The organism is Micromonospora sp. NPDC003197, from assembly GCF_053590565.1.
In genome coordinates this window covers 114246-229588 of sequence record NZ_JBSFTE010000006.1, presented here as the reverse complement: position 1 = coordinate 229588, position 115343 = coordinate 114246, and the positions used below count along the sequence as shown (strand labels likewise).

Sequence of the window (115343 nt, the reverse complement as noted above, 5' to 3'; positions counted from 1 at the left end):
CGGTCTCCAGGGGCCCGGCCAGGGTGCCCCGCTGCGCCTCTTCGGCGTCCGCGCCGGTCCACTCCCGGATCCAGTCGGCACTGGCGAACTCCTGGGTCCAGGTCACGTCCACACCGAGTACGTCCATACCGGTGTCCTCGGCGGCGAGCCGCCGGACCATCTGCACCCGCTGGTCGTCGGCCTGGCGGGGAAGCACCCGGTAGGCGATCCGGTACCGGCCCTGGGCTTGGGCGTTGCAGGCGTCGACCACCTCCTGCATGCTCTGCTCGGGTGGGTAGTACAGGTTGATCGTCGGGGGTCCGCTCTCCTCGCCTGACCCGCACGCGGTCGGAGCCAGTAACGCGAGCGCGGCTGCCGCCGCGACCGTACGGGCACGCCGTGGCCGGCTACTCCCGGGACTCTCCATCGCCGTCCCCTACTTTCTGTGGGCCAACTGCCGGGGTGGTCCGCGCCCGGCGCACGGCGACACGCTCGACGCAGCGGGACTTCTGCTGGTACCGCGCGGGCGGGCGTTTCGTGCCCCCTCCCTGCCCGTGGCCGGCAACAGCGAAACATCATCGAAAGCGGGAGAGTAATTATTTGGACAAAAAATACACATGGGGTCGAAACCTCTGGGTTTGCCAGGCCGCCAAAATGGGGTATGGCGGGATCCTCAACGGAGGAGAAACCATGTCAGAGCCCCACGTCTCGCTCGATCCGAGCGAACTTCCACCAGCGCAGGAGAAGCTGCGCGGACCGTTGGAGGAGCAGCTGACCTCGGCGCTGCGGGCGGCTACCGACCGGGTTCAGGCCCGGTACGCGGGTGAGCCGGCGGCCGAGGTCTGCCGTCGTCTACTCGACGAGACCCGCGCCGGGCTGCATCCGGACATCGCCGCCGCCTGGCAGCCCGACATGGCACAGTTCTGCCAGGTCGCGGAGGCAATCGTCGACGGCACCATCCACTGAGCCCCATCGGCCATTCAGCCCCATCGACCATGGTCGATGGTCAGCGGATAGGACGAGTCAGTGGGGCTAGCGGGGCGTGTGTCGGGCGGACCAGCCACCGAGGAAGGTACCGACACCGGTCACGATCAGCCCGATCAGCCCGACGACCGGCAGCGGCACCTCGGGCGGCCCGTCGCCGGCGTAGAAGAGCTGGTCCACCACCCAGACAATGAACGGGGCAACCACCCCCGCCGACCCCGCGCCCGCCGCGGTGGCCACCTTGACCTTGGCTTCCACCGGCGCGTTCTCGGCCCTGGCTCCGACAGATACGTTCGACATGTCCGCTCCCTCCATGCTTACCTCCAGACCCCGACGGCGGGCACTCCGCCTCCGGCCCAACTGACGAATTCCGGATCGACGTGCTCAGGCAGCAGCGAGTTTCGTCGCCAACTCCGCCGACCGCTCACCGAAGACGGCCCGTAGGGCGACGGCGACACTGTCCAGGTCCTTGCCCCCGAGACCGGCCAGCACCCCCTCGACGATCTGTTGCTCGTCGACCCAGTCCTTGCCAGCCATCGCCTGCTGGTTGGCCTGGATCTGGGTGAGCTCCGCCTCCAGCCGGGCGAGCGTCTCGGACAGCCACGCCGACGGATTGCCCTTGTGCAGCGTCCACCAGGCGTCAGCCAGGGCCTGCTGCTCAGTCCGCTTGGTATTGAGTAACTGCTCAGTGCCCAGTCCCATCTCTGCTGCTCCTTTCGCCAGTTCCGAGGCGACGTCCCGCCGGAACTGGTCCATGTTGAAACTCGGATCGGTCTTACTGCTGGCGTGCCCGTAACCCCCGGGCTGGTGTTCCTTGTGTCCGGCGATCCCCCAACCGGTGTGCCGGCGCAGGGCGGCCACGCCGCGCACATAGGACTGGTACTGCTTTGTTGTCCACGACTCACCGAGCGCGTGTTGGGCTTCGATGCCGAGCAGCCGGGTGTTGCCGGAGCCTTTGAACGGGCCAGCCCAGCCGACCAGTACGTGATTGCATCGCCCCGACGCCACGATGTGCCAGTCCCCGGTGCGGGACAGATACAACTGGGCGATCGGCGGCGGTGCGGTGGTCGACCCGTGCAGCAGGACGTTGATCTCACCGGAATCGGTGGAGGTCCGCGAGCCACGGGTCTCGTGACAGATGATGCCGTGCGGGTCGAACTCCGTCGATCCTCGGGTACGCCAGCCAGCTACCTCGTGCACGGTCAGGCCAGCGGTACGGAGCACCTCGGGAAGCCAGAGCAGTCGCATCGGTCAGCCCTCCAGATTTCGGGGCCGGTACGCGCGGTGACAGCACGCGTTTGGGGCGTGTCAGGCGGCCGGTGGACCGGCCGACAATCTCGTACACAACGCCGAGCAATACACAAACCGTAACTACGCCCGGACACAAAAGTCCAGGTCAGGGATGTGCCAACCTCGATTAATCACAAAGGGTAGTGGACTGGTAGGAACACTGCGGACGGATGCGTCGGGTCGTGCAGGACCTCCCGGTAGCCGGCCCGCAGCGCCACCGCCGTACCGAGCGGATCCCCGGTGCCGGGGTTGCGGGCGTACCGAGGATGGGCCCCACCACAGACCTGAAGTCGGAGTCGGTGCCCCCGGGCGAACCGGTGCGCCACCGGCCACATCGACACCGGAACTCGCACCACGTCCCCATCGGCCGGAAACAGGTCCGGGCTCACCCGGACCAGACCGTCGCAGACGTTCCAGGACCGACCCCGTCGGTCCACCTCGCACAGTCGCAGAAACACGTCCAGGTACGGCAGAGCACTGCGCAGATGCACCTCGGCGGCCACCGGGCCGATCACCTCCAGTGGCTCGGTGAGCGGGGCGCTGGTGTAGGTGAGCACATCCGGCCGGCACTCCACCAACCGGTTGTCGACCCGCCCGGCCCGCTGCGCCACCAGCAACGGGCCACCCAGCGACGGGGTCGGGTCGCTCGGGTCGTACCAGAATCCGTCTGGTGTGGACGGACGCGGCGCGCGGGTGGCGAGCCCGCCACCGGGGTGCAGATGCCAGGCGGTCCGCGCCGCCGGGGGCGGCCACGCCGGCAGGTCGCGCCAGCCGCCGCCGGCACCACCGACGTGGATGCGTACCGGTGCGGTGCGCAGCCCGCCGCGCTCGTCGGCCAGGTGCGCCCGCAGCCAGAGCAACCCCTCCTGCACCGACGCGCCGAGCAGCCGGGGCCCGCCGTGGGTCCACGGCCCGATGGTCAGGTACGGCCGCCCGCCCGCCGCCCGCAGCGTCGCGTAGTCGGCCAGTTGGGCGGGGAGGAAGATGTCGTGCCATCCGGTCACCATCGCCACCGGGGCGCGGACCCGATCGAGGTGCGCGTCGAAGACCCGGGACTGCCAGTAGTTCGCGCCGGGGGTGTGATGGTGCAGCCACTCCTGGAAGAACCGGATGGTGTCTCCGGTAGCGATCCGGTCGGCCTCGGCCAACGGCAGATGGGCCAGTCCGGCCAGCAGCCGGGGCTGGCCCCGCTTGAGTTCGAGCTGCCGGTCCAGCCACGACACGGTCTGCGCCTGGATCAGCTCGGCCCAGGTGAGCACGGTGTCCAGGGAGAACGCACCACCCGCATAGGTGGAGTCCCGGGTCGCCGCGGTGGTCGCCACCGCCACCATGGCCCGTAGCTCGTCGCCGACGTGCGCGGCTACCGCCCACTGGGTGAAGCCCTGATAGCTCGCCCCGAACATGCCGAACCGGCCGGCGTACCAGGGTTGCCGCCGTAACCAGTCGACGGTGTCCAGCCCGTCGGTGCGTTCGTGCGCCAGTGGCTCGAAGGTGCCGCCGGAGCCGAACGTGCCCCGGCAGGACTGCACCACCACGTGGAAACCGTGCGCGGCGAAGAGCCGGGCAAGCAGCCGGATCGGCCCGCCCCGCCCGTACGGGGTGCGGATCAGGACGGTCGGCGCAGTCGGCAGGTCGGGGGCGTAGTGGTCGGTGAGCAGCGGCACACCGTCGCGGACCCGGACCCGAATGTTGCGGGTCACCGCCACCCGACGGGTACGCGCCCGAGGCAACCGCAGCAGCCGGCCGGCGGCCCCCACCACCAGCCGGGTGATCACGGCTGCGCCTGGCGCAGGTCGACGTCCGGGCGGGCAGGGCCGTCGTCACCGCCGACCGCCCGGTCCCGGGTCGCCCAGGCGACCATGAACACCGCCGTCCAGAGCGCCCCGAGCAGCACTGACGTGACGGTCTCGCTGGCCGAACTCCAGCCGAGGTAGAGCCGAGCCCCGCTGATGGTCACCACCCCGACCGTGGCGGCGGTCCACACCGCCACCGCGACCGGCCAGTGGGCCCGCCGGGTCAGCAGCCAGGCCAACGTGCAGAGGCTGGCGGTGACCACCGCGTTCTGGGTGGGAAAGAGCGTCAGGTCAGGTGCGGAAGCCAGGTCCGGCTGGGCGAGGTCGGCCACGACGGCGAGCAACACCAACGGTACGAACGCCCCGACCGTACCCACCACGCTGACCAGGTCACCGCGCCAGGCTCGGGTACGCCAGCCGAGCAGCACCGCGACCAGCGCCACGATGACGATCAGGAACGGGCCGCGCAGCACACTGATCACGCCGACCGTGACGTCGACCACACCCTCGGTTCGTCGTCCCGCGAACCAATCGGCTACCGCCCCGTCGACCACCGACAGTCCGCTGTACCGCACCACCACGCCGAGCAGCCAGGCCAGGGTCAGGCCGATCACGAACAGCAGGGCCAGGCCGGCGACCAGATTGATCAACAACGCCCAGCCGGGGCCGATCCGCATGGAGAGCAGGAAGAACAGCACCCCGTAGCGGCGGGCGACCCAGCGCAGCAAAGGCAAGCCACCGGCCCGGGCCAGCAGCGCGCGTACCGGGTCCGGGTTACGCCCCAACCACCGGCCGACCAGCGCGATCACCACGACCGTGGCGATCAGGCCCAGCACCGCCCCGGTCGCATCCCCCAGGACCCGGGACACCGTCTCGTAGGAGCCGCCCGCCAGATAGCCGACCAGCACCGAGCCCCCGACCCAAGTCACCACCCCGGCCAGGTTCCACAGCACAAACCGCCGGTACGGCATGCCAGCCCCGCCAGCCAACCGGGGCACCAGGGTCCGGGCGAAAGCCACCCACCGGGCCCCGAACACCCCACGTCCGCCCAGCCGTTCCAGCATCGTGTCCGCCCGACGCCAGCGTGCCTCGCCGATGCGTAACCCCCAGCCGCTGGCGCGCAGCCGAGGGCCATGGCGCCGGCCGCTTCGGAACGCCAACGCGTCCCCGATCACCGCCGCGACGATCGTCACAATCAGCACCGGGGCCAGCCGCAACGTGCCGGTGTAGGCGAGAAAGCCGACCAGCAGCAGGGTGGCCTCCCCCGGCAGCAGCAACCCGACGATCACGGCGGTCTCGGCCATGACGACAAGCGCGGCGAGCAGGTAGACGACCGGGGTCGGTAGTTCCCGCACCAGCGTCAACAGGTCATGCACGTCGATCCCCCGGCCACGTTGGCCAGCATGCCACCCACCAGCGGCGTCCAGACGCCGATTCGCACGAAGTTACGGGACACGCAGAGTGACCCCCCGATTGGCAGCGACGACGGGGCACCCGGGAGGATAGGGGCATGCAGACCCGCGCCGACCTTCGTAACGTCGCCATTATCGCCCACGTCGACCACGGCAAGACAACCCTGGTCGACGCCATGCTGCGACAGGCCGGCGCGTTCAGCGCCCGCGCCGAGATGGCCGACCGGGTGATGGACTCCATGGACCTGGAACGGGAAAAGGGCATCACCATCCTGGCCAAGAACACCGGCGTGCGGTACGTGCCGGCGGACGGCTCCGACCCGGTCACCATCAACATCATCGACACCCCCGGCCACGCCGACTTCGGCGGCGAGGTGGAACGCGGCCTGACCATGGTCGACGGCGTGGTGCTGCTGGTCGACTCCAGTGAGGGCCCGCTGCCGCAGACCCGGTTCGTGCTGCGCAAGGCGCTGCGGGCCCGGCTGCCCATCATCCTCGTGATCAACAAGGTGGACCGTCCGGACGCCCGGATCAAGGAAGTGGTCGACGACACCTACGAACTCTTCCTCGACCTCGACGCCGACGAGGAGCAGATCGACTTCCCGATCATCTACGCCTGCGCCCGGGACGGCATCGCCTCGCTGTCCCAGCCCGCCGACGGCACGATCCCCGAGGACAGCACCTCACTGGAACCGCTGTTCCGTACGCTGCTGGAGACCATCCCGCCGCCGGCCTACGACGAGACCGCCCCCCTACAGGCGCACGTCACCAACCTCGACGCCTCCCCGTTCCTCGGCCGGCTCGCCCTGTGCCGGGTCCGGCAGGGCACCATCCGCAAGGGCGAGACGGTGGCCTGGTGCCGTACCGACGGCACCACCCAACGGGTCCGCATCTCCGAGCTGCTGATGACCGAGGGGCTGGAGCGCAAGCCCGCCGAGAGCGCCGGCCCGGGCGACATCATCGCCGTCGCCGGTATCCCCGAGATCATGATCGGCGAGACCCTGGCCGACGCGGAGAACCCCGTCCCGCTGCCGCTGATCACCGTCGACGAGCCGGCCATCTCAATGACCATCGGCACCAACACCTCGCCGCTGGTCGGCCGGGTCAAGGGTGCCAAGGTCACCGCCCGCATGGTCAAGGACCGCCTCGACAAGGAACTGATCGGCAACGTCTCCCTGCGGGTCCTGCCCACCGAGCGGCCCGACGCCTGGGAGGTGCAGGGTCGAGGTGAACTGGCCCTGGCCATCCTGGTCGAGCAGATGCGCCGCGAGTCCTACGAGCTGACCGTCGGCAAGCCCCAGGTGGTGACCAAGGAGATCGACGGAAAGACCTGCGAGCCGGTCGAGCGCCTTACCATCGACTCGCCGGAGGAGTACCTCGGCGCGATCACCCAGTTGCTCGCCACCCGCAAGGGCCGGATGGAGCAGTTGGTCAACCACGGCACCGGCTGGATCCGGATGGAGTGGCTGGTACCGGCCCGCGGCCTGATCGGCTTCCGCACCGAGTTCCTGACCGACACCCGGGGCACCGGCATCCTGCACCACGTCTTCGAGTCCTACGAGCCGTGGTTCGGCGAGCTGCGTACCCGCAACAACGGCTCGCTGGTGGCCGACCGGTCCGGCGTGGTCACCCCGTTCGCGATGATGAACCTCCAGGAACGCGGCACGCTCTTCGTCGAGCCCACCACCGAGGTCTACGAGGGCATGATCGTCGGTGAGAACTCCCGCTCCGACGACATGGACGTCAACATCACCAAGGAGAAGAAGCTCACCAACATGCGCTCCTCCACCAGCGACGAGACCGAGAAGCTGATCCCGCCGCGCAAGCTCTCCCTGGAGCAGGCGCTGGAGTTCTGCCGTGAGGACGAATGCGTCGAGGTGACCCCGGTCGCCGTCCGGATTCGCAAGGTCATCCTCGACCAGACCACCCGGGGTCGGGCTGCCGCCCGCCGCAAGCACGCCAACTAAGCACCGCTTCGAAGATCGGCTACGGTCGGCGTCATGATCTGGAATGATCTCGACGCCGACCTGGCCGGCACCCCCGGCACGATCTCCGTGTACGTGGGACGGCTGGACACCGCACCGACCTACACCCGGCTGCCCGACGCCACCCACTACGCCGCCAGCACCATGAAGGTGGCGGTGCTCGCCGCCCTGTACCAGGCCGCCGAGGCCGGCACGCTGGACCTGGACGCCCTGGTGCCGGTCCGTAACGACTTCGCCTCGGCGGTGCCCGACACCCCCCGGTTCGGTTGTGACCGCAACGACGACAACGACGAACCGGTCTGGGCGAAGCTCGACGGCACCGCCACCCTCCGCTGGTTGGCCAGCCGCATGATCGTCAAGTCCAGCAACCTGGCCACCAACATCGTCCTGGCCCACGTCGGCCTCCCCGCCGTCGCCGAGGTCTGGGCCCGAGCCGGCACCCGACACAGCGTCACCGGTCGGGGCATCGAGGACTTCGCCGCCCGCGAAGCCGGAATCACCAACCTGGTCACCGCCGCCGACCTGGCCACCCTGCTCGGAGCCATCGCCCAGGGCACCGAGACCCCCGGACCGATCGCCAGCCCCGCCACCTGCTCCGCCATGCTCGACGTGCTGTTCGCCCAGGAACACCGCGACGACCTGGCCGTCGGACTGCCACCGGAGACCCGCATCGCCCACAAGGGCGGCTGGGTGCCCGGCGTACGCCACGGTGCCGGCATCGTCTTCCCCGAGGACGCACCGCCGTACGCGATCGTCGTCTGCACCACCACCGACCTCGCCGACGGCGGCCCGACCGGCACCAGCGCGGACGACGCGGCCTGCCGCCTCATCGCCCGGATCTCGGCACTGGCCTGGTCCGCCCGGCACGACCTCGTCCCGGCCGGATGAGCCTCCCGCCGGTTACCGATAGGTAGCCAGGGGCGGTTACCCGGGGTACGCTCCGCGAAATCCGCTGTGCCGGCACCGTCCGGCGCAGCGGTTCCGCCCCGTCGCAGGAGATCCCCCGATGCTGCGTAGCCGCGCCGTCCTCATCGTCTTCGCCGTGGTGTCGGTCGGCAACCTCGTCGCGGTGGGAATCCGCAACGACGCCCTGGAATGGGCCACCAAACCACTGCTGATGCCGCTACTCGGAATCTGGCTGTGGCTGGTCACCCGGGAACGAGACGGCCGGCCGAGCCGACTCGTACTGGCCGGTTTGGCCCTCTCCACCGGTGGAGACATCGCCCTGCTCTCCCCCGGCACCGGCTGGTTCCTCACCGGCATGTCGCTCTTCCTCGGGGCCCAACTCTGCTATCTCACCGCGTTCCTGCGGGCCCCGGCCCGCTCCGGAGCCGGTCGGGCCAGCGCAGCCCTGCGCCGCCTGCCGCTGGTCACCGTCCCCCTCGGGTACGCCATCGTGGGCACCGCCGTGCTCACCTGGCTGTGGCCCGGCCTGACCGAGCTGGGCGTGGCAATACCGGTCGCAGCCTACGCGACCGCGCTGGCCACTATGGCCACCAGCGCCGCGGCGCTCGGCTGGCGGATGGGCCTCGGCGGGGCGATCTTCCTCGGCTCCGACCTGATGATCGCGATCGGGATGACGGACGCCGCCACCCTGCCCGGCCCGCCCATCTGGGTGATGACCACCTACCTGGCCGCGCAGGCCCTGCTGATCACCGGTTGGGCGGCCCGCTCGGCCCACCGCCCCGCCTGAGCCTGCCCACCTCGGTCTCCTTGGCCACGGTCTCCCCGCCTCGGCCTCTGCACCTCGCGCTGCCGTCATGTCGATCAACTCCCGATAGGGTGCGCTGATGACCATCGCCTCGGTACGCACCCACCGCCTCTCAGCCCCGCTACACACTCCGTTCGCAACGGCGCTGCGCCAGACCACGACGGTGGAGACGCTGGTGGTGGAGATCGTCGACAGCGACGGCCGATCGGGATTCGGGGAAGCCCCGCAGGTATGGCAGGTGACCGGTGCGTCGGTGGGCGGGACGGAAACCTGCGTCACCGAAATGCTCGGCCCGCTGCTGGTCGGCCGCGACCCGGACGACCTGGTCGCCCGCTGCACCGAGGTACGACGTGCGGTGGCCGGCAACGAGGCGGCCAAGGCGGCTGTCGACATCGCCCTGCACGACCTGGCCGCCCAGCGGCTCGGCGTACCCCTGGTGCGGTTGCTCGGCGGCACCAGCCTACGGGTCCCCACCGACGTGACCCTGGCGGCGGGCGAGGCCGTCGACCTGGCCGCGAAGGCGCAGCAGCGGACCGCCGAGGGGTTCGGCGTACTCAAACTCAAGGTGGGTGCCGATCCGGCCGGGGACCTGGACCGGGTACGCGCCGTCCGGGCTGCGATCGGAACCGGGCCGAAGATCCGGCTCGACGTCAACCAGGGCTGGACGCCCCGTGAGGCGGTACGCATCATCCGGGACATCGAAGATGCGGGACTCGACGTCGAGCTGGTCGAGCAGCCGGTGCCGCACTGGGACATCGAGGGCCTGGCCTGGGTCAGCGACCGGGTGAACATCCCGATCCTGGCCGACGAGTCGGTCCATGGAGTCCGCGACCTGGTCGAGGTGATCCGTCGCCGGGCCGCCGACATGGTCAACGTGAAACTGGCCAAGTGCGGCGGGCTGGGGCCGGCCCGTACCTTGCTGGAGCTGGCCGCCGCGCACGGCCTGGGCACCATCGTCGGTTCGATGATGGAGAGCCAGATCGGGGTGGGGGCAGCGGCGAGCCTGGTGGCGGCCTACCGCACCAGCGTCGTCTCCGACCTGGACGCCGCCTGGTGGCTCGCCAGTTCCCCGGTGCAGGGCGGCATCCAGTACGACGGGGCGACCGTCGTCCTGCCGGATGCTCCCGGGCTGGGCATCACCGGGCTGGGCATCACCGGACCTGCTGAAGATTACATGCAGGTAAGCAGTTGAGACCTGGAGACAACTTTCATACCGTCGGAAGAAGGATTCACGACGAGTGAGGGGCTTCCGTGCCAAACGAAGTGCACCCAGTAGTGCCACAGGCGGGCGACGAGGCCGTCGTCCAGGTCAGCGTCGCCACACTGTGGACCCGACCGGAAGCTATCCGAGCGATCGACACCCCGGTAACCGGAACCCGACCGGACGTGCCCGGCTGGATCGCCGCGATGGACGCCGACCAGCGGGTCGGCGACTGTGTGCTGAGTCAACTGCTACTTGGCGAACAGGTACACGTGGCGGAGGTCCGGCCTGACGGTTGGGCCCAGGTGATCGCCGCTGAACAGTCCGCCGACCGTCTGGACCCCCGCGGCTACCCGGGCTGGCTGCCGGTCGAGCAACTCACCGTCCACCACCCCGCCCCGGCTGGACGCGAGGCGCTCGTGGTCGACGCCGCCGCCACCGGCCTGCACACCGCCCCCGACGGCGACCTGCGCCTCGACAACGTCGTCCTGGGCACCCGGCTCGCCTCGGCCGGAGCACCCCGGCAGGGCTGGCAACCGGTGCACGTACCCGGCCACGACCAACCCCTCTGGGGCCGGGCGGAACATCTCGTGCCGATGCCGTCCCAGCCGCCGGCCGCCACCGACATGCTCGCCGTGGCCAGCCGGATGATGGGTGTCCCCTATGTCTGGGGCGGGTTGTCCCCGTACGGCCTCGACTGTTCCGGGCTGGTCAACCTGGCCTACCGCCGACTCGGCGTACGGCTGCCGCGCGATGCTCGCGACCAGGCCCAGTCCACCACCGCCCTACCGGATGGTGCCGAGCGGCCCGGGGATCTGTACTTCTTCGCCCGGCCGGGCCGACCCATCCACCACATCGGGGTGGTCGCCGCAGCTCCCGGCCCGGATGGTGAGCGGCGCATGCTGCACGCCTGCTACCAACAACGGCAGGTATTGGAGGAGGCACTGCCCGCCGAACGGATCGCGACCCTGGTCGGGGCGCACCGGGTCTGATCCCAACGGCCCTGATCGGCCTGGCTGGCCCCTGCCACTGATCGGCGTTGGCTGGCTGCGCCGCCGACTACCGCCCATACGAACGGCGTCCCCGGCCGATGATTCGGCCGGGGACGCCGTGGGTCAGTGCGGGGCTCGGATCAGGAACTGATCCCGGCAGCCTCGCGCCGTCGGTCCCGGGACGACTTGATGAGGCTGGCGATGGTGGCGACCCCCAGCGCACCGAGGATCACGCTCAGGGACAGCCAGATCGGGATGTGCGGTGCCCAGGACACGTGCTCGCCACCGTTGATGAACGGCAGGGTGTTGTCGGCCAACGCCTCCAGCACCAGCTTGACCCCGATGAAGCCGAGCACCGCCGCAAGTCCGATGTTGAGGTAGACCAGCCGGTCGAGCAGCCCGCCGAGCAGGAAGTACAGCTGCCGCAGCCCCATCAGTGCGAAGACGTTGGCGGTGAAGACGAGGTACGGCTCGTCGGTGATACCGAAGATCGCCGGGATCGAGTCGAGGGCGAAGATGAGGTCGGTCGTACCGATGGCGATCATGACGACCAGCATCGGCGTGAAGACCCGCCGGCCGTTCTCGTGGGTGGTCAGCCGGGCACCGTCGAAGGTGCGGGACAACGGCAGTGCCCGCCGGCTCCACCGGATGAGCATGTTCTCCTTGAAGTCCTCCTCGTCCGGCTCGCCCTGGCGGAGGAAGTTGATCGCCGTGTAGACCAGGAACGCACCGAAGATGTAGAACACCCAGGAGAACTGGGAAATCAGGGCGGCACCAGCCGCGATGAAGCCACCTCGCATGATCAGGGCCAGCACGATGCCGACCAGCAGCACCTTCTGCTGGTACGCCCGAGGCACCGCGAAGCGCCCCATGATGATCACGAAGACGAAGAGGTTGTCCACCGACAGGCTGTATTCGGTGAGCCAACCGGTGTAGAACTCCCCGGCCAGCGTCCCGCCGGAGGTGACCCAGATGCCGGCGCCGAACAGCAGGGCAAGGCCGACGTAGAAGGCGACCCAGAGACTCGATTCGCGGATGCTGGGCTCATGTGGCCGACGGCCAATGATCAGTAGGTCGACGAGTAACACTGCCGTCAAGGCGACGAGAGTAACTACCCACACCCATACGGACACGTTCAACGGACTCCTCCGGCAGACACATGGCACCACACGCACGGACGTTTTACAGGAACGCAGGCCGCGCTGGTGGTGCCAAAAGGGGTGACTGTCGGAGGTCTCTTCCGCCGCCATGTCACGGACACGAAGCCGTGCCGCAGGCGACCAACGACGCCGGGTTTGGGCCGTTCGAATAACGGCTGTCGACCGTGTTGACGACATCGCTGCGAGGGAATACTCCCCTCCTCGGGCGCCATTGTTCACCATTGGCGCCCGCTTTCGCACATCGACCTCAAGAGTCCCGTGACGCGGCACACTCGCTAGCGCATCCTAGGAGGCTAGGGGCATACCGGTGGCCCTGGTGACGAGCCAACTATCGCGCCGTGCGACGCTGCCGCCCATGGTGCTTGAAGTCGCTCTCATCGACGTCGTCCCCGGGCAGGAGGAGGCGTTCGCCTTGGCGTACGCCAAGGGGCATGACGTGCTCGCCGGCACACCGGGCTGCCAGTCGGTACGGATGACCCGGGGCGTCGAGTCGCCCTCCCGGTTCGTACTGATCGTGGAGTGGGACTCGGTCGCGGCCCACGAAGAGAACTTCCGGGCCACCGAACGGTTCACCACCTGGCGCAGCCTGATCGGGCCCTACTTCGCCAATCCACCCCTGGTCGAACACTTCATCGACGTACCGGCCTGAGCCGCGAAGACCGGTTCGCAGCCGATCCATCCGGCCGGAGCCCGGCCGACGGCGTCACGAAAGTGTCGTACCGTCGCGTTAGCCTCCCGCCGTCCGTCGTGCCCGGAGGCCTTTCCCGCGAACGGGAGTGCCCCCGGGATTTGGGAGCACCCTCGCTCAGGGTCCACCCACCCGCCGGACCCGGCGGGTTCGGGGCCGCCGGGCCCGGCGGACGACGGACGACGGAGCGGCAGCGGCAGCGGCAGCCAAACTCCAGTCGACGTCTACCCGGTCAGCGCAGTGCGCCTGCCGGCACCCCCCAGTCCGGCGCGGTCACCGACCGCGGATTCAGCGGTGCGACACCTCGGCCACCCAGCCGCTGGGCCGGGATACGTTCGAGCACCCCGCCGGCGAAGACGTCGTAGAGCGGCAGTGTTTCCAGATGTACGTAGCCGATGTGGCAGTCGCAGACCGGCAAGGGACATGGCCGGGGGCCGAGCGCCGCCCGATACGAACCGTCGTAGAGGTTGCCCAGTGGCTCGGCGACGAAGTGACACCGGCGCACGTCACCGTCACCCTGGACGGAGATGACCGTGTCCCCGGTACGACAATCCTGCCCACCGGAGAGATGCGGCCGGACGGAGTAGCCGAAGAGCGGATCGATGGCGGTCCAGTCGACCTCCTCGGCACCGCTGTAGTGGTGCCCCTCGGCGGCGTTGACCCACAGGTAGACCTCCTCGGGCAGGGCCGCCCGCAGGGCGCGGGCCTCGTCGAGGTGGCCCGGCAGGCCAACCACCCCAACCGAGAAGCGCACCCCGGCTTCGTGCAGGGTGGCGCATTTACGCAGGAAGGTCGACCGCGAGACCTGGTCGGGGTGGTACGTCGCCCAGAGCGCGACGCTGCGGCGATCCGCCTCGGCCAGCCAGTCCAGCCGGCAGGCGAGGTTGGTCTGGATGGCCACCCGCTCGACATGGTCGAGTCGGGAGATCCGCACCAGGGTGTCCCGGTACCACGATCGGGTCAGCCCCTCCCCCCAGGGTGTGAACAGCACCGAGAGCCGGTCTCCGTCCGGGTTACGGACCACCCAGTCGACGAACCGCGCCAGGGCCGTCCGGTCGGCCCGCAACTGGGCCGGGCTGTCCCGGCGCTTGGCGAACGGGCAGTAGGCGCAGTCGTAGTTGCAGCTGGCCAGTGGCCCCCGGTAGAGGATGGAAAGGTTCACCGGAGCGCGTACCCCGCCATCGCGACGCGAACCGGGCCGGAGACCAGCCACGGTCCGATCGCGTCGGAGCGTTCCACCCCGGCGTCGGTCAGCACGATCCGATCGGTGACGGCGGTCAGCCACCCCCGGTCGACGAGTACCGCCAGGGCCGGAAAGTCGTCGCACACATCGCTGCCGAACCGGTCCCGGTAGGCCGTCGGAGTGAAACCCTCGGTGCGCAGCACCGACTTGACCAGCCAGCGCCGGCGCTGTTCTGTCGCGTCGAGCCGGAAGCCGACCTCGGCCAGGTCGAAATCCTCGACCGGCCGGCGCAGGTAGTCGTCAATGATCGCCCGTACCTGGCCGATACCGACCGCATAGTCGAACGAGTAGTGCAGGTCGGTGGTGTAGGAGCGGGCACCACAACCCAGCCCCACCATGCCATCGGACTGGCAGCAGTACCCCGGGCCGTCCGCGCCAGACCGGTCACTGGACAGCTCGGCGGGCAGATCGGCCCGCCGGAAGTGGCGCATGGACAACTGCCGGTAGCCGGCCGCCCGGAGGGTGTCCCGCCCCTGCCGGTAGAGCGCCAGCCGTTGCTCATCCCACACCCGGTCCGCAGGGTCACTGCGTTCCCGGCGGCCGAGACCGGTGAGCGGCCGGAGATAGAGCGGATAGAGGAACAGCTCCTCGGGACGCCAGGACAGTGCCGCCGCCAGCGACTGGGCCCAGGTCTGCGGGGTCTGCCCGGCGATGCCGTAGATCAGGTCGAGGTTCAACTCGGGAATCGCGTGCGCCCGGATGGTGGCCAGGGCCCGTTCCACTTCCGTACGCCGTTGCGGGCGGCCGGCGGCCCGCGCCTCGGCGTCCAGGAAGCTCTGCACTCCGATGCTGACCCGGGTGGTGCCCCGCTCGGCGAGCACCCCGATCCGATCGTCGGTGGCGGTGGCCGGTGAGGTCTCCACCGCCATCGGTACCGCGCCGGGGCGGGCACCGAACTCAGCTACCAGGTCGAACAAAGTGGACAGTTCGACGGCGGTCAGGTAGGTCGGGGTGCCGCCGCCGATGGCGATCCGGGCGACGTCGGTGCCGGCAGGCAACGCGTCCCGTACCCGGGTTGCCTGCCGGCGTAGCTGACCGAGGTAGGCGGCCACCTGCTCAGCCGGCGGGTTGGCCCGGGTGAACAGGTTGCAGAATCCGCACCGCATCTCGCAGAACGGCAGGTGCAGGTAGAGAAAGAGCGCATCGGTACGCTCACCGGCCCAGACGTCATGCAACGCCGGGCGCGGCGCCAACGGCCGGTACGCGGTCTTGTGCGGGTACGCGTAGAGATATCCCTGGTATGGCGAGTCGGCCAGCATCTCCTCGGTCACAGCCAGTCCCCCGGTTTGCCCCAGTCTCCCGGCTCGATGACGAAATGGGCGTACGGCACCGTCCACACCACCTCGTGGCCGAACCGGTGCCCGGTGTGGCCCTCCTCGCCGTACGCCGTGCCGTGGTCCGAGCAGAGCACCACCAGGCAGGGTCGGTCCCGGTTGGTGGCCCACGCGAAAAGCCGGCCGATGTGCCGATCGACGTACTCCAGCGCGGCGGCGTGACTGTCCCGGCTGTCCTGCTCCGCGCCGGGCAGGTAGTGCCGGTTCGGTTGATGCATCGCGGCGACGTTGACGAAGAGAAACAGCGGCTGTCCGGCCGGGACCGCCGGTACGACGGTGGCGATGCGGTCGAGTTGCGCCTCGAAGCAGTTCGGTGCGCTCACCCCGAATGCCGACTCCCAGTGCGCTTCGGCGAAGAGGCCGGGTAGCACCGTGCCCAGTGGCGAGTGCGGGTTGAAGAAGCCCACGCCGCCGACGCAGACGGTGTGGTACCCGGCTCCGGCCAGCGCGGTCACCACGTTGGGTGCCTCGAAGACCCAGGTCCCCTCGGCGGTACTCTCGCTGCCCGGGAAGGCCGCCGCGAAGAGCCGGGGATGTGGCCCCGGACCGGTCGGGGTCGGCAGGAACCCGGCGAAGAACGCCTGGTGGGCGGCGTAGGTGAAGCTCGCCGGACTGTGCCGACGCTCCCAGACCCCGCCGGGCAGGGCCCGGACCAGATTCGGGGTACGCCCCGCAGCGGCCAACTCGGCCGCCACGTCGTACCGCAACGTGTCGAGGGTGACGAAGAGCAGGTCGTGACTGCCCACCAGTTCCTTCACGTGTCCCTCCCCGCAAGGCAACTCGCCTGCCACTGGTCGAACCGGCCGGTACGCCAAGCGGCCAACTCGGCACCGTAGGTGTCCTGGCCCGCATCGTCTGACAGATGGGGCAACAGGTCACCAAAGGCATTCACCTCGGCCACTTTATGGCGTTGCCAGTCGGCGCCGATGAGCAGGTCGACCCCGGCGTGCAGGCTACCGGGGAAGCATGCGGCGGCCCGCACGCAGGTACGCATCGCAGCGGCGTACCTGGTCTCGCCCAGCCGTGCGCGTACCGCTGCCAGGTCACCTCGGGCATTGCCCAGGTGCAGGTTGGTCAGCGGCCCCCGGCCCGCCCGGACCACCACGTGCCCGGGTTCTCCGGCAACCACCAGCACCCGCAGATCGAACACCTGCCCAGCCAGCCCGGCCTTGGGAAACCAGCGTTCGACGTGCAGCCCGTCCAAGGCCAGCCGGTCCACGATCGTGGCCACCTCCCGCTCGTCACGGTAGGTCCGTACCCGCAGCGAGTTGAACAACCGTCCATCGTCGGCCAACTCCACCGAGGTGGTCGCCGCCACCCGGGGCGGAATCCGTCGACTCGGCGAACCATGGCTGATCCGCAGGGCCAGCACCCCCGACGCCGAGGACCCGTGGGCGGTCTTGACGAAGACCTGTGGCCAGCCCGCGTCCCGCAGCGCCGACCGTAGCTGCCCATAGTCGTGCACCGGGCTGGGTAGCGCCGGTGGTACCGGCACCTCGGCCTCGGTCAGCCGGGCGTGGCAGGCCCGCTTGTCGAACATGACCGCGATGTCGGCCGGGTCGTTGAGCAGCCTCGCCCCGGCGAGGTCCGCTGCCGCGCTGAGCCGTCCCAGGGCAGCGCACAGCCCGGCGTACCAGGCGGCCAGGCCGACGATCTCGCCGTGTTCGGCAGGCTGGTCGGCGCCGCGCAGCAGTCGGTCCACTTCGGCGTCCTCGCCGGGCGAGTCGACGCGTACGACCGCACCCGCCGGCAGGTCGACGGGGCCGGCGGCCAGCCGCCGCCAGGGCAGCACCTCGACGGCCAGGTCGGCCCGCGCGGCGGCGGCCTGGAACAGGGCGACCCGGCGGTTGTCCAGGTTGCCGACCACCACCAGCGGCGCGTCGCGGCTCACTCGCTGACGGCCACGTACCGTCCGCCGTTCTCGTCGGGCTGCTGGCGATCCGACAGGTCTACTTCCACACCGGGCAACGCGGCGGTGAGCCGGGCCGCGGACTCGTCGCCGAGATAGTGGTGACGCAGGTCCAGCCGCCGCAGCTGGGTCAACGGCTGCCCGGCCAGCAGCGCCGCCGCCCCCTCATCGGAGAGCGTGCCCAGCGAGAGGTTGAGAATGTCGAGCTGGGTAACTATCGGGGCGGTCGCCAACGCCGCCGCCACCTCGTCGGCGATCTGCGCGTCCCGCAGCCCGAGATAACGCAGCTCCGGAAGGCGGGTGCCGGCCAGGATCGGGACGAGGTCGTCGACGGTGGCATCACCGCCGTACGAGTCGGTGCCGAGCCACAGCTCCAACACCTCCAGCGCGGGCAGGTCACACCCGCCGACTCCCCGCACCACACTGCCCGGGAGACCACCCGACTCGATCACCAACTCCCGCAGTGCCGGGTGGCGTACCGGATCGAGCCGCAGGAGGCCTTCGCCATCCATCCCGGTCGCGCCGCGTACCCACAACGTCTCCAGCTCCGGGTACGCCGCCAGCAACGGGGTGATGTCCCCCTGCCGAATCCAGGAGATCTCGCACTCTTCATAGGTGATGTCGCCGAGGAAGATGGCCCGTAGGCTGGTCAGCCGGGACGCCGCCGCACAGAGCTGCTCGATCGGTGGGGTGTTGAAGGCGGCGTACCCCCACGATCCGATGACCAGCGCGGTGACCTGTGCGGGGTCGACGGTGTCGAGGAAGGTCTCGAACGCACGCTGGAAGGCCGGCGACGGCTTGTCTTCCCATTCGCTGTCGTCCTCTCCCCATTCCTCGACCCGCCAGGCGACCGTGGACTGGTCGTCGGGCAGTTCGCCGCCCTCCTCGAACTGGAAACAGGGCAGTCCGGCGAACTCGGTGACATGTTCACTGATGGTCATCGTGGAGTCTCCTGAGGACGATGGCGAGCGGGCGACACCGTACCAACCCTCGCCGACACTTCCACCGAAAGGAAGGGCCCCTTCTTATCGCTTTCTGCCTAAGAAGGGGCCCTTCCTAACACCACACCGCGCTGGCGGCCTACTTCACGCCGGCGGCGTCCATTCCGCGCAGTTCCTTCTTCAGCTCGGCCACCTCGTCCCGGATTCGGGCCGCCACCTCGAACTGCAACTCGCGGGCGGCGGCGAGCATCTGGTCGCTGAGTTCCTGGATGAGCTGTGCCAGGTCGGCTCGGGCCATCCCCTCCCGGGACGGGCCGGTGGCGGTCCGGGCCCGGCTACGTGTCTCGGCGACCGGCGCCTTGCCCCGGGACAGTTGGCGCACCGCACCGCCGACCCGGCTCGTCCCCTCGGTGTCCTCCGCCTCGCGGTAGATATCGTCGAGGATGTCGTGGATCTTCTTCCGCAGCGGCTCGGGGCTGATCCCGTTGGCCTCATTGTGGGCCACCTGCTTGGCCCGCCGTCGGTTGGTCTCGTCGATCGCGTTCCGCATCGACGGCGTGATCTTGTCGGCGTACATGTGCACCTGGCCGGAGACGTTTCGGGCCGCCCGACCGATGGTCTGGATCAGTGACCGGCCGCTGCGCAGGAAGCCCTCCTTGTCCGCGTCGAGGATCGCCACCAGCGACACCTCGGGCAGGTCCAGGCCCTCCCGCAGCAGGTTGATGCCGACCAGTACGTCGTAGTCGCCCTTGCGCAGCTCGCGCAGCAACTCCACCCGGCGCAACGTGTCGACCTCGGAGTGCAGGTAACGCACCCGGATGCCGTGCTCCAGAAAGTAGTCGGAGAGGTCTTCGGCCATTTTCTTGGTCAGCGTGGTGACCAGCACCCGCTCGTCCCGCTCGGTCCGCAGCCTGATCTCGTGCATCAGGTCGTCGATCTGCCCCTTGGTGGGCTTGACGATGACCTCCGGGTCGACCAGGCCGGTGGGCCGGATGACCTGCTCGACGAACTCGCCACCGGCCTGTTCCAGCTCCCACGGACCCGGGGTGGCCGAGAGGAAGACCATCTGGCCGACCCGCTCCAGGAACTCATCGAAACGCAACGGCCGGTTGTCGGCCGCGCTGGGCAGCCGGAACCCGTGGTCGATCAGCATCCGCTTCCGCGACGCGTCGCCCTCGAACATGCCGCCGATCTGCGGAATCGTCACGTGTGACTCGTCGACCACGGTGAGGAAGTCGTCCGGGAAGTAGTCGAGGAGGCAGTGCGGTGGGCTGCCCGGCTGCCGCCCGTCGATGTGCATCGAGTAGTTCTCGATGCCGGAGCAGAAACCGACCTGACGCATCATCTCGATGTCGTAGGTGGTGCGCATCCGCAGCCGCTGCGCCTCCAGCAGCTTGCCCTGCCGGTCGAGCTCGGCCAGCCGCTCGGCCAGCTCGGTTTCGATGTCGCCGATCGCCCGTTCCATCCGCTCCGGCCCGGCCGCGTAGTGCGTGGCCGGGAAGATCAGCAGGTGCTCGACCTCCCGGACCACCTCGCCGGTGAGTGGGTGCAGGTAGTAGAGCTTCTCCACCTCGTCGCCGAAGAACTCGATCCGCAGCGCCAGCTCCTCGTACGCCGGGATGATCTCCAACGTGTCACCGCGGACCCGGAACGTGCCCCGGTTGAAGGCCATGTCGTTGCGCGTGTACTGGATGTCGACAAGCCGACGCAGCAGCTTGTCCCGCTCGATCTCCTGCCCGACCTTGATCCGCACCGCGCGGTCGAGGTATTCCTCCGGCGTGCCCAGGCCGTAGATCGCCGACACGGTCGCCACCACGATCACATCCCGGCGGGTCAGCAGAGACATGGTCGCCGAGTGCCGGAGCCGCTCCACCTCCTCGTTGATCGAGGAGTCCTTCTCGATGTAGGTGTCGGTCTGCGGGATGTACGCCTCGGGCTGGTAGTAGTCGTAGTAGGAGACGAAGTATTCGACGGCATTGTGCGGCATCAGCTCGCTGAACTCCTTTGCAAGCTGAGCGCAGAGTGTCTTGTTCGGTGCCAGCACCAGAGTCGGCCGCTGGAGCCGCTCCACCAGCCAGGCGGTGGTCGCGCTCTTACCCGTGCCGGTGGCTCCGAGCAACACGGAGTGACGGTCACCACGGCGCACCCGACGCTCAAGGTCAGCGATGGCCGCCGGCTGGTCGCCGGCTGGCTGGAACTCACTGATGACCTGGAAGCGACCATCGAGCCGCGGGATGTCTAGCGCCATGCGCTCAACGGTACGCCGGGGCTGTGACACCAGACCCCGGAGACGGTGCGTGCTCAATCAACTTCGATATGTCGATTGTATGGTAAAGATCACCAGGATACGGTTCTAGGGTAGGCCGCTCGCGGCGGCCGTCCGGATCGCGACCCCACATCAGTATCGATGGTCGCGACCGGCGCAAGGGTTGCAGCCCCGGCGCTCGGCCGGCGTGCGCACCCGATGCGGTCGCGCGGAACGCGCAGACCGGCCGCCGCGAGCGCCTTCGCCTCCCCGCTCCCGGACCAACTGCTGTACCGCCGCCGCTGCCGGCTCGCGACTCAACTGGACGGTCGCCAGCCGGTTTCCGCCGCCCACTGCTCGACTGATCGGATCTGCGCGTCGTACGCCGAAGTCGCCGGCCAGCGCTGCGGATCGTCGCGCAGGTAGTCCCGCAGCAACAGGGCCGCGCGCCAGTCGGGCGAGCCGATCGGGCGAAGCCTCACCTCGACCGGCCGGCCCGGGTCGGCACTGCCGTGTCGACGGTCCGTCCCGGTTCCCGAGGACATCGGCGGGAATCCCGCCTCGGCCAGCTGGTCTGCGAGCAGCTCCGGGGTGGCGTCAGGGTCCACACCGACCTGGATTTCGATGACGTCCACCGCCGGCAGTCCCGCTACCGAGGTCGGCCCGACATGGTCGATCCGCTGCGCGGCGGGGCCCAGCGCGTGCCCGATCCGGGCGGCGAGCCGGGCGAACTGCGCCGGCCAGGTCGGATCCGCCTCGGACTGGCCGTCGGTGGGACCACCGGTGGTGACGGCACGACGTTCGCGCAGGTTGCGCTCGTACGGCACCAGCCGGTCCCGCCACAGCGCGTCCACCGCCGCGTGCAGTTCGTCCAGCCCTCCGTTGTTGGCCAGCAGGGCGTCTGCGGCGGCCCGCCGCAGCGCGTCGCTGGTCTGGGCGCGGATCCGCTGGTACGCCTCCTCCGGATTCATTCCCCGGTTCCGGGTCAGCCGGTCGATCCGGATGGCCTGCTCCGTCTCCACCACGATCACCAGGTGGTACGTGGCCGCGAGCCCCACCTCGACCAGCAGCGGTACGTCGTTGACGACGATCGCGTCCAGGGGTGCCTCGGCCACGAGTTGGGCGGTACGGGCGCGTACCCGGGGATGGGTGATCGCCTCTAGGCGGGCGCGTGCCGCGTCGTCGCCGAAGACCACCGCGCCGAGGGCCGCCCGGTCCAGGCTCCCGTCTTTCTGTAGCACTCCAGCACCGAAGGTGGTGACGATCTCGTGGAGGCCCTCGGTGCCGGGGGCGACCACCTCCCGGGCGATCTGGTCGGCGTCGACGATGACCGCACCAAGGTGCGCCAGTCGCCGCGCGACCTCACTCTTTCCCGATCCGATCCCACCGGTAAGCCCGATCTTCAGCACCTGCTTAGTCAACCCGGTCCCACCCCGTTCCGCCAAGATCCCCTAGCAACGCGTGGTCAGGACACCGCACCGATCTCGCGAACGGGACCGGGCCAGCGGCGCGCAAAAGGCGGAGGCCCGCCCCGCGACCGGCGTACCGGTCGCAGGACGGGCCTCTGCGGTGAGCTGACTTACTTGCCGCCGGCAAGCTTCTCGCGCAGAGCGGCGAGAGCCTCGTCGGTGGCCAGGGTGCCGGCCGGCTCCTCGGCCTGACGGGCCGGAGCCGGGGTCGACGAGGTCGCCCCGCCGCCGGCACCAGCAACGGCCGGAGCCGGGTTGGCCGCAGCCTCGGCGTCGGCCGCACGGGAGGTCTGCACCTGCTTGGTGTGGGCCTCCCAGCGGTTGCGCGCCTCGGCGTACTGCGTCTCCCAGGTCTCCCGCTGCTTCTCGAAGCCCTCGAGCCACTCCCCGGTCTCCGGGTCGAAGCCCTCGGGGTAGATGTAGTTGCCCTCGTTGTCGTACGTCGCGGCCATGCCGTAGAGGGTCGGGTCGAAGTGCTCCTCGCCCTCGACGAAGCCCTCGTTGGCCTGCTTGAGCGAGAGCGAGATCCGCCGACGCTCGAGGTCGATGTCGATGACCTTGACCATGACGTCCGAGCCGACCTGGACGACCTGCTCCGGGATCTCCACGTGGCGCTCGGCCAGCTCGGAGATGTGCACCAGGCCCTCGATGCCGTCGTCGACGCGCACGAACGCACCGAACGGAACCAGCTTGGTGACCTTACCCGGAACGATCTGCTGGATCGCGTGGGTGCGGGCGAACTGACGCCACGGGTCCTCCTGGGTCGCCTTCAGCGACAGCGAGACCCGCTCGCGGTCCAGGTCGACGTCCAGGACCTCGACCTCGACCTCCTGGCCGACCTCGACAACCTCGGACGGGTGGTCGATGTGCTTCCAGGAGAGCTCGGAGACGTGCACCAGACCGTCCACGCCGCCGAGGTCGACGAACGCACCGAAGTTGACGATCGAGGACACGACGCCCTTGCGGACCTGGCCCTTCTGGAGCTTGTTGAGGAACTCGGTGCGCACCTCGGACTGGGTCTGCTCCAGCCAGGCACGGCGGGACAGAACCACGTTGTTGCGGTTCTTGTCCAGCTCGATGATCTTGGCCTCGAGTTCGCGCCCCACGTACGGCTGCAGGTCGCGCACCCGACGCATCTCCACCAGGGAGGCGGGCAGGAAGCCACGCAGCCCGATGTCGAGGATGAGGCCACCCTTGACCACCTCGATGACCGAGCCGCGGACGACACCGTCCTCGTCCTTGATCTTCTCGATGGTGCCCCAGGCGCGCTCGTACTGAGCCCGCTTCTTCGAGAGGATCAGGCGACCTTCCTTGTCCTCCTTCTGGAGAACCAGGGCCTCGATGTGGTCACCGACCGACACAACCTCGGCGGGGTCTACGTCGTGCTTGATCGACAACTCGCGCGAGGGAATGACACCCTCGGTCTTGTAGCCGATGTCGAGCAGGACCTCGTCCCGATCGACCTTGACGACGGTGCCTTCGACAATGTCGCCGTCGTTGAAGTACTTGATGGTCTCGTCAATCGCGGCGAGGAAAGCCTCCTCGGAACCGAGATCGTCGTGGGTGACCCGGGTGGCGCTCGAGGAGGCCTCGATGCTGCTCGTCATGTGGGCGGTTGCTCCGGTCGGATGGTGTGTCACAGCTGGCTTGTGTCGCAGTGACCTGTTTGCGCCCAGCGGATCCGCCGCGAGCACACCAATCGATCGCCAGTGAAGACCATCGCGCCACTGAACGACCATGGGTGTGTCCGTCGACCGCGGACCTGCTCCCTGCCGAGGCACGCGATCCGCGAGCGCATCGAACAGCTTACCGTGCGCATTACCACAGCATGCAAGCCCTCCCCACACCTGAAGGCAGCACACTTTCCCTGGACCGGAAATTCTCGACTCCACGTACCAGAAAACCCTCGGCCGCTGCCGGCCCTCGACCCGGTGGGGTCTAGCGTGATCGGGATGAATGACGACGGCCGGACCGACGACCACCACGGGGTGAGCCGACGCTGGGTTGGCGACGCGGAGAGTCGACGGGCCGCACGTGGCTGGTGGGATCTGGACGCCGACGACTACCAGGCAGAACACGGTGCGTTCCTCGGTGAGGTCGACTTCGTGTGGTGCCCGGAGGGGGTCCGGGAGGCCGACGTACGACTGCTGGGCGAGGTGGCCGGACGTCGGGTGCTGGAGCTTGGTTGCGGCGCCGCGTCGGCCGCGCGCTGGTTGGCCACCCAGGATGCCCAGGTGGTCGCGCTGGACCTCTCCGCCGGCATGTTGCGCCACGCGGCCCGAGCGGCGACCACCTCGGGGGTACGCGTCCCGCTCGTCCAGGCCGACGCCCTGGCCCTGCCATTCGGCGATGTGTCCTTCGACACGGTCTGCACGGCGTTCGGGGCGATTCCGTTCGTAGCCGACTCGGCCGCGGTGATGCGGGAGGTCTTCCGGGTGCTGCGGCCGGGCGGTCGGTGGGTCTTCTCGGTCACCCACCCGATGCGGTGGATCTTTCTCGACGACCCGGGTGAGAACGGCCTGACGGCGGTGCACTCCTACTTCGACCGCCGCCCGTACGTCGAGGAGGATCCCGACGGCGTCCCCACCTACGTCGAGCAACACCGCACCCTCGGCGACCGGGTGCGCGAGATCGTCGGTGCCGGTTTCACCCTGTGTGACGTGGTGGAGCCGGAGTGGCCGGAGGAGCACGAGGGAATCTGGGGCCAATGGAGCCCGCTGCGCGGCCGGCTCTTCCCCGGCACCGCCATCTTCGTCTGCGACAAACCGGCCTAGCCGTCCGGATGCGCCGACCCGGCCGACCATCGACGGGCCGGCGTTTCTCGATGGGTACCTCGGGTAGGCCACGGCATGGCCGAGCGGAAGAAGCTGCACAAGGGTGATCGGGTCAGCTGGTCCAGCCATGGCTCGACGGCGCATGGCACGGTCCAGGAGGAGATCACTCACCGGACCCGGGCCGCCAAACGGGTGGTCGCCGCGTCCAAGGACAAACCGCAGTATCGGGTACGCACCGCCGAGGGACGTGATGCGGTGCACAAGCCGGAGGCACTCCGCCGTGAGCGGGGGTGACGATGGGGAGGCCGTACATCGGACCTTCACCGATGCGGTCAACATGAGTCCAGGCGAGTTGACGAAGTGGCTGGAGACCGACGAGTCGAAGGCGGTCGGCCAGCACACCGCCAGCGGCGGCGAGTCGGTCGGGCACGAGTCGGGCCGGCGAATCGTGGGGCTGCTGCGCCGGAAGAAGGCGGAACTGACCGACCGGGACTACACACACATGCGCAAGGTCGTCGGGTACGTGCACCGGCACCTGGCGCAGCGTCCCAGCGGCGACGTCAGGCACACCCGGTGGCGCTACTCACTGATGAACTGGGGACACGACCCGTTGAAGTGACCCGGCCCCGGCTATTGGAGGCACCGGCTGTTGGCGTACACCAGCCTCGGCTGCCGGTGACGAGATATCTCTCGCCACCGGCAGACTGCCCAACCGGCCGCTCAGTGGTCGGCGCTGTTCCAGTCCTGGCCCACGCCGACCGAGACCTCCAGCGGCACCGACAGCGGGTACGCCTCACCCATCTGCTGCCGGACCAACGCCTCCAGGGCGTCCCGTTCCCCGGGGGCCACCTCGAAGACCAGTTCGTCGTGCACCTGAAGCAGCATGCGCGAACGCAGGCCGGCATCGCGTAGTGCGCTGTCCACGTGCAGCATGGCCACCTTGATGATGTCCGCTGCCGATCCCTGGATCGGTGCGTTGAGCGCCATCCGCTCGGACATCTCCCGGCGCTGCCGGTTGTCGCTGACCAGGTCGGGCAGGTAACGGCGGCGACCCAGGATCGTCGAGGTGTAACCCTCGTGCACCGCCCGTTTCACCACCTCACGCAGGTAGTCGCGAACCCCACCGAAGCGGCTGAAGTATTCCTCCATCAGCCCTCGGGCCTCGTCCGGGGTGATGCCCAACTGCTGGGAGAGGCCGAAGGCGCTGAGTCCGTACGCCAGGCCGTAGTTCATCGCCTTGATCTTGCGGCGTTGGTCCGCGGTCACCTCGGCCACCGGCACACCGAACACGGAGGAGGCGGTGGCGGCATGGAAGTCGGCCCCGGAGTTGAACGCCTCGATCAGCGCCTCGTCGCCGGAGAGGTGCGCCATGATCCGCATCTCGATCTGGCTGTAGTCGGCGGTGAGCAGGGTCTCGTAGCCCGCGCTCACCACGAAGGCCCGGCGGATCCGTCGACCCTCCTCGGTACGGATCGGGATGTTCTGCAGGTTGGGATCGGTCGACGACAGCCGGCCGGTCGCCGCCACCGTCTGGTGGAAGGTGGTGTGGATGCGCCCGTCATCGGAGATCGACTTGAGGAGCCCGTCGACCGTCGACTTGAGTCGGGCGACGTCCCGGTGGCGCAACAGATGCGCCAGCACCGGATGCGGCTGCTGCGCGTAGAGCCACTGCAACGCGTCGGCGTCGGTGGTGTAACCCGTCTTGATCTTCTTGGTCTTCGGCAGGCCCAGCTCGGTGAAGAGAATTTCCTGCAACTGCTTGGGCGAGCCGAGGTTGAACTCCCGGCCGACCACCTCGTACGCGGACTGGGCAGCGGCCTTCACCTCCGCCGCGAAGTGCGCCTCCAGCTCGGACAGGTAGTCGGTGTCCGCAGCGATACCGACCCGTTCCATGCCGGCGAGCACCCGGACCAGGGGCAGCTCCACCTCGGTCATCAGCCGGGCGGAGAGCTCGGCCGAGGTCGCCGCCGGCGCCACGCCCTGCGGCTGTCCGTCTTCCGGCTGGTCGGACACCGGCTGCCTGTCCTGTGGCAGCCCGGCCGGCGGCACGCCCGCACCGCCCGTGGGACCACCGTCGCGGGCCAGCTCGGCGTCGATCGCGTCGGCGAGGTCGAGGGTGGCGCGGGCCCGGAGCATCAGATTCTGCTCGACCTCGCCGTCATTGCCGAACCCGTCGAGGGTGAGTTGGCCGCTCTCCGGCGCGTCGACCCGCAACTCCCGATGCAGATAGCGCAGAGCCAGGTCGGTCAGGTCGTAGGACCGCTGATCGGGCCGGGCCAGGTAGGCGGCGAGTGCGGTGTCGCGGACGACGCCGGCCAGGTCCCAGCCGTGGGCCGCAAAGGCCAGCAACGCCGGCTTGCTGTCGTGTAGCACCTTCGGCCGGTCCGCGTCGGCCAGCCAGCCGGCGACCGCTGTTTCGTCGGCGGGGTCGAGCTGGGCCGGATCGAACCAGCCGGCGGCACCACCGGCGGTGGCGATCGCCACGCCGGTCAGCGAGCCGGTGCCGCGCCCGAAGGTACCAGCGACCGCCACCCCGACGGGTGTACCGGCCGGTGCGTGGGTGGCCAGCCAGGCGGCGACCGTACCGGGGCGTAGCACCTCACCGGAGAGGTCGAACCCAGCCTCCGCCTCCGGCTCGACAGCCTCCAGGTACTGGTAGAGCCGGTCCCGCAGGATCCGGAACTGCAGCGTGTCGAAGACCTGGTGCACCGCCTCGCGATCCCACCCGGTCCAGCGGGCGTCATCGACCTGCAGCGGCAGCTCCAGGTCGGAGACCAGGCAGTTGAGATCGTAGTTGCGGATCACGTCGGAGAGCCGCTCCCGCAGGCTCTCCCCCGCCTTGCCCTTGATCTCGTCGGCTCGGGCGATCACGCCCTCGACACCGCCGTACTGACCAATCCACTTGGCCGCGGTCTTGGGGCCGACCCCGGGTACGCCCGGCAGGTTGTCGCTGGCCTCCCCCACCAGGGCGGCCAGATCGCGGTAGCGGTCCGGGCCGACCCCGTAGCGCGCGGTCACCGCCGCCGGGTCCATCCGGGCCAGGTCGGAGACGCCCTTGCGCGGGTAGAGCACGGTGATCCGGTCACCGACGAGTTGGAAGGCATCCCGGTCACCGGAGCTGATCAGCACCTCCATGCCGCTGTCGCGCCCCTGGCAGGCCAGTGTGGCGATCACGTCGTCAGCCTCGTAGCCCTCCTTCTCCACCACCGGGATCCGCAGCGCTTCAAGGACCTCCTTGACCAGGCTGACCTGCCCGACGAAGTCGGCCGGCGTCTCCGAGCGGCCAGCCTTGTATTCGGCATAGCGCTCGGTGCGGAACGAGCGGCGGGAGACGTCGAACGCCACGACGATGTGTGTTGGCTGCTCGTCGCGCAACACGTTGATCAGCATTGAGGTGAAGCCATAGACCGCGTTGGTCGGCTGCCCGGTGGTGGTGGAGAAGTTTTCCACTGGTAGGGCGAAGAACGCCCGGTAAGCCAGCGAATGTCCGTCAACGAGCAGCAGGCGCGGAGTCGAAGCTGTCACAGGATGTGACTCTAGTCCGCCCCACCGACAGGCTCTGATGCCGGCACGTGCCGGCATCGAAGCAGCCGGCAGAGAAGCTGGACCCAGCCGGCAGAAGACCTCGGACCAGCCCGCAGCGGATCTCGGCCCAGCCCGCAGCGGATCTCGGCTCAGCCGTCAGAGGACCTTGGCGAGGAAGGCCTTGGTCCGGTCGTGTCGCGGGTTGGCGAGCAATTCTCGCGGGCTCCCCGACTCGACCACCACCCCGTCGTCCATGAAGACCAGCGAGTCACCGACCTCCCGGGCGAAGCCGATCTCGTGGGTCACGACGATCATCGTCATCCCGTCCCGGGCCAGGTCCTTCATCACGTCCAGCACCTCACCCACCAGTTCCGGGTCCAGCGCGCTGGTCGGCTCGTCGAAGAGCATCAGCTTGGGTTCCATCGCCAATGCCCGGGCGATCGCCACCCGCTGCTGCTGACCGCCGGAGAGCTGACCGGGGTAACTGTTGAGTTTGTCGGCGAGGCCGACCCGGGTGAGCAGGGACTCGGCCCGTTCCTGGGCCGTTGCCCGATTCTCCCGACGGACCCGGATCGGCGCCTCGACGACGTTCTCCAGGACGGTCATGTGCGGGAACAGGTTGAACCGCTGGAACACCATGCCGATCGACCGGCGCTGCGCGGCCACCTCCTTCTCCCGCAGCTCGTGCAGCTTGCCGCCCCGCTCGCGGTAGCCGATCAGTTCACCGTCCACCCAGATCCGACCAGCGTTGATCTTCTCCAGGTGGTTGACGCAGCGTAGGAAGGTCGACTTGCCCGAGCCGGACGGCCCGAGCACACAGCACACCTCACCCGGCCGTACCGCCAGGTCGATCCCGCGCAGCACCTCCAGCGACCCGAAGGACTTGTGTACGTTGTCGGCCTGCACCATCAGACCGGCCTGCGCTGCCGGCGGGTCCGCCTGTGCCGCGACGATCGCTTCGGTCATCGCGCCGCCGTCCCTCCGATGGTCGATTTGGTGACTACGCTGGCGCGGCGGCGCGTGAAGCTGCCATGGTCGCTGCGCCCGTACCCCCGGGAGAAGTGCCGCTCCAGGAAGTACTGCCCCACCAGCAGGACGCTGGTCAGCAGCAGATACCAGAGGCAGGCCGAGACGTACATCGGAAAGATCTGGAACTCGCGCTTGCCGACCGCGTCAAGCTGGAAGAACAGTTCGACGGTCACCGGTACGTACAACAGCAGCGACGTGTCCTTGAGCATCGCGATGGTCTCGTTGCCGGTCGGCGGGATGATCACTCGCATCGCCTGCGGCAGCACCACCCGGCGCAGCACCTGCCCCCGGCTCATGCCCAGCGCGGAAGCCGCCTCGGACTGCCCCGGGTCGACCGACTGGATACCCGCCCGCACGATCTCCGCCATGTACGCCGCCTCGGAGAGCGCCAGCCCGAGCAGCCCGGCCATGAAACCGGTCAGCACGTCGCGGGAGTTGAAGCCGAAGAGCCGCAGTTCCAGGTTGTCGATGCCGAAGAGCTGCCCGAGCTGGGTGTCGAAGGGCACCCCGAACTCGATCCGACTCCAGAGGATGCCGAGGTTGCCGAAGACAGCCAGCAGCACCAGTCGGGGCACCGCCCGGAAGAACCAGGTGAAGAGCCACGAGACGGAACGCAGAATCGGGTTGGTCGACAGCCGCATCACCGCCACGACCACACCGAGGGTCACGCCGATCAGCATCGCGCTGATCGTCATGAGGATCGTGCCACGTAGCAGGCCCTCGATCACCGGCGGCCGGAACATGTTGTCGACGATGAACGGCCAGTTGAACTTCTCGTTGGTCACCAGCACGTGTACGAACATCGCGGCCAGTACGGCCAGCACGGCGACGGTCACCCAGCGGCCGGGATGCCGTACGGGCACGGCCTGGATCGGTGCTGGCCGTGCCCGTACGGGAAGTGCCTGTTCCTCGGTCGTCATCGCGTCACGGGTTGATCGCCGGATCGGTGATCGCGCCGTCGGCAACCTGCCACTTTTCGAGAATCTTCTGGTAGGTCCCGTCGGTGATCAGCGCCTTGGTGGCATCCCGGACCGCCTCGGCGAACGCCGTCTGGTCCTTGGCCACCACGATGCCGTACGGGGCCGCCTCGTACATCTTGTCGAGCAGTTCCAGCTGTCCCTCGGCCTTGGTGACGGCGTATACACCCACCGGGTAGTCGGCGAGCATGGCGTCGTCCTTTCCGGACACCACCGCTGCGGTAGCCGCATCCTGACCCGGGAACTGGTCGATGGTGATGGCCGGCTTACCCGCGTCGGTGCACGTCTTGGACCGGGCCGTGATGTCGTCGACCTGGATGGTGTCCTTCTGGACAGCGATCTTCTTGCCGCAGGCGTTGTCCAGGGTCACCCCGGCCGGGTTGCCCTTCTTGGTCACCCACTGGGTGCCGACCTGGTAGTAGCTGACCATGTTGGCCTGGCCCTTGCGCTCGTCGTTGATGGTGAACGACGAGACGCCGACCTCGTACTTGCCGGAGCCAACCCCCGTGATGATGTCGCCGAAGGGGGCGGGAACGAACTCCGCCTTGAGGCCGAGCTTGGCGGCGACGGCGGTGAAGAGTTCGGCGTCGAACCCGATCACCGTCTTGCCGTCGGTGTCCAGGAACTCGGCGGGCGGATAGGTCGCGTCCGTCCCCACGACGATCTTCCCGTCCGCCTTGATCGCGTCCGGTACCTTCGCCGCCAGTGCCGAGTCGGCCGCCGCCGTCACCGTCGGACCAGCGCCCGGCTGGTCCGACTCCTCCTTCTCGCCGCAGGCGGCGAGGGAGACGGTGAGCAGCGCCGCGCCGGCCAGACCGAGCACGGCCCGGCGACCGCGTTGGCTGGATCTGATCATGCGTTCCTCCCCATAGATAGGCCGGTGGCCGGCTAGGCCACCCCCAGGTACGCCTCTTTGACCGCGTCGTCGTGCAACAACTCCGTACCGGTGCCGCTCTTGACGATCCGGCCGGTCTCCAGCACGTACGCCCGATGCGCCAGGGAGAGCGCCTGCTGGGCGTTCTGCTCCACCAGCAGAACCGTGGTGCCCTGCTGATTGATCTCCTTGATGATCGAGAAGATCTGCTGGATCAGCATCGGAGCGAGCCCCATCGACGGTTCGTCGAGCAGCAACAGCTTCGGGCGGCTCATCAGCGCCCGCCCCACGGCCAGCATCTGCTGCTCGCCGCCGGAGAGGGTGCCGCCGGGCTGCTTACGCCGCTCAGCCAACCGGGGAAACAACTCCAACACCCGAGCCCGGTCCTTGGCTATCTCCGCACGATCCCGCCGGGTGTAGGCCCCCATGTCGAGGTTCTCCATCACCGTCATGCCGGGAAAGACACCCCGGCCCTCCGGAGCCTGGCTGAGTCCCCGGCGTACCCGCAGGTCGGCCCGGAGCTTGGTGATGTCCTCGCCGGCGAACCGAATGCTGCCGGAGGCGATCGGTCGGATACCGGAAATGGCTCGCATCGTGGTGCTCTTGCCAGCCCCGTTGGCACCGATCAGGGCCACGATCTCGCCCTCGTCCACGGTCAGGCTGATGCCGTGCAACGCCTGGATCCGCCCATAGAGCAGGCTGACCTCGTCGATCTCAAGCAGCATCGTCCGGCACCCCCAGGTACGCCGCGATCACCCGATGGTCCTCCCGCACCTCGGCGGGAAGCCCTTCAGCGATCTTCTTTCCGAATTCCAGCACCACGATCCGGTCGGTCACGCCCATCACCAGTCGCATGTCGTGCTCGATGAGCAGGATGGTCACGCCGGTATCCCGGATCCGCCGGATCAGTTGCAGCAGGTCTTCCTTCTCGGCCGGGTTGAACCCGGCCGCCGGCTCATCCAGGCAGAGCAACGCCGGGTCGGTTGCCAACGCCCGGGCGATCTCCAACCGTCGTTGTTCGCCGTAGGACAGGTTGCGGGCGTACTCGTGGATCCGGTGCCGGATACCGACGAACTCCAGCAGACGCTCGGCCTTCTCCCGGCCCTCGCGCTCCTCCCGCCAGTGTCGGGGTAGCCGGAACAGGGCTGATATCACGCTGGTCTTGTGGTGTGCGTCAGCACCGACCTGGACGTTCTCCAGCGCGGTCATCTCGGGAAAGAGCCGGATGTTCTGGAACGTACGCGCCATACCCAGTTTGGTGATCTGGTGGCGCTTCTTGCCGGTGATCCGCTGCCCCTTGAACCGGATTTCACCCTCGGTTGGCTGATAGATCCCCGTCATCGCGTTGAAACAGGTGGTCTTACCGGCCCCATTCGGACCGATGAGGCCGAGAATCTCGCCCTTGTAGAGGGTGAAGTCCACGTTGTCCAAAGCGACCACGCCACCGAAGCGCAGGGTGACGTTGTCCACCTCCAGCAGTGGTTCACGGCCGGGCGACGTCTGCTCAGCAACGGGCGACGTCTGCTCGACGGATGCTGCCGTCTGCTCGGCAGCAGGCATTGCCGGCTCAGCGGACGTTGCCACCTGCTCGGCGGCGGGTGCCGACCCCTGGGCGGGCACACTCGACTTCGGTGCGGTCTCACCCACCGACGGTCACCTCCTTGCGACGGTCCTTGAACTCCGCCGCGCGTCGTCGGTTGGGGATCAGGCCCTCCGGCCTGAAGATCATCATGACCACTAGCACCAGGCCAAAGAAGAGGAAGCGGTACTCGTACAGCTCCACACCGAACAACTCGATGCCCCGGAACCGCTCGATCATGTACGCGACCAGACCACCACCAACGATGGCACCGACGATGTTGCCGGACCCACCGAAAATGACAGCGGCCAGAATAATGATCGAATTGAGCAGCTCGAAGTTCTGGGAGTTGACGAAGTTCTGCTTGCCCGCGAAGAGCGCGCCGGCCAGCCCACCGATCGCCGCCCCCGCCGCGAAGGCCCAGAGCTTGAACTTGAAGGTCGGCACGCCCATCAGTTGCGCGGCGTCCTCGTCCTCCCGGATCGACACCCAGGCCCGGCCTACCCGGCTGCGAGTGAGGTTCCGGACTCCGATCACCACCAGGATGATCAGCGTCAGCACCAGCCAGTAGTAGGGCCGGGCGTCGAGCACGCCGAAGACTGGGCGGCCGTCGTCGTAGCTGCCGGGCGGGTGGGGAATCTGGTTGAATCCGCGCTGCCCCTTGAGGAACTCCGAGCTTGTCGCCGCGATCCGGATCATCTCGGCGAAGCCGAGTGTGACGATTGCCAGATAGTCACCGCGCAGCCGCAGGGTCGGCATGCCGAGCAGCACCCCGGAGATCAGGGTGATGCCGATCGCCACCGGCACCACTGCCAGCCATGGCCACAGCGTCTTCAGGTCGCTGCTCGGTGAGGTCAACACCGCAACGCTGTACGCGCCGACCGCGAAGAACCCGAAGTAGCCCAGATCCAGCAGACCGGCGAACCCGACGACGATGTTCAGCCCGATAGCGAGCAGAACGTAAATCGAGACGGTGAACAACACCTGGGTGAAGTTCGAGCCGGTCGTCGGGATCGGACCGAGGTACTGGTAGAACTCCTTGTTCGGCAGGGCGTAGAAGAAGACGATCACCGCCGCCAACAGCGCCCAGCGCACCCATCGGGGCGCACCCCGCCAACGCTCGCCCATGGCCTCCCGGCCGGCGCGTACCTTTTCCACGACGCTGGTCATGCCCGTGCCCTCCCCAGTGACTCCCCGAGCAGACCGGTCGGCCGGAACATCAGCAATGCCACCAGCACCACGAACGCGGCGAAGTCCTTCCATTCCGATCCCAACAGGCCGGACGCGTAGTTCTCCACCAAGCCGAGCAGCAGACCACCGAGCAATGCGCCGCGCAGATTGCCGATTCCGCCGAGCACCGCGGCGGTGAACGCCTTGAGCCCCAGCATGAAGCCGACGCTGTAGGTCAGCGTGCCGATCTTGACGTTGTAGAGCAGACCAGCGACGCCGGCCATCGCACCGCCGGCGATGAAGACGATCATGATGATCCGGTCCTTGTTGACCCCCATCAACGCTGCGGTGTTCGGGTCCTGGGCCACCGCCCGAATACCCCGGCCGACCCGACTGCGGTTGATGAAGAAGTCGAGCGCGAACATCATCGCCAGTGCCGAGCCGACGGTCAGCAACTGCACCGCGTCGATCGGCACCCCCGCGATGGTGAACAGTGGGTCGGTCTTGACCAGCGTCGGCAGCCCCTGCGGCAACCGTCGGGTGTAGATACCGAAGGCTTCGGCGATGGCAATCGACGCGCCGATCGCCGTGATCAGGAAGGCCAACGGCGGGGCGTTGCGGTTACGCAACGGACGGTACGCCACCCGCTCGATCACGGTCGCGGTGAAGGCGGAGGTCAACGCGGCGACCAACATGCCCGCCAGCAGGTAAAGCAGGATCGCACCGATGCCGGAGACGACCGAGTCCTGGTCCAGACCGAACGCGGTCCACGTCCACAGCGCCCCGAAGGCACCGGCGATGAAGACCTCGGAGTGGGCGAAGTTGATGAGTCTCAGCACGCCGTAGACCAGCGTGTAGCCCAGCGCGACCAGGGCATAGATAGCTCCCTGGGTCAGGCCGGTGGTGGTGAGCTCTCCGAAGTTCGAGAGCAGTCCGTCGAGGTTCAAGGTAGGAGCGCCCCATCAGGTTGGAGATAAAACTCGGGTGCGGCCGGGAGCGATCTCCCGGCCGCACCCGCGATCACATCTGCGTTCGCCGGCAGGCGAACCTGCACTCAGACCTTGGGGATCTCCTGGTCCGGTACGACCTTGCCACCCTGGACCTTGTACGCCCAGACCTTCACCTGGGCCGGGTCCAGCTCGCCGGTCTCGGTGAACTTGTAGGTGGCGGCGATCCCCTCACCGCTGTAGCCCTTCACGAACTCCAGCATGTCCGCGCGGGTGCTCTTACCGGCCTTGATACCCGCCAGCAGGATGTTCGCCGCGTCGTACGCGGTGTCGCTGTAGGTACCCGGGTCGGTGCCGTTCAGCTTCTTGTACTCCTCGACGAAGGTGCCCCGGGCCTGGGTAGCCGGCGCGCAGGGGCAGGTGAGGATGGTGCCCTCCGCGGCGGCCTGACCGGCTGAGGTGATGTACGCAGCGTCGTTCACGCCGTCACCGGCGACGAGCGGAGCGGTCACCCCGGCGGCGCTGAGCTGCTTACGGATGAGGCCCGCTTCCTGGTAGTAGCCACCGTAGAAGATCGCGCCCACTCCGGCGCTCTTCACCTTGGTGACCGCTGCGGAGAAGTCGACCTGCTTCCCCTCGCCCTGCACCTTGTCGGAGCCGACGACGGCAGCACCGAGCACCTTCTTGACCTCGTCGGCCAGCCCAGCACCGTAGGCGGACTGGTCGTCGATGACGTAGACCTTCTCCGCCTTCAGCACGTTCTTGATGTAGTTGCCGGCCGCCGGGCCCTGACTCAGGTCGTTGCCGACTGCCCGGAAGAACGTCTTCCACTTCTGCTCAGCCAGGCTGGGTCGGGTCGCGGAGGCGGTGATGTGCACCAGGCCAGCCTCGGCGAAGAGGGGGTTGGCGGCCTCCGACTCACCGGAGTAGGCCGGGCCGACGATGCCGAGGATCTTCGTGTCGTCGATCGCCTTCTGGGCCAGGCCGGGAGCCTGGTCCGGGCTGCCCTGCGAGTCCAACTGCACCAGTTCGACCTTGCAGTCCGCGTTCTGCTTGTTGTACTGGTCGACGGCGAGTTTGACGCCGTTGTTCTCGTTGATGCCCAGCGCGGCCGAGCTACCCGTCAACGCGCCGAAGAAGGCGATCTTGTTGCCGCACGCGCTGGCCTCGCCCTCGTCACCTCCACCGCACGCCGTTGCACCCGCGACGACAGCCAGCATGGCGACGCCGCCCAGCAAGCGCGAGAACTTCTGCCTCAAGGCCCGAACCTCCTATCGTCCAATGGTCCGAACCACCCGTTGCGGGTTGGCCCTTGCGGGGGCGGACGAACCAGACCGTCGTCGCGGTCTGGGGCCGGACGCTATCCCACCTCCCATCCATGCCGATAGACCTCGGCGACGGCATTGACCTAACCGTTACACGCCTCAGCTGATCGACCCAGGCCGCTGTAAGAGGCCACCCCTGGATCACCCATCACCAGCCGCGCGCTGCGGTAACGACCAGAATGGACAATGGTCCTAACTGTTTGATATCACATGTAAGGACCGCCCATGTGAGCGATCCTCACCGATCAAATACTGACGCGGACGTACACCAGAGGTCGGCACCACCGCCGTCATCCACCGTGACCAGTAATTGATCCCCGACAGCGACCGCTCCGACGCCCGAGTCGCCACCGGCTGACACCGCCGCCACCGGCTCCACAATCCGCCGCCACGACCGACCACGATCGGTCGACCCCCACAGCTCGTACGTCGTACCGTTCGACACCGCCACCACGAGCCGACCCCCGGCGACCGTGACACCGCGTACCGAGGGCAGACCGGAACCGCCGACGGACCCGAACCGGCCCGCCGCCACCCACCCACGCCCGTCGTCGTACCAGGCACCGAAACCGTCGGTCCGGGTGCCGAGCGCGACCGGGACGCCGTGGACGACCGCGACCCGCTGCAACATGGCACCATCCCCGAAGTCCGGTACGGCCAGCCGCCGCCACGACCGACCATCGGCCGAGAGCCAGACGAGCGGCTGCGAGTCGATCCGCCCAGCGGGCGTCAGGCCGCCGACGACCAGCCAGCCTCCGGCGGTAGCGACAGCGTCGAACGCCATCGTGCGGCCACGCTCGTCACTGGTCAGGTCTGAGGCACCATCGACGAGGTCGAACCCAGCCGCGTCCAATGCCGAGGTGCCCGCCTGGGGAGAACCACGCGACACCCAGGTCGCCGCCCCGCGTGTTCGGTTACCCACGATCAGCCAGCCGGCCGGTCCGCCCGCGATCCGGGACACGCCCACCGCCTCCGGCCCGCCGTACAGTTCGAAGGCGGCCGGCACCTCTACGAGCCGGTCCTCACCGACCTGACGCCAGGTACTGACCCGGGGATTGCCGTGCGCGCCGCCGCTCTTCGCCCCGATCGCGGCCAGCCGACCGGCCCGACAGCCGGCCGCGTACAGCACGTTCTGTCTGCCGTAGAAGGACGACCCCGTCACGGTCAACGGGGTCCAGTTCTGCGCGTCCGGACTCGTCCAGGCCGCCGGACGGGTGGCTCCGTCGGCGGCGCGCATCGCCCCGACCACGAACCACCGACCGGCGCAAGCGGTCGCGTCGCGCAGCACCACCCGGCCGGGGATTCCGTCCGACGCCGGCAGCGACACCGGCCGCCAATCCGGCCGGATCGGCTCGGCGAGCATCGCGGGGTCGGGGCTACCGGCACCCGGATCCGAGGTACGGCCTGCCGGTCGACAACCGCCAACCGACACCACGAGGACGCCGACCAGCACGACGGTGGACCACAGTCGCCCCATGCCGGCGATCCTATCGACCCCGGGCGATACGCGTCGGGATCGCCCGTGGTCGGGCGGATCAGCCCGTGGTCGTCGTACCCTCGCCGACCGGCGAATCGCCGACGCCCTCGGCAAGGATCCGCTCGGCGACCTCCCGCATCGTCATCCGGTGGTCCATCGCGGTGCGCTGGATCCACTTGAACGCCTGCGGCTCGGTCATCCCGTACGTCGTCATCAACGCGCCCTTGGCGCGTTCGACGGTCTTGCGGACCTCCAGCCGGTCGGTCAGCCCGGCCACCTCGGCCTCCAGTGCCGAGACCTCGGAGTAGCGGGAGATCGCGATCTCGATCGCCGGCACCAGGTCACTCTTCTGGAAGGGCTTGACCAGGTACGCCATCGCACCGGCTGCCCGGGCCCGCTCGACCAGGTCCCGCTGACTGAACGCGGTGAGGATGATCACCGGGGCGATCCGGGCACCGGCGATCCGCTCGGCCGCGGCGAGACCGTCCATGATCGGCATCTTGATGTCGAGGATCACCAGATCCGGCTTGGTTTCCTCGGCGAGGCGTACCGCGGTTTCGCCGTCACCGGCCTCACCGACCACGTCGTAACCCTCTTCGACCAGCATCTCGGCAAGATCCAGTCGGATCAGCGCCTCGTCCTCGGCGATCAGCACCCGCCTGCGCTCGCCACCCGCCTGCGTCTCAGCCACGAACCCCTACCCCCACCGTCATCCGAACTGCCACCACCTGATGCTGCCGCATGAGCCTAGTCGGGTACAGTGATCCCCAGCCGCCGGGATGGCGGAGCCGGGATGATGGAATCGGCAGACATGAATGCCTCAAAAGCATTTGCCCGAAAGGGCGTGCGGGTTCGAGTCCCGCTCCCGGCACAACTGTCATAGCGCGGTCCGAGAATAGGCGGATGCATCCGCCTGAGCTTCGTGTCTGGGCTCGTCAACAGTTCCTCACGGGCGACACCGTCGCCGAGGTCACCCGCAAGGTCGGGGTGCCCTACCACACGGTGTGGGACTGGTGCCGTGGCCCTGAACCAGCAAACCAGGGAACTCTCCTACGCTGCTTCCGCTGCCTTCCGAACCTGTCTGTCGACCTACCGTCCTACACCTATCTGCTCGGGCTCTACCTCGGCGATGGTTACCTGGTCACCTCGGCACGCGTGCCAGTACTTCGGATCGCCTGCGCAAACGACTGGCCCGGCCTGATCGAAGCATGTGACGCCGCCATGCGCGCGGTGTTGGCTAGCAGCGTGCAACGGGTACAGAAGCAGGGGTGCGTCAGTGTGCAGAGCTACGGGAAGCACTGGCCCTGCCTGCTACCCCAACACGGCCCAGGCAAGAAGCACGACCGACCGATCGTGCTGGCCGACTGGCAGCGGGAGATCATCACCGCCCACCCGGGCCACTTCCTGCGTGGCCTCTTCCACTCCGATGGCTGTCGGATCGCCAACTCGGTACGTGTGGGAGGTAGGCAATACGTCTATCCCCGCTATCTGTTTGTCAACCGGTCCGCCGACATCATCCGGCTGTGCCAGTGGGCGCTGGACCTGCTGGGCATCCAATGGCGGATGAACCGGCCCGATTCGCTCTCCGTCGCCCGACGGTCCGCCGTTGCCGCTCTAGACCGTCACGTCGGCCCCAAAAGCTGACCCTCCCAGGCGGGCTCGCCACGTCCGTACTACGGACGCCCATCCACCTCGCCATGCGGGCGGCGGAGCTTGCTCTCGGCCGGATTCCTTGATCCGCTTGGCCCATGGCAGCGCACATGGACGCCGAGGAGTTCCGGCGGCAGGGTCATGCGGTGGTGGACTGGATCGCCGACTACTGGTCCGGCCTACGGGACCGGCCGGTCACCCCGCAGGATCCGCCCGGTACGGTCGCCGCCCGGCTACCGGCTGCCCCGCCCGAGCAGGGCGAGGACTTCGCGCGGATCCTGGCCGACCTGGACACCGTGATCACCCCCGGATTGACCCACTGGCAGCATCCCGGATTCTTCGGCTACTTCCCGGCGAACACCTCCGGACCGAGCGTGCTCGGCGACCTGGTCAGCGCGGGACTCGGAGTGCAGGGCATGCTGTGGGCCACCGGACCGGCCTGCACCGAGGTCGAGACGGTGATGCTGGACTGGTTGGCGCAACTGCTCGACCTGCCGGCCCGGTTCCACTCCACGGGCAGCGGTGGCGGCGTGATCCAGGACTCCGCCTCCTCGGCCACCCTGGTCGCAACCCTCGCCGCGCTGCACCGCGCCGGCGGAGGCGATTGGCGGACCCAGGGTGTGACCCGCCGCTACCGGATCTACACCTCCACCCAGGGGCATTCCTCGATCGAGAAGGCGGCCCGGATCGCTGGCCTGGGCGACGAGGGAGTCCGAGCGGTGGAGGTGGACGAGCAGCTGGCCATGGATCCGGTGGCGCTGCGAACGGCGATCGAGGCGGACCGGGCCGCCGGGGTCGTACCGGCGCTGGTGGTGGCCACCATCGGCACCACCTCCACCACCGCCATCGACCCGCTGCCCGCGATCGGCCAGATCTGCCAGGAGTACGGCATCTGGCTGCACGTGGACGCCGCGTACGCGGGGGCGGCGGCGGTCTGCCCGGAGCTGCGCCACACCCACGCCGGCCTGGAGTACGCCGATTCGTACTGCTTCGATCCGCACAAGTGGCTGCTCACCGGATTCGACTGCGACGCGTTCTGGGTGGCGGACCGGGCGGAGTTGATCGAGGCGCTGAGCGTGCTGCCCGAATACCTACGCAACGCGGCGACCGAGTCGGGCGCGGTGCTCGACTACCGGGACTGGCAGGTGCCACTCGGCCGCCGATTCCGGGCGCTCAAGCTGTGGTTCGTGCTGCGCTCGTACGGCGTCGAGGGGCTGCGCGCACACATCCGCGCGGGCGTGGAGTTGGCTGCCTGGTTCGCCGAGCAGGTACGTGCCGACGAGCGCTTCGAACTGGTCGCCCCGCACCCGTTCTCGCTGGTCTGCTTCCGGCTCCGGGCCGGGGACAAGCCCAGTGCCGAGTTGCTGGCCCGGGTGAACGCCACCGGCCGGGTCTACCTGACGCACACCCGGGTCGCCGGCCGCTACACCCTGCGCCTGGCGATCGGATCACCGCTGACCAGGAAAGAGGACGTGGTTGACGCCTGGCGGCTGCTCTCCGATCTGGCCGATTCCGCCGAAGTCGGCTGAAGTCGGCTGAACCGATCACCTCGCCAGATCCAGCCAGCCGGGACGGTAGTCGGGGTGGTACAGCCGGGGCGGTAGCCGGGTCAGGTCCGGGCTGCCCGGCTCAGATCCACGCGGCCGGATCGGCTGCCAGCTTGCGTACCCGGTCGGGAAGCTGGCCGCTGGCCACGTCGGCGATGGTGACCAGCTCCAGGATCTCCCGCTCGCTGGCCCGCAGCGCGATCCAGACCTCCTGCAACGCACGGGCCGCGCCCTGGTAGCCAAGGTCCTCGGGACGCTGGCCGCGTACGTGCGACAGTGGGCCGTCCACCACCCGGATCACCTCGGCGAGCGAGATTTCGGACGCGGGACGGGTCAGCCAGTAGCCGCCCTCCGGCCCCCGCTGCGCGTGCACCACACCGCCCCGGCGCAGTTGCAGCAGGATGCTCTCCAGGAACTTCGGCGGAATGTCCTGGGCGCGGGCGATCTGCTCGGCGGTCACCGGGCTCGGCCGGCGGCCCGGATCGGTGTCGTCGGCGTTCCGTCCGGCCACTACGGCAAGTTCGACAATGGCACGTAACGCGTAGTCGACCCGGGCGGAAAGGCGCATGCCGGAGAGACTAACCGACGTGGTCAGCCGCCTACTCGGCGCAGCAGCCCCTCCTGAACGGCGCTGGCGATGTGCCGCCCGTCGGCGGTCAGCATCCGACCGGTGGCCAGCCCTCGGGACCCGGATGCCGACGGGCTCCAGCAGTCGTAGAGGAACCACTCGTCGGCCCGGAACGGACGGTGGAACCACAGCGCGTGGTCCAGGCTCGCGCCGACCACCCCGCCGGGCCCCCACACCTCGCCGTGCATCGACAGCACCGAGTCCAGCAGCGTCAGGTCCGAGGCGTACGTCAGCGCGCAGGCGTGCAGCAGCGGATCGTCGGGCAGCTTGCCGTCGATACGCATCCACACCCGTTGGTTCGGTTCGGCGGGGCGGTCACCGGGGCGTACCCAGCCCGGCTCGCCGACGTAGCGCACATCGATCGGGCGGGGAATGATCGACCAGATGCCCAGCCGCTCCGGGTAGCGCCCCAGCCGGTCGACCATGGTCGGCACCTCGTCCGGGCCGGGTACGTCGAGCGGGGCCGGCCCGTGATGGTCCAGCCCCTCCTCCGGCACCTGGAACGAGGCCGACATGAAGAAGATCGGCTTGTCGTGTTGCCGGGCGACCGCCCGGCGTACCGAGAAGGAGCGCCCGTCGCGGATGTTCTCCACGTCGTAGGCGATCGGCTCGGTCGGGTCGCCAGGGCGGACGAAGTAGCCGTGCAGCGAGTGGACCAGCCGCTGCGGGTCGACGGTACGGCCGGCGGCCACCAGGGCCTGCCCGGCGACCTGCCCCCCGAACACCCGTTGCGGGCTTACCGAGGGGTTCACCCCTCGGAACGACATCTCACCGGTCTGGTCCAGGTCCAACACGTGCAGTAGTTCGTCGACCGCCGCCTGACCGGCGAGGACGCCTGACTCGCTCACGGGACCACCCGGGTCGCGGTGGAACCGTTCAACGAGCCGAGCTGGTGCACCCGCAGCGTGTTGGTGGAGCCGGGCGTGCCGGGCGGGCTGCCGGCCACGATCACCACGTGGTCGCCCGGGTTGGCCCAGTCGAGGCCGAGTAGGGCCTGGTCGACCTGGCGGAACATGTCGTCGGTGTGCTGCACGAAGGGCATGAGGAAGGTCTTCACCCCCCAGGAGAGCGCGAGCTGGCTGCGTACCTCGGGCACCGGGGTGAAGGCCAGCAGCGGCAGGTCGCAGTGCAGCCGGGAGAGTCGCCGTACGGTGTCCCCGGTCTGGGAGAAGGCGACCATCGCCTTGGCCCCGATCGCGCGGGCGATCTGGGAGGCGGCGATGGTGAGCGCGCCACCGTGCGTACGGGGGTCGTGCTGGAGCCGGGGCACCCCGATCGAGCCTGACTCGGTGGTCTTCACGATCTTGGCCATGGTGTCGACGGTGAGGATCGGATAGCGCCCCACGCTGGTCTCACCGGAGAGCATCACCGCGTCCGCACCGTCCAGCACCGCGTTGGCGACGTCGGAGGCCTCGGCCCGGGTCGGCCGGGAACTCTCGATCATCGAGTCGAGCATCTGGGTGGCGACGATGACCGGTTTGGCGTTCTCCCGGCACAGCTGCACGGCACGCTTCTGCACCAGCGGGACCTGTTCCAGCGGCAGCTCGACGCCGAGGTCACCCCGGGCGACCATGACCCCGTCAAAGGCGGCGACAATCGCCTCCAGGTGGATCACCGCCTCCGGCTTCTCGACCTTGGCCAGCACCGGCCGTTGTACGCCGACCTCCTGCATGATCGCCTGCACGAGCTTGATGTCCTCGGGCGACCGGACGAACGAGAGCGCCACCAGGTCCACCCCGAGATTGAGGGCGAACCGCAGGTCCTCGGCGTCTTTGTCGGAGAGCGCGGGCACGCTGACCGCGATGTTGGGCAGCGAGACGCCCTTGTTGTTGGAGACCGGACCGCCCTCGGTCACCAGGCAGCGGATGTCGTTGCCGTTGACCGCGCTCACCTCGATGGCCACCCGACCGTCGTCGATCAGGAGTCGATCGCCGGGCTGGACCTCCTGCGGCAGCTTCCGGTAGGTGCAGGAGACCCGGTCCTTGGTGCCGAGAATGTCGTCACCGGTGATCACGACGGAGTCGCCGGTACGCCACTCGTGCGGCCCGTCGGCGAATCGGCCCAGTCGGATCTTGGGCCCCTGGAGGTCGGCGAGGATGGCGACTGCTCGCCCGGCCCGCTCGGCGGCCTGCCGTACGAGGTGGTAGACCTGCTCGTGATCGGCGTGGCTGCCGTGGCTGAAGTTGAGCCGGGCCACGTCCATGCCGGCCTCTACCAGTCCCCGGATCCGTTCCGGCGACGAGGTGGCGGGGCCAAGAGTGCAGACAATCTTCGCGCGGCGTGTCACGCCCATCAGGCTAGTCTCTCTCTCGGATCGACCAACCGGCCGACCCTGTCGGATTCCGGAACACTTTGTTCGAACATCGCGCTAACCGTGGATGACCAGCAGGTGCGGCCGCGGATCTCGCGCGGATCGGCACGTCAGAGGTATGGGGCGGGCATCAGCGACCGCAGCGCCGAAGATCCTACTCGCGCGCCGTCGGGCCCCCTCATCCGCCATCGGCGGCCGCCAGCCCGATGGCTTGCCGTCGGCGGCCCACGCCGCAAGCCTGCGGCACACCCACCGACCAAACTGACGGCAATGTGACTACACCTGCTGATCGCCAGATAAGCATGGTTAGGGTGACGTTCAGGGCAAACCGCCCCAACCACCCCCAGCTCCAAGCCCGAATGTCGTCCGCAAGGAGGAGGGGAAGATGGATTTCCGATCCGTCACGACCGCACTCGCCACGCTCTCCGGCGTGCTCGCTGCCGCCGTACTCACCGGGTCGCCGGCCGCAGCCGCCGAGGTCACCGTGTCACCCGCAGCCGCCGAGGTCACCACGTCACCCGCATCTGCATCTGCACAGCACTGCGTAGTCAACCTCGACAGCCGCCAGGTCACCTGCGCGCACGACCAACAGTCGGCCCGGCAGCTCAGTGACATCGCGCCCACTGCGTTGACCATCGCGATCTTCTACAACGGCACCGGCTACACCGGCGCCACCCACACCTGGGTCCAGTCCCGCCAGTGCACCGCCGGGTACGACGCCGAGTGGCAGTGGGACAACCTCGGTGACATCGGCTGGAACAACCGGGTCAGCTCGGTCCGCACCTACAACCGGTGCGACGTCAAGTTCTACGACGGCGTCGACTTCAAGGGCGCATCCTCGGTGTGGATCGACGGCTCGTCGAACCTCGGCACCATCGGCTCGGGCTGGAACAACCGAGCCAGCTCCGTAAAGTTCTCCTAACCTCCCGTCGGATAGGCACCTTTCGTCGGGTGCGCGGGCTCGGCCGGACTGTCGGGCTCGGGCGGTTCTTCAGACTCGGCCGGACTGTCGGGCTCCGCCGGTTCTTCAGACTCGGCCGGATCCTCGGGCGGGCCCGCGTACACCGTTGCCAGCTCGGTGACGGTCCGCGCGATCCGATCCCGCAACTCGATGGGAGCCAGCACCTCGGCGGCGGCACCAAGGCGCAGCAGCATGCCGGTAGCGTGCTCGACCGACTCGATCGGAATCACGACTCGGACCCGACCGACAGGGTCAGGTGGCCCGGCGCTCTCCCGAGCGGCCAGCGCCACCGCAGGCTCGACCAGATCGGGCAGATGCGGAAGCAGGTCCACCGACAACCGTACGACCGCTTCGTCCCGATGCCGTCGGGCGTTGAAGTCGTCCAGGTAGGAACGCCAGTGGGCGGTCAGGTCGAACCCGTCCGGCCGCTCGAACCCGATGTCCAGTGGCCAGACCCGGCGAATCTGAGACACCCGATAGGTACGGATGGCTCCCGTGGCCCCCGCCACCAGATACCACCGGCCAGCCTTGAACACCACGCCGTACGGCTCCAGGGTGCGGGTCACGTCCTGCGGCGCCGTCCAACGGTGGTAACGCACCCGGATGCACCGCTGGTTCCACACCGCGTCCACCACTGCAGCCAGATGCGGGGTCACGTCAGCCGCCGAATACCAGCCGGCGGTGTCGAGATGGAAGCGCTGCTGTAGCGCGCCCGCCCGATCCCGCAACTCGTCCGGAAGTGCCGCCATCAGCTTGAGCTGGGCGGTGGCCAGTACGGTGCCCAGCCCCAGGTCGGCGGCCGGGCCGGGCAGCCCGGCCAGGAACAGCGCCTCGGCCTCGTCGGTGGTCAGGCCGGTCAGTCGGGTCCGGTAGCCGTCAACCAGCCGGTAACCACCGTCGTGACCCGCCTCGCCGTAGATCGGGACACCAGCGGCGGCGAGCGACTCGACATCGCGATAGACGGTACGGACCGAGATCTCCAACTCGTCGGCCAACTGCTGGGCGGTCAACCGGCCCCGGGCCTGGAGCAGCAACAGGATGGACAGCAGTCTGCTCGCGCGCATGCCGGCAAGTGTGCCGCGATCTACTGACACACCCTGTCAGGGGAGCCCGGCTAGCTTTCCGGCACCGGCCTGCTCGGGCCGGCACCAGACCCATGTGTGAGGACGACCCAAATGACCAGCCCACCCATTCGTCAGCCCGGTGTCGGCGACTTCGACTTTCTGGTCGGTAGTTGGGAGGTGGCCAATCGTCGCCTCGTGCGTCCGCTGACCGGAAGCACCGAATGGGACGAGTTCCCGGCCACCGCCGTGTGCCATGCCCCGCTGTTCGGTGGCGCCGCCAACCTGGACGAGATCACGTTCCACACCAAGGGCTTCACCGGCCTGACCCTGCGGCTGTTCGATCCGGAACTGCGGGAATGGTCACTGAACTGGGTGAACAGCCGTACCGGCCGGCTGACCCCACCCGTGGTCGGCAGCTTCGACGCGGACGGCACCGGCGAGTTCCACGGCGACGACACCCACGAGGGGGTACCGATCCGCTGCCGCTTCATCTGGTCGGGAATCACCCCGACGGCAGCCCACTGGGAGCAGGCATTTTCGACCGACGGCGGCCACAGCTGGGAAACCAACTGGACCATGGCCCTGACCCGCACCGGAGAGACTGAGGTGGCCGCATGATCGCGTCACGGCTCGCCGCAGTCGATCCCGACGCAGGCAATCCCGACGCGGCCACGCGACTGAACGTGGTCGAACTCCGGCAGTACACGTTGCATCCGGGTCGACGGGACGAACTCATCGAACTGTTCGACCGGGCCTTCGTGGAGTCGCAGGAAGACGTCGGCATGGCCGTACTCGGGCAGTTCCGGGACCTCGACGACCCGGACCGGTTCGTCTGGCTGCGGGGCTTTCCGGACATGACAACGCGGCAGCAGGGGCTCACCGCCTTCTACGGCGGCCCGGTCTGGGCGGCGCACCGGGAGCAGGCCAACGCGACCATGGTCGACTCCTCGGACGTCCTGCTGTTACGTCCCGAACCGGTGGATGGCGGAGACCTCACGGTCTCGCCAGCGGACCGGCAGCCGGTCGGCACGCCTGATCCGGAGCGGCTGGTGGTGGTGACGACGTGGTTCCTCCCGGCGGCACCGGAGGAGGGCATCGCCCTGATCCGGGACGAGCTGGTTCCCACCCTGGCCGAGGTCGGACCGGCACCGCTCGCCGTGCTCGTCACCGAGCCGGCCGTCAACACGTTCCCTCGGCTGCCGGTCCGTACGGGTGAGAACGTCGCGGTGATCGTGACGTCCTACCCCGATGACGCCGCCTACCGCCGGCACCTTGCCGCCGTACACGATCAACCTGCCGTACGGGATGGCATCTTGCCCAAGCTCGCAGCCGCACAGGCCCGTCCCCCGCAGATCCTCCGGCTACGGCCAACCGCCCGCTCGCTGATCTGCTGACCCACCCACCCGCGCTCCGTACGCCGCGCCGAGTTGATCAAGAGATTGACGTCACGCCACACCAGGATTGGTGACGCCAATCTCTTGATCAACAGGAGGGGGCAGTTCGGGAAGGTCAGGTCGGCAGGCGGACAGGCCGGGACAGCTGGGGGTCGGGTCAGCGGGCGGGGGTCCAGCGGGCTACCAGTTCGGCACCGTCGTCCTCGGTCTCGCCGGTCTCCACGAAGCCGAGCGACGCATAGAGCGCACGGGCGGCAGTGTTCTCCGGCGAATAGCTGAGCGCCACGTTGGGGCAGTCCGGCTCGGCGGCAAAGCGATCGAGCAGTTGCCGCACAGCCGCCCGACCGACACCACCCCGCTGGGCGTCGGCGTCGACGACGAACCCGCCGATCCACCGGCTCCCATCGTCGTCGATGCCCCACATGACGAAGCCAACCACCTTGTCGTCTCGGGTGATGGCGAGTGGTTTCCACGTCGTCCCGTACGCGCACAGGCAGAGGTAGTAGGTCACCGACATGACGAAGTCGCTCTGCTCGGGGCGTACGCGGAGCGCCGCGCACTGCCGCCAGTTGTCGGCGGTCACCGGTTCGAGACGGATCACGGAGCTGGGGTCTTCTGGCATCCGGGCATCATGATCGGCCGGTGGCTGCCTGGCCAGTGATTTTCAGTCGGTACCGACGGCTGTCAGCTGCCGGATCCTTTGGCAGCGACCAGCCAGAGGGTCAGCCACCGGGTCCCTCGGCGAGCACCGGGAACGCGCCGAGAATGCAGGCGGCGAGCGGTACGGCGACGAAGCAGATCAGGAAGCCGATCCGCAGATGAGCGGAGGGCTGCTTGCCCACCACCATGCGCGGCTTGCCCCAGACGTTGAGCACCAGGTAGCCGGCGAAGAACGCCAGCGCGGGCAGCCCGCCGCCGGCCCAGGCGATGGCCGTGAACCAGCGCCCGAAGTCCCGCTTCTCCACCTCCGTGTCGAGCTGGTAGAAGAGCAGCACACCCATCGCCACGGCGAGCAGCGCGAAGCCACCGTAGATCGCGAGCGCACGGGCGATCGGCGACCAGCCGGGCAGCAGCGGCGGCTGCTGGGCCATCGTCTCGGCCCGCAAGGCGGACTGGTCGGCGACGTCCGCCGCCTGTCGGGCCAGGTCGAGGGCCTGGGCCGGGTCGACTGGCGCGGGCCGGGGGGCGGGCACCGGTCCGGCCGATGGGGCCGCACCGGGTGGCGCGGAGGCGGGCGGGGATGGCCGCTGTGTGGGGTGCTGGGCCGGGTCGGCGGACAACGCCAGTCGGGTCGGGGCGACCGGCAGTGCCGGGTGCGGTCCTGACCCGGGCCGGTGTGACTGCGGCCCGCCAGGTGGCGACAGCTGTCCCGGTGGCAGCACCTGTCCCGGTGGCGGTGGCGGCTGTCCCGGTGGCAGCACCTGTCCCGGGGGCATGGCCTGCCCCGGGGGCCCCGGCCAGCCAGCGGGTACGGGTCCCGCCACCGGCCACACGTCGACCTCCAGGGCGGGCGGTGGCTCACCGATCTCCTGGGCGACCTGATGCAGCCGTTGGCGCTGCGCCGCGAGCCGCCGACCGAGCTGATCCGCGCCGGCCATCAGCGCATCGTGTCGCTGGCTGGTTGCCGCCGCCGTCTGCTCCTCGGCGCGCCGCAGCTCGTGCAGTTGCCGCGCCAGCGCCGCGTACTCGTCGAAACTCGCCACCTCAGAATCCTTCGTCCAGCTCGTGGCCGGGTCGCACGTACGGCACGATCAGCCGGGTCCGCTGGTCGTGCCGGTCGACCAGCAGGGCGCGGTTGCTGCGGGGCGTGTAGGCCAGGTCGGGCACGCCGAGGTACATGCCCAGCTCGGAGCCGGGCACGTTGAGCGCCACCAGGCAGGCGACATCGTCGCGATTGTGCGCCCCGCCGATGTCGTCGGCGAGTCGGCGCAGACCACGCCACCAGCCCAACAGGTGTACGCCGTACCCCGGTCCCTGGCGCAGCATCACCCGCAGGTCGTCCAGCCCGGACTTGAACGTCACCGGGTCGCTGAGCCCGAGTGCGGCGCCGGCAGCATCCATGCCGAAGACCACCAGGTAGGTCCGGCCGGTCGAGGGCTCGGCGGGCGGTTTCATGTACTCCCCCACCTGCTGGCGCAGGGCCGCCGCGTCGAGCTGGGTCACCTGGTGACCGATCGCCGACAGCGCCGCCGCGGTCTCGTCGGCGACCGCGTCGGCGGTGGCCACCAGCGGGGCGAGCAGGAACCGTACGCTGCCCGGCTCGTGCTGTCGGGCCACGCTGAGGGTGGCGGCGTGCAGCACGTCGGCACCGGTCGGTGCGGTACCGACGATGGCCAGGTGCCGGCCCGGGGTCGCGTCGAGCGGGAAGTACGCACTGGACAGATCCACATCGACGACCCGGCCCACCAGGGCCAGCGGACGCCGTCCACCGGGCACCAGCCCCCGGTACGTCGGGTCGTCCTCGACGTGCGTCGACTCGTACCCCTTGAAGACGGCCGGCGGAGGCGCGCCCGGCACCCGCCGCTGCCACAGTTCGTGCCGCAGCGCCGCGACCCGCCCGGTGTCGGCGTGTGCGTCGGGGAAGCGGACCACGGTGTTGGCACCGGGGATCCCAGCCGACGGGTTGATCACGGCCGAGCCGAGCGGTAGGCCACCGGCGGCGTCGTTGAGTGGATCGAGGATGCCGGAGCCACCCGGCAGCGCCACCCGCAGCGGGAACTGCCCGAAGATGGAGTCCTTCTTGCCGTAGAGCGCCTCGATGCCGGAGGTGCTCTGGCTGGCCAGCACCAGGTGGATACCGTACGAGCGGCCCTTGCGGGCCAGCTCCTCCAGCAGCGTCACCGCCTCGCGGGCGACCGCATCGTTGCCGGCGAGCAGGACGTGGAACTCGTCGATGACGGCGACCACCCGGGGCAGCGCGGTGTCGCTGTCCCGGCGCAGGTCGGCCAGCTTCGTCACACCGTGCCGTTTGAGCGCGGCGGCCCGACGGTTCAGCTCCCGGCGCAGCTCGCGCAGCACCGCGACGCCGTACTCCCGGTCGGACTCGATGCCGACCGAGCGCGCGTGCGGAATCCACGACAGATCCCGGCCGGTCGGCACGAACTCGGTGAAGCTGACACCTTCCTTGAAGTCGAGCAGGTAGAGGGCCAGTTCGTCCGGCGAGTAGCGGGCCGCCAGGGCGTAGAGGACGTCGAGCAGGAAGACCGTCTTGCCGGAGCCGGTCCGGCCGCCGACCAGCCAGTGCGGCGTCACGTCGTCAAAGGCCAGCTCGAACGGGGTACGACCGGCGCGGCCGATCATCGTGCGGAGGCCATCCACCGAGGACTCGGCCCAGGGCTGTTCCGGCAGCAGGTCGGCGAAGGTCAGCGCGCTGGCCCGTCGGGCGTTGGCACCCAGCTCGGCGGCGAGCCGGGCGATCAGGGTGGGCGGTGGGTCACCGTCGAGGCGGACCAGGGCAGCCAGCCCACTGCCGTCGGCGCTGTACGACTCCCCCGGCGGGTCACCGAGCTGCGCGTACTCGCCGATCATGCGTACCTGGCTGGTGTTGCCGAGCAGCGGTGGCGCAATGTTGGTCGCCGACGGTGGCGGATAGCCGGCGACGATGACGCAGACGCCGGCCGGGGCACCCGCGTGGGTGAGTGCGGCCAGTCGGGTCAGGTCGCGGCCCTGCGGTGCCGACGCCAGCACCAGCAGAAGCAGCTCGTCCACGTCGCGGGCGTCGTGCTGCTCCACCCGTGCGTGTTCTTCCACGATGTCCAGCAGGCCGCTGACGCCCTCTTCGGAGGTGACCGGCTCGGCCAGCACCCCCGCCTCGATCAGCGGCCGGAGCGACACGAAGGTCCCGCCGAGCGCGGCCGTGTCGGCGGCCAGCACCCGGAGTCGACCGGGACGGGCAGCGGCCAGCAGCCGGACGATCAGGTTGCGCAGCAGCGCCGCGACCCGGGCATCCCGGGCGTCGGCGTCCAGCGCCAGGTGCGCCCCACCGGCCAGCGGCACCAGCGCCGGGAACATTCCGTGGACCGTGCCCGCCACGCCGAGGCGTACGGCCAACCGGCCGCGTAGGTCCTCGGTGCCGAACAGGGGTGCTGCTGTCGGGTCGGAGCCGGACCTGCCATCGCCACCGAGCCAACCGGTGGCCAGCGCCTCGCCGAGGGCACGTAACCGGTGCACCGTGTCAGCGGTGAACCGGGCCGAATCCTGCCCCGGCTGCTGCCCGGCGGCTTCGTCCAGGGCAGATCGGGCGGCGGCCACGTGTGCCTGGGCATCCCGATGGGCCGTGACCGCACGATTGAAGGTGGCCTTCAGCCCGCTCACCGCACCCCCACCGTGCCGGCATCCTGTGTAGTCAGAGGAACACTAACCGAGTCCTGGTACGACACGACAGTCCCGGCTGGTCACCCGTAGTCCTCAGAGCTGGGCGGGCCGGCGAGATCAAGGTCAACCCCGGACAGCAAGCCGCCACCCCTGCCTCAAGACCCGGAATCCTGCCGCCGAATCTGACTTTGACGGCGTGGACTGCATCCACGGCATCGATAGGCCGCTCAAACCGCCACAACCCCACGATGGTCATGACGCCCACCCCCGAGGGCATCTCACCGTTGCGACCGGGAGCGTGAACAGTGTCCCCAACCCTTAGAACTCCACTCAGACATCGCACAATTCAAACCGCTTCGGCACCTGACAAGTAATCGACTCGTTCGACTTGCAGAACACCGCCACTTGTCACGACGGGGTTGGGGACAGATCTGCCCGGAGCAGGCTGTAGAGCACTCCGTCGTGCCAGGCACCAGCACGGAAGCCGACGCCCCGCAGCACGCCTTCGCGGGTGAAGCCGGCCTTCTCCAGCGCCCGCTGTTCCGCGACGTTGCCAATCTCCGTACTGGCCTCGACCCGGTTGACCCAGGTGTGGGCGAACAGATACTCGGCGAGCAGCCGCTGCGCGCGGGTGCCGTAGCCTCTGCCCCTCATCTCGGGCGCGAGCAGCGCACCGATGTTCCAGCAGTAGCTGTTGCCCGGGGTCAGTATCTTGCGCCAGGAAACCAGGCCGCCCCGGTCCGCGCCGGCGCTGACGATCAGCAGACCCCGATCGTCGGCCAGCAGACCGTTCTCAGCCCAACGCCTGCGGTACACATGCGGATCGTGCCAGCCGGACCACTGATAGGTGCCGGTCGCGGCGGGATCGTTGCTGAGGTGGTGGAGAAACGCCAGGTCGTCCTCGCCGGCTGGGCGCAGCGACACTTCGACATCCATGGTCGCCACATTACTGTCGACACGCCCGGATGTTCACAATCGTCGATTAGGTTGGTCGGGGTTGCGCGTACCCGACGGAGGGAGCTCTCCCGTGCGACGAAGGATCGTGGCGGCTGTCGCCACCCTGGCCATGACCATTACCGGCACCGCCCTGGCCGGCACCCCGGCCCAGGCCGCCCCCACTCCGGGCAGCCCCGGCATCGGCGACAGCTATTACCCCGACTACGGCAACGGCGGCTACGACGTCGCGCACTACGACATCCGACTTCGCTACCAGCCGACCACCGACCGGCTCACCGGCACCACCACCATTTTGGCCCGGGCCACCCAGGATCTGTCCCGGTTCAACCTGGACTTCGTACTGGATGTGTCGTCGGTACGGGTCAACGGCTGGAGTGCCACGCACAGCCGCGAGGGCTCACACGAACTGGTGGTCACCCCGGCCCGGACGATCCGCGCCGGCCAACTGTTGACGGTGGTGGTGCAGTACGCCGGCGTACCGTCCCAGGTGCTGGTCGACGGTTACACCGGTTGGCGGCGTACGGCCGACGGCGCGATGGCCGTCAACGAACCGGAGTCGGCCTGGTGGTGGTATCCGAGCAACGACCACCCATTGGACAAGGCGACCTTCGACGTCTCGGTATCGGTGCCGGACGGCGTCGAGGTGATCAGCAACGGGGTGCAGCCCCGGCCGCCGATCGGTGAGCTGCTGGGCTGGACCCGGTGGATCTGGCGGACCACCAAGCCGACCGCCACCTATCTGGCGTTCCTGACGATCGGGCAGTACGACATCGTCACCGACACCGCACCCAACGGGCAGCCGGTGGTCAACGCGTACCACGTGGGGTTGGGTGACCTGGCCGGGGCGGCGCGGGCCAGCATCGAACGGACCGCCGAGGTGGTCGACTGGGCCAGCGGCTTGTTCGGGCCGTACCCGTTCGAGGCGCAGGGTGGGGTGGCCGGCCCGCTGGACGGGATCGGCTTCGCGCTGGAAACCCAAACCCGCCCGGTGTACGGACCCAGTTTCTGGCGCCGCGGCTCGAACACCTATGTGGTCACCCACGAGATCGCCCACCAGTGGTTCGGTGACTCGGTGTCGGTGGCCGACTGGCGCAACATCTGGCTGAACGAGGGCTTCGCCTCGTACGCGGAGTGGTTGTGGTCGGAGGCGCAGGGCGAGGGCACCGCACAGGAGCTGTTCGACTTCACCTACGCGTACTACCCGGCGGACGATCCGTTCTGGCAGGTCCTGCCCGGTGACCCCGGTCCGAACCGGATCTTCCACAGCGCGGTCTACGACCGGGGCGCGCTCGCCGTACACCAGATCCGCCTGGCGGTCGGGGACGACGCGTTCTTCCGGATCCTGCGCGCCTGGACGGCGCAGCGGCAGTACGGCAACGGCACGAATGAGCAATTCCAGGCGCTGGCCGAGCAGATCTCCGGCCGGGATCTCTCGGAGGTCTTCACGACCTGGCTGTTCACCGCCGGCCGGCCGGAGCTGACCGGCGACGCCACTGCCCAGGCTCGGATGGCCGCGCCGCAGCAGCCGAAGTCGTGGGTGAAGCTCCAGGAGGTACGCCAACTCCTGCCCCACTGAGCCGGCTCCTGCCCGGCGTCCTGTCCGCAGGTTAGGAAGGGCCCCTTCCTATACAGAAAACGATAGGAAGGGGCCCTTCCTAACACCTAAGCGCCGAGGTGCTGGGGCAGGACGTCGGGCAGCTCGGACTCGGGGCCGTGCCAGGCGACGTAGCCGTCGGGGCGTACCAGGGTGAGGGTTGTGGTCGGGGCCAGCGGGGTGGCCAGCCGCAACCGGCCGGTCCCACCACCGATCCGGCCGGTCCCGCTATCGATCCGAGCGGCCACGCTGGGCAAGACTGCCACACTGGGCGGGGCGAGTAGGACGTACCGGCCCTCGCGCAGCACCGTGTAGAGCCGCTGCCCGTCGCGCAGCTCGACGTCCCCGGCCCGGGGCACCCCTGGATAGTCGATCCCGATGCCGGAGATGGTGCCGGCCATGGCCCGGACGACCGGGGGCAGCCGCAGCAGCAGCGCACCGAGCACGTTGCGGAGCATTCGCCCGGCCCGGGGTCGGACCAGCGCAGCCCGGATGAGCGCCCCGCTGCTGCGCAGTACGGTCTTGCCGACCGGGTGTCGCTCGGTCTGGTACGTGTCGAGCAGACCATCGGATGCCCAGCCCTGGATCACGGCGGCGAGTTTCCAGCTCAGGTTGGCGGCGTCCTGGAGACCGGTGTTCATGCCCTGCCCACCGGCGGGTGAGTGCACGTGTGCGGCGTCGCCGGCCAGGAAAACCCGATCCACCCGGTAGCGCGGCACCTGTCGCTCGTCGCTGTGGAACCGGGACAGCCAGCGGGCCTCCTGAAGGCCGAAGTCGGTGCCGAACGCCCGGCGGGCGACTTCGCGCACCTCTTCGATGTCGACGGGGGCACTGTCGGGCAGTTGGCGGTGTCGGTTCCAGGCAAAGATGCGGTGCCAACCGTCTCCGAAGGGGGCGATGAAGGCGAAGTAGTCGCCGACACCGTTGGCCATCACTACGTCCCGTGGGGAATCGACCAGCCGGACGTCGGCGAGCATGATCGACCGGAGTACCGACGTACCGGGGAAGGGCAGGCCGACCGCGTCGCGGACCGTGCTGTGTACGCCGTCGGTGCCCACGACGTAGCTCGCCTGCATGGCCCTGGTTCCGTCGGCGGTGTGCACGTCGAGCTCGACTCGTTCGGTGTCCTGCCGGAGGGCCCGCAGCTCGGCTCCCTTGATGATTCGTGCTCCGGCCGCCACCGCCCGGGTTTCCAGCACTCGCTCCACGTTGTACTGCGGGGTGATCAGCACGAACGGGAAGCGGCTCGGCAGTCGGGACATGTCGACCTGAAGGCCACCGAAGAGGCGGAGTCCGGCGAGTGTGGTGCCGGTGGCGATGAGTTCCTCGGCCAGCCCTCGGGCGTCGAGCAGTTCCAGGGTGCGGGCGTGTACGGCGAAGGCCCGGCTCAGGTTGGACTCGTGGCTACGGCGTTCGAGGACGGTGACGTCGATGCCGGCGGCGGCGAGGTCACCGGCGAGCAGGAGGCCGGTCGGGCCGGCTCCGACGATCACGACGGTCGGGTGGTCAGGGGCGGCAGCCATGTCGACCTCCATTGGGGAGCAGCGTTTGCCAACACCTGTTGGCAACGATAGAACTCACCACATTGAAGGGTCAACAGTTGTTGGCAAACGGTTGTTGACCTAGAGTCGGGGCATGTCCGCTACCCCCCGCCGCTCCGACAGCACCCGGGCGGCGATCCTCGCCGCCGCCCGGGAACGCTTCGCCACCGATGGCTACGAACGCGCCACCATCCGGGCCATCGCCGCGGACGCGGGCATCGACCCGTCGATGGTGATGCGCTACTACGGCAGCAAGGACAAGCTCTTCGCCACCGCCGCCGACTTCGATCTGCACCTGCCCGACCCCAGCCAGGTGCCCCGCGAGCAGATCGCGACCATGCTCGTCACCCACTTCCTCAAGGTCTGGGAGGGCGACGAGACCTTTCAGGCCCTGCTGCGGGCGGCCGCCACCAACGAGAGCGCCGCGCAACGGATACGGGAGATCTTCGGTACGCAGCTCGGCCCGGCCGTGGCCAGCATCGTCACCGACCCGGGCGAGGCCAGCACCCGCGCCGGCCTCCTGGCCACCCAGATGCTCGGCTTCGCCCTCTGCCGCTACGTGCTGCGGCTGCCACCGGTCGTATCACTCAGTCAGGAGGCGGCGGTCGCCTGGCTCGCCCCGACCGTCCAGCGTTACCTCACCTCGGACGCCGCCTGAGCCGGGTTCAGACCGGCCCAGGCCAGTTCAGGTTCCCAGGCCAGTCCAGGCCGGTTCAGGCCCGTCCGGCCGCTGAAACTACGGTGAAACCGCCGTAATCCGGCCCGGCGGCACTGTCGTCCACATGACGAACATTCCAACCGGTCCAGCAATCGCGGCGACCGGCCTGCGCAGGTCATACGGCAGGCACGTGGTGCTCGACGGCATCGACCTGCAGGTGCCCGAGGGCACCGTCTTCTCGTTGCTCGGCCCCAACGGGGCCGGCAAGACCACCATCGTCCAAATCCTGTCGACCCTCATCGGCGCCGACGCGGGTGAGGCCCGCATCTGCGGTCACGACGTGGTCCGTGATCCCGATCGGGTACGGGCGGCGATCGGTGTCACCGGCCAGTTCTCCGCAGTGGACAACTTTCTCACCGGTGAGGAAAACCTGCTGCTCATGGCCGACCTGCACCATCTGGACCGGGCCGAGGGGCGGCGGCGTACGGCGGACCTGCTCGAGCGGTTCGACCTCGGACCGGCGGCCAAAAAGCCTGCTGTGGCGTACTCGGGCGGTATGCGACGCCGGCTCGACCTCGCCATGGGTCTCGTCGGCAACCCTCGGGTGATCTTCCTCGACGAACCGACCACCGGGCTGGATCCGCGCAGCCGGCGCGACATGTGGCAGATCGTCCGGGACCTGGTCACCCAGGGCGTGACGATCTTCCTCACTACGCAGTACCTGGAGGAGGCGGACCACCTCGCCGACCGAATCGCCCTGCTCGACCAGGGCCGGCTCGTCGCCCAGGGAACCCCGGCCGCGCTCAAGCAGCGGGTGCCGGGCGGGCACGTCGAGCTGCGGTTCGCCAATGACCTCGCTCTGAACGCGGCTGCCGCGATCCTGAACGTCGGGCCGGACCTGGCCGACGAGTCGCTGGTCCTGCGGGTGCCCAGCGACGGCAGCGTCCGCTCCCTCAAGGCCCTGCTCGACCGCCTCGACGCCGGCGCGATCGAGGTGGACGGGCTGACCGTACACACCCCCGACCTCGATGACGTGTTCTTCGCCGTGACCGGTCAGCCCACCACGACGGCCGCTGCCGCTCCGGCAACCGTTTCCGCTTCTGCCGCCGAGAAGGTGACTGCACGATGACCACGATCACGCTGGCCGTACGCGATTCGACCACAATGCTGCGCCGCCAACTGCGGCACATGTCACGCAACCTGTCCACGTTGCTGATGCTGCTCGCCGTACCGATCATCTTCTTGCTGCTGTTCGTCTACGTGCTCGGCGGCACCCTCGGCGACGGCCTCGGCGGCGGGTCGGGAGGTCGCGGCGTCTACGTCAACTACGTCACCCCCGGCATCCTGCTGATCACTATCTCCGGCGCCGTCCAGGCCACCGCGATCTCGGTGGCGCTGGACATGACGGAGGGCATCATCGCGCGATTCCGGACCATGGCGATCGCGCGGGTGTCGGTTCTCACCGGGCACGTGCTGGGCAGCGTGCTGCAAACCCTGCTCCAGCTCGCCGTCGTTGTCGGGGTGGCCGTGCTCGTCGGTTTCCGGCCCAATGCGACCGCGATCGAGTGGCTGGCCGCTGCCGGGGTCCTCACCGCGACGACGTTCGCTCTGGTGTGGCTGGCCGTCGCGATGGGTCTGGTGACCAAGAACGTGGCGACCGCGAGCAATCTGCCCACGCTCCTGCTGCTGCTGCCCTTCTTCGGCAGCGGGTTCGTGCCCACCGACTCGTTGCCGGCAGGGCTACGGTGGTTCGCCGAGTACCAGCCGTTCACTCCGATCATGGAGACGCTGCGCGGCCTGCTTCTCGGCACACCGATCGGCAACAGCGCCCTGATCGCGCTCGGCTGGTGCACCGGGATCACGCTGGTCGGGTACGGGTGGGCGAAGTGGCTCTACAACCGGGACCGGACTCGCTGATCAGTCCGCACAGCCCCGACCCGGCGGGTCTGTCGGGCCGGGGCGCAACCGCCGTTCGCGCAACAGGTCCAGCGCTGCCGCGCGGATCCCGGCCCGATCCAGGACGGCGTACGACGACACCGCCTCGTCGTACGCCGTCCGGTCGGCCTGTTCGGCGTCCGCGCGGGCCGACGCCGCCGACATCGTCGGCTGGAAGTTACGGAGGAACCGGAACCGCTCAGCCAGCGCGATCATCCGGGCCGCCGACCTCGCGCGGGCCGGGTCACCAGTTCGCTGGGCGCGCGCGAGGTCCGCCATGGCTACGGCCAGCAGCAGGGTGCCGCAGATCGCCGGCTCGATCAGGTGCGGCGGCGGATTGACCAGCGGATGAGTCAGCAGGTGCGTCAGGCGTCCGGGCAGTGCGTCGGCCACGTCGGCGACAAGATCGAGCCGACCGTGCCGGGCGTGCGCGACGACGGCCACCGACCGCGCCTGCACCACCCAGGCATCCAGGTCGACGAGCACGCCGGAGGAGTCGATGGCGTCGACGTTGCGGACCTGGTCGACGACCCGACGCCACAGCCGTAGGCCGGCCTCCACCTCACCTCGAGCGAACCGCACCTCGGCCCGGATACCCAGGTCATAGCCGACCGCCTTGGTCTGCTCCTCGTCGAGCGTGGTCTCCGCAAGTCCGTCCAGCCACCGCTCGGCCTCGACGGTGTCGCCCATCTGCAGGTTGGCCAACACGAGCCATGCCCGGACACCGACAGCGTCGGCCCGGGCACCGAGTCGCTGGAGCAGCGACAACGCCGCGACCAGGTGGTCGCGGGCGGCGTTGCCCTGCTCCAGATGCAGGCAGAACTCGGCGACCCGGCAATGGCCGAGCGAACGTAGCCACGGCAAGTCCCGGTCGGCAAAAAGGTCGAGCGCCTGTCGGGCCGCCTTCAGCGCCGTATCGGCGTCACCAGCGGCCTCCCAGTGGTAGCTGGCGAGCATGTTCGCGGCGGCGGCCAGCAGTGGCTCGGTGCTCTCGCACAGCCGATGCAACTCCACCGGGTCGCCCAGCGCGGCGAGCGCCCAGCCGAATGCCCGAATTACCGTGTCCGGCTGCGCCGGGCCGAGCCGGCGCAGCGCGACGAGGGCCCGCATCGGCTGTGGCCCCACTGAACCGAATGTGGACGCCACGGCCACGGTCAGGGCGGTCCGGGTCACCTCGACGAAGGCCGGCTCCGGTCGATAGTGCGACAGCGGCCAGGAGGTCTTTCGGATCAACGTCGCGAGCCGCGAGTGATTGGACTCGAGGCTCCACAGTCCGCCAAGGAGCGCGGTGATCGCCGCAATGCCTGCCCGGTCGTCGCGGCCGAGGGCCAACCGAAGCGCCTGGAGCAGGTTCTCCTGCTCCGCCCGGACTGCGGCGGCAGTATCGTACGGGTCGTTGCCAAGCAGGTACGCATGGTGGGCCTTACCAAACTCCCGCACCCACCCCAGGAACGCGGTCGTCACCTCGTCGGTTTCGCCGGCTGCCGCCAGACGCGCGGCGCTGAATTCCCGGACCGTCTCAAGCATCCGCAGCCTGCTGCCTGACGGGGTGTCGAATACCTTGATCAGTGAGTGGTCGACCAGGTGCTCAAGCACCATAATCAGGTCGAGCTGGCGCGCGGTCGCGGGCAGCGCCTCCAGCAGCAGGCACGCGGCGTCGATGGTGAACCCGTCGGTGAACACCGACAGCGCCCGCATCGCCGCCTGGCCTACCGAATCCAACAGGTTCCAGCTCCAGTCGACTACCGCATGTAGCGTGTGGTGCCGCTTCGGCGCGTCCCGGGCACCGCCACGCAACAGGCCGAACCGGTCGTCGAGCCGCCGGGCGAGCTCCGTCACCGACATGATCCGCACCCGTGCGGCGGCCAACTCCACCGCGAGGGGCAGCCCGTCGAGGTGGCGGCACAACTCCGCCACGACCCCCGTGGGCAGGTCAACGCCCGGCCGAGCCGCCCGCGCCCGCTGCTCGAACAGCTCGACGCTCGTCGACAGGCTCAACTCCGGCAACTGATAGACCGACTCCGACGACAGTCCCAGCGGCATCCGGCTGGTGGTGAGGATCCGCAGCTCGGCGGTCCTCGCCACCAGGGCGCGGACCAGGTCCGCAACACCTGCCACGACATGCTCACAGTTATCCAGGACCAGCAGGGCAGGACCGGTGGCGAGCGCGGCCGCGATGGCGACGGGGAGGTCCCTGGTGCCCGCCAGGTGCCCGACCGTATCCGGCACCCGGTGCTCGCCCACACCGACGGCCATCGCCACCTCACGGGCCACGTCGTCGGCGGCGACGATGCCGGCGAGCGGCACGACGGTGACCGCCGGCACCTCGGCACGGCGGGCCACGACGTTGGCGAGCCGGGTCTTACCGAGGCCACCTGGTCCGACGATCGAGGTCACCCGGGAGGTACGCAGCATCGCCTCCACCGCGGCGACATCATCGTCCCGGCCGAGCAGCACGTTGGGCTCGTGCACGACGCCGTGCCGGACCGTGGGCACCACGCCCTGGAGCAGCCGCCGATGCTCGGCCTGCAGCGTCGCGCCGGGATCGGTGCCGAACTCGTCGCGAAGCGCCCGCCGGTAGGCGTCGTAGCGGGCCAGCGCCGTGGCCGGACCCACCGTCGCCGCCTCACACCGCAGCAGCTCGACCAGCACCTCCTCGTCGCGCGGCCGCTCGGCGGCCAGCTCGGTCAGCCCGTCCACCGCCTCCGCTGGCCGGTCAAGACGGGCGAGGGCGAGCGTGCGGACCCGTACCAGCGTGCGGTAGGTGACTCCCCGCTCCGCCCGCAGCACGGTGACCGGGCCGTCGGCGTCGTCGACCGGGCCGGGCCGGGTGTCACCCCACAGGGCCAGGCCAGTGTCGGCGTGCGAGAGCGCGGCGGCATGGTCGCCGGCACGCGAGCAACGAACGCTCGCCGCTGCCCGGATCAGCACCGCCGAGCTGTCAACCTGGTCGTCGGTCAGCGTCAGCCGATAGCCGGTCGGGGTCCGAACGATGACGTCGGCGCCGAACTGAGACCGTGCCCGGGAGACGAGAATCTGTAGGGCCTTGGGCGGATTCTCCGGCTGCTCGTCCGGCCAGAGCCCGTCGACCAGTCGCCCGATGCCGCAGCCGGAGCGCAGGTCACCGGCGAGCAGCGCGATGAGCCCCTGCAACCGTGGACCCGCGATCTCCCGGCCACGGAAGGACACCCGTGACAGCAGGACGAGATCGGGGGCCACGGTCCCAGGGTATCGATTCGCCGTTCCTACCTGTCGCCTGGAGACGAGATTGGCGAGTCGTTCCAGGAGGCCCTGACCAGCTCCCGCTCGGTGGCCGCGAGATGGGTGGCGGAGGCGACCCACGCCCACGCGTACCGGTCGGGATCGGGGTCGACGAGCCGGCCGAACGTGTCGCGCTCCTGCCGATCAGACTCGGCGCCAAGCGCGGCGGCCAACTCAGCGGCGCCGTGGAAACCAGCGCGCCGCAGTGGCCCACCCAGGCCCGAGTCCGCAGTACGGACCGTCTCGCCAACGGCCCGACGGCCGCCCGCCACCGCCAACTCCACCAGTCGACGTACGCGCCACAGCGGAGAGTCCAGGAGCGGGTCAGGGCCCGGTTCGGTAATCCGCGTCATCATCAGCTTCTGATCACGTGGCGGCAGGTGTGCCCCCTGCAACTCGTCATACCCGAGATCCATCCGGCCGTGCCAATTCTCCGGCAGCTGCAGCGTCGGCCCGGCCCCGGGGACGGGACCCACCGCGAGCGGGCGCAGCGTGGCGGCCCGGCCCGGGTCGAGCTGACCGACCACCCTGATCCGCAGCCCCGGCCACGACGCGAGCCGCCGAAGGTTGGGCACATGTGACAGCGCTGAGTGAGAATTGGCTGGCACGAGCCGGATCAATGGTCCGTCCAGCACCGCAGACCGAGCCGACTCGGCGTCGAACGGGCCGGGCGACAGTTCACGGGCGAGTACGTGGTCACCGGCCGCGCCAATCACCACCAGATCGCAGCCGATCAGCGGGGCTCCCGTGCGGGACGAGTCTTCCGGCACCTCACCGTCGTTCGCGGCGAGCTGGGCGGACACCACCTCTGCCAGGGGTCGCGCGAAGAGGCTGGCCAGCGGTTCGGCCGACCAGGCGAGACCGCTCTCCACGTTGACGCGTACGCCCCGACCCGCACCGAGCCGGCCGTCCGGCGAGATGGTCGCCCCGCTGATCCGCAGGCCGCCGCGCGCCAACTGGCCGAGGTTGACCGCAATCGGCCCGATCTCCATCAGACCGGTCGCGGAGTCGCGGGCCCGCTCCGGTCCGCCCGGTTTGACATCGGCCAGCGAGAACCAGTGGCCGTCCTCGGACAGGAGATGGGTGACGACTCCGGCGTAGCCGGTCGCACTGATCACCGGTTCCCGGCAGACCCCGTACACCCGCAGGCTGCCCCCCGGCTTGTAGCTGCGGCGCAGCACCCCGATCAAAGCCGGATCGGGGTCGCCGGCCGCGAGCCGGCCAGTGGTGAGAAGCAGATCTTGCAGGACCTCGACCAGGTCGGCCAGCCGATGGCTGTTGTGCCGGCCCCGGGCGGCCCGCAGGCTGCGGACCACCCGCAGCGCGGCACTCTCCGCCCTGGGCAGACCGGCCAGCCGCGCACCGTGCGCGGCCCGGAGGAGTTCGGCCTGGGGTACCGCACCGGCACCGGGCACACCCGCCGCGAGGACGGCGCCCGCCGCCTGCCACAGCGCGCTGGCCGCAGCACGCTGCGCCTTCGTCGGCGCGGTGCCCCGCCGGGTACGACCGCCGTCGCCGCTGTCCGGCCCGGATCCCCGCCCCTCGGCCGAGGCACCCGCCCTCCGCCTGCCTTTGCCAGCAGCCCCGCCGGCAGCGACCTGGTCGGCGGCGGTAGCCGCCTCCTCTGCGGCACCGGCGCTCTCCCGCTCGCTTGCCGCGTCGGGGACCGCTGCCGGATCGGCAACCGGACACCCGGTCAGCACGGCCGCCCGGTGCAGACAGCGGGGGGCCAGCAGGCAGGTACACCGGGCCTGGTCAGCATCGGTGATCACACCGGACGGCCCGACCGCCAGGGTGACCATCGCTTCCGCCCCGCACTCAAGGTGGATGCCGTCGTCCGACACGGTGATCGGTAGCGCGGCGAGCGATTCGACCGTCGCGTCCAGCTTCTTGCGCAGGCGGGGCGTAAGGTCGGCCACCGCCGCTGCGGTGACCTGCGGTGCCACCGGCGGCAGCTGGCTGAGCGTGCTGCTGGTGGAATCAGTGTGCGTCAACGAGATCCTCCGCGTACGCGTTCGCCCACCCAGCGGGCGAGTTCGAGCGGGCTGAGAGCGGCGACCGGCATTCCGGCCGCGACGAGTTGCTGGGCAACGGGTATCGAGTAGCACGGCTTGCCGCCGTCATCGAGCGCGGCACAGCCGAGCAGGTGGACACCGGAACTGGCCAACGAACGGACCTCGCCAAGCAACCCGGAGAGCGGGTAGCCCTCCTCGAAGTCGCTGACCACCGCGACGATCGTGCGGCTGGGCACGGTCACCAGCGACCGGGCATGGGCGAGACCGGCGGCGATGTGGGTCCCGCCGCCGACCCGTACCTCCAGCAGCAACGACAGCGGGTCGGTGACCCGGTCGGTCAGGTCGATGACCTGGGTGGAGAAGGCGAGGAAGTGGGTGGAGAGCGCGGGCACCCCGCCCAGCACGGCGGCGGTCAGCGCCGACCACACCACGGACGCCTCCATCGAGCCGGACACGTCGACCACGAGGATCAAACGCCAGTCGGCCTCACGCCGGGCGAGGGTGTGGAACACCGGTTTCTCGGGCACCACGACAGTACGGCCGTCGTCGAGTTGGCGGGTGTGCGCCAGGTTCGCCTGCAGGGTACGGGCGAGATTGAGCCGGCCACCGGGACGGCGGGTCGGGCGCGGGGTGCTCAGCCCGGTCACCGCCGGCCGCAACCGGGTGGCGAGCTGCTGGGTGAGTTCCTCAACGAGCCGCTTCACCAGCGGCCGCAACCGCGCGAGCTGCTGCTCGGGCATCCCACCGGCCAGGGAGAGCACCGAGGTCAACAGCTCCACCGACGGGCGCACCTGGTCCGGGTTGAGCTCGGCGATGACGTCGGTACGTCCGGCCTCGACGGCCCGGGCGATGACCTCCTCCCGGACGTCCTGGCCGAACAGGGCGTCGAGTTCGTCCGCCCACTCCCGGGCAGTCGGGAAGGAGGCTCCCTGGCCGCCACCGCTACCACCACCGGCACCTGGGCCGAAGCCGGTACCCCGGCGAAAGTCCGTCGTGCCCTCACCCCGGCCCGCACCGTAAAGCTCGTCCAGGGCGTACGCGTACCGGCGGGTGTCGTCCGACAGCTGTTCGGTTTCCCGTCCCAACAACAGCCGCCAGCGGTCCGCCGGCCCGAACCGTCGTACCGCTTGCGGTTGGGACGGCACGGCGGACTCCTCCGCCGCAGACTCCTCCCCGCCTGGCCGTTCGGCACTGTCCGCTGGCGCCAGAAGCGGGATGCCCAATGCGGACAACGCCGCCATCGCGGCCGTGTCCGCGGCTGCCCAGCGGGCCAGCAGCTCGGGCGGGGCGGAGAGGGCCAGGTCGATCCGATCCCCGAGACGTTCGGTGACGGTCCGCAGCAGCCGGTCCCGGGCGGCCGGGGTGAGGATGTCGAACCCCCCGCGCATCGCCGGCAACCGGTCCAGGAACTCCTGGTCGGTAAGCCGCTCGATCCGGTCCAGCAGTGGGTTGAGCGCGGCCGGAGCCGATTGCAGCAGCGGGCCGGCGGCGGTGAGCAGCCCGGCCAGCAGGCGGTGCAGCTGCCGCCGGCCGTCCGGGCCGGTGGCGGCGTCGACCCAACCCGCGACCCGGCCGCCGAGGGTGTGCGAATCGTCCAGGCCGAGCAGTACCCGGGCGGCGAGGGCCGCCCCCTGGATCAGGGGGGAACCGGCCCGGGTCAGGTAGCCCAGCGCATCGTCGAGGCGCAGGCCGAGCCGATGCTCGCCGGCCCGAACCCCGAGCGCGACCAGTGCCACCGCGTCGTCGGTCTGGTCGCTGCCGGCCATGCCGGGCAGTCCACGCACAGCCGCGTCCAGCAGGATGACCGCGAGATCGGCCGCCTGCGCGCGACACTCCGGTGTGGTGCCCGGAAGGTGCTGCCGACGGAGTGCCTCCAACAGGTCGAGCGCGGCCATCAACTCGGCGAGGGTGCCGGCGGCCGGCAGGACGGCGGCGGCCAGGCTGAGCCGGTCGGCCACCAGATCGGGCAGGTCGCAGTTGGCCGCCTCGCGCAGGCCGGCGAGGATCTGCGCGCAGGTCGATCCGCCCTCGGCTGACTCCCGCCGGAACCGCTCCCGCAACGTTCCGATGGCGGCAAGCGCAGCGGTCACCCCCCGTACGTTGACCAGGTCGAGCCGGGCCGGAACGGACGGTGTCCAGGACAACTGCCACCGGGTGGTAAGGGCGGTGCCGTCGCCGGTGCCGACGACCTCGATCTGCTGGCCGTAGCCGACCCCACAGACCAGCAGCCGCTGCAGCAGGATCTCCCGACGACCGTCCAGCTCCGAGCGGAGCGGGTCGAGCCGAATTTCCCGGGCACCCGGATCGTCCGGATTGGGCAGTCGCAGTGCGGCGAGTTCGGACTCCACCGACGGGCCGAGGCCGGAACGCGGCGTGCCCGGGGCGAGCCGGCCCCGCTCGGTGCCGACCAGCACGGTGTCGAGCGCCCGGGCCAGGGCCCGGCCGCGACCGAACGGCTCCCCCTGGCCGAGCACGGTCGTCACCGACTCGATCAGTTCGCCCCGCCCCGGCGACGGCAGGTCACGCAACCGGGCCAAGTCGTCAGCCAGCCGTACGGTCTCGACCGCTTCGCCGGTGCCTGCGGTGTGCCCGCCCGAGCGGAGTTCCCGGCACAGGTCGGTGACCGCCCGTGCGGTGGCGGCCCGAATCTGCTCCGGATCACCACCGGCGGTGAAGACCGCCTGTTGCCAGCGCGGGTCACGAATGCCCGCCGCGTAGCCGGAGCGGGAATCGAGCAGGTCGAACGCGTACGGAACCAGCGAGGTGACGACCTGTGCGGCGGTGACCTGCGAGGCGGTAACCGGTGCGTTGGCTGTCTTCGTCGCGGTACTGGACAGGCTGTCGGGTGTGACTACCTCGCCTACCCCCGAAGCGGCCGGGAGGTCACGGGTGGGGCTCGGCGACTTCGGCACCAGTGCTGCGGCGTGGAAGGCACCGACCACGGCCGCCACCCGGCGGCCTCCGGCACCCGCCTCGGCGATGACCCGACGCATGTGCTGCTCGCGGGCCAGATCTCGGGCCGGCACCCCGCCATCGGAACCGGAATCCTGGCGCATCGCCCAACCGACACCGAGCGCTGCCCGGCGTACCGCTTCGGCCGGGCAGCCGGGCGCACGCACCTCGACCACTCGGTCCCACATGTCGTCACCGGCGCGGCCGGTTCCGCTGGTGCCCAGCGCGTCCGCGAAGCCGGGCCGAACCGCATCCGGCGCGGACCGCAGGTCCGAGGTGCTGTCCTCGACCCCCGTCGGCTCGGTGCCGGTCTCCGACCAGCCCGGGTCAGCCAACGGAAGGTCGCAGCAGATCACCTCGACCCCGCGCTCCCGGGCCCAGCGGATCGCCGCCAGCTCCGGGGAGAAGTCCGCGAACGGATAGAAGCCCATCGGCCCGTCGTTGTGCGCCCCGACCAACGCCACCGGAGCCTTGGTCGCGGGGTTGGCCAGGTGGGCCAGCCACGGTTGGAACTCGGCTGGCAACTCGACACAGACCACCTCGGCGTCGGCTGCGTCCAGCAGCGCCGGGACGACCGCTGCCAATGCCGGGCTGTGGTGGCGGACCCCGATCAGGTACGGCCGCATCTCCCCGGCGAGGGTGTCAAGAACCGTCCTCGGGTCGTCGGCCGCACCGACCGTGCTCGTCCCGACAGGACTGGTCACCGTAGGACTTATCACCGCAGGCTCTCCCGCAGGTCCCAGAGCCGCCGCCACATCGGCGAACCGTCCTCGGCGCGGCGCCGTACCGGGCCGTCCCAGTAGCCGAGCAGCCGACCGTGGTCGTTCTGGTCGTCCTTGTGCACCACGCCGAGCAGGTGTCCGGGTACCAGGTCCAGGGCGTCCCCGCCCGGAAGGTAGGCGGCAGCCAGCCCGAGTGAGGCGGCGACCTGCACCGCCTCCGCGGTGGACATCACCGTGCCCGGCCGTTCCACGTCCCAGCCCTCGGCCGACCGGCCGACGCGCAGGTCCCGGAAGACGGTGACCAGGACCTCCAGGACGGCATCGTCCACGGCGAACGGCGCACCACTGCGTTGCACTGCGGCGGTGGCCTGCCGACGTACCAGGTCGGTCTCGGTGGCCGCGTCGGCGATCGGGTGGATCGTCTCGAAGTTGAATCGCCGTTTGAGCGCGGCTGACATCTCCGACACGCCCCGGTCACGCAGGTTGGCGGTGGCGATCACGGTGAACCCGGGTACGGCCCGGATCAGGCCCTCGTCGGTGCCGGAAAGTTCGGGCACGTTCATTCGCCGGTCGGACAGGATCGACACCAGCGCGTCCTGCACCTCCGGCAGGCAGCGGGTCACCTCCTCGATGCGGGCGACCCGGCCGGTACGCATCGCGGTGAGCACCGGGGAGTCGACCAGCGCCTGCTGGCTCGGCCCCTGGGCGAGCAGCAGCGCGTAGTTCCAGCCGTACCGGAAGGCGTCCTCGGTGGTGCCGGCGGTGCCCTGCACGGTCAGGGCGCTGGTGCCGCAGACCGCGGCGGCCAGCAGTTCGGAGAGCATCGACTTGGCGGTACCGGGCTCACCGACCAGCAGCAGGCCACGCTCGCCGGCCAGGGTGACCACACAGCGCTCCACCAGCCCGCGCTCACCGACGAACTTGGGCGGGATCACCATCGTGGCTGGCAGGTCGCCACCGTCAGCGGCACGCCGCTCGGCGGGCAGGGTGAGCTTCTCGCCGCCGCTGCCACAGATGAACGTGATCACGGCGCGCGGGGTGAGTCGCCAGCCCGGCGGCCGGGCGCCGTCGTCGTACGCGGCGAGAAAGGCCAGTTCGGCGGCGTACCGCTGCTCGGCCGACAGGACCTGCGCCTGGTCGGCAGCCTCGGTGGGTGTTACCTGTTCCGTCACGGTCACGGGATCTTCCTCGATCTCTCTACTCACTCGGGTTCGTGCAGACGTGCGGCGGCATGCCGCTCTGCTGGCTGTTCCGGCGGCACGCCGGAGCATGATGTCGCGGGGTGGGGCGGTCGGCGCCGCAGCGCGGCACCGACCGCCTACGGCGCTAGCGGCGCTTACCGCTGTGCCGGAGCTGCTCGAAGTGGGGAACGTCGCCGTCCCGAAGCCGCTGCCAGGCTCGCCGGTAGAAGTCCGGGACCGGCTCGACCGGTACGGTCACCCCGAGCGGCGCCTCGCCGTCGCCGGATACGCCGAACAGCACGGCCTTCCACTGCTCGATCGGCACGTGTGGGCTGCTGCGTGCCAGCCACGCCCCGGGTAGGAACAGTGTCCGTCCGGCCCGGGAGCGGGTGGCCTCCACCACCAGGTCGGTGCCGGCCAGTTCGGCGCGAGCCGCCTTGAGCCGGGCCGGCTTCCAGCCGGTCCACCGGGCCACGTTGCGGTCCGTCGGGTCCGGCATGGCCAGCAGCATCAGGTACACCGCAGCGGCGTCGCTGCTCAGGCCGTGCTCGGCGGTGACCTCGGCGACCAGCTCGGGCACCGACCGGGTCGGGTCCTGTGGCCACCAGGTGCCGTCCGGGTCCCGCGTCCCGGCAACCGGCTCACCCGGATCGGCGAGCAGCGCGGCGAACTTCGGGTCACGAGCGGTCCACAGGGCCGCCTCGATCTCGAAGGGCTGCTGCGAGTCTCCGCGCAGTGCCGGCAGGTACGGGTCGCTGCCGTCCTCGTCCAGTAGGACCACTCGTAGGGCAGGCGACGGCTGGTCGTCGCCGGTGGCCATGATGACCGCGCCGTACCGCTCCCAGCCGGCACCGGTCTCCGACGGTGCGCCAGCCACCTTGCGGAACGAGCTGAGCCTGACATACCGGTTAAGGTCGAGCAGCAGCGCCGGGTTGGCCAGCCGGTCCCGCACCGCGGCGAGCGCAGCCGGCAGCGCGGCCCGGAACGGATGCCCTGCGGGCAACTCATGGGCTGCCCACGCGATCAGCGGGATGGTCGACGTCAACACCTGGCCGGTGAAGCCCTTGGCGTGGTGATCGGCGGGCTGGGCCCGGTCATGTTGGATCACCCAGCTCAAATCGTTGCTCAGTTCCGGTGCGGCGGTCGGGTCGAGCAACGCGGGCAGTGCCTGATCGGGCCCCCAATTAGTACGGAGCGATTTGGTCGCACCCACGAGGAGTTCCTCGGGCACGGAAACGCGCCGGCCCTCCGACCTGTTCCACATCTCGGCGGCGGCCATCACGTCTGGGCCGTCCGTCCACAGCCTGCTGGGTTCGGCCGGCAGCAGAGCCGAGGCGACGGCCCGGCGGATCCCGACATTCACCGCACCCAGCGTGTCGAAAGCAATCCTGATCTCGGCTGCCTTGACCGCTAGGGTCTTGCGCACTTCGGCTGGGAGCGGACGCTCGCTGTCGACCTGGAACATGCCGGCCAGCACCAGTTTGGCGGTGGTCAGGGTGACCCCGGTCAGTTCGGCGAACTTTTCGGCCGCCTCGGGTCGCCAGGGTGCCGGGCCGCGTTCAGCCCACTCGGTGAGAAATGTGGCGAGCCACCCCGCCGGCCGGGTCTCCCCCACCGGTTGGGAGGAAGGCACCGTGTATGGGGCCGGGACGTCGAACACCCCCGTCGGGTCGTGGAACAGCGTGGTGAAGTGGTAGCCCGAATCCACTTTCCTCTGTTCGAGGACCATGAGGAACGCCCCGTCGGCCAGCGATAGGATGCCTCTCGATCGGCCCTTTCGATGGTCTTCGGCCGACTTCAGGTGGCTCTCCTCCAGGTGCAAAACGAGCCTGCGCCAGCGGGCCGGTTCGGTGGCGGTGGTCAGGCCGAGCCCGTCCAGTTCGGCGAGCAGCGCCCGCAACGTCTGCTGGTGCTCCGCCGGCGTGGTCGCCAGCGCCGCCCGGTACGCCACCGCCCCAGACCGGTCGAGGAAATCCGGCCACCTCACGACGGTGTCTGGGATGTCCGGTCCGTCGAGGTGCAGGCGCACCTCCAAAGCCGCCGGTGCGCCCTCGCTGGCCGTGGTGGCGTCAGTGGTCGTGGTGCCCTCCTGGGCTCGACTGATCGCTCGCAGTTGCCTGAAGGTGTTAGCGGGTTCTCGGTTCCAGCTCCACTGGCTGAGCTTGGTCAGACCGTCCAGCGCCTCGCCGAGTTGCTCGTCGGTGGGACCGGTCAACGCTTCCTCGTCCGGGTTCGGCGGAGCGCCGGTCAGCGCCGCGGCAAGCCCTTTCGCCAGCTTGTCGAGATCGGGTTGCAGCCGGGCGGCGAACCGCAGCACCCCGACCACTCCGGCCACCAGCCCGTCGTGGCTGATCTGCGGCAGCACCGAACGGACCAGCTCGGTCAGCGGGTCAGGCTGGTCGTCGACAGCGGCCGGCTGCGCCGTACCGGATGCCGGGTTCGTGGTCTGCGCTGCCTCCTTGGCCTTGGCCGCCGCCTGCTCTGCGGCGTACGCCTCGATCGCGGCCTTGAACAGCGACGCCACGGAGTCCCGGTCAATCCGCCGCAACGCGGTGGAGCCAGCCGGGTCGCGGGCTACCAGGTTGCCGGCGAACTCCTGCCACGGCAGCGGGGCGGCCTCCGGCGGGTGGTTCCGGCTCTTCGGTGACCCGGCGACGGACGAGACCACCCCGTCCGGGTCGACCAGCGTGTGGTTACTCAGGAGGGCACGGGGGCGGTCATCCCCGGGCAGCGCGACGGCACCTATCGGGATACCGCTGGGAACGGTGACCGTGCGCCCGGCCAGGTCCTCGCCCCGCGTCGACCCGTCGGGCAGCCGCACCACCCGCCAGCCGAGCAGGCCGTCCACCGGGACGGCGGCCGAGGTGGCCCGATCCGACAGGGCCGGTCGCAGCCAGCTCTCGCTTTCCGACAGGGTGCTGCCGACCGGGGCGGTACGCAGCGCGTCGGCCAGGAACCCGGGCAGGCTGCGCCGGCCGACCGCCCCGGTGGCCGGGTCGTATTCGTGCCACCCGCGCTCGTCTCTGGTGTCGCTGCGATACACCCAATACGACGTTCCGTCGGTGATCACCTCCCGCTCGTCGGGCACCGCGGTGTCGCCGGCGTGCAGTACGCCACGGCCGGTGGTCCGCCCCCCGCCCGGCAACGCCAACGTGATCGAGCCAGTACGGGGCTGGTTGCGGTTGCGATTGCCGAGCAGGGGTTGCGGCGCTTCGGCGGACGAGTGCCAGTAGCCGCGCAGGTGACCGCCGAGCTCGCGGGAGTCCCAGTAGACGAGCAGGTCACCGTCCACGTAGTGGCATCCCGGTTCGCCCCACACGTCATTGTGCGGAATCCGCAGGTCGTGACGAAGTACGATGCCTTCCGCGCCGATCACGCAGACCCGGGTCGCCCCCATGAGGATCATGTAGGGCCAGGCGTCCATCCGGATCTGGCGCTCCTGGCCCACCTCGGCCAGCGCCTCCTCCCACGCCGGCCAGCACAGCTCATCGAGAACTCCGCCGCGCAGGCTCCGCGTGACCTGCTCGGCAAGATCGGTGGTGGCCGCGTTGGCGATCTCGTCCGCCGCCAGTGTCAGTGCCTCCCCCGGTAGCCACAGCAACTGCTGTACCGCCTCGGGCAGGTGCGGCAGGCCGACGGCGAAGGAGGTACGGACCTTCGCCCGCAGCCAGTCACCGAACAGCACACGTCCACCCGGCGTCGCGACCAGCTGCCGTACGGTCCCTGAATCACCTGTGCCGAACCGGTCGGCAGCCTGCCGGAAAGCGGCGTGGAAGCGGGTGTCACCCGCCAACGCCACCAGGTCCCGCTGGCCCTCGCCCCGGGACCAGCCCGTCAGGTTCAACTGAGTTCTGTCTCCCGGAACCCGGACGGGGATGTCGAGGCTCAACAGCAAGTCCAGGAGATCGAGGTCCGCACCGGGATCGATCGTCTCGCCGGTCGTGCCGAGTTCGCCGCGTAGTTGGTCGGCGGAACGCTCCACGAGCTCCAGCAACGCCGGCTGGCGCGTCGGAGCGTACCCGACCGCCTTGAGGAACCGCCGCAGCCAGCCAACCGAGCCGTCCTCCGGCCGCTCGGCGACCGGCAGCCCGCCGTCGTAGAGGCCCGCGATGGCGCCGGTCTCGGTCAGGACATCCAGCCACTGTGGCAACTCGTTCCGGTCGTCGTGCATGAGGTTCAGCAGCACGCCGCGTACGGCCCGATCGTCTTCGGCCAGTACGACCAGGGCCGGCAGGTTGGCCTGCCACCAGCTGATCGGAACCTCTGCCAACACCGGCAGCCCAAGAAGTTCTCTCAGGTACGCCCGCTCCCGCGCCTCGGCCGCCGCGAGACCGTCCTTGCCGCCCGCCTTCCCGGCCGCCCGGACCAGGCGGCGGATCGCAGTCGACACCTGCGTGGACGGCACGAGCCCAGCCCCCGCGCTACGGATCGCCAACACACAGAACCTGTCCAGTGCTGCCTCGGCCGGTAGGCGGGCGGCCAGGTCCTTGGCGTACCCGGCGAGTGCACTCACAGACACCGCTTTGGCCAGCGCGAACTCCAGGTATACCGCGTCCAACCGGTCCGGATCGATCTCCAGTCCGTGCTCGGTCTCTGCCTTACGGGCCCGGTTGAACATCTGTGCCGCGTACGCGTCCTGGTCGGCGGCGAGGAACACCCGCCCGGCCTGCTCGTAGAAGGTCGGCAGGAAATGCGGTACCGACCGGTCCAGCCGGCCGGCGAGCGCGTGGTAGGCGTCCAGCGCGGCCTTCGGTTTGGACCATGCCTGCTTGGCGATCCGCTGCAACTCCGGCATGACCGCCAGCGCATGATGGCCGTCGTCCGGGTGGTGCACCAGCACCCACTCCGGGAAACCCAGCGCCTGGCGCAGGCCCAGACCGACCGTGGCCGGTTCGTCTACCCGGTTCAGGCCGAGGAAGCCCATCGCGGTGTCCTCACCGACCCCCAGGTCAGCGTCGACCAAACGGACCACGACCCGCTCGCCGAGCACCGGATGCTGGTACGTCCGGGCGGTGAACGGTACGGCCTGCTCGCCCGCGCCGTCGGTGTCGGGCGGCACTATCGCACCGGCCGCCAGCATGTTCTCGACCTCGGTGGTCACGCCGCTCACGCGTCCTTTCCCGTTCCGACCGGGCTGCCGCCCAGCGCAGTCGCCATCCGCATCCCCTCCGACCAGGCCACCGGACCAACGTCCACAAGCCGCATTGGCTGCTGAGCGTTCATTGGGTTCCAGCGCAGGTGGCCCAGGGTCGCCTCGCTACTCCAGTAGTCGTCGTCGAACCACATCGTCGCCTCGACAAGGCAACCCGCCTCCCAGATCCGACAGGTGACCCGGTCACGGGTCGACTGGTAGCCAAGGGATGCCGCCCGTGCTGTCACGCCTCTGGCGACCCTGGTGTTGTTGAAGTCGGAGACAGTCGTCGCTTTTTCCTTGATTTCGGCGGGTTTCGCCAGGACTCGCCGGTGAAGCTGCTCGACCCGCTGGGTAATCCCCAGTTCGGTAGCGAACTCGCGCAGGTCGTCCAGATCGGTGAGAAGCACCGGATGCGGCAGGGTCACGGTCTCCGGCGAGATCCGGATGGTCTCGCCATCGAGGTTGACCAGACGCAACTCACCGGAACCGGTGACCTCGCGCAGAAAGCCCGGCTCCTCCGGGTCGGCACCGACCACGACGAGGTCCCGCAGGATGTCCTGCCACGACGGGTCCGGCCACACCTTGGCCAGCAGCCCGGTCTGCACCGGGAGGGACGACACCAACCACGCGTTGACCTGCGCGAGGCATGTGGCGTCGTGTCGGTCCAGCCACTCCGCGAGCCGGCGCAACCGCTCCACTTCGGAATGTTCCCGCAACGCCTTCGGAAGCGTCTTCAGCGGTCGGCCGGTGGCGCGACTGCCGGTCGAGCGCGCCACCACCTTGCCGTCCACCAGGGAGATCTCATGCGAGTCCCCCGCCGGTAACCAACCCATCACGCGCCTTTCGTCGATTGTGGAGCGTCGAAACTCCGCGACAAATCCCCACATCCGGAAGCTCGCAGCACGCTAACAGCCGGTACCGACACGAGCGCCTTTCCCCTGGCGGTAGGCGTCCTGACCGCCCCTATCGGTGGGTCACGGCCACGGCGGTGGCCGCGACAAGGTCAGCGATCGATCCCGGATGCGTTGTCGTCCGCTCCCGGGCTGCCCCAGACGGTGTCCAGGTGCGCCCCGAGCAGCACGGTCGGGAAGGCTCTGGCGGCCCGGCCCGTCTCCGCAGCGGCCGCTCCGGGTGGCTGCGCCGGGCGGGCGAGCAGATTGACCCCGGTGGCCGGGTGATTCGGCAGGCTGAACTCCCGGCGATCGACCCGCCAACAGGTCTGCGTAGTCGTCCTTCGTCAACGCTGCCGCGTACCGTCGCCAGCCGGTCCGCGATCCCGGAGGGGAGGGAACGCGGTCTCGGTTGCGCCGTCCAGACCATCCGTGACTCCACAGGGGACTATGCCGATGCTGCGGAGATCATCGCATCGCTGCGCAACCCGTTCTCTCGCCCCGAGGCCGTCGCTGATTACCCACACCGGAGTCGGCCAACCACTGCCGCCGTCGGCCGACTCCCCCGCGCACCTGCCCCGTGGCCGTGGTGTCAGCGTGCTGCGAGTGGGCGGGCCGACGGGCTGACCGGGGCTGGCAGCTCTGCCACGCCGCCGAGGTAGGCGTGGATCGCCGCGGCGGCGGCCCGCCCCTCGGCAATGGCCCAGACGATCAGCGAGGCACCCCGATGCATGTCCCCGGCGACGAAGACCCCATCGGTGCTGGTCTGCCAGTCCGATCGGGCGTCGATGGCACCCCGCCCGTTGCGGGCCAGCCCCAACTGGTCGAGCAGCGGCTGCTCCTCGGTGCCCTCGAAGCCGATCGCCAGCAGCACCAGGTCGGCCGGCAGCTCCCGCTCCGTACCGGGCAGCACCGTCACGATCCGCTGGCCGTCCCGCCGTTCCACGGCGACCTCGGCGATCCGGACCGCCCGTACCGCACCGGTGCCGTCGTCGACGAACTCCTGCACCGCCACCGCGAAGACCCGTTCGCCGCCCTCCTCGTGGGCCGGGTAGTCACGCAGGATCCACGGCCAGGTCGGCCACGGGTCACGCTCCCCATCCCGGGTACGCGGCGGCTGCGGGTACTGGTCGAGCTGGTGTACGCCGGCCGCGCCCTGCCGGTGGGCCACGCCCAGGCAGTCCGCCCCGGTGTCGCCGCCGCCGATGATCACCACATGCTTACCGGCGGCGTCGATCGGAGTCGAGTCCTCGCCCGAGCGCGAGGAGTGAGCTTGCGAGCCCCGCAGTCGCGAGGAATCGGCAGGCTCAGCCTGGCCACTGACCACCCGGTTGGCGGCGACCAGATGTTCCATCGCCTGGTGGATGCCGCGTAGGGCCCGCCCCGGGGTTTCCGGGGTGTCCCGACCGGCCAGCGCCCCGCAGGCCAGCAGCACTGCGTCGTACTCGGCGCGCAACTGCTCGGCGGTGACGTCCACGCCGACGTCGACCCCAGCCTCGAAGCGCACCCCCTCGGCGGCCAGCTGGGCTATCCGCCGGTCGATGTGCTGCTTCTCCAGCTTGAAGTCGGGGATGCCGTACCGCAGCAGACCGCCGATCGCGTCGTCGCGCTCGTACACGGTCACCGCATGGCCGGCCCGGACCAGCTGCTGGGCGGCGGCCAACCCGGCCGGACCGGAGCCGACCACGGCGACCCGGTTGCCGGTCGGCGCCGCGACCGGGGCCGGGATGACCAGGTCCCGGTCGAAGGCCTGGTTGATGATCTCGACCTCGACCTGCTTGATGGCGACCGGGTCGTCACCGATGCCCAGTACGCAGGCGGCCTCGCACGGGGCCGGGCAGAGCCGCCCGGTGAACTCCGGGAAGTTGTTGGTGGCGTGCAGCGCCTCGATCGCCGCTGCCCAGCCCCCGGTACGGACCAAATCGTTCCAGTCCGGGATGCGGTTGCCCAGCGGGCAGCCGTCGTGGCAGAACGGGATACCGCAGTCCATACACCGAGTGGCCTGCTGCCGGGTCAGCACCTCGTCGGCCGGCGGATAGACCTCCCGCCAGTCGGCGATGCGTACCGGCACCGGCCGGCGGGCCGGAAGCTGCCGTCCGTGGCGCAGGAAACCGTTCGGGTCAGGCACGAGCCACCTCCTGGGACGCCCGCGGGGCGGGGGCGACCGGTGCGGCCGGGCCGGTCGCCGGGGCGGCCAGCGCGGTCATCACCGCGTCGTCGACGTCGTGGCCGGCGGCTTCGGCGGCCCGCATGATCTCCATTACCCGCTTGTAGTCCCGGGGGACCACGGCGGTGAACTCCTCGACCGCCTCCGGCCAGTGCTTGAGCAGCTCCTCGGCGAGGGCGGAATCGGTCTCGGCGAAGTGCCGCTGCACCAGGTTGTGCAGGGTCACCCGCTCGTCGTCGGTCAGCGGCGCGAGGTCGACCAGCTCGGTGTTGACCCGCTGCCGATCCAGCCGCCGGACGTACGCCGTACCGCCGGACATGCCGGCGGCGAAGTTGCGCCCGGTCGGGCCGAGCACCACCACCGTGCCACCGGTCATGTACTCGCAGCCGTGGTCACCGACGCCCTCGACCACGGTCACCGCGCCGGAGTTGCGGACTGCGAACCGCTCCCCCACCCGGCCGCGCAGGAACACCTCACCGGCGGTGGCGCCGTACAGCAGGGTGTTGCCGGCGATGATCTGGTCCTCGGCGCGTACCCCCGGGGCGGCGTCGGCGCTGACGAACGGTGCGGCGGTGTCCGGCCGGACCACGATCCGACCCCCGGAGAGGCCCTTGCCGAGGTAGTCGTTGGCGTCGCCGTACAGCCGCAGGGTCACCCCGGTCGGCAGGAACGCGCCGAGTGACTGGCCGGCGGTGCCGTGCAGGGCGAACTCGATGGTGTCCGTGGGCAGACCGGTCCCGCCGTACCGCCGGGTCACCTCACCGCCGAGCATCGCACCGATGCTTCGGTGTTCGTTGCGTACCGGCACCTCGGCCCGGACCGGCGTGCCGTCGCGCAGCGCCGGCTCGGCCAGCGCCAGCAGCTCGTTGTCCAGAGCCTGCGCCAGGCCGTGGTCCTGGGCTCGGATGCCGCGCCGGGCGGCGTCCGCCGGCAGTTGCGGCAACTGGAGTACGGGCCGCAGGTCCACTCCGCCGGCCTTCCAGTGCGCCACCGCTGGGGCGAAGTCGAGCAGCTCGGTCTGGCCGATCGCCTCTTCGAGGGTGCGGAAGCCCAGTTCGGCCAGGTAGCCGCGAACCTCCTCGGCGAGGAAGAGGAAGAAGTTCTCCACGAACTCCGGCTTGCCGTTGAACCGCTCGCGCAGCGTCGGGTTCTGGGTGGCGATGCCGACCGGGCAGGTGTCCAGGTGGCAGACCCGCATCATGACGCAACCGGAGACGATCAGCGGGGCGGTGGCGAAGCCGTACTCCTCGGCCCCGAGCAGCGCCGCGATCAGCACGTCCCGGCCGGTCTTGAGCTGACCGTCGACCTGGACGGTGACCCGGTCCCGCAGCCGGTTGAGCAGCAGGGTCTGCTGCGCCTCGGCCAGCCCCAGCTCCCACGGCGTACCGGCGTGCTTGAGCGAGTTGAGCGGGGACGCTCCGGTGCCACCGTCGTGCCCGGAGATCAGGATGACGTCGGCCTTGAGTTTGGCCACCCCGGCGGCGACGGTGCCGACACCGATCTCGCTGACCAGTTTGACGTGTACCCGGGCGGCCGGGTTGACGCATTTGAGGTCGTGGACGAGCTGGGCCAGGTCCTCGATGGAGTAGATGTCATGGTGCGGCGGTGGGGAGATGAGTCCGACGCCCGGGGTGGCGTGCCGGGTACGGGCGATCCACGGCCAGACCTTGTTGCCGGGTAGTTGTCCGCCCTCGCCCGGCTTGGCACCCTGCGCCATCTTGATCTGGAGGTCGTCGGCGTTGACCAGGTATTCGCTGGTCACCCCGAACCGACCGCTGGCGATCTGCTTGATGGCCGAGCGGCGCTGCGGGTCGTGCAGCCGGTCGACGTCCTCGCCACCCTCCCCGGTGTTGGACTTGCCGCCGAGGCGGTTCATCGCCACCGCCAGGGTTTCGTGCGCCTCGGCGGAGATCGAGCCGTACGACATGGCCCCGGTGGAGAAGCGCTTGACGATCTCGCTGGCCGGCTCGACCTCGTCCAGTGGCACGGGTGGGCGTACCCCGGTGCGCAGGGTGAAGAGTCCACGCAGCGAGCCGGCCTGGGCGGCCAACTCGTCGACCTTGGCGGTGTACTGCCGGAAGACGTCGTACTGCCGGCTGCGGGTGGCGTGTTGCAGCAGGAAGACCGTCTCCGGGTTGAACAGGTGCAGTTCGCCGTCGCGTCGCCACTGGTACTCGCCACCGACGGTGAGCCGCCGCTGCGGCTCGGCGTCGCCGGTCGCCGGCCCGGTCCGCGCCGGGTCGCCGGCCCGACCTGCGGCGGTTGGCGGCCAGGCCAGCGAGTGCCGGGCGGCGACCTCGGCGTGGATCCCGGCCAGGCCGATGCCGCCGATCTTGCCGGGGGTGCCGGCGAAGTAGCGCTGTAGTAGTCGGTGGTCCAGGCCGACCGCCTCGAAGACCTGGGCACCGCAGTACGACGACACGGTCGAGATGCCCATCTTCGACATGATCTTCAGGACGCCCTTGCCGAGCGCCTTGACGTAGTTGCGGATGGCGGCGCGCGGTTCCACCTCGGTCAACGCGCCGGTGGCGATCAGGTCCTCCACCGACTCGAAGGCCAGGTACGGGTTGACCGCCGCTGCGCCGTAGCCGATCAGGACGGCGGCGTGGTGCACCTCCCGACAGTCGCCAGACTCCACGATCAGCGCCACCCGGGTACGGGTCTGCTCCCGTACCAGGTGCTGGTGCACGGCGGCGGTGAGCAGCAGGGACGGGATGGGGGCGAGGTCGGCGGTGGAGTCCCGGTCGGAGAGGACCAGGATGCGGACCCCGTCCTCGATCGCCTCGGAGACGTGCCGGCAGATCTCGGTCAGCCGGCCCTTGAGCCCGGCCGCGCCGTCCCGGATGCGGTAGAGCCCAGAGACCCGTACCGCCTTGAAGCCGGGCAGGTCACCGTCCTCGTCGATAGAGAGGATCTTGGCCAGCTCGTCGTTGTCGATCACCGGGTACGGCAGCACGATCTGCCGGCAGCTCGCCGGCCCCGGGTCGAGCAGGTTGCCCTCCGGGCCGATGGTCGACTGGAGGCTGGTGACCAGTTCCTCCCGGATCGCGTCCAGCGGCGGGTTGGTCACCTGGGCGAAGAGCTGGTGGAAGTAGTCATAGAGCAGCCGGGGCCGGGTGGAGAGTGGCGCGATCGGGGTGTCGGTGCCCATCGAGCCCAACGGCTCCGCCCCGGTACGCGCCATCGGGCCGAGCAGGATCTTCAGCTCCTCCTCGGTGTAGCCAAAGGTCTGCTGGCGGCGGCGTACCGAGTCGTGGGTGTAGACGGTGTGCTCCCGGGCTGGCAGGTCGGCCAGTTCGATCAGCCCGGCGTGCAGCCAGTCGGTGTACGGTGCGACGCCGGCCAGCTCGGCCTTGATCTCGTCGTCGTGCACGATCCGGCCGGCCACCGTGTCGACCAGGAACATCCGCCCCGGTTGCAGCCGCCCCTTGGCCACCACCGTGGCCGGGTCGAGGTCCAGTACGCCCGCCTCGCTGCCCAGCACCACCAGCCCGTCGGTGGTCTGCCACCAGCGGCCGGGGCGCAGCCCGTTGCGGTCCAGCACCGCCCCAACCTGGGAGCCGTCGGTGAAGGCGACCGACGCCGGCCCGTCCCACGGTTCCATCAGGCTGGCATGGAAGCGGTAGAAGGCCCGCTTCGCCGGATCCATCTCCGGGTCGTTCTCCCAGGCTTCCGGGATCATCATCAGCACCGCGTGCGGCAGGCTGCGGCCGGCCAGGTGCAGCAGCTCCAAAACCTCGTCGAAGTTCGCCGAGTCAGAGCCGCCCGGGGTGCAGATCGGGAAGAGCCGTTTGATGCTGCCGGGCAGGTCCGGGCTGGCCAGCAGCGCCTCGCGGGCCTGCATCCAGTTCTTGTTCCCCCGGATGGTGTTGATCTCGCCGTTGTGTGCGATGAACCGGAACGGGTGCGCCAGCGGCCAGGACGGGAAGGTGTTGGTGGAGAACCGGGAGTGCACCAGGGCGATGGCGCTGGCGATCCGCTCGTCGGTCAGGTCCGGAAAGAAGGCCGGCAACTGGTCCGGGGTCAGCATTCCCTTGTAGACCATCGTGCGGGCCGACAGCGACGGGAAGTACGTCGGGATGCCCCGCTCGGCGGTCTCCCGCTCGGTCTGCTTGCGTACCGCGAAGGCGACCCGGTCCAGGTCGATCCCGGTCAACGCCTCGCCGGCCCGACCGGCCGGGCTGTCGGTGAGCCGGTGCGCGGCGAGGAAGACCTGCCGGATGGCCGGACGGGCGTCGAGCGCGGTCACACCAAGGTCGTCCGGGCACACCGGCACGTCCCGCCAGCCGAGGACCTCAACTCCCTCGACCAGCGCATACTTCTCCAGTACGGTGCGGGCGCGCGCCTCGGCGGCGGGCTCGGCCGGGACAAAGACCAGGCCGGTGGCGTACTGCCCGGCGGGAGGGAGGGGGAAGTCGACGACCGCCCGCAGGAAGGCGTCCGGCACCTGGATCATGATCCCTGCGCCGTCGCCGGTGTTCTCCTCGGCTCCCCGAGCACCTCGATGATCGAGCCGGCGCAGCGCGGACAGTCCCTTGGCCACGACGTCGTGCGAGCGGCGACCGTGCAGGTCTGCGACGAAGGCCACTCCGCAGGCGTCGCGCTCCTGGGCCGGGTCGTACAGGCCAGCGGCTGGCGGAACCGGCTGGTAACGGTCTGGCGTGAGGTGCGGTCGCTGAGGGTACGGAAGGGCCACCGGGCCTCCTGTCGTCACGAGTCTTCAATCCTGGTCGGGACGACGTCGGCCCTTCGGTGTTGCTGAGTCTACGTTAGGGCACACCAGTCATCACCAGTACAGATTGATCACACGTCCAGCATTTGGGAAGGATGGTCCCGCACAGTGGCCGTACGGAACGATGAGCTGTTTGCCCGACTGGAGGCGTTCTACGATGCCCTGCCCCGTGATGGAGGACATCCGGAGGAGTTCGGCGGACTGACCCTCTTCGTCCGGGATGGCGATGGTTGGCCGTTCTATGCCCGTCCCAGCCAGGACGCTTCCGACCCACCGTCGGCCGCCGACATCCTCGCCGTCCGGCAGCGGCAGCGCGACCTGGGCGTACCCGAGGCGTTCGAGTGGGTGCACGAGCAGTGCCCGGACCTGCTGGCCGTCGCCCGCTCGGCAGGCCTTTCCGTACTCGAGGCGCCCCTGATGGTGCTGGATCCCGCCGCTCTGCCGGCACCAAGTGAACTTTCCGACATCCCGGTGCGAATCGTGGATACCACCTCGGGCAGCTTCGGCGCGGACATCGCCGCCCGGCGGGCCGTCGCCGCCGTCGGCTTCGCCGCACCCGGCACCGCAACCGGTGACGCCGGCCCGGCCGAACGCGACGCCGCCCGCGCCGAGACGACGCCCGAAGCCCTGGCCGAGGAGTTGACCCGGGCGGAGGCCGGCCGACGGGTGAGCGCCCTGGCCGAGTCGGCTACCGATGGCGTACTGGCGAGCGGATTGGCGATGCGGGTGGGCGACGTGGCCGAGATCGCCGGGGTGGCCACCTTGCCGGCCGCCCGACGACGGGGCCTCGGTGCGGCGGTCACCGGCGCACTGGCCCGGCGGATGCGCGACGACGGCGTCGACCTGGTGTTCCTCTCCGCCGGCAGCGAGGAGATCGCCCGGGTCTACCTGCGCACCGGTTTCCGGCGAGTGGGTACCGCCTGTATCGCCGAGCCCGCCGCCGTACCCGCGCCCTGAGCAGCGACAACGAAGCGACGCCTCACGGACAGCGATTCCTGATAGGACGGCCGGGTTTGTCCAAGTGAGCATGTCCCGATGTCGTGCCAGCCATAGAATGCGGCAAACCTGACTGGCCCTGCGGAGGCTTGGATGGCTGTCGTATGCGGTTCCTGCGGGCAACGACAGGACAAGAGCGGCAACCTCTACTGCCGGAACCCGTTCTGTGGTGCCCTCCTGTCCGATGCGCAGACCCCCACCACTGACCCAGCACCCACCGACCCGGCGCCCACTGACCCAGCACCCACCGACCCGGCGCCCACTGACCCAGCACCCACCGACCCGGCCGCCAACGACTCGGGAACCAACGACCTGGCCGCCACCGTGTCCTCTGCTACCGCCGGCTCGGGTAGCGCCGGTCCGGGTAGTGCCAGCCCCACCGAGGAGACCGACGGCGGAGCCAGGGGACGGCACCGCAAACCAGATGGCCAGCCGTTGGCCGATGCCACCGGGACCGGAAGTTCGGGCGGGTACCAGCCGGCGGAGAGGACGACCGGGCGGGCTCGCCGCTGGCTGATCCCCGCCGCCGCACTGTTCGCCGCCCTTCTCACCGTCGGGGTGGTATGGATCGCCCGGCCCGATCCAGGGCGGGTGGAGGCAGAGCCGCCGACCGATGTCGTGCCGGTGGACACCACCCCGGAGTCGCCGTCGTTTACCACCGAGCCGACCGACATCGTCACCCCGGATGTGACGGCCACACCCACCGGCCCCAGTTCGCCACCCCGGTCGACACCCTCGCAGCCCCAGGACCCGGCCCCCGGCCCGGCGCGGTCCTCGGCCCCGCCCCGCACGCCGACTCCGACGAAGGCGACGCTCTCGGCCAGTGCGCGTACGGAGTGTGTCTGGGCGGCCGGTAGGGGCTGGGCGTTACACCTGTCGGGTACGGTCCGCAACGGCACGGCCAATTCCGCCACCGGTTGGCACGGCAGCACGGGAGGGGTCGGCGCGAACAGCTACCGCCTCACGATCAGCGGCGGCACGACAATATCGGGCACAATTCCGCCCAATGATCCAGACACCAGCGAGCTCTTCGGCCCGGCCGTAGCCTGGTCGATGACCGTGACGCTGGGCAACGGACAGACCTTGACCCAGTCGGGAACGGCCAGTAATCCATGCTAGGCAATGGCATTCGCCTGGATTACTTCATGGAAAGTGTATTTTATAAAGCCGACCGAAAACTCGGGACGGCTCTCCGAGTCCGCCGATTTACTCGTCGGGGAAACAGCAGCTGAACGTCGTACGGGCAACGCGCGAGTCAGCGCCGTACGGTCAACGTCGCTGCGGCGACGACTCGGTCGACAGCGTCGAGCAGATCGACGAGAACCTGCGGCAGTAGCCGCCTGGCGACCCCGAGCCGGTCGGTGACCGACCGGTCGAAGAGATGCAACACCCGCGCCATTCCTCCCGCATGCACCAACGCCGCCAACGAGGCGGTCTTGACGTCGAGCTGGTCGTGCTGACTGAGCACCGCCCCCAACCGGACCCTGGGCCGGGCCGCCACATCCGGCTCGACCCCTGGCCAACGCACAGACACCCGCATCGTCAGCCCTCGGCTCTCCCGCCGCGTCACCAGGCCCGCGTTCACCAGGCGACGGCCCACCAGCTCACGGATTCTGGGGCTGAGGTGTGCCAACCAGGCTTGGGTGGTGTGCCCGTCCCCGCGCCGCACCATTTCCGTCAGCACCTCGTCGGTGACCTCCTCCCGCCACAGTCGATGGTCGATGACATGGATCCTGCCGTCGACGAACTTGATCCGACCATCAAGCGCCAACTCGACCAGGGCCGCGCCGGCCAGTGCGGTATCGAGATTGTGCGGACCGGCCAGCGACTTACCCGTGTGATTGTCGTGTGCGATGAGAAAGAGCTGATCAGCCAGACGCTGGTCGCCAATGAGCCAGTAGTCCACCGTATCCGTCCCTGACGAGGCATCGGGACGCGTTGATTGGCGCCCACATCGATGCCGGACCGTACGCCATGAACACGTTGCGTTCAACCCCGATTACCCGACATCCACATCTCAGATTGGCAACATTGCAAAACATTTTATAAATTGATAGAGATTTATTTGCCGCATTAGCGGGATCCTCCTACTGTTCGAGACGCCTCGATCGAGACAACCCCCAATCATCCGAGGAACGTCTATGTCTGCGGAAATTCCCTCATTCGAGAACGGCCTACGACGGGGCCGACTGGGCACAGGTCATCTGGTCTTCTTCACCGTGGCAGCCTCGGCGCCCCTCACCGTTCTGGGCGGTGGGGTCACCACGATGTACGCGGTCAGCGGAAACATCGGCGGCGCGGTGTCGTACGTGCTGCTGGCCGCCGTACTCGGCCTCTTCGCGGTCGGCTACGCCGCGATGAGCCGGCACGTCTCCAACGCCGGCGCCTTCTACTCCTACGTCGCCAACGGCCTGGGCCGGGCCGGTGGCGTCGCCGGCTCCTTCATCGCCCTGGCCGCCTACAACACCATTCAGATCGGCCTGTACGGGCTCTTCGGCGCGATCGTCGCCGACTTCGTCGACACGAAGTTCGACATCGGCCTGGCCTGGTGGTTCTGGGCGCTGCTCGCCTGGGTGGTGGTCGGCATCCTCGGCCTGCTCCGGGTGGACCTCAACGCCACCGTGCTGGCGGTGCTGCTGCTCCTCGAATGCGCTGCGGTAGCCGTCTTCGACGTGGCTGCCCTGGGCAACCCGGCCGGTGGCATGGTCACCTTCGACGGTCTCAACCCGGGCAACCTCTTCACCGCCGGACTCGGGGCGGTACTGGCGCTGGGGATCGCCTCCTTCACCGGCTTCGAGTCCGGCGCCATCTACAGCGAGGAAGTCAAGGACCCGAGGCGTACGGTCGCTCGCGCCACCTACATCGCCGTCGCCTTCACCGGCCTGTTCTACGCGCTCTCCGCATGGGCGCTGACCGTGGTCACCGGCCCGGAGAACGTGGTGGCCACCTCGACGGAGGCCGGAGCCGGCGTGGTCTTCGGCACCCTGGCCCAGTACGTCGGCGTGCTGGTGGCCGACATCGCCAACCTCCTGTTCATCACCTCGGTCCTCGCCGCCCTGCTCTCCTTCCACAACAGCGTCGCCCGCTATCTGTTCGCCCTGGGCCGGGAACGGGTCCTGCCCCGGTTCCTCAGCCACATCGGCGTCCGCACCGGCGCCCCGATCGCCGGCTCGGCGGCACAGAGCCTGCTCGCCGTGGTCGTCGTCCTCGGCTTCGCCGCCACCGGACGCGACCCCGTCATCGACCTCTTCACCTGGTTCAGCGGGCTCTCCGCCGTCGGCGTGGTGCTGCTGATGACGCTCACCTCCGCCGCGGTCGTCGGCTATTTCCGCCGGAACCCGCACACCGGTGAGAGCGTGTGGCAACGTGTCGTCGCCCCCGCCTCGGCCACCCTCGCGCTACTGGCCATCCTCGGTGTGTTGGTCGTCAACTTCGACGCCCTGCTCGCCCCCACCAGTCCCGCCTACCTGGCCTGGCTACTGCCAAGCGTGATCGGCTGCGCCGCCGCTGCCGGACTGTTCTGGGGAATGCTGCTCCGGACGGCCCGCCCGCAGGTCTACGCCGGTATCGGCCGGTCTCCCGAAGACTGGGCACCGTCCGACCGCCAGCAAGAGCCCGAACTCGTCAGTGCGCGGTTCGACCGGTGACCGCGCGGCCATCTCGTACCACCCTGCCTGCCTGGAGGCACCAATGAGCACCGAACGACACCACGTCCGGCCCGCCACCGGGGCCGAACTCGACGAACTGACCACCGTGCTGGCCACCGCCTTCCTCGCCGATCCGGTCAGCGGATGGATCTTTCCGGATGCCGACGAACGGGCGCTGCGGCACCCGGCCTTCTTCCGTCCCGCCATCGAACACGCCATGGCCGAAGGGCTGGTCCACACCACCACCGACCTCGCCGGGGTAGCGCTCTGGCTCAATGTCGACGTCACCGTTCCGGCCGCTTCCGACGACCAGCTGGCCAAACAGTTCGAGGCGCTTATCGGCGCTGCGCCGGCCGGACGCTTCCGGATCCTGGACGAGCTGATGGCCACGCACCACCCGCACCACGCGGACCACCAGTACCTGCCGTTCATCGCGGTCCGGCCGGACCGACAGGGCCACGGCATCGGAGCGGCGCTGCTGCGATACCGATTCGACCAGCTCGACGAGGCCGGCCAGCCGGCGTACCTGGAGGCCAGCACCGCGCGGAACGCGGCGCTCTACGAGCGGCTCGGCTTCACCCGACTGCCGGTCACCCTCGACCTGCCCGCCGGGCCGACCCTGTACCCGATGTGGCGCGACCCGAGGTGACCATCCGCAGTGGTGACGGCGTCAGCGGGGCGGTTCCCACTGGACGGCGGCCGACGCGGCGCTGCCGAGCAGCCTCGGCGTGATCCGGCCCAGGGCGGCGTCCCGGGCCCGTAGTGCCAACCGGCCCCGGGCCTGCAACACGGCAGACATCCGACGGGTCTGCCGTACCACGGTCGCCGTCCTGGGCAGCCGCACCGCACTGTAGGACTCCACCGCCGCACCCAACGGCTTGCCCGGCACGGCCTCTCGGGTCACCGCCTGCAACGTCGCGGCGTCCTCAAAGGCCAGACAGGCACCCTGGCCCAGGTGGTGCGGCATCGCGTGGGCCGCGTCACCGAGCAGGACGAAGCCGCCCGGACCGACCGGGAAGCCGTACCGGCGAGGCAACGGCCGCAGCTCGCGGACCTCCTGTTGCACGAGATCGTCCGGCTCGGTCGCGGCCAGCAGCTCGCCGATCGGGGCCGGCCAGTCGGCGTACCACCGGCGGAGCAGGGCCAGTTGGGTTTCCGGTGACTCCGGCCGGGACGCGCCGGCTGCGGTCGCCACCCAGTAGATGCCGCCCCGGGTGGAGCCGCCGGACGATCCCCGCTCCCCCAGCGACGCCGCCACGAACCGGTAGCCGGCGCCGAGCGTATCGCTGCCCACCGGCCGGTCCGGCGGCAGTTGCGGCGCGCGGTACCAGGGGATGACAGCACGCCAGGCCGCACATCCGGAGCTGACCACCGTGGCCTCCGGGGCGAGCCGGCGGCGTACCACGCTGTCGACCCCGTCCGCCGCCACCACCAGGTCGGCCTCGAAGGTGGACCGCTCGTCGCCTACCGCCGGTCGCTCACCCGCCGTCGTACGCACCGTCCGCACCGCCACCCCGGTACGGATCTCGACCCGATCGCCGAGGCCGGCGATGAGCGCATCGTGCAGGTCCTCCCGGTGTACGACCACCGGGGCGCGCTCGGTCGCCGTGGCTCTCGGCTGCACCAGCCAATGGCCGTCGGGCCGGCGCATCCCGGTGTCGGGCAGCGGGGTGGCGATGGCGTCCAGCCCACCGCCCAGCCCCAGTGCCCGCAATGCCCGTACTCCGTTGGGCCACAGCACCAGGGCGGTACGGTCCGCGCGAATCCGGTCGCCACGTTCGAGGAGGGTGACCTGCCAACCGGACCGGGCCAGGGCGCCTGCGGCGGCCAAACCGCCGATACCGGCCCCCACCACCACCGCCGTACGCATCGGTGCGGCTCCTTCGCTCAGCGGTCCCGGTCAGCCGGCCGCGGCGCGGCATCGCCGTCGTTGTCGGTCTCCCGGTCCTTGTCGGTGTCGGGTTCCTTGTCGGTGTCCCGGTCGGCGGTGCTGGTCTCGGCGGGTTTATGGCTACCCGCCGGATCCGGTGCGGTCTCTGGCGGGCTCTCGCCGGTCTCCTGATAGATCCGGTACTGCTCCTCGGTCACCACCCGGTAGCCGAGGGGCACCACCGCAGCGGTCTCGACCTTGCGAGAGACGTCCACCTGGCCGACGTCACTGGTCCGGGCGGGTGCCTCGGCGGTGGCCGGGGCCAACGGAATCAGGTACTCACGCGGACCACGAACCCAAAGGAAGTAGACCAACGCGCCAAGAAAGACCAGCACTGCGGTCCACACGTTGAGCCGGAGGCCAAGGATCTCGTTAGCCGGGTCGGTACGCATCATCTCGATCCAGAACCGGCCGGCCGTGTAGCCCATCACGTAGAGCGCGAACGCCCGGCCCCGGCCGAGCTTCCACCTCCGGTCGACCAGCAGGACCAGCACCGCCACCCCGATGTTCCACAGCGCCTCATAGGCGAAGGTCGGGTGGTAGAGCCCGGGTTCGAGGATCGGCTTGCCGGCCGGGTCGAGCACCGCCTTGTTGTTCGACATCTCGTGCACCTCAAGGCCCCAGGGCAGGGTGGTCGGTCCGCCGTACAGCTCGTTGTTGAACCAGTTACCCACCCGGCCGACCGCCTGGGCCAGCGGCAGCCCGGGGGCCAGCGCGTCCGCGACCACGGTCAGCGGAATGCCGAGCTGCCGGGCGGCGAGCCAGGCACCGACCGCGCCACCGGCGACCGCGCCCCAGATGCCGAGCCCGCCCTCCCAGATGTAGAGGGCCTTGATCGGATTACCGCCCTCGCCGAAGTAGGCCTGCGGAGAGGTGATCACGTGGTAGATCCGGGCCCCGATGATGCCGGCCGGTACCGCGAATACGGCGATGTCCAGCACCGCCCAGGGGGCCACGCCCCGGCGACGCAGCCGGACCTCGGTGACCACGGCGGCGACCACGATGCCGAGCACGATGCACAGGGCGTATGCCCGGATCGGAACCGGGCCGAGCTGCCAGACCGCAGTGCTGGGACTGGGCAGGGCCGCCTGGGGGGACAGTGAGGCGAGGTTCACGCTTGCATACGCTACCGTCGCACCCCGTGCCAGCGGCACCCCGGGCCGGTCAGCAACATGGGCTACGGCTTCCGGAGTTCACCGTTGGGCGGCGCGTACGCCCTCGGCCAGCTCGGCGCTGAGCCCCCGCAACGCGGTCAGTCCGGTCGTCTGGTCGGGTGCGTCGAGCAGGCACCGGACCAGTGCGCTGCCGACGATCACGCCGTCGGCGTAGCTGCCGACGGCTGCCGCCTGGGCGCCGGTCCCCACGCCGAGCCCCACCCCGACCGACAGGTCGGTGACCGCCCGGACCCGTTCCACCAGGGCGGGTGCGGCGGCGGAGATCTGTGCCCGGGCACCGGTGACCCCCATCAGGGCGGTGGCGTAGACAAAGCCCCGGCAGTGCTTGACGGTCATGGCGATCCGGGCGTCGGTGGACGACGGCGACACCAGGAACGTGCGGTCCAGGCCGTACGCGTCGGAGGCGGCCAGCCACTCGTCAGCCTCGTCCGGAATCAGGTCGGGGGTGATCAGACCGGTGCCCCCGGCGGCGGCGAGGTCCCGGGCGAAGGCGTCCGGGCCGTACTTCTCGATCGGGTTCCAGTAGGTCATCGTGACCACCGGAACCCCGGTGGCGGCGACCGCCTCGATGACGCGCAGCCCGTCCCGGGTGCGTACGCCGCCCGCGAGCGCGATGTCGCTGGCCCGCTGGATCACCGGACCGTCCATCACCGGGTCGGAGTAGGGCAGCTCCACCTCGATGACATCGACGCCGGCCTCGGCCATCGCGACCATCGCCGCGATGCTGCCGTCGACGGTCGGGAACCCGGCGGGCATGCAGCCGACCAGCAGGGCCCGGCCCTCGGCCCGGGCCTTGTCGAACGCGACCGAGATGCTCATGCCTGCTCCCCGTCGAGGATGCCGAAGTAGGTGCCGGCGGTGTGCACGTCCTTGTCGCCCCGGCCGGAGAGGTTGACCACGATGGTCGGTTGGTGCCCGAGTTCCTCGGTCAGCGTCGGAATGATCGCAAGGGTGCCGGCCAGGGCGTGCGCGCTCTCGATCGCCGGGATGATTCCCTCGGTACGGCAGAGCAGCTGGAAGGCGGCCATCGCGTCGGCGTCGGTGACCGGCAGGTAGCGGGCCCGGCCTGTGTCGTTGAGCCAGGCGTGCTCCGGCCCGACGGCCGGGTAGTCCAGCCCGGCCGAGATCGAGTGCGACTCGATGGTCTGCCCGTCCTCGTCCTGCAGGACGTAGGTGCGGGCACCGTGCAGCACCCCGGAGGAACCGCCGGTGATGCTGGCCGCGTGCCGGCCGGTGGCGACGCCGTCCCCGCCGGCCTCGAAGCCGTAGAGCCGGACCCTCTCGTCGCCGATGAAGGCGTGGAAGATACCGATCGCGTTGGAGCCGCCTCCGACGCAGGCGGTGACCGCGTCGGGCAGCGCCCCGGTGAGGTCCAGGCACTGCTGGCGGGCCTCGACTCCGATGCCGCGAACGAAGTCGCGCACCATCGCCGGGAACGGGTGCGGCCCGGAGGCGGTGCCGAGCAGGTAGTGCGTCTCGTCGACGTTGGCCACCCAGTCGCGTAGCGCCTCGTTGACCGCGTCCTTGAGGGTGCGGGAGCCGGTGGTCACCGGGATCACGGTGGCCCCCAGCATGCGCATCCGCGCCACGTTGAGCGCCTGCCGCTCGATGTCCACCTCCCCCATGTAGACCACGCATTCCAGGTCCAGCAGGGCGGCGGCGGTGGCGCTGGCCACGCCGTGCTGGCCGGCCCCGGTCTCGGCGATGACCCGGTTCTTGCCCATCCGCTTGGTCAGCAGCGTCTGGCCGAGCACGTTGCGGATCTTGTGCGCCCCGGTGTGGTTGAGGTCCTCCCGCTTGAGCAGGATCCGGGCCCCGACCTGTGCGGAGAGCCGCTCGGCCCGGTAGAGCCGGGACGGGGTGCCGGCATAGTCGCGCAGCAGCGCGCCGAACTCGGCCTGGAACGCCTCGTCGGCCATGGCGTGCCGATAGGCGGTGTCGAGCTGTTCGAGCGCGGCGACGAGCGCCTCGGGCACGAACCGGCCACCGTAGCGGCCGAAGTGACCGTCGGGGTCAGGCAGTAGGCCGGCCGCCGAGGCCAGCGCGGTCGTGCTCATCGGATCGTCGTCCTCTCGCTGACCGGCACGGCGCCGATCCGCCTCAGCGGACCGGACGGGGAGTGGCCGGGTGGTTGCCCGCGTTGACCAGTTCGGCCACCGCTTCGCGTGGGCTCTTCTTGGTAACCAGTCCCTCGCCGACCAACACCGCGTCGGCACCGGCCGAGGCGTACCGGATCAGGTCGTGCGGCCCGCGCACCCCGGACTCGGCGATCTTCACGACGTTGTTGGGCAGGCCGGGGGCGATCCGCTCGAAGACGGACCGGTCCACTTCGAGGGTACGCAGGTTGCGGGCGTTGACCCCGATCACCTGCGCACCGGCCTCCAACGCGCGGTCGGCCTCCTCCTCGTCGTGCACCTCGACCAGGGCGGTCATGCCCAGCGACTCGATCCGTTCGAGGAGGCCGACCAGGACGTTCTGCTCCAGGGCAGCGACGATGAGTAGCACCAGGTCGGCACCGTGGGCCCGGGCCTCGTGCACCTGGTAGCTGGAGACGACGAAGTCCTTACGCAGCACCGGAATGTCGACGGCGGCGCGGACGGCAGCGAGGTCGTCCAGCGACCCGCCGAACCACCGACCCTCGGTGAGCACGCTGATGCAGCGGGCCCCGCCCGAGGCGTACTCGCCGGCCAACTCGGCCGGGTCGGCGATCTCGGCCAGCTGTCCCTTCGACGGCGACGAGCGCTTGACCTCCGCGATCACCGCCACACCTGGCCGGCGCAGCGCCGCGTACGCGTCTCGGGGCGGCGGCGCGGCGGCGGCCAGCTCCCGGATCTGCTCAAGCGGAATCTGCTCCTGTCGGCGTGCGACATCCTCCCGCACCCCGGCCAGGATTTCGTCGAGCACGTTCGTGGACGATGCCGGACCGGCCCCGTCCTCCCTCGTGTGCCCATGCTCAGCAGTCACCAGCGGACTCCCCTCTCCGGGTGTCATGGGCCGATGCTAGGGGGCGGCAGAGAGTAGTCGCAGCCGGGGGTATGGCGTGCCTCACGAGATGGACTGGTGCATAATGACCGACCTCTCGTAAGCAAGGAATTACTCCACGTCACTACAGATCATCGGCTCACATCAGTATCCCCAGTGTGACGCAGGTCAAGGAAGCACCAGCAGCACCGAGATGTTCCTCGATACGGGACTCCTGGTGCGCCACACGACATGTCGACAACCGGGTAACCCCCAGGAAACACCAACTGGGCAGCATCGGCATCAGGCAGACTGATGTCTGACAGGCTGCCCGACCCGTCGGATCGCTTCTCGTCGTGGGGTGAACCATGAACACTGTCGAGCCCGAATCGACCATGAACACTGCCGAGCCCGAACCGACCATCGACCTAGCCGCCATCTCCCGGGCCGTCACGGCAGTCGCCATCGGTGTGGCGCACACCATCGAACGGGCCATGGCCGGGGACACCGCCGGCCGGACCGCCCGGGACAACGCCTGGGCCGCGATCTGCGCCGACCGGGACCGGGCCCAGCAGCGTGAGGAGGTCCGTCGGATGGTCGCCGCACTGACCGTGCCGAAGACCGACGAGCTGGCCGCCCGGAGGGACGAGTCGACCACCCGGAAGCTGGTCAGCTGACCGTCGGGTCCTCGCCCCGGTCCAGGGCGTCCCAGGCCGCCACCGTACGCCGGGCCACCATCCGACCCTCGCCGTCGTCCGCCACCACCGACCCCGCCGCCGAACCGTCCCGGGCCGGTGAACTTTCCGGCGCCGGCGAATTCTCCCGGGTCGACCGACGCTCGTAGCGCGCACCCATCACCGGCCAACTCCCGCCGCGCAGCACGGTGACCGCACCACTGGCCGTGGCCAGCAGCCCACCCAGTACGCAGAGCGCCGGCCAGCCCAGCGTCGCGTCGTCGTGGGCCAGTCCCGCCACGCCGTACCCGCCGCCGACCGCTACCGCCAACCCGACGATCAGCAGCAACACCCCGACGAGTCGCCGTCCCATTCCCCGGGTGGCCAGCATCGCCCCGGCACCGGCCAGCCCGACCACCGCCAGGGCGGGTAGCCAGGGCAGCAGTTCGCCACCGGTACGGGTCACCCGCACGCTGGGCAGCGGGGCCGGTCGGACGGTCACCTCCACCGCCCAGATCCGGGTCGCCGCGAAGACCGCCAGACCAGCCCCGGCCAGGCAGAGCAGGACGGCGTACATCAGCTGCCGACGGGCGTGCTTGCCCTGGGTGTCCGCGTCCCCGCCGTGGGTCTCCATTGCACCGATCCCTCCGCCGTCGCCGGTCGACGTCTGCAGTCCGCTCATCTCGCCGGTCGACGTCTGCGGTCCGCTCATCGGGCCGGCCGCAACGTCTCGGCCGCCGCGATCGCCGCCAGTACGGCAGCCGCCTTGTTACGGGTCTCCTGATCTTCGGCGGCCGGCTCTGAATCGGCGACGATACCCGCCCCGGCCTGCACATAAGCCCGGCCGTTACGGAACAGGGCGGTACGGATGGCGATCGCCATGTCCATGTCCCCGCCGAAGCCAAAGTAGCCGACGGTGCCGCCGTACAGTCCCCGGCGGGTCGGTTCCAGCTCCTCGATGATCTCCATGGCGCGTACCTTCGGTGCGCCGGAGAGGGTGCCGGCGGGGAAGGTGGCGGCCAGCGCGTCGAACGCGCTCCGATCGGCGCGCAATGTGCCCACCACCGTCGACACGATGTGCATGACGTGGCTGTAGCGCTCGATCGTGGCGAACTCGGGCACCTCGACCGTGCCCGGTTCGCAGACCCGGCCCAGGTCGTTGCGGCCCAGGTCGACCAGCATCACGTGCTCGGCACGTTCCTTCGGGTCGCCGATCAGCTCGGCGGCGAGCCGGCCGTCGGCCTCCGGGGTGGCCCCGCGCGGCCGGGTGCCGGCGATCGGGTGCAGCAGCGCCCGCTGCGGTCCACCGACCGATCCGGTCACCTTGAGGTGCGCCTCCGGTGAGGAGCCCACGATGTCGAAGCCGTCGAAGCGCAGCAGGTACATGTACGGGCTCGGGTTGGTGGCGCGCAGCACCCGGTAGACGTCCAGCGGGTCCGCCTCGGTCTCCCGCTCGAACCGCTGGGAGAGCACGATCTGGAAACACTCGCCGGCCCGGATCGCCTCCTTGGCGACCTCGACCGCCTTCTGGTAGCCGCCGTCCGGGGTGCGACCGACCACCTCACCGGCGGGCGGGCGCTCGACCGTGGAGATCATCGGCGGGATCGGCCGGGACAGGGCGCTGGTCATCGCGTCGAGCCGGCCCACCGCCTGGTGGTACGCGGCAGCGACCGACCGCTCCCGGTCCGGCTCGTCGGGCGCCGGCAGCACCGCGTTGGCCACCAGGATCGCCGACCCCTCGAAGTGGTCGAGCACCACCAGGTCGGTGGCGAGCATCATGCCCAACTCGGGCACCCCGAGGTCGTTCTCGGCCAGCTCCGGCAGCCGCTCGAACCGGCGTACCAGGTCGTAGCCGAGGTAGCCGACCATGCCCCCGGTCAGCGGCGGCATCGCCGGCCCGTCCCCCGGCTCCGCCGGACCGGTCAGGGCCGCCACGGTGTCCCGCAGCACCGTCACCGGGTCGCCGTCGGTGGGCAGTCCGGCGGGCGGGTTGCCCAGCCAGTGGGCCCGACCATCGCGCTCGATCAGGGTGCCGCTGCTGCGCACCCCGATGAACGAGTAGCGGGACCAGGCGATACCGGCCGAGCCGGCCCCCTGCTCGGCGGACTCCAGCAGGAACGTGCCGGGGCCGCCGGCCAGCTTGCGGTAGACGCCGATCGGGGTCTCCCCGTCGGCGAGCAGCCGCCGGGTCACCGGCACCACCCGCCGCTGCCGGGCCTGAGCGTGGAAGGTGGCCTCGTCGGGGCTGACTGCTCCGCTGGTCATTCGCGCTCCCCTGGGACGTCGCCGACCGAGACCGGCAGTTCGATCGAGAAGCAGTTCCGGGTGCCGGTGTGGCAGGCCGGGCCGACCTGGTCCACGCTGACCAGCAGCGCGTCCCCGTCGCAGTCCAGCGCCACCGAGCGGACGTACTGGTGGTGCCCGGAGGTCTCGCCCTTGACCCAGTACTCCTGTCGGCTGCGTGACCAGTAGGTGGCCCGCCCCGTGGTCAGGGTGCGATGCAACGCCTCGTCGTCCATCCAGGCGAGCATCAGGACCTCGCCGGAGTCGTACTGGCGGACCACGGCGGCAACCAGGCCGTCGGGGGTGCGGCGCAGCCGGGCGGCGATCTCCGGATCCAGCGCGGAGGGCCGCGCCGGGTCGGGCGCCGTCGGCGCGGCCGGGGTGGTGGGGACGCCACCTTCAGTCACTTCGGGTACGGGCACAGTGCCCGATTGTTCCGCACGCGGCGACGCGGGCGTAGCCCTGTCCCATCCGGGGCGGTCCGAGTCACTGGAGCGGGCCCGCAGCGGCCAGGTGGGCGGGGCCAACTGGGCGACGTACCGGTCCAGGCGACCGTCGGCCACTGCGGCGGCGAGATCGGCTCCAGCCACCGACTTGAACTGGTCGGCGTACGGCCGGACCAGGGCGATCGTCCCGACGACCAGGCGGCCCGCCGCGGCGTACACCCCGGCGGTGCTCGCTGGCCGCAGGCCGAGGCAGGTGAGCATGTCGTCGCGGTAGCCCGGCGGGGCGACCGGCAGGCCCAGTGCCGCCTCCAACGCGGTACGGCGGGAGGCGACGGTCAGGGGTGGATTCGCCAGCCGGAGCACCGAGGGGCAGGCGCGGGCGAGGTCGCTCGCAGCGAGCCGGGCTCCGATCGCGTCGGCGGCGGCGGTGGCGCTGGCGACCTTGCCGAGGGTGGCGACGAACTCCTCCAGTCTCGGCTCTCCGGCCGGATGGCACACCACCGCGAGGTCGATCCGGGACCGCCACCGGGGGCTGGCCCAGAGCAGCCGGACCGGCGCGCTGACCGGCAGCCCGAACGCCCAGTCGGCCGGCTCTTCGAGGCGGGCCAGCCAGGACACCACGTCCCGTACGGCGACCGAGAGGTGGGCCAACCGGTCACCGGTGTCCGCCAGATAGGCCGGTCGGGCCGCGTACGCCGGACCGTCGACCAGCACGTCGAGATCGATGTCGCTGAACACGGTGGCGGCGTCGCGGGCATGACTGCCGCGCAGCAGGATGCCAACGACGGGGCGACTGGAGGTGTCGCGTAACCGGGCGGCCCAATCGTTAAGAAATCCGCTGCGCAGTAACGGACCGTGACCCACAGCGTCATGGTGCCCCAGAAACACGGCTGGGCGCAATGTCCGATCAAGGCCTGGCTGTCCGATCAGGGAGCTGCTGTCCCGCGGAGTATCGACGTTCTGGGATGTCACCGCCGGCGCGGAGCCAACCAAGGAGATCGTCGGTTACCTTTCCGCTGGCCGCGCCCATGATATCCGGCTCGATGGCACCAAGATCGAGATGGTGGACGGAAGCCCGGTCGCGCCCGTGTCGCCGCATGAACAGCCCGCCGCCGCCACTGTCGTCCCCGATCAGCACCCAGTGCGGCGCGTAGCGCGCCACCTCGTAGGTCTGGTTGCGTTCGGTGATGGTCTGCGGCCCATAGATCAGCACCCCGTTGGGTAGCAGGACGCCGGGTGTCGAGCGCCAGAGCCGGGCCATCGCCGGGGTTCCAGCTCGGCATAGAAGCAGAGCCGGCCGTCGGTGAGCCGCCCCGGCGCGGTCAGGTCGTCGTCGGCGTGGACCCGCAGATTCGGCGGGGCGATCGTCGCGATCCCAGCACCGCCCAGCGTGCCGCTGCCGTACTCGACCAGCCACCAGCGGTACGACGGCGGCAGTGGACCGACCACAGTCTCGACCTCGCAGATCCACTCCTCGGGCACACCACGACCCGGGTAGGTAGACAGGATCGGCGAGCCCTCGATGAGTTCGCGGAGCAGGGTCAGGTCAGGTTCCACGGAAGCCGAGCCTGCCAGAACCGATCAACCACAGCTCGTACTCGACCACCAGGAACAGAACGGTCGAGCAAGCAGGTCGAGGTTCATCGCGCGGTTCCGACCCACCGATATTTCATCTAGCGTTGAGTTCAACATCTGATGAGTTTCGGGGAGGAACCATGGAGACCGCGATCGAGGTGCGTGACCTCGTCGTACATCGCGGAAAGCGGCGCGTGCTGGACGGGATCACCTGCGCGGTCCCCCCGGGCTGCGTCACCGGACTGCTCGGGCCCAGCGGCAGTGGCAAGACCACCCTGATGCGGGCCGTGGTCGGCGTGCAGATCGTCACCGCCGGTACGGTCACCGTGCTTGGCGAACCGGCTGGCTCCACCGCCCTACGCCGCCGCATCGGCTACCAGACCCAGGCACCGAGCGTCTACTTCGACCTGACCGTACGGGAGAACGCCCGCTACTTCGCCGCGCTGCACGGCGTACCCGCGGCGGTGGCCGACCGGGCGGTCGCCGACGTGGGCCTCGCCCCGGCGGCCAGCCAACTGGTCGGCACCCTCTCCGGCGGCCAGCGCAGCCGGGCGTCGCTGGCCTGCGCGCTCGTCGGCCGGCCCGACCTGCTCGTGCTCGACGAGCCCACGGTCGGGCAGGACCCGGTGCTCCGGGCCGACCTGTGGGCAAGGTTCCACGAACTGGCGGCCAACGGCACCACACTGCTGGTCTCCAGCCACGTGATGGACGAGGCCGCCCGCTGTGACCGGCTGCTGCTGATCCGCGACGGTCGGCTGATCGCCGACGACACCCCCGAGGCGGTACGCGCCACCGCCGGCACCACCGACCTCGACGCGGCATTCCTCCAGTTGATCAGAGAGCAGGAAGGGACGGTTACCCGATGAGCCCGAGAATCCTGGCGGCGACCACCGGCCGGATCCTGCGCCAGCTTCGCCACGACCGACGTACCGTGGCCCTGCTGGTCGTGGTGCCGGCGGTACTGCTCACCCTGCTCTACTACATGTTCGACAACGAACCTGTCCGGCCGGGCACACCGTCCACCTTCGACCGGATCGCACTGATCATGCTTGGCGTGTTCCCGTTCGTCATCATGTTCCTGGTGACCAGCATCGCCATGCTGCGCGAGCGAACCACCGGCACCCTCGAACGGCTGTTGACCACCCCGCTGGGCCGGCTGGACCTGCTCTTCGGCTACGGGATCGCGTTCGGGCTGGCCGCGACGGTCCAGGCGGTCATCTCGGCGGTTGTGGCCTACTGGCTGTTCGACCTGCACACCGCCGGCAGCGCCGGGCTGGTCGTGCTGATCGCGGCGGTCAACGCCGTACTCGGGGTGGCGCTGGGGCTGTTCTGCAGTGCCTTCGCCCGCACCGAGTTCCAGGCCGTACAGTTCATGCCGATCGTGGTGATCCCGCAACTCCTGCTCTGCGGCCTGTTCGTCGCCCGCGAGCAGATGGCGGACTGGCTGTGGTGGCTCAGTAAGGTGCTGCCCCTGTCGTACGCGGTCGAGGCGCTCCAGGAGGTCGGCGCACACGCCGAACCGACCGGCGTCATGTGGCGGGACCTGGCGATCGTGGCTGGCGCGGTCATCGTGGCCCTGGTCCTCGCCTCGGCCACCCTGCGGCGCCGCACCGGCTGAGCCGGGGCGGCACCCGGATCGACGCGGAGCCGGGGCCCACCGGCACCCGGTTCAGCCGGGGCAACCCAGACGTACGACGGCGAAGGATGTTCATGGCACGACGGACCGGACGGCGCCCCGGCAATCCGGACACCCGCGAGGCGATCCTCGTCGCGGCCCGGCAGGCGTTCGCCGAACGTGGCTTCGACGGTGCCTCGATCCGGTCGATCGCGGCCGGCGCCGGGGTCGACCCGGCGCTGGTCCACCACTACTTCGGCAGCAAGGACCAACTCTTCCTGGCCGCCCTGAACGCCCCGTTCGATCCGGGCGAACTGCTGCCGCAGATCACCGACGGGCCACCGGACGAAATCGGCGCCCGGCTGGTCCGGATCTTCCTCGGGGTCTGGGACTCACCGGCGGGCGCCGCCGGGGTGGCGCTGCTGCGCTCGGCGGTGGGCAACGAGTGGACCGCCCGGCTGTTGCGCGAGTTCGCCATCACCCAGATCATGCGACGGGCGGCGGCCCGACTGCCCATCGACCCGAGCCAGGCACCGCTACGCGCCTCGTTGGTCGTCTCGCAACTGGTCGGGCTGGCCATCACCCGATACGTCCTGAAGCTGGAACCGCTCGCCTCCACCAAGCCGGAGGCGCTGGTGGCGACGGTGGGACCCACCGTGCAGCGTTACCTCACCGGTGACCTCCCCGACGCTGGCGAGTGAACGTCCCGCCAGGCGTCGAGCAGACGTCCCGCCCTCGCCGCTGAACTGGCTCGCGGCGGCCGGAAAGGCGTCGGGCAAACCCGCCCGGGCTAGGCCGACCGTCGTCGGGGTTGCGCGTCCCAGGCCGCTGGGTCGGTGTGCCCCCGGTGGTGCCGGTGCCCGCAGAGCACCGGATGCAGCAGTCGGGCCAGGTCGGCGCGGTCGCGTACCGGGCGGGGAAAGGCAATCCGGGCCCGGGAAGGCGAGTCGCCCGGGCCCAGCGTCACCACGAAGCCGTACCGGTCGAGGCGTACCACCCGGGCCGGTGTGTCGTTGGCCATCGCCACCTGGGCCGGTGCGTCGGCTGCCGTCGCCATCCGCTCGCCGAGCCGGCTGCGTACGAACTCCGAGATCGCCGGGCCGTGGTGGTCGGTGAGATCGGCCAACAGTTCCCGCTCGATGTGGTGCAGTGGGTCGGGCTCCGCCGAGGCGTACTCGTCGGGGTCGACACTGACGGTGGTTCCGGCCCGCTCCAGGCGGATCTCGAGCGCGTCGAAGCCGTAGAGGCGGAACTCGCTGCCGACGCCGAGCAGGTCCCCGGTCGGGTCGTGGTCGGCGTAGTCGAGTGCGGCGGCCCGCCCAGCCGGCCCGGCCAGTTCGCTCGCCCAGCCGGATACCCACACCCGCCCGAGCGAGGGGGCACCTGCGGTGGGTGGCTGGTCCCGCACGTCGAGCACCACCGCCACGTCGTCCGCCCCGCCCGCCGGGCGAAACAAGCTGGCCGGTTCGCCTTCCGCCGGCACCAACAGCAACACCCGGCCGTTGCGGTCGACGACGTGGCGCACCGGGTACGCCCCGGGCCGACAGGCGGTGTACGCGGTGCCGGCGAGTCTGCCGGCAGAGAGGGTTCGGGCGATCTCAGCGGGACTGGGCTGCATGACAGGTCCTCCAGCTAGCTAGGTTAGGCTCACCTAAGTAAGGGTAGGCTAAACCAACGTGCTGGAGACGTCCATATGAACCATCCACGGCCCAAGGCCCGACTCTCCCGGGCCCTCGGCATCCCCCTCACCCGCAAGTGCACGAAGTACTTCGAGCGCCGGCCGTACCCGCCCGGGGTGCACGGCCGAGGGCGCCGCCGGACGTCGGACTACCAGGTACGGCTGTTGGAGAAGCAGCGACTGCGCCACCAGTACAACGTCAGCGAGACCCAGCTGCGCCGTGCCTTCGACGACGCGGCGAAGTCCAGCGGAAAGACCGGCGACACCCTGGTCGGCCTGCTCGAACGGCGACTCGACGCGGTGGTGCACCGGGCCGGGCTGGCCCGCACCATCTACCAGGCCCGCCAGCTCGTCGGCCACGGACACTTCACCGTCGACGGGGTCAAGGTGGACCGCCCGTCGTACCGGCTGCGTCCCGGCCAGGTCGTCGAGGTACGCGAGCGCAGCCGGACCAAGCCGCCGTTCCAGCTCGCCGCCGCCGGGGCGCACACCGAAGATGGACCGGCCGTGCCGTACCTGTCGGTCAGCCTCGCCGACCTGCGTACCACCCTGGTCCGGGAACCCGCCCGCCGCGAGGTCCCGATCATCTGCGACGAACAACTCGTGGTCGAGTTCTACTCCCGCTAACCCCCGCCTTGAGGTTAGGAAGGGCCCCTTCCTATACAGAAAGCGATAACAAGGGGCCCTTCCTAACACCCAATACCTAGCGCGTCTGTTCCAGCCAGGAGGCGTACAGCAGGCCGTACACCGAGGACGGGTCCCGGACCAGCTCGTCGTGCGGGCCCCGCTGCACGATCCGGCCCCGGTCCACGACGATCACCTCGTCGGCCGCCTGGGCGGTGGAGAGCCGGTGCGCGATCGCCACCGTGGTACGTCCTCGGGTCACCGCGTCCAGTGTGCGTTGCAGCCGTACCTCGGTGGCCGGGTCCACCGCGCTGGTCGCCTCGTCCAGCACCAGTAGGTCCGGGTCGGCGACGTACGCCCGAGCCAGCGCGACGAGCTGCCGCTCGCCCACGCTCAGCGCCTCGCCGCGTTCGCCCACCGGGGTCTCCAAACCGTTCGGCAGGCCCGCCACCCAATCGGCCAGACCGAGTTCGGTGAAGGCGTCGGCCAGTTCCGCGTCGGTCAGCGCTGGCCGGGCGAACCGGACGTTCGCCGCCACCGTCGCGTCGAACAGGAAGCCGTCCTGCGGCACCATCACCACCCGGGACCGCAACGACGAGAACCGGACCTGATCCAGCGGCGCCCCGGAGAGCAGCACCGTCCCGGAGGTGGGGTCCATCAGGCGGGTGAGCAGCTTCGCGAAGGTCGTCTTGCCGCTGCCGGTCTCCCCCACCACGGCGATCCGGGTCTTGGCCGGGATCTCCACCGTCACATCGGAGAGCACCGGCGGCCCACCCGGGTACGCGAAACCCACGTCGACGAACCGGACGTCGATCGCCCCGACCGGCAGCTCCACCCCCTGCTCACCCGGGTCGGCCACATCCGGTTCGACATCGAGTACGTCGAGCACCCGCCGCCACCCGGCGATGGCGTTCTGCGCCTCGTTGAGTACCTCGGTGGCGATCTGCACCGGCTGGATGAAGAGCGTCACCAGGAAGAGGAACGCGGTCAGCTGGCCGATGCTCAGTGTCCCGTCGACACCGAGTCGCACCCCGAGCACCACCACGGCGGCCAGCGCCAAACCGGCGGCGATCTCCCCGGTGGAGAAGGCGATCACGCTGGTCCGGATGGCCCGCTGCTGGGCCACCCGCTGCCCCTGGATCGTCTCGTTCAGCCGCTTGGCGGTCCGGCCGGACACCCCGTACGCCCGGATGACCGACGCGCCGACCACACTCTCGGAAATCGCGGCGAGCATCGCACCCAGCCGTTGCCGTACCAGCCCGTAGGCACCGGCCAGCCGACGCTGGAACAGCCGGATCACCACCAACGCGGGCAGGAACGCGGCGAACACCACCAGGGTGAGCTGCCAGGAGTAGACCGCCATCACGATCGCGGTGACCACCACCTGACCGAGGTTGATCAGCAGGATCACTCCGCCCCACTGGAGGAACTGGGTGATCTGGTCGACGTCGCTGGTGACCCGGGAGACCAGCGAGCCACGCCGTTCGGACTGCTGGTGCAGCATCGACAGGTCGTGCACGTGCCGGAAGGCCCGGGTCCGTACGCCGGCCAGCGCCGTCTCACTGACCGTGAAGAGTCGCCGCATCATCAGGTAGCCACAGAGCGTGGTCACCACCAGGATGGCGGCGGTGAACGCCACCACCGCACTGACCACGCCGAGGTCCGGTCCGCCGGGCACGGTCAGGCCCCGGTCGATGCCCTGTTGGACCGCCACCGGTACGGCCGCCCGCCCGACCATCGACACCAGGGCCAGGGCGAGGGTGCCGGCCAGCCCGACCCGTAGTTCGGGCGAGAGCGCCAGTCCGCGGCGCAGGGTGCGCCAGGTGCTCTCCACGGGTTCTGTCGTCTCTGCCGCCGCGCTCACTGGTCCACCATGATTTCGTCAGTCCGGCGCGGGTTCTCCCGCTCTCGTTCGGCTTCGGCCTTCTCGTAGGCGGTGACCAGATCGGCGTACCCGGGGGCGGAGGTCAGCAGTTCCTGATGCGTACCTCGGGCCACGACCCGGCCCCGCTCGACGTAGACCACCTCGTCGGCGAGCGCGATGGTGGCCCGCCGGTAGGCCACCACAAGGATGGACGCGGCCGGGGCGTCGTCCCCACCGACTCGCAACGCGGCCAGGATCGCCGCCTCCACCCTCGGGTCGACGGCGCTGGTGGCATCGTCGAGCACCAGTAACCTGGGCCGGCCGGCCAGGGCCCGGGCCAGGGTGAGCCGTTGCCGCTGGCCTCCGGAGAGTGAGGTGCCGCGCTCGCCGACCATGGTGTCCAGCCCGTCGGGTAGCGCGGTGACGAACCCAGCCGCCTCGGCCAGCCGCAACGCGGCCCAGACGTCGTCGTCGCCGATTCCCGGCCGGTCCAGGGTGATGTTGGCCCGGACGGTGTCGTCGAAGACGAACGGCACCTGTGCCACCAGGGCGACGTTGCCGGCGAGCGAGTCCGCGGTCAGCGACCGGGCGTCCACCCCGTCGAGGGTCACCGAGCCGGTCTCGGGGTCGACCAGCCGGACGGCCAGCGACGCGATGGTCGACTTCCCGGAGCCGGTGGGGCCGACCAGGGCCACGGTACGGCCGGCCGGCACGGTGAAGGAGACGTCATGCAGCACCGGAGCGCTCGGCATGTCGGGGTCGACGGCTTGGTAACCGAAGCCGACCCGGTCGAAGGCGAGTTCGGCCGGTACGTCCACTGACGCGTCCAGGCTGCGGTCGCCGTACGGCATCTCGCCGGTGGCGGTGAGCACGGTCTGTAGCCGGTCCCAGCCGGCGACGCTGCGCGGCAGTTCGGCGAGTACCCAACCGATCGCCCGGACCGGGAAGGCGAGCACGGTGAACAGGAAGGCCACGCTGATCAGCTCGGTGACGGTGATCGCGTCCTGCCGGAGCCGGATCGCGCCGACCACCAGGACGGCCAGGGTGCCGAGGCTGGGCAGGGTCTCCAGCATCGGGTCGAAGACGCCACGCAGCCGACCGACCGAGATCAATGCGTCGCGCAACTCGTCGACCCGGGCGGCGAACCGGGCGGTCTCCCGTTCCTCGCGGCCCATCGTCTTGACCACCAAGGCACCGTCGAAGCTCTCGTGGGCGATGGCGCTGACCTCGGCGCGTAGCTGCTGGGCCCGGGTCTGCCGGGGGGCCATCCGCCGGGAGTAGACGACGTTGAGGGTGAACAACGCCGGGAAGATCGCCAGCCCGACCAGGGCGAGTACCCAGTCGGTGGCGAACAGCGAGCCGATCGCGGCGGCGAGCATCACCACGGTGCCCACCGCGAAGGGCAGGGGCGCGATGGGATACCAGGCCGCCTCCACGTCGGAGTTGGCGTTGGAGAGCAGGGTGCCGGTGGCGTGCCGGTGGTGCCAGGACAGTGGCAGGTCCAAATAGCGCCGGGTGACCCGTTGCCGGTAGCTGGCTTGCAGCCGGTACTGCATGAATCCGGCGCCGAGCCGTCGGCCGAAGATGCCGGCCACCTTGATCAGGCTGACCGCGATCAGCGTCGCAGCACCGAGGGTGAGTACGCCGACGTCGACCTCTCCCTTGGCGATCGCCGGCACCGCCACCTCGCCCACCACTGCGCCGACCACATACGCGCTGGCGATGATCATCAGCCCGAAGACGACGCTACCGGCCACCCCCACCGCGAAGATGCGCGGTTCCTCACGGATAGCCCGTCCGAGGATCCGGATTCCCCGAACGAGCACATCCCGCTTCGTACTGATCGCCACGCTCTCCCCCGCCGTAAGCCTCAGTTCGTCCCCCTCATCCTTACCGAACCAGGCACCGATGACGACTGCGTATCGATTATGTCGGCGTGGTCACAGGGTGCTGCTCGGCCTACCATCGGAGACATGCCGAGGTACGCGCAGTCGGAACGCCAGTCACTCGCCACCCTTCTGCTCACCCTCGGACCGGACGCCCCCACCATCAACGAGGGCTGGCTGGCCCGGGATCTCGCGGCGCACCTGGTGGTCCGGGAACGCCGGCCGGACGCCGCCGGCGGCATCCTGCTCAAGCCGCTGCGGGGACGCACCGAACGGGTCCAGCGGGCGGTGGCCGGGCGCCCCTTCGCGCAGCTCGTCGGCCAGATCCGTCGCCCACCGTGGTGGAGCCCGGTGAGCAACCCGCTCCTCGATGAACTCACCAACCTCATGGAGTTCTTCATCCACCATGAGGACCTCCGCCGGGCCCAGCCGCAGTGGCAGCCACGCGACCTACCGCCCGGCCTGACGGCCGCGTTGTGGAAGCGGACATCACCACTGGCCCGCCTCAACCTGCGCCGGTTCCCGGCGAGCGTGCTCGTCCAGGCGCCGGGTCAGGGTGAGTTGTCGACCGGCGCGGGTGGCGAGCCGGTACGACTGGTCGGCCCTCCCGGTGAACTGGCGCTCTTCCTGTTCGGCCGGCAGCGGGTGGCTCGGGTGCAGTTGGTCGGACCGACCGCGCTGACCGACCGGCTGCGTACCGCTCGCTTCGGGGTCTGAGTAGCCGCCAACGGTTCGCCCCCGCTCGACCCGTCACCCAATGGCTGTGCGATCCCGCCCGGGTGGGACAACCATGCCGATTCTTCGTTGTACCGGCTAGGGTTCACCAACAGTTCAAAGTGGACGTCTGACCTATGTGAATGTCCCTAGGCGAGAGGAGGCGCCATGCGTACGCTCGTCGCCACGACACTCATCGGGCCACCGTTCGTGCCGCAGGTCAATCCGCACGCCGTCGAGGTCGGCGCCCGGTCCGCCCGATGGGCAGCCGAGTTCGGCCTGGTGACCAGCTCGGACGCGACGACCCGGCTCGGCCGGGCGAACGCCGCCGACCTGGCCGGGCGGGCCTGCCCCGACGCCGAGCCGGAGCAGCTCGCGTTGCTCACCGACCTCGTCAACTGGCTCTTCGCCTTCGACGACAGCTGTGACGACGATGGGCTGGGCGCGGACCCCACCCAACTGTCGCCGGCTGTCGCCCGCCTGCTCGACGTGCTCGACCAACTCGGCGGCGATGCCCCACCCGGTCTGCTGGCCACCGCTGGACCGGCCGGGACGGCACTGCACGACCTCTGCCAGCGGGTACGGCGACTCGGCCACCCGAGGTTGCTGCTGCGCTTCACCCGGCAACTGCGCGACTACCTGCTGGCCCTGCTCTGGGAGGCAGCCAACCGGCAACATCAGCGGGTGCCGGCGGTGGCCGAGTACGTGCAGATGCGGCGACACACCGGAGCCGTCTACCCCAGTTTCACCCTGACCGACATCGCACACGGCGCGCTGCCCGCCGTCGAGCGACTCACCGACCCGGCACTTTCCGCTCTGGACGCGCTCGCCGCAGACCTGGTCTGCTGGTGCAACGACGCGTTCTCCTACGACAAGGAGCGGCGACTCGAATCGACCGGTCACAACCTGACCAACGCGATCGCCCGGGAGACCGGCCAGGACGAGCGATCCGCTCTGGCCGCCACGATCGACCGTTTCAACAGCGGCCTCACGACGTACCTCCAGTTGGAGGCGGAGGTGCTGGCCGGCGCTGACCCCGAGGTGTTCCGGTTCGCCGCCGCCCGCCGCTGCTGGATCCGGGGCACCTACGACTGGTCGATGGGCGCGAGTCGCTACCACTGACCGCCGACCGGGCCGCCATCAACGCACTCGACCACGCCGCCGTCAACGCACCCGACCAGGGCGGAGCAGCACGGGAACCTGTCCAATCGAGGACTAGCCGAGGTCATACCGCAGGCAATACTCTTCGGTAACCGCAAGTTCACGTGACGCCGGTCACGCGCACCCCCTGAAGGCGGACCAAGCGATGACTCTCGAAGTTCCTTACCGTTCCATTCCTGACATGTTCCTGAAACGGGTTGCGGCCTCTCCCGATGGCGACGCCTTTGGCCATCCCGCACCCGACGACTCCGGTCCGGTCTGGTTGACCTGGCGGCAGGTCGGCCAGCGGGCCACGGCGATCGCCGCCGGCCTGAACACCCTGGGTGTCGGTACGGAGGACCGGGTGGCGATCCTGGCCAACACCCGGCTCGAATGGGTCATCGCCGACCTCGGCATCATGTGCGCCGGTGGGGCAACCACCACCATCTATCCGACCACCGAGCCGGAGGGCACGAACTACATCCTGGCCGACTCGGGTTCCCGGGTCCTGATCGCGGAGAACGCCGCCCAGGCCAACAAGGTCACCGGTGCCGACCTGCCCGCGCTGACCCACGTCGTCCTGATCGATGGTACGGCGGACCCGGCGGCCAGCCCGCCCCAGCTCACCCTCGCCGAACTGGAGCAACGCGGCACCGAGGCCCTGGCCGGTGACCCCGACCTGATCGACCGGATCGTGGCGGAGATCAAGCCCGACCACATCGCCACCCTGATCTACACCTCCGGTACGACCGGCCGCCCCAAGGGCGTCGAGCTGCTGCACGCCGGCTGGTGCTGGGAGGGCGTCGCCCAGGCCGAACTCGGTCTCCTCCGACCGGAGGACCTGCAATACCTGTGGCTGCCGCTGTCGCACTCCTTCGGTAAGACGCTGCTCTGCGGCGTGATCCACGTCGGCCTGCCCACCTATGTCGACGGGCGCATCGACAAGCTGGTCGAGATGCTCGCGGTCATCAAACCGACGTTGATGTGCGGCGCTCCTCGGATCTTCGAGAAGGTCTACAACAAGTCGGTCACCACGGCGCTGACGGGCGGTGGCCTGAAGGCCAAGATCTTCAGCTGGGCGCTACGGACCGGCAAGGAGAAGGTGGCCCTGGAGGAGGCCGGTACGCCGATCCCGGGTGGCCTGCGGTTGCGCTACGGGCTGGCCGAGAAGCTGGTCTTCAGCAAGATCCAGACAAAGCTGGGCGGACGTATCCGGGTGATGGTCTCCGGATCCGCCCCGCTGAGCAAGGACATCGCCACCTTCTTCGCCGCAGCCAACCTGCCGATCTCCGAGGGCTACGGCCTGACCGAGAGCAGCGCCGGCAACTTCGTCAACCGGCCGGGCGCGCTCCGGATCGGCACGGTCGGCCAAGCGCTGGGTGACCTGGAGTGCCGGATCGACACCGACGGCGAGGTGCTGCTGCGCGGTGCCCCGGTGATGCGGGGCTACCACAACCTGCCGGAGGACACCGCCGCCGCGTTTACCGAGGACGGTTTCTTCCGTACCGGCGACATCGGCGAGCTCGACGCCGACGGCTACCTGAAGATCACCGACCGGAAGAAGGACCTGGTCAAGACCTCGGGTGGCAAGTACGTCGCCCCCTCGCACATCGAGGGCATGTTCAAGGCGATCTGCCCGTACGTCTCCCAGGCAATGGTGATCGGCCAGGCCCGCAACTACTGCACCATGCTGGTCACCCTCGACCCCGAGGCGATCATGACGTGGGCCGCCGGGGGCCCGTTGGCCGACAAGGGGTACGCCGAGATCGCCGCCTCGGCCGAGGCACGGGCGATGGTGGAGAGCTCCGTCGAAGAGCTCAACGCCAGGCTCAACCGCTGGGAGACCATCAAGAAGGTCACCATCCTGCCCCGCGACCTGACCATCGAGGACGGCGAAATGACGCCGTCCTTGAAGATCAAGCGTCGGGTGGTGGAGACCAACTTCGCCAGCGAGATCGACAGCATGTACGACGGCACGGTCGCCAAGATCTGACGCCGAGAGGACCGGCGGTCGTGGCCCGCTCAGCGGGGCGGCGACCGCCGGTCCCGGTTCACTCGCGCCGATGCCGGGCCCGCCACTGCGTCTCCTCCGCCTCCAACGCGATCTGTTCCCCCAGTGCCGCCTCCCGCACCTCGCGGCGGGACTGGGCCGGCCGGAGAACCTTCACCGTCACCAGGCTGACCGAGACGATCGCCAACAGCCCCAGCGCGATGAGCGCCGGCATCCGTACGGCCAGTGGGGTCAACAGCAGCAGCAGGGTGGCCGCCCCCGCCGGGGAGAGCCGAATGGTGCGAAACGCCCGCAGCGAGATGGCGTTCAACGCGAACTCGTAAAGAATCACCCCGCCATAGAGCACGTAGAGGTCGGCCGGGTCGACCTTGTCCGCCCAGTCCGACGGCGCGGGATCGGCGATCTCGGCGAGGATCCGCTTGAGCCCAAGAGCAAACATGATGATCCCGGCGATGAGCGGAAAATGCAGATAGGTGTAGGCGTCCCGGGCCAGTGACACCCGATCCGGCCCGGGCATCTGATGCAGACGCTGCTCGACCGCGAGCGCGAGGGTGTCGAAGTACGCCCACCACAGCGCCGCGATCACCGCCACCCCGAGCACCGTCGCCACCAGGACCTCCCAGGTCAGGGGCAATCCTGGCCGTAAATTCGGCCCGGTGCCGAGCGAAATGACCGACTCGCCCAACGCGACCAGCACGATCAACGCGTGCCGCTCCGACCAGTGCCCCGCCGACACCAGCGTCCAGCCGGCGGTCCGTACCGCGGCCCCTCCCCCGTACTCGACGAGTAGCGCCACCACCCACAGGCTGAGCCGCACACCGGCCTCGGCGGTGCCGTCGAAGAAGCGTTGTGGCACCAGCGCGGCGACCAAGATCAGCGTGGTGCTTATCCACACCGGATAAGCGAGCAGCAGCCAACGTCGACGCAGTGCGGGCACGGACCGGACGACCGACCAGAAGACCAGCACCTGCAGGGTCCGGACCAGGAAGTAGCAGGATGCGAAGACCAGCGGGCCGGGCAGCCCGCCCGGCTCGTCGACGAAGGCCTCCGGAATGCTCAACCCCAGCACCAGGATGGCAGCCGTGGTGGCCAGCCCCACCAGCGGAATCAGCCCCTGGTCGACCCGGACCGCGTTGCCGACGGTGGCGAACCCCGTCCAGCACCACCAGAGCAGGGCCAGCACCACCAGACCGCTCGCCAGGGCAGCTGCGGTCATCTCCTCGGAGGTGAGCGCGGTGACGTTGAGGAACGCGAAGACGAAGACCAGATCGTAGAAGAGTTCCAGCCGGGTTACCCGTGATCCGGGCGCACCGGGCTGGATCCGGCGCGACCAGCGCGGCCCCTGATCCCCCACCTGGGGATTGTGTCAACCAGCGAGACGGCGATAGTCAGCTTCTGGCACATAGTCCGGGAAACGGATGAATAATCGTCGGGGCAGGGCCCGCACATCGTCAGGCGATCGCCGCTGGGTTCATCCACTGTGGGCGCGGGGCGTGGTCGAGACCGTAACGGACCGCCGCGATGCGCCGTACCGCGTCGACCAGGTCGTCGACGGGCAGGGTGAAGGGCAACCGGAGGAACCGTTCGAGCGTCCCGTCCAGGCCAAACCGGGGGCCGGGCGCAAGGCGTACGCCCACCTCCTCGGCGGCCCGAGCCAGAGCGCTGGAGATCGGCCCGTCCAACTCCGCCCAGAGAATCACCCCACCGCTGGGTGTCCGTACCCGCCACTCCGGCAGCAGCTCGGCCAGGGCCGCCAGGAGCGCGTCCCGCTGGATCGCCAGTTGCGCCCGGCGGGCCGCCACGATCGGCTCGGCGTCGGCGAGCAGATGCACGGCGAGCAACTGTTCGAGCACCGGACTGGCCATGTCGACACCGACCCGAGCGGCGGCCAGCCGCTGCACCTGGGGCGCGGAGGCGCGGATCCAGCCGATCCGCAGGCCACCCCAGTAGGGCTTGCTCATTCCGCCAATGGAGATGACCCGGGAGTGCCGATCGAAGGCGGCCACCGGCGGTGGTACGACGGTGCCATCCAGTGCCAGTTCGACGAAGGACTCGTCGATGACCAGATCAGTGCCGGTGGCATGGGCGGTGGCGACCAACTGCTCGCGCAGCGGGGCCGACATCAGGTGACCGCTGGGGTTCTGGAACTCCGGAATCAGGTAGGCCAGCCGGGGGCGAGTCTGCCGCAGGCTGGCCAGCAGCAGTTCGGCGTCCCACCCCGTACCGTCGATGAGCAGCCCGTGGGTGGCGATGCGCGCCCTGCGGGCGGCGAGTGCGGCCAACGCGTTGTGGTAGGTCGGCGATTCGACCAGGACGCTGCCGCCGGGTGGAAGGAGCACCCGCACCACCAGATCGAAGGCGTGCTGGGTGCCGTTGGTGACCATGATCTGCTCGGGGCTGGTGGCCACACCACGGTCGGTGTACGACTGGGCGACCGCCTCGCGCAGTTCGGCGATCCCGATCGGGTGGTAGCCGGCCCCGCCCAGGTAACGCGGCAGGTCCTCGGCGGCCGCCCGGGCAGCGGGCAGGAGCTCGGCGGGAGCGGCCAACGACGCGTAACCGAGATCGATCATGTCGAGTTCGTCCTGCGGGGTCCACAGGCCAGAGCTGGCCACGCGATGGCCGCCAGGCAGTCTGGTCCAGCTGCCCGCGCCGCGCCGGCTGTGCAGGTGGCCACTGTCCCGAAGCTCCCGGTACGCGGCGCTGACGGTGGTCCGACTGACGCCCAGCGCCTCGGCGAGTTCGCGCTCGGCCGGCAGCCGTACGCCCAGCGACAGCCGCCCGTCGGCGAGCAGTCCGCGTACGGCATCGGCGAGCGCCTGGTAGTCCGGGTTCCGCCGCCGCCCGGGCAGGGCATGCCACTGCCCGAGAAGACGAGCCAATTGTGGCCCGCGAACCAGGGATGTCATGCCACGCTCCCAAAATTGGCTCTTTCAAGAGGTCGATTGGCTTTTAGAGTGGCACGTGTGACCACAGTTGGCAATCAACGCCTGACCCGCCGCCTCGGGCAGCTCTATCTCGGGCTGCTGCTCTACGGAACCAGCATGGCGCTGACGATCGAATCGACCCTCGGCCTCAACCCCTGGGACGTGTTCCACCAGGGAGTGGCCCACCGGACCGGGCTGTCGATAGGCACGACCACCATCGCCGTGGGGGCACTCGTACTGCTGCTGTGGATCCCGCTGCGGCAACGTCCCGGGATCGGCACGGTCAGCAACGTGCTGGTCGTCGGCCTGGCCGTCGACGGCGCCCTGGCCCTACTACCCACCGTGACATCGATCGCGGCCCGGATCGGCTTCCTGACCGCCGGCATCGTGCTGAACGGAATGGCCACCGGTCTCTACCTCGGTGCACGGCTCGGCCCCGGCCCCCGAGACGGACTGATGACCGGCTACGTTGCCCGACGGCCGGGGCGATCCATCCGGCTGGTGCGGTCCGTCATCGAGCTGACCGTACTGGCGGCGGGCTGGCTACTCGGTGGCACCGTGGGCATCGGCACGGTGGCGTACGCCCTTGCCATCGGCCCGCTGGCCCAGGTCTTCATCCCGTTGTTCACCGTCCCGGTCGCGCCGAGCCAACCAGCCGGCAACGCCAACAGTGTGTTCCGGTAACCAGTCAGCTACCGCCATAATGGACCAATGGTTAAGTGGGAGTACGCATTGCTGGTCCGGCGTCGGCACGCTCAGGGACAGGGGTGGGGACTGTCCTACTACTGGTACGGCCCGGATGGGACCAGACGGGACGTCTCCGACTACGGCGACACCGCGATCGCCCACCTGAACCGGGTTGGCGCCGAGGGTTGGGAGCTGGTGTCGGCCCAGGAGGATGTCAACAACCTCCAGGGCACCACCGAGGTGCACCGCTACCACCTGAAGCGCCCGATCGGCTGACCCGATCAGCGGCTGGTCAGGCGGTGCAGCGCACCGGGCAGCTCCAGGTCCGGTGCCACCAGTTCCGCCGGTCGTGCAGCACCACCCGGTCGGGCAGCTGCCCGAGGTCGATGGTCCGTTCGTCGGTCCAGCCCTCGAAGCGATACTCGTACGCCCCGATCGGCACCAGCGCGGCCTGCGCACCGCCAGCCGTCCGTAGGACGAGCCCCTCCGGCTTCCGCTCCAACCACGCTGGCACCCGGCCGACCGGCTCTCCGGTCGAGTCCGTTACCCCGACTGTCGGTTGGGGACCGCCGTCGTGGCCGGTTCCGTTGTCGTGGCCGGTCTCGGGCAGGTGCGCGAGCAGATCGGTGTCCAACGGTGCCGGTAGCAGAAACTCCGGCAATGCCGGCAGTGGGGCCGGCGCCGTTCGTGGCTGGTTGCTGACGTAGTCCAGGGCATTCACCCGTTCCCGAAACCAGTCGGGGAAGAGGGCGAGCAGGGCGTCGTTCAGCATGCAGTCGACCACCAGGTGCACCCGTCGCTCGGCACCGTCGTTACGCAGGAAGTGTGGCAGGGCGAAGTTGGCGTACCACAACTCACCCGACTTCCAGTTGTGCTCATAGCCTTCGATGAACAACCGGGCACCCGGGTTGGTGACGATCGGAATGTGCAGGCGTAGCTGGCCGTAGCCGAATCCGATGAACTCGTCGCGGTGCTCGGCCAGTTCCGCTCCCGCGTCGAGCGCGAGCAGGCGGGCGCTACGCAGCTCACAGGGCAGTTCCCGCAGCACCTTCGCCATCGCCGGTAACGCCGACAGCGCCGGGGTGTCGGCGAACGGCACCAACGCCGGACCGCCCGGATCGGTGCGTTCCAGCAGACCACCGGGGCTGTGCAGCGGAAAGCAGGTCCAGCCCTGGGCGATCGGCTTTCCCACCTGTCCCGCGGAGTACGGCCGCTGGTGTCGCCAGGGCTGCTGTTCCAGAGACCGCAACTCCGCCGCCAGCGGCTCGGCGTCGAACTCCATCGCGAGGCGTACGGCGGACGCCTCGCCGGCAAGGGTCGCGGGAAACAAGGGGGGCCGGGGCATCTGGCCGTTCCTTCCTGTCTGGGGCTGACATTGGCGAGGGGGCGCCGCCGCGCGTCGGCGTTTCACCGACGGCGGCGGCGCGACAGGTCAGATCAGTAGTAGTGCCGCATGGGAAACGCCCCCTTCCCGTTCGAGTTCGTTGGCGAATCACCATCACAGCCATCAGGGCCAGATCGATGGCGCATTCACCGACGACGATGCAGTCACCTTGTCGAATCAGTAGTAGTGGCGCACGACAATCCCCCTCCGTCCAGCATGACGCGAGGCGAACCCAGCCAATTCCGTTTCGCCTCTTTGTCGAGACAGTGCCACAACGAGACCAGAGGTGCGACCCTAACGCCCGTATTTTTGCCCCCTTTTAAACTAGTTAACGAGCTATTTACCTTCTCGCAAACTTTGAAGATCTTCAATGGATTTCCCTTCCCTTCAGGCTCGCCAAACCCACGAGCGCCTCCTAGGGTTGACACACGCGCCAGCAGCACGCAGCACGTCGACAACAATTAACAAGACACACACTGGACGCCCCGGAATTATCCCGATAAACCATTTTGAATTCACTCGACAATTGCGGGGAGCCCCGATGGTCACAAACAGTCCCGACAGCCGCGCTCTGGCCGCCACGCCCGAAGAACTCTTCGACCCGCTCTCCCCGCAATTCATCGAGGACCCCTACCCGACGTATCACCGGATGCGGACCGACGATCCCGTGCACTGGCACGAGCAGTTGACGTCCTGGGTTGTCAGCCGGTACGGCGACTGTCTGCGGGTCATCGAGGACAGCGCCAGTTTCGCGGCCGACTACCGCCGGGTGGGCATCCCGGCGGAACCACAGACGATCACCGTGCAGACCCTCGATCCACCGGACCAGCTGCCGGTGCGCCGGCTGCTGGCCGATGCCTTCCGCGCCCAGGGGATCCCTGCCCTTCGCGGGGACCTGCACCAGTTCGCTGACCGGGCGGTCAAGGAACTGCTGCACCACGGCCGGGGTGACCTGGTCACCGACCTGGCGATCCCGCTCACCGCGTACGGGATCGCACGGATCCTCGGCGGTGACCTGTCCCAACGGGAGGACTTCCAGGACGCCTCCCAGGCGGTCGTACGGAGCATGATGGCGGGCGTCGCGCCGGAGACGGAGCAACCCGGGCTGACGGCGCGGGCCCGGTTGAGCGAGCTGATCCGACAGGCATACGAGCACCAGCCCGACAGTGGCATCCTCGGCTACCTCCGATCCCGAGACGCGACGGCGACGGTCGGCACCGACCTGCTGATGAACTCGTTGCGGGCGGTGCTGCTCGCCGGCCTCAACACCGGCCAGCGGTTCGTCGGCAACGCCACGTACGCCCTGCTGCGCACACCTGAGGCGCTGGCAACCTTCGGCCGGCTCACCGAGCGCAGCCAGACCACGGCCCTGCACGAACTGCTCCGCTTCGACACCCCGTTCCAGGCCCAGGAACGGGTCGCCACCACCGACACCCGCCTGGGCACCCGGCGGATCCGGCGCGGGGACCGGGTGGTGGCGCTCTTCGGCTCGGCCCACCGAGACC

Annotated in this window: 93 protein-coding genes, 1 tRNA gene and 2 pseudogenes (2 of these 96 cut by a window edge); 35 read left to right on the top strand and 61 right to left on the bottom strand. The window is 69.6% G+C overall.

Going from position 1 to position 115343, the window contains the following annotated elements:
- A protein-coding gene (locus tag ACWDV4_RS09375) for an ABC transporter substrate-binding protein (protein ID WP_449976157.1) crosses the window boundary here: on the bottom strand, window positions 1-406 show its 5' portion. 869 nt of this gene lie to the left of the window's left edge; 406 of the gene's 1275 nt are visible here — the first part of the coding sequence; the start codon lies at window positions 404-406; the stop codon falls past the left edge of the window.
- Window positions 407-669: 263 nt separating this feature from the next.
- Here ACWDV4_RS09375 and ACWDV4_RS09370 point away from each other — a divergent pair, with 263 nt between their 5' ends.
- Window positions 670-945, top strand: a complete 276-nt coding sequence (locus tag ACWDV4_RS09370) for a hypothetical protein (protein WP_449976156.1) — start codon at window positions 670-672, stop codon at window positions 943-945.
- Window positions 946-1011: 66 nt separating this feature from the next.
- Here the strand turns inward: ACWDV4_RS09370 and ACWDV4_RS09365 are convergent, their stop codons facing one another.
- The 4 genes from ACWDV4_RS09365 to ACWDV4_RS09350 form a co-directional block, all read right to left on the bottom strand.
- On the bottom strand, window positions 1012-1263 hold the full coding sequence (locus ACWDV4_RS09365; protein ID WP_449976155.1) for a hypothetical protein: 252 nt from the start codon (window positions 1261-1263) through the stop codon (window positions 1012-1014).
- Window positions 1264-1347: 84 nt separating this feature from the next.
- Window positions 1348-2211 (bottom strand): N-acetylmuramoyl-L-alanine amidase, encoded by an 864-nt coding sequence (locus ACWDV4_RS09360; RefSeq protein ID WP_449976154.1) that lies wholly within the window; start codon window positions 2209-2211, stop codon window positions 1348-1350.
- A 173-nt stretch (window positions 2212-2384) separates the two neighbouring features.
- Window positions 2385-4028, bottom strand: a complete 1644-nt coding sequence (locus ACWDV4_RS09355; RefSeq protein WP_449976153.1) for a CocE/NonD family hydrolase — start codon at window positions 4026-4028, stop codon at window positions 2385-2387.
- Complete coding sequence (locus tag ACWDV4_RS09350) at window positions 4025-5422, bottom strand: DedA family protein (protein WP_449976152.1); 1398 nt, start codon at window positions 5420-5422, stop codon at window positions 4025-4027. The genes ACWDV4_RS09355 and ACWDV4_RS09350 overlap by 4 nt, the downstream gene beginning before the upstream one ends.
- A 134-nt stretch (window positions 5423-5556) precedes the next feature.
- Between ACWDV4_RS09350 and typA the strand changes: the two genes are divergently transcribed.
- From typA to ACWDV4_RS09325, 5 genes are all read left to right on the top strand, one after another.
- Complete coding sequence (gene typA / locus ACWDV4_RS09345) at window positions 5557-7425, top strand: translational GTPase TypA (RefSeq protein WP_449976150.1); 1869 nt, start codon at window positions 5557-5559, stop codon at window positions 7423-7425.
- Between the two features lie 33 nt (window positions 7426-7458).
- Window positions 7459-8331, top strand: a complete 873-nt coding sequence (locus ACWDV4_RS09340) for a serine hydrolase (RefSeq protein ID WP_449976149.1) — start codon at window positions 7459-7461, stop codon at window positions 8329-8331.
- A gap of 118 nt (window positions 8332-8449) precedes the next feature.
- Window positions 8450-9136, top strand: coding sequence for a lysoplasmalogenase (locus ACWDV4_RS09335; RefSeq protein WP_449976148.1), 687 nt, complete (start codon window positions 8450-8452; stop codon window positions 9134-9136).
- A 97-nt stretch (window positions 9137-9233) separates the two neighbouring features.
- Entirely contained in the window at window positions 9234-10346 is a 1113-nt protein-coding gene (locus ACWDV4_RS09330; RefSeq protein WP_449976146.1) for a mandelate racemase/muconate lactonizing enzyme family protein, read from the top strand.
- Window positions 10347-10405: 59 nt separating this feature from the next.
- The gene (locus ACWDV4_RS09325) at window positions 10406-11347 is read left to right on the top strand and encodes a C40 family peptidase (protein WP_449976145.1); all 942 of its coding nucleotides are present in this window, start codon (window positions 10406-10408) and stop codon (window positions 11345-11347) included.
- Between the two features lie 140 nt (window positions 11348-11487).
- Here ACWDV4_RS09325 and ACWDV4_RS09320 read toward each other — a convergent pair whose 3' ends face one another.
- Window positions 11488-12486, bottom strand: a complete 999-nt coding sequence (locus tag ACWDV4_RS09320; RefSeq protein WP_449976144.1) for a TerC family protein — start codon at window positions 12484-12486, stop codon at window positions 11488-11490.
- 376 nt (window positions 12487-12862) lie between these two features.
- Between ACWDV4_RS09320 and ACWDV4_RS09315 the strand changes: the two genes are divergently transcribed.
- Entirely contained in the window at window positions 12863-13156 is a 294-nt protein-coding gene (locus tag ACWDV4_RS09315) for an antibiotic biosynthesis monooxygenase family protein (RefSeq protein ID WP_449976142.1), read from the top strand.
- A 271-nt stretch (window positions 13157-13427) separates the two neighbouring features.
- On the opposite strand, the gene ACWDV4_RS09310 is transcribed toward ACWDV4_RS09315, so the two are convergent.
- From ACWDV4_RS09310 to rpsA, 8 genes are all read right to left on the bottom strand, one after another.
- Window positions 13428-14357 carry an STM4011 family radical SAM protein gene (locus ACWDV4_RS09310; protein ID WP_449976141.1) on the bottom strand — a complete coding sequence of 310 codons (930 nt, stop codon included), beginning with the start codon at window positions 14355-14357 and terminating at the stop codon, window positions 13428-13430.
- Window positions 14354-15709 carry an STM4012 family radical SAM protein gene (locus ACWDV4_RS09305; protein ID WP_449976139.1) on the bottom strand — a complete coding sequence of 452 codons (1356 nt, stop codon included), beginning with the start codon at window positions 15707-15709 and terminating at the stop codon, window positions 14354-14356. The genes ACWDV4_RS09310 and ACWDV4_RS09305 overlap by 4 nt, the downstream gene beginning before the upstream one ends.
- On the bottom strand, window positions 15706-16530 hold the full coding sequence (locus tag ACWDV4_RS09300; protein WP_449976138.1) for an STM4013/SEN3800 family hydrolase: 825 nt from the start codon (window positions 16528-16530) through the stop codon (window positions 15706-15708). Before ACWDV4_RS09300 ends, ACWDV4_RS09305 begins: the two co-directional genes overlap by 4 nt.
- Window positions 16527-17663 (bottom strand): STM4014 family protein, encoded by a 1137-nt coding sequence (locus ACWDV4_RS09295; protein WP_449976136.1) that lies wholly within the window; start codon window positions 17661-17663, stop codon window positions 16527-16529. The genes ACWDV4_RS09300 and ACWDV4_RS09295 overlap by 4 nt, the downstream gene beginning before the upstream one ends.
- Complete coding sequence (locus ACWDV4_RS09290; protein WP_449976135.1) at window positions 17660-18622, bottom strand: STM4015 family protein; 963 nt, start codon at window positions 18620-18622, stop codon at window positions 17660-17662. Before ACWDV4_RS09290 ends, ACWDV4_RS09295 begins: the two co-directional genes overlap by 4 nt.
- A 139-nt stretch (window positions 18623-18761) precedes the next feature.
- Entirely contained in the window at window positions 18762-20870 is a 2109-nt protein-coding gene (uvrB, locus tag ACWDV4_RS09285) for an excinuclease ABC subunit UvrB (protein WP_449976134.1), read from the bottom strand.
- A gap of 314 nt (window positions 20871-21184) precedes the next feature.
- Window positions 21185-22276: a dephospho-CoA kinase gene (gene coaE, locus ACWDV4_RS09280; protein ID WP_449976282.1), complete on the bottom strand. Its 1092-nt coding sequence runs from the start codon at window positions 22274-22276 to the stop codon at window positions 21185-21187.
- A 170-nt stretch (window positions 22277-22446) separates the two neighbouring features.
- The gene (rpsA, locus tag ACWDV4_RS09275) at window positions 22447-23943 is read right to left on the bottom strand and encodes a 30S ribosomal protein S1 (RefSeq protein ID WP_449976132.1); all 1497 of its coding nucleotides are present in this window, start codon (window positions 23941-23943) and stop codon (window positions 22447-22449) included.
- A gap of 345 nt (window positions 23944-24288) precedes the next feature.
- Between rpsA and ACWDV4_RS09270 the strand changes: the two genes are divergently transcribed.
- From ACWDV4_RS09270 to ACWDV4_RS09260, 3 genes and pseudogenes are all read left to right on the top strand, one after another.
- A complete protein-coding gene (locus ACWDV4_RS09270) occupies window positions 24289-25110 on the top strand; it encodes a class I SAM-dependent methyltransferase (RefSeq protein ID WP_449976131.1) in 822 nt (273 codons plus the stop codon).
- A gap of 75 nt (window positions 25111-25185) precedes the next feature.
- Complete coding sequence (locus ACWDV4_RS09265; RefSeq protein WP_449976130.1) at window positions 25186-25404, top strand: DUF2945 domain-containing protein; 219 nt, start codon at window positions 25186-25188, stop codon at window positions 25402-25404.
- Window positions 25391-25726, top strand: a pseudogene (locus ACWDV4_RS09260) (DUF3140 domain-containing protein); the annotation flags it as partial. The gene ACWDV4_RS09265 and the pseudogene ACWDV4_RS09260, both read left to right, overlap by 14 nt.
- A 104-nt stretch (window positions 25727-25830) precedes the next feature.
- On the opposite strand, the gene polA reads toward ACWDV4_RS09260, so the two are convergent.
- From polA to ACWDV4_RS09205, 11 genes are all read right to left on the bottom strand, one after another.
- A complete protein-coding gene (polA, locus tag ACWDV4_RS09255; RefSeq protein ID WP_449976129.1) occupies window positions 25831-28692 on the bottom strand; it encodes a DNA polymerase I in 2862 nt (953 codons plus the stop codon).
- Window positions 28693-28791: 99 nt separating this feature from the next.
- On the bottom strand, window positions 28792-29601 hold the full coding sequence (locus ACWDV4_RS09250; RefSeq protein WP_449976127.1) for an amino acid ABC transporter ATP-binding protein: 810 nt from the start codon (window positions 29599-29601) through the stop codon (window positions 28792-28794).
- Window positions 29598-30584: an amino acid ABC transporter permease gene (locus tag ACWDV4_RS09245; protein WP_449976125.1), complete on the bottom strand. Its 987-nt coding sequence runs from the start codon at window positions 30582-30584 to the stop codon at window positions 29598-29600. The genes ACWDV4_RS09250 and ACWDV4_RS09245 overlap by 4 nt, the downstream gene beginning before the upstream one ends.
- Window positions 30585-30588: 4 nt before the next feature.
- A complete protein-coding gene (locus ACWDV4_RS09240) occupies window positions 30589-31497 on the bottom strand; it encodes an ABC transporter substrate-binding protein (RefSeq protein ID WP_449976124.1) in 909 nt (302 codons plus the stop codon).
- 32 nt (window positions 31498-31529) lie between these two features.
- Window positions 31530-32240, bottom strand: a complete 711-nt coding sequence (locus ACWDV4_RS09235; RefSeq protein ID WP_449976122.1) for an ABC transporter ATP-binding protein — start codon at window positions 32238-32240, stop codon at window positions 31530-31532.
- Entirely contained in the window at window positions 32230-33075 is an 846-nt protein-coding gene (locus ACWDV4_RS09230) for an ABC transporter ATP-binding protein (RefSeq protein WP_449976280.1), read from the bottom strand. Before ACWDV4_RS09230 ends, ACWDV4_RS09235 begins: the two co-directional genes overlap by 11 nt.
- Window positions 33076-33154: 79 nt before the next feature.
- Window positions 33155-34264, bottom strand: a complete 1110-nt coding sequence (locus ACWDV4_RS09225; RefSeq protein ID WP_449976121.1) for a branched-chain amino acid ABC transporter permease — start codon at window positions 34262-34264, stop codon at window positions 33155-33157.
- Window positions 34261-35211 carry a branched-chain amino acid ABC transporter permease gene (locus ACWDV4_RS09220; protein WP_449976119.1) on the bottom strand — a complete coding sequence of 317 codons (951 nt, stop codon included), beginning with the start codon at window positions 35209-35211 and terminating at the stop codon, window positions 34261-34263. Before ACWDV4_RS09220 ends, ACWDV4_RS09225 begins: the two co-directional genes overlap by 4 nt.
- A 107-nt stretch (window positions 35212-35318) precedes the next feature.
- On the bottom strand, window positions 35319-36470 hold the full coding sequence (locus ACWDV4_RS09215; protein ID WP_449976118.1) for a branched-chain amino acid ABC transporter substrate-binding protein: 1152 nt from the start codon (window positions 36468-36470) through the stop codon (window positions 35319-35321).
- A 304-nt stretch (window positions 36471-36774) separates the two neighbouring features.
- A complete protein-coding gene (locus tag ACWDV4_RS09210) occupies window positions 36775-38013 on the bottom strand; it encodes a hypothetical protein (protein WP_449976116.1) in 1239 nt (412 codons plus the stop codon).
- Window positions 38014-38071: 58 nt separating this feature from the next.
- Window positions 38072-38704 (bottom strand): ANTAR domain-containing response regulator, encoded by a 633-nt coding sequence (locus ACWDV4_RS09205; protein WP_449976115.1) that lies wholly within the window; start codon window positions 38702-38704, stop codon window positions 38072-38074.
- Window positions 38705-38800: 96 nt separating this feature from the next.
- On the opposite strand from ACWDV4_RS09205, the gene ACWDV4_RS09200 reads away from it, so the two are divergent.
- The 3 genes from ACWDV4_RS09200 (at window position 38801) to ACWDV4_RS09190 (ending at window position 41192) form a co-directional block, all read left to right on the top strand.
- Window positions 38801-38884 (top strand) — tRNA-Leu (locus tag ACWDV4_RS09200).
- Window positions 38885-38916: 32 nt separating this feature from the next.
- Window positions 38917-39657 carry a transcriptional regulator gene (locus tag ACWDV4_RS09195; protein ID WP_449976113.1) on the top strand — a complete coding sequence of 247 codons (741 nt, stop codon included), beginning with the start codon at window positions 38917-38919 and terminating at the stop codon, window positions 39655-39657.
- Between the two features lie 104 nt (window positions 39658-39761).
- On the top strand, window positions 39762-41192 hold the full coding sequence (locus ACWDV4_RS09190) for a pyridoxal-dependent decarboxylase (RefSeq protein ID WP_449976112.1): 1431 nt from the start codon (window positions 39762-39764) through the stop codon (window positions 41190-41192).
- Between the two features lie 100 nt (window positions 41193-41292).
- Here the strand turns inward: ACWDV4_RS09190 and ACWDV4_RS09185 are convergent, their stop codons facing one another.
- Genes ACWDV4_RS09185 through pyk form a run of 3 tightly spaced genes read right to left on the bottom strand, consistent with a single transcriptional unit; the run spans window position 41293 to window position 44131 of the window.
- Window positions 41293-41778: an RrF2 family transcriptional regulator gene (locus ACWDV4_RS09185; RefSeq protein ID WP_449976110.1), complete on the bottom strand. Its 486-nt coding sequence runs from the start codon at window positions 41776-41778 to the stop codon at window positions 41293-41295.
- Between the two features lie 23 nt (window positions 41779-41801).
- The gene (locus ACWDV4_RS09180; protein WP_449976109.1) at window positions 41802-42686 is read right to left on the bottom strand and encodes an acyl-CoA thioesterase; all 885 of its coding nucleotides are present in this window, start codon (window positions 42684-42686) and stop codon (window positions 41802-41804) included.
- Window positions 42683-44131, bottom strand: a complete 1449-nt coding sequence (gene pyk / locus ACWDV4_RS09175) for a pyruvate kinase (protein WP_449976108.1) — start codon at window positions 44129-44131, stop codon at window positions 42683-42685. Before pyk ends, ACWDV4_RS09180 begins: the two co-directional genes overlap by 4 nt.
- 403 nt (window positions 44132-44534) lie before the next feature.
- Between pyk and ACWDV4_RS09170 the strand changes: the two genes are divergently transcribed.
- A complete protein-coding gene (locus ACWDV4_RS09170) occupies window positions 44535-45071 on the top strand; it encodes a hypothetical protein (RefSeq protein WP_449976106.1) in 537 nt (178 codons plus the stop codon).
- On the opposite strand, the gene ACWDV4_RS09165 is transcribed toward ACWDV4_RS09170, so the two are convergent.
- Window positions 45068-46174, bottom strand: a complete 1107-nt coding sequence (locus tag ACWDV4_RS09165; RefSeq protein WP_449976105.1) for a helix-turn-helix transcriptional regulator — start codon at window positions 46172-46174, stop codon at window positions 45068-45070. The genes ACWDV4_RS09170 and ACWDV4_RS09165 overlap by 4 nt on opposite strands.
- Before the next feature lie 111 nt (window positions 46175-46285).
- Here ACWDV4_RS09165 and ACWDV4_RS09160 point away from each other — a divergent pair, with 111 nt between their 5' ends.
- The gene (locus ACWDV4_RS09160; RefSeq protein ID WP_449976104.1) at window positions 46286-46792 is read left to right on the top strand and encodes a hypothetical protein; all 507 of its coding nucleotides are present in this window, start codon (window positions 46286-46288) and stop codon (window positions 46790-46792) included.
- Window positions 46789-47568, top strand: a complete 780-nt coding sequence (locus tag ACWDV4_RS09155; protein WP_449976102.1) for an NIPSNAP family protein — start codon at window positions 46789-46791, stop codon at window positions 47566-47568. The genes ACWDV4_RS09160 and ACWDV4_RS09155 overlap by 4 nt, the downstream gene beginning before the upstream one ends.
- 157 nt (window positions 47569-47725) lie before the next feature.
- Here ACWDV4_RS09155 and ACWDV4_RS09150 read toward each other — a convergent pair whose 3' ends face one another.
- From ACWDV4_RS09150 to ACWDV4_RS09135, 4 genes are all read right to left on the bottom strand, one after another.
- Complete coding sequence (locus ACWDV4_RS09150) at window positions 47726-48190, bottom strand: GNAT family N-acetyltransferase (RefSeq protein WP_449976101.1); 465 nt, start codon at window positions 48188-48190, stop codon at window positions 47726-47728.
- Between the two features lie 100 nt (window positions 48191-48290).
- The gene (locus ACWDV4_RS09145; RefSeq protein ID WP_449976100.1) at window positions 48291-49271 is read right to left on the bottom strand and encodes a hypothetical protein; all 981 of its coding nucleotides are present in this window, start codon (window positions 49269-49271) and stop codon (window positions 48291-48293) included.
- A 1-nt stretch (window position 49272) separates the two neighbouring features.
- Entirely contained in the window at window positions 49273-51882 is a 2610-nt protein-coding gene (locus tag ACWDV4_RS09140) for an FtsK/SpoIIIE domain-containing protein (RefSeq protein ID WP_449976099.1), read from the bottom strand.
- Window positions 51883-52290: 408 nt separating this feature from the next.
- Complete coding sequence (locus tag ACWDV4_RS09135; RefSeq protein WP_449976097.1) at window positions 52291-52818, bottom strand: GNAT family N-acetyltransferase; 528 nt, start codon at window positions 52816-52818, stop codon at window positions 52291-52293.
- Between the two features lie 91 nt (window positions 52819-52909).
- On the opposite strand from ACWDV4_RS09135, the gene ACWDV4_RS09130 reads away from it, so the two are divergent.
- On the top strand, window positions 52910-54415 hold the full coding sequence (locus ACWDV4_RS09130; protein WP_449976095.1) for a M1 family metallopeptidase: 1506 nt from the start codon (window positions 52910-52912) through the stop codon (window positions 54413-54415).
- 86 nt (window positions 54416-54501) lie between these two features.
- Here ACWDV4_RS09130 and ACWDV4_RS09125 read toward each other — a convergent pair whose 3' ends face one another.
- Window positions 54502-55956 carry an FAD-dependent monooxygenase gene (locus ACWDV4_RS09125; RefSeq protein WP_449976093.1) on the bottom strand — a complete coding sequence of 485 codons (1455 nt, stop codon included), beginning with the start codon at window positions 55954-55956 and terminating at the stop codon, window positions 54502-54504.
- A 112-nt stretch (window positions 55957-56068) separates the two neighbouring features.
- Here ACWDV4_RS09125 and ACWDV4_RS09120 point away from each other — a divergent pair, with 112 nt between their 5' ends.
- The 3 genes from ACWDV4_RS09120 (at window position 56069) to ACWDV4_RS09110 (ending at window position 58549) form a co-directional block, all read left to right on the top strand.
- Window positions 56069-56632 (top strand): TetR/AcrR family transcriptional regulator, encoded by a 564-nt coding sequence (locus ACWDV4_RS09120; protein ID WP_449976092.1) that lies wholly within the window; start codon window positions 56069-56071, stop codon window positions 56630-56632.
- 124 nt (window positions 56633-56756) lie between these two features.
- On the top strand, window positions 56757-57761 hold the full coding sequence (locus tag ACWDV4_RS09115; protein WP_449976091.1) for an ATP-binding cassette domain-containing protein: 1005 nt from the start codon (window positions 56757-56759) through the stop codon (window positions 57759-57761).
- Window positions 57758-58549 (top strand): ABC transporter permease, encoded by a 792-nt coding sequence (locus ACWDV4_RS09110; protein WP_449976089.1) that lies wholly within the window; start codon window positions 57758-57760, stop codon window positions 58547-58549. The genes ACWDV4_RS09115 and ACWDV4_RS09110 overlap by 4 nt, the downstream gene beginning before the upstream one ends.
- Here ACWDV4_RS09110 and ACWDV4_RS09105 read toward each other — a convergent pair whose 3' ends face one another.
- From ACWDV4_RS09105 to gltB, 9 genes are all read right to left on the bottom strand, one after another.
- Window positions 58550-61786, bottom strand: a complete 3237-nt coding sequence (locus ACWDV4_RS09105; RefSeq protein ID WP_449976087.1) for an ATP-binding protein — start codon at window positions 61784-61786, stop codon at window positions 58550-58552.
- A 26-nt stretch (window positions 61787-61812) separates the two neighbouring features.
- The gene (locus ACWDV4_RS09100; protein ID WP_449976085.1) at window positions 61813-63822 is read right to left on the bottom strand and encodes a hypothetical protein; all 2010 of its coding nucleotides are present in this window, start codon (window positions 63820-63822) and stop codon (window positions 61813-61815) included.
- Window positions 63819-67499 (bottom strand): vWA domain-containing protein, encoded by a 3681-nt coding sequence (locus tag ACWDV4_RS09095; RefSeq protein ID WP_449976083.1) that lies wholly within the window; start codon window positions 67497-67499, stop codon window positions 63819-63821. The genes ACWDV4_RS09100 and ACWDV4_RS09095 overlap by 4 nt, the downstream gene beginning before the upstream one ends.
- Window positions 67500-67510: 11 nt before the next feature.
- Entirely contained in the window at window positions 67511-68695 is a 1185-nt protein-coding gene (locus ACWDV4_RS09090) for an ATP-binding protein (protein ID WP_449976081.1), read from the bottom strand.
- 148 nt (window positions 68696-68843) lie between these two features.
- Entirely contained in the window at window positions 68844-73808 is a 4965-nt protein-coding gene (locus tag ACWDV4_RS09085) for a hypothetical protein (RefSeq protein ID WP_449976079.1), read from the bottom strand.
- Window positions 73805-74665: a DUF4132 domain-containing protein gene (locus tag ACWDV4_RS09080; RefSeq protein ID WP_449976077.1), complete on the bottom strand. Its 861-nt coding sequence runs from the start codon at window positions 74663-74665 to the stop codon at window positions 73805-73807. Before ACWDV4_RS09080 ends, ACWDV4_RS09085 begins: the two co-directional genes overlap by 4 nt.
- A gap of 170 nt (window positions 74666-74835) precedes the next feature.
- On the bottom strand, window positions 74836-74913 hold the full coding sequence (locus tag ACWDV4_RS09075) for a M28 family peptidase (protein ID WP_449976279.1): 78 nt from the start codon (window positions 74911-74913) through the stop codon (window positions 74836-74838).
- Window positions 74914-75314: 401 nt separating this feature from the next.
- Entirely contained in the window at window positions 75315-76850 is a 1536-nt protein-coding gene (locus ACWDV4_RS09070) for a glutamate synthase subunit beta (protein WP_449976075.1), read from the bottom strand.
- Complete coding sequence (gltB, locus tag ACWDV4_RS09065) at window positions 76843-81585, bottom strand: glutamate synthase large subunit (RefSeq protein WP_449976073.1); 4743 nt, start codon at window positions 81583-81585, stop codon at window positions 76843-76845. Before gltB ends, ACWDV4_RS09070 begins: the two co-directional genes overlap by 8 nt.
- Window positions 81586-81729: 144 nt before the next feature.
- On the opposite strand from gltB, the gene ACWDV4_RS09060 reads away from it, so the two are divergent.
- Window positions 81730-82578: a GNAT family N-acetyltransferase gene (locus tag ACWDV4_RS09060; protein WP_449976071.1), complete on the top strand. Its 849-nt coding sequence runs from the start codon at window positions 81730-81732 to the stop codon at window positions 82576-82578.
- Window positions 82579-82710: 132 nt separating this feature from the next.
- Window positions 82711-83736, top strand: a complete 1026-nt coding sequence (locus tag ACWDV4_RS09055; RefSeq protein WP_449976069.1) for a hypothetical protein — start codon at window positions 82711-82713, stop codon at window positions 83734-83736.
- A gap of 136 nt (window positions 83737-83872) precedes the next feature.
- On the opposite strand, the gene ACWDV4_RS09050 is transcribed toward ACWDV4_RS09055, so the two are convergent.
- Window positions 83873-84523 (bottom strand): GOLPH3/VPS74 family protein, encoded by a 651-nt coding sequence (locus ACWDV4_RS09050; protein WP_449976068.1) that lies wholly within the window; start codon window positions 84521-84523, stop codon window positions 83873-83875.
- A gap of 235 nt (window positions 84524-84758) precedes the next feature.
- Between ACWDV4_RS09050 and ACWDV4_RS09045 the strand changes: the two genes are divergently transcribed.
- Together ACWDV4_RS09045 and ACWDV4_RS09040 are read left to right on the top strand one after the other, a co-directional pair.
- Window positions 84759-86264, top strand: coding sequence for an APC family permease (locus ACWDV4_RS09045; protein WP_449976067.1), 1506 nt, complete (start codon window positions 84759-84761; stop codon window positions 86262-86264).
- A gap of 43 nt (window positions 86265-86307) precedes the next feature.
- Window positions 86308-86913, top strand: coding sequence for a GNAT family N-acetyltransferase (locus ACWDV4_RS09040; RefSeq protein ID WP_449976066.1), 606 nt, complete (start codon window positions 86308-86310; stop codon window positions 86911-86913).
- A 21-nt stretch (window positions 86914-86934) separates the two neighbouring features.
- Here ACWDV4_RS09040 and ACWDV4_RS09035 read toward each other — a convergent pair whose 3' ends face one another.
- The 5 genes from ACWDV4_RS09035 to trpC all read right to left on the bottom strand — a co-directional run bounded on the left by ACWDV4_RS09035 (window position 86935) and on the right by trpC (window position 92273).
- Complete coding sequence (locus ACWDV4_RS09035) at window positions 86935-88134, bottom strand: FAD-dependent oxidoreductase (protein ID WP_449976064.1); 1200 nt, start codon at window positions 88132-88134, stop codon at window positions 86935-86937.
- 17 nt (window positions 88135-88151) lie between these two features.
- Complete coding sequence (gene lgt / locus ACWDV4_RS09030; protein WP_449976063.1) at window positions 88152-89309, bottom strand: prolipoprotein diacylglyceryl transferase; 1158 nt, start codon at window positions 89307-89309, stop codon at window positions 88152-88154.
- 78 nt (window positions 89310-89387) lie between these two features.
- The gene (gene trpA, locus ACWDV4_RS09025) at window positions 89388-90188 is read right to left on the bottom strand and encodes a tryptophan synthase subunit alpha (protein ID WP_449976062.1); all 801 of its coding nucleotides are present in this window, start codon (window positions 90186-90188) and stop codon (window positions 89388-89390) included.
- On the bottom strand, window positions 90185-91426 hold the full coding sequence (trpB, locus tag ACWDV4_RS09020; protein WP_449976061.1) for a tryptophan synthase subunit beta: 1242 nt from the start codon (window positions 91424-91426) through the stop codon (window positions 90185-90187). The genes trpA and trpB overlap by 4 nt, the downstream gene beginning before the upstream one ends.
- Before the next feature lie 43 nt (window positions 91427-91469).
- On the bottom strand, window positions 91470-92273 hold the full coding sequence (trpC, locus tag ACWDV4_RS09015) for an indole-3-glycerol phosphate synthase TrpC (RefSeq protein WP_449976278.1): 804 nt from the start codon (window positions 92271-92273) through the stop codon (window positions 91470-91472).
- Window positions 92274-92698: 425 nt separating this feature from the next.
- Here trpC and ACWDV4_RS09010 point away from each other — a divergent pair, with 425 nt between their 5' ends.
- The gene (locus ACWDV4_RS09010; protein WP_449976060.1) at window positions 92699-93007 is read left to right on the top strand and encodes a hypothetical protein; all 309 of its coding nucleotides are present in this window, start codon (window positions 92699-92701) and stop codon (window positions 93005-93007) included.
- Here the strand turns inward: ACWDV4_RS09010 and ACWDV4_RS09005 are convergent.
- The 6 genes and pseudogenes from ACWDV4_RS09005 to ACWDV4_RS08980 all read right to left on the bottom strand — a co-directional run bounded on the left by ACWDV4_RS09005 (window position 93000) and on the right by ACWDV4_RS08980 (window position 97290).
- Window positions 93000-93638, bottom strand: coding sequence for a Trp biosynthesis-associated membrane protein (locus tag ACWDV4_RS09005; RefSeq protein WP_449976277.1), 639 nt, complete (start codon window positions 93636-93638; stop codon window positions 93000-93002). The two genes, ACWDV4_RS09010 and ACWDV4_RS09005, sit on opposite strands and share 8 nt — an antisense overlap.
- Window positions 93639-93712: 74 nt before the next feature.
- Complete coding sequence (locus tag ACWDV4_RS09000; RefSeq protein ID WP_449976058.1) at window positions 93713-95269, bottom strand: anthranilate synthase component I; 1557 nt, start codon at window positions 95267-95269, stop codon at window positions 93713-93715.
- On the bottom strand, window positions 95266-95694 hold the full coding sequence (gene hisI / locus ACWDV4_RS08995; RefSeq protein ID WP_449976276.1) for a phosphoribosyl-AMP cyclohydrolase: 429 nt from the start codon (window positions 95692-95694) through the stop codon (window positions 95266-95268). The genes ACWDV4_RS09000 and hisI overlap by 4 nt, the downstream gene beginning before the upstream one ends.
- Window positions 95695-95958: 264 nt before the next feature.
- Window positions 95959-96231, bottom strand: a pseudogene (locus ACWDV4_RS08990) (phosphoribosyl-AMP cyclohydrolase); the annotation flags it as partial.
- A 409-nt stretch (window positions 96232-96640) separates the two neighbouring features.
- Entirely contained in the window at window positions 96641-96994 is a 354-nt protein-coding gene (locus ACWDV4_RS08985) for a hypothetical protein (RefSeq protein ID WP_449976057.1), read from the bottom strand.
- On the bottom strand, window positions 96940-97290 hold the full coding sequence (locus ACWDV4_RS08980; RefSeq protein ID WP_449976055.1) for a hypothetical protein: 351 nt from the start codon (window positions 97288-97290) through the stop codon (window positions 96940-96942). The genes ACWDV4_RS08985 and ACWDV4_RS08980 overlap by 55 nt, the downstream gene beginning before the upstream one ends.
- Before the next feature lie 158 nt (window positions 97291-97448).
- On the opposite strand from ACWDV4_RS08980, the gene ACWDV4_RS08975 reads away from it, so the two are divergent.
- The 3 genes from ACWDV4_RS08975 (at window position 97449) to ACWDV4_RS08965 (ending at window position 99624) form a co-directional block, all read left to right on the top strand.
- Window positions 97449-98174 (top strand): ABC transporter ATP-binding protein, encoded by a 726-nt coding sequence (locus tag ACWDV4_RS08975; protein ID WP_449976053.1) that lies wholly within the window; start codon window positions 97449-97451, stop codon window positions 98172-98174.
- Window positions 98171-98926 carry an ABC transporter permease gene (locus tag ACWDV4_RS08970; protein ID WP_449976051.1) on the top strand — a complete coding sequence of 252 codons (756 nt, stop codon included), beginning with the start codon at window positions 98171-98173 and terminating at the stop codon, window positions 98924-98926. Before ACWDV4_RS08975 ends, ACWDV4_RS08970 begins: the two co-directional genes overlap by 4 nt.
- 92 nt (window positions 98927-99018) lie before the next feature.
- A complete protein-coding gene (locus ACWDV4_RS08965; protein ID WP_449976049.1) occupies window positions 99019-99624 on the top strand; it encodes a TetR/AcrR family transcriptional regulator in 606 nt (201 codons plus the stop codon).
- An 89-nt stretch (window positions 99625-99713) separates the two neighbouring features.
- On the opposite strand, the gene ACWDV4_RS08960 is transcribed toward ACWDV4_RS08965, so the two are convergent.
- Window positions 99714-100541, bottom strand: a complete 828-nt coding sequence (locus tag ACWDV4_RS08960) for a DUF2470 domain-containing protein (protein ID WP_449976048.1) — start codon at window positions 100539-100541, stop codon at window positions 99714-99716.
- Between the two features lie 75 nt (window positions 100542-100616).
- Here ACWDV4_RS08960 and rpsD point away from each other — a divergent pair, with 75 nt between their 5' ends.
- On the top strand, window positions 100617-101228 hold the full coding sequence (gene rpsD / locus ACWDV4_RS08955; RefSeq protein ID WP_449976046.1) for a 30S ribosomal protein S4: 612 nt from the start codon (window positions 100617-100619) through the stop codon (window positions 101226-101228).
- Window positions 101229-101304: 76 nt separating this feature from the next.
- On the opposite strand, the gene ACWDV4_RS08950 is transcribed toward rpsD, so the two are convergent.
- Window positions 101305-103089 (bottom strand): ABC transporter ATP-binding protein, encoded by a 1785-nt coding sequence (locus ACWDV4_RS08950; RefSeq protein WP_449976044.1) that lies wholly within the window; start codon window positions 103087-103089, stop codon window positions 101305-101307.
- A complete protein-coding gene (locus ACWDV4_RS08945) occupies window positions 103086-104939 on the bottom strand; it encodes an ABC transporter ATP-binding protein (protein ID WP_449976042.1) in 1854 nt (617 codons plus the stop codon). Before ACWDV4_RS08945 ends, ACWDV4_RS08950 begins: the two co-directional genes overlap by 4 nt.
- Window positions 104940-105062: 123 nt before the next feature.
- Between ACWDV4_RS08945 and ACWDV4_RS08940 the strand changes: the two genes are divergently transcribed.
- The 3 genes from ACWDV4_RS08940 (at window position 105063) to ACWDV4_RS08930 (ending at window position 108822) form a co-directional block, all read left to right on the top strand.
- Window positions 105063-105692, top strand: coding sequence for a TIGR03085 family metal-binding protein (locus ACWDV4_RS08940; RefSeq protein WP_449976040.1), 630 nt, complete (start codon window positions 105063-105065; stop codon window positions 105690-105692).
- 165 nt (window positions 105693-105857) lie between these two features.
- Window positions 105858-106811: a terpene synthase family protein gene (locus ACWDV4_RS08935; protein ID WP_449976038.1), complete on the top strand. Its 954-nt coding sequence runs from the start codon at window positions 105858-105860 to the stop codon at window positions 106809-106811.
- A gap of 184 nt (window positions 106812-106995) precedes the next feature.
- Complete coding sequence (locus ACWDV4_RS08930; RefSeq protein WP_449976036.1) at window positions 106996-108822, top strand: AMP-dependent synthetase/ligase; 1827 nt, start codon at window positions 106996-106998, stop codon at window positions 108820-108822.
- A 58-nt stretch (window positions 108823-108880) separates the two neighbouring features.
- Here the strand turns inward: ACWDV4_RS08930 and ACWDV4_RS08925 are convergent, their stop codons facing one another.
- Entirely contained in the window at window positions 108881-110194 is a 1314-nt protein-coding gene (locus ACWDV4_RS08925; RefSeq protein ID WP_449976034.1) for a low temperature requirement protein A, read from the bottom strand.
- Window positions 110195-110291: 97 nt separating this feature from the next.
- Entirely contained in the window at window positions 110292-111749 is a 1458-nt protein-coding gene (gene yczR, locus ACWDV4_RS08920) for a MocR-like transcription factor YczR (RefSeq protein ID WP_449976033.1), read from the bottom strand.
- Between the two features lie 57 nt (window positions 111750-111806).
- Between yczR and yczE the strand changes: the two genes are divergently transcribed.
- Both yczE and ACWDV4_RS08910 read left to right on the top strand, forming a co-directional pair.
- Window positions 111807-112451 (top strand): membrane protein YczE, encoded by a 645-nt coding sequence (gene yczE, locus ACWDV4_RS08915; protein WP_449976031.1) that lies wholly within the window; start codon window positions 111807-111809, stop codon window positions 112449-112451.
- A 27-nt stretch (window positions 112452-112478) separates the two neighbouring features.
- Entirely contained in the window at window positions 112479-112730 is a 252-nt protein-coding gene (locus ACWDV4_RS08910; RefSeq protein WP_449976030.1) for a hypothetical protein, read from the top strand.
- A 16-nt stretch (window positions 112731-112746) separates the two neighbouring features.
- Here ACWDV4_RS08910 and ACWDV4_RS08905 read toward each other — a convergent pair whose 3' ends face one another.
- Window positions 112747-113799 (bottom strand): aspartyl/asparaginyl beta-hydroxylase domain-containing protein, encoded by a 1053-nt coding sequence (locus ACWDV4_RS08905; protein ID WP_449976028.1) that lies wholly within the window; start codon window positions 113797-113799, stop codon window positions 112747-112749.
- Window positions 113800-114379: 580 nt separating this feature from the next.
- Between ACWDV4_RS08905 and ACWDV4_RS08900 the strand changes: the two genes are divergently transcribed.
- Window positions 114380-115343 carry the 5' portion of a cytochrome P450 gene (locus ACWDV4_RS08900; protein ID WP_449976026.1) on the top strand. It continues 242 nt past the right edge of the window, so only the first 964 of its 1206 coding nucleotides appear in the window; its start codon is at window positions 114380-114382; its stop codon lies off the right edge, out of view.

Excerpts from the sequence above, each read along its gene's own strand:
- ACWDV4_RS09045 (WP_449976067.1), top strand. The coding sequence starts at position 84,759 with ATGTCTGCGGAAATTCCCTCATTCGAGAACGGCCTACGACGGGGCCGA.
- ACWDV4_RS09040 (WP_449976066.1), top strand. The coding sequence starts at position 86,308 with ATGAGCACCGAACGACACCACGTCCGGCCCGCCACCGGGGCCGAACTC.
- rpsA (WP_449976132.1), bottom strand. The coding sequence starts at position 23,943 with ATGACGAGCAGCATCGAGGCCTCCTCGAGCGCCACCCGGGTCACCCAC.
- ACWDV4_RS08940 (WP_449976040.1), top strand. The coding sequence starts at position 105,063 with ATGCCGAGGTACGCGCAGTCGGAACGCCAGTCACTCGCCACCCTTCTG.
- trpB (WP_449976061.1), bottom strand. The coding sequence starts at position 91,426 with ATGAGCACGACCGCGCTGGCCTCGGCGGCCGGCCTACTGCCTGACCCC.
- ACWDV4_RS09155 (WP_449976102.1), top strand. The coding sequence starts at position 46,789 with ATGATCGCGTCACGGCTCGCCGCAGTCGATCCCGACGCAGGCAATCCC.
- ACWDV4_RS09120 (WP_449976092.1), top strand. The coding sequence starts at position 56,069 with ATGTCCGCTACCCCCCGCCGCTCCGACAGCACCCGGGCGGCGATCCTC.
- rpsD (WP_449976046.1), top strand. The coding sequence starts at position 100,617 with ATGAACCATCCACGGCCCAAGGCCCGACTCTCCCGGGCCCTCGGCATC.
- ACWDV4_RS09265 (WP_449976130.1), top strand. The coding sequence starts at position 25,186 with ATGGCCGAGCGGAAGAAGCTGCACAAGGGTGATCGGGTCAGCTGGTCC.
- ACWDV4_RS09010 (WP_449976060.1), top strand. The coding sequence starts at position 92,699 with ATGAACACTGTCGAGCCCGAATCGACCATGAACACTGCCGAGCCCGAA.
- ACWDV4_RS09360 (WP_449976154.1), bottom strand. The coding sequence starts at position 2,211 with ATGCGACTGCTCTGGCTTCCCGAGGTGCTCCGTACCGCTGGCCTGACC.
- ACWDV4_RS09005 (WP_449976277.1), bottom strand. The coding sequence starts at position 93,638 with ATGGAGACCCACGGCGGGGACGCGGACACCCAGGGCAAGCACGCCCGT.
- ACWDV4_RS09110 (WP_449976089.1), top strand. The coding sequence starts at position 57,758 with ATGACCACGATCACGCTGGCCGTACGCGATTCGACCACAATGCTGCGC.
- ACWDV4_RS08905 (WP_449976028.1), bottom strand. The coding sequence starts at position 113,799 with ATGCCCCGGCCCCCCTTGTTTCCCGCGACCCTTGCCGGCGAGGCGTCC.
- ACWDV4_RS09160 (WP_449976104.1), top strand. The coding sequence starts at position 46,286 with ATGACCAGCCCACCCATTCGTCAGCCCGGTGTCGGCGACTTCGACTTT.
- ACWDV4_RS09250 (WP_449976127.1), bottom strand. The coding sequence starts at position 29,601 with ATGACCGAAGCGATCGTCGCGGCACAGGCGGACCCGCCGGCAGCGCAG.
- ACWDV4_RS09335 (WP_449976148.1), top strand. The coding sequence starts at position 8,450 with ATGCTGCGTAGCCGCGCCGTCCTCATCGTCTTCGCCGTGGTGTCGGTC.
- ACWDV4_RS09195 (WP_449976113.1), top strand. The coding sequence starts at position 38,917 with ATGCATCCGCCTGAGCTTCGTGTCTGGGCTCGTCAACAGTTCCTCACG.
- ACWDV4_RS09365 (WP_449976155.1), bottom strand. The coding sequence starts at position 1,263 with ATGTCGAACGTATCTGTCGGAGCCAGGGCCGAGAACGCGCCGGTGGAA.
- ACWDV4_RS09055 (WP_449976069.1), top strand. The coding sequence starts at position 82,711 with ATGGCTGTCGTATGCGGTTCCTGCGGGCAACGACAGGACAAGAGCGGC.
- ACWDV4_RS09210 (WP_449976116.1), bottom strand. The coding sequence starts at position 38,013 with ATGGGGCGACTGTGGTCCACCGTCGTGCTGGTCGGCGTCCTCGTGGTG.
- polA (WP_449976129.1), bottom strand. The coding sequence starts at position 28,692 with ATGCCGGCACGTGCCGGCATCAGAGCCTGTCGGTGGGGCGGACTAGAG.
- ACWDV4_RS09270 (WP_449976131.1), top strand. The coding sequence starts at position 24,289 with ATGAATGACGACGGCCGGACCGACGACCACCACGGGGTGAGCCGACGC.
- trpA (WP_449976062.1), bottom strand. The coding sequence starts at position 90,188 with ATGAGCATCTCGGTCGCGTTCGACAAGGCCCGGGCCGAGGGCCGGGCC.
- ACWDV4_RS08930 (WP_449976036.1), top strand. The coding sequence starts at position 106,996 with ATGACTCTCGAAGTTCCTTACCGTTCCATTCCTGACATGTTCCTGAAA.
- ACWDV4_RS08910 (WP_449976030.1), top strand. The coding sequence starts at position 112,479 with ATGGTTAAGTGGGAGTACGCATTGCTGGTCCGGCGTCGGCACGCTCAG.
- pyk (WP_449976108.1), bottom strand. The coding sequence starts at position 44,131 with ATGGGCGTGACACGCCGCGCGAAGATTGTCTGCACTCTTGGCCCCGCC.
- ACWDV4_RS09000 (WP_449976058.1), bottom strand. The coding sequence starts at position 95,269 with ATGACCAGCGGAGCAGTCAGCCCCGACGAGGCCACCTTCCACGCTCAG.
- ACWDV4_RS08935 (WP_449976038.1), top strand. The coding sequence starts at position 105,858 with ATGCGTACGCTCGTCGCCACGACACTCATCGGGCCACCGTTCGTGCCG.
- typA (WP_449976150.1), top strand. The coding sequence starts at position 5,557 with ATGCAGACCCGCGCCGACCTTCGTAACGTCGCCATTATCGCCCACGTC.
- ACWDV4_RS08965 (WP_449976049.1), top strand. The coding sequence starts at position 99,019 with ATGGCACGACGGACCGGACGGCGCCCCGGCAATCCGGACACCCGCGAG.
- ACWDV4_RS09135 (WP_449976097.1), bottom strand. The coding sequence starts at position 52,818 with ATGGATGTCGAAGTGTCGCTGCGCCCAGCCGGCGAGGACGACCTGGCG.
- ACWDV4_RS09035 (WP_449976064.1), bottom strand. The coding sequence starts at position 88,134 with ATGCGTACGGCGGTGGTGGTGGGGGCCGGTATCGGCGGTTTGGCCGCC.
- ACWDV4_RS09165 (WP_449976105.1), bottom strand. The coding sequence starts at position 46,174 with ATGCGCGCGAGCAGACTGCTGTCCATCCTGTTGCTGCTCCAGGCCCGG.
- ACWDV4_RS09290 (WP_449976135.1), bottom strand. The coding sequence starts at position 18,622 with ATGACCATCAGTGAACATGTCACCGAGTTCGCCGGACTGCCCTGTTTC.
- ACWDV4_RS09190 (WP_449976112.1), top strand. The coding sequence starts at position 39,762 with ATGGCAGCGCACATGGACGCCGAGGAGTTCCGGCGGCAGGGTCATGCG.
- ACWDV4_RS09225 (WP_449976121.1), bottom strand. The coding sequence starts at position 34,264 with ATGACCAGCGTCGTGGAAAAGGTACGCGCCGGCCGGGAGGCCATGGGC.
- ACWDV4_RS08975 (WP_449976053.1), top strand. The coding sequence starts at position 97,449 with ATGGAGACCGCGATCGAGGTGCGTGACCTCGTCGTACATCGCGGAAAG.
- ACWDV4_RS09150 (WP_449976101.1), bottom strand. The coding sequence starts at position 48,190 with ATGCCAGAAGACCCCAGCTCCGTGATCCGTCTCGAACCGGTGACCGCC.
- ACWDV4_RS09230 (WP_449976280.1), bottom strand. The coding sequence starts at position 33,075 with ATGCCTGCTGCCGAGCAGACGGCAGCATCCGTCGAGCAGACGTCGCCC.
- ACWDV4_RS09115 (WP_449976091.1), top strand. The coding sequence starts at position 56,757 with ATGACGAACATTCCAACCGGTCCAGCAATCGCGGCGACCGGCCTGCGC.
- ACWDV4_RS09185 (WP_449976110.1), bottom strand. The coding sequence starts at position 41,778 with ATGCGCCTTTCCGCCCGGGTCGACTACGCGTTACGTGCCATTGTCGAA.
- ACWDV4_RS09370 (WP_449976156.1), top strand. The coding sequence starts at position 670 with ATGTCAGAGCCCCACGTCTCGCTCGATCCGAGCGAACTTCCACCAGCG.
- ACWDV4_RS09245 (WP_449976125.1), bottom strand. The coding sequence starts at position 30,584 with ATGACGACCGAGGAACAGGCACTTCCCGTACGGGCACGGCCAGCACCG.
- ACWDV4_RS09240 (WP_449976124.1), bottom strand. The coding sequence starts at position 31,497 with ATGATCAGATCCAGCCAACGCGGTCGCCGGGCCGTGCTCGGTCTGGCC.
- ACWDV4_RS09235 (WP_449976122.1), bottom strand. The coding sequence starts at position 32,240 with ATGCTGCTTGAGATCGACGAGGTCAGCCTGCTCTATGGGCGGATCCAG.
- ACWDV4_RS09315 (WP_449976142.1), top strand. The coding sequence starts at position 12,863 with ATGGTGCTTGAAGTCGCTCTCATCGACGTCGTCCCCGGGCAGGAGGAG.
- uvrB (WP_449976134.1), bottom strand. The coding sequence starts at position 20,870 with ATGGCGCTAGACATCCCGCGGCTCGATGGTCGCTTCCAGGTCATCAGT.
- ACWDV4_RS08970 (WP_449976051.1), top strand. The coding sequence starts at position 98,171 with ATGAGCCCGAGAATCCTGGCGGCGACCACCGGCCGGATCCTGCGCCAG.
- ACWDV4_RS09340 (WP_449976149.1), top strand. The coding sequence starts at position 7,459 with ATGATCTGGAATGATCTCGACGCCGACCTGGCCGGCACCCCCGGCACG.
- yczR (WP_449976033.1), bottom strand. The coding sequence starts at position 111,749 with ATGACATCCCTGGTTCGCGGGCCACAATTGGCTCGTCTTCTCGGGCAG.
- ACWDV4_RS09125 (WP_449976093.1), bottom strand. The coding sequence starts at position 55,956 with ATGGCTGCCGCCCCTGACCACCCGACCGTCGTGATCGTCGGAGCCGGC.
- ACWDV4_RS09080 (WP_449976077.1), bottom strand. The coding sequence starts at position 74,665 with ATGGGTTGGTTACCGGCGGGGGACTCGCATGAGATCTCCCTGGTGGAC.
- ACWDV4_RS08960 (WP_449976048.1), bottom strand. The coding sequence starts at position 100,541 with ATGCAGCCCAGTCCCGCTGAGATCGCCCGAACCCTCTCTGCCGGCAGA.
- ACWDV4_RS09330 (WP_449976146.1), top strand. The coding sequence starts at position 9,234 with ATGACCATCGCCTCGGTACGCACCCACCGCCTCTCAGCCCCGCTACAC.
- ACWDV4_RS08985 (WP_449976057.1), bottom strand. The coding sequence starts at position 96,994 with ATGGCCCGGCTCTGGCGCTCGACACCCGGCGTCCTGCTACCCAACGGG.
- ACWDV4_RS09170 (WP_449976106.1), top strand. The coding sequence starts at position 44,535 with ATGGATTTCCGATCCGTCACGACCGCACTCGCCACGCTCTCCGGCGTG.